Annotated in this window: 108 protein-coding genes, 1 rRNA gene and 1 other annotated feature (1 of these 110 running past the window's edge); of the genes, 11 read left to right on the forward strand and 98 right to left on the reverse strand. The window is 38.9% G+C overall.

The genetic code is table 11. The features are described 5' to 3' along the window. Positions 1–421 (reverse strand): 16S ribosomal RNA (locus tag D8Q48_RS06875); the annotation flags it as partial. A 636-nt stretch (positions 422–1,057) separates the two neighbouring features. Here D8Q48_RS06875 and D8Q48_RS06880 point away from each other — a divergent pair. Then, positions 1,058–1,840, forward strand: coding sequence for a 4Fe-4S dicluster domain-containing protein (locus tag D8Q48_RS06880; protein WP_121056031.1), 783 nt, complete (start codon positions 1,058–1,060; stop codon positions 1,838–1,840). 110 nt (positions 1,841–1,950) lie between these two features. Here the strand turns inward: D8Q48_RS06880 and asnB are convergent, their stop codons facing one another. From asnB to dapF, 6 genes are all read right to left on the reverse strand, one after another. After that, on the reverse strand, positions 1,951–3,489 hold the full coding sequence (gene asnB, locus D8Q48_RS06885; RefSeq protein ID WP_121056032.1) for an asparagine synthase (glutamine-hydrolyzing): 1,539 nt from the start codon (positions 3,487–3,489) through the stop codon (positions 1,951–1,953). An 86-nt stretch (positions 3,490–3,575) separates the two neighbouring features. Then, positions 3,576–4,937 (reverse strand): DNA repair protein RadA, encoded by a 1,362-nt coding sequence (gene radA / locus D8Q48_RS06890; RefSeq protein ID WP_117990357.1) that lies wholly within the window; start codon positions 4,935–4,937, stop codon positions 3,576–3,578. Between the two features lie 67 nt (positions 4,938–5,004). Then, positions 5,005–5,418: a hypothetical protein gene (locus D8Q48_RS06895; RefSeq protein ID WP_022075022.1), complete on the reverse strand. Its 414-nt coding sequence runs from the start codon at positions 5,416–5,418 to the stop codon at positions 5,005–5,007. Between the two features lie 78 nt (positions 5,419–5,496). Beyond that, positions 5,497–7,941 (reverse strand): ATP-dependent Clp protease ATP-binding subunit, encoded by a 2,445-nt coding sequence (locus D8Q48_RS06900; protein WP_121056034.1) that lies wholly within the window; start codon positions 7,939–7,941, stop codon positions 5,497–5,499. 70 nt (positions 7,942–8,011) lie between these two features. Continuing rightward, positions 8,012–8,383, reverse strand: a complete 372-nt coding sequence (locus D8Q48_RS06905; protein WP_022075024.1) for a GntR family transcriptional regulator — start codon at positions 8,381–8,383, stop codon at positions 8,012–8,014. Positions 8,384–8,586: 203 nt separating this feature from the next. After that, complete coding sequence (gene dapF, locus D8Q48_RS06910) at positions 8,587–9,438, reverse strand: diaminopimelate epimerase (protein WP_121056036.1); 852 nt, start codon at positions 9,436–9,438, stop codon at positions 8,587–8,589. A 157-nt stretch (positions 9,439–9,595) separates the two neighbouring features. On the opposite strand from dapF, the gene D8Q48_RS06915 reads away from it, so the two are divergent. Next, a complete protein-coding gene (locus tag D8Q48_RS06915; RefSeq protein ID WP_121056038.1) occupies positions 9,596–10,429 on the forward strand; it encodes an AraC family transcriptional regulator in 834 nt (277 codons plus the stop codon). Between the two features lie 40 nt (positions 10,430–10,469). On the opposite strand, the gene D8Q48_RS06920 is transcribed toward D8Q48_RS06915, so the two are convergent. Genes D8Q48_RS06920 through truA form a run of 4 tightly spaced genes read right to left on the reverse strand, consistent with a single transcriptional unit; the run spans position 10,470 to position 14,093 of the window. Beyond that, the gene (locus D8Q48_RS06920) at positions 10,470–11,414 is read right to left on the reverse strand and encodes a GTP-binding protein (RefSeq protein ID WP_207723260.1); all 945 of its coding nucleotides are present in this window, start codon (positions 11,412–11,414) and stop codon (positions 10,470–10,472) included. Positions 11,415–11,432: 18 nt separating this feature from the next. Continuing rightward, positions 11,433–12,578, reverse strand: a complete 1,146-nt coding sequence (locus tag D8Q48_RS06925) for a CobW family GTP-binding protein (RefSeq protein WP_121056040.1) — start codon at positions 12,576–12,578, stop codon at positions 11,433–11,435. A gap of 19 nt (positions 12,579–12,597) precedes the next feature. Then, a complete protein-coding gene (locus D8Q48_RS06930; protein WP_117990362.1) occupies positions 12,598–13,356 on the reverse strand; it encodes an exodeoxyribonuclease III in 759 nt (252 codons plus the stop codon). After that, on the reverse strand, positions 13,356–14,093 hold the full coding sequence (truA, locus tag D8Q48_RS06935) for a tRNA pseudouridine(38-40) synthase TruA (protein WP_121056042.1): 738 nt from the start codon (positions 14,091–14,093) through the stop codon (positions 13,356–13,358). Before truA ends, D8Q48_RS06930 begins: the two co-directional genes overlap by 1 nt. A gap of 265 nt (positions 14,094–14,358) precedes the next feature. Here truA and D8Q48_RS06940 point away from each other — a divergent pair, with 265 nt between their 5' ends. Then, positions 14,359–14,829, forward strand: coding sequence for a PTS glucose transporter subunit IIA (locus D8Q48_RS06940; RefSeq protein ID WP_117990364.1), 471 nt, complete (start codon positions 14,359–14,361; stop codon positions 14,827–14,829). A gap of 100 nt (positions 14,830–14,929) precedes the next feature. Here D8Q48_RS06940 and D8Q48_RS06945 read toward each other — a convergent pair whose 3' ends face one another. The 19 genes from D8Q48_RS06945 to D8Q48_RS07025 form a co-directional block, all read right to left on the reverse strand. Beyond that, entirely contained in the window at positions 14,930–15,805 is an 876-nt protein-coding gene (locus tag D8Q48_RS06945; protein WP_121056043.1) for an NAD(P)-dependent oxidoreductase, read from the reverse strand. A 70-nt stretch (positions 15,806–15,875) separates the two neighbouring features. After that, complete coding sequence (locus D8Q48_RS06950; protein ID WP_117990366.1) at positions 15,876–16,292, reverse strand: stage V sporulation protein AB; 417 nt, start codon at positions 16,290–16,292, stop codon at positions 15,876–15,878. Further along, entirely contained in the window at positions 16,252–16,917 is a 666-nt protein-coding gene (locus D8Q48_RS06955; protein WP_121056045.1) for a stage V sporulation protein AA, read from the reverse strand. The genes D8Q48_RS06950 and D8Q48_RS06955 overlap by 41 nt, the downstream gene beginning before the upstream one ends. Beyond that, positions 16,907–17,068 (reverse strand): hypothetical protein, encoded by a 162-nt coding sequence (locus D8Q48_RS17130; RefSeq protein ID WP_207667542.1) that lies wholly within the window; start codon positions 17,066–17,068, stop codon positions 16,907–16,909. Before D8Q48_RS17130 ends, D8Q48_RS06955 begins: the two co-directional genes overlap by 11 nt. A gap of 99 nt (positions 17,069–17,167) precedes the next feature. Further along, the gene (sigF, locus tag D8Q48_RS06960) at positions 17,168–17,884 is read right to left on the reverse strand and encodes an RNA polymerase sporulation sigma factor SigF (RefSeq protein WP_117990369.1); all 717 of its coding nucleotides are present in this window, start codon (positions 17,882–17,884) and stop codon (positions 17,168–17,170) included. Further along, positions 17,863–18,318, reverse strand: coding sequence for an anti-sigma F factor (spoIIAB, locus tag D8Q48_RS06965; RefSeq protein ID WP_117990370.1), 456 nt, complete (start codon positions 18,316–18,318; stop codon positions 17,863–17,865). The genes sigF and spoIIAB overlap by 22 nt, the downstream gene beginning before the upstream one ends. Beyond that, entirely contained in the window at positions 18,302–18,631 is a 330-nt protein-coding gene (locus D8Q48_RS06970; protein WP_022075038.1) for an anti-sigma factor antagonist, read from the reverse strand. The genes spoIIAB and D8Q48_RS06970 overlap by 17 nt, the downstream gene beginning before the upstream one ends. Positions 18,632–18,800: 169 nt before the next feature. Then, positions 18,801–20,159, reverse strand: coding sequence for a tetratricopeptide repeat protein (locus D8Q48_RS06975; RefSeq protein ID WP_117990371.1), 1,359 nt, complete (start codon positions 20,157–20,159; stop codon positions 18,801–18,803). Positions 20,160–20,179: 20 nt separating this feature from the next. Next, on the reverse strand, positions 20,180–20,317 hold the full coding sequence (locus D8Q48_RS17135; RefSeq protein WP_022075040.1) for a hypothetical protein: 138 nt from the start codon (positions 20,315–20,317) through the stop codon (positions 20,180–20,182). Beyond that, positions 20,304–21,599 (reverse strand): Mur ligase family protein, encoded by a 1,296-nt coding sequence (locus tag D8Q48_RS06980; protein ID WP_118724191.1) that lies wholly within the window; start codon positions 21,597–21,599, stop codon positions 20,304–20,306. The genes D8Q48_RS17135 and D8Q48_RS06980 overlap by 14 nt, the downstream gene beginning before the upstream one ends. After that, positions 21,599–23,815 carry an LTA synthase family protein gene (locus D8Q48_RS06985; protein WP_121056047.1) on the reverse strand — a complete coding sequence of 739 codons (2,217 nt, stop codon included), beginning with the start codon at positions 23,813–23,815 and terminating at the stop codon, positions 21,599–21,601. The genes D8Q48_RS06980 and D8Q48_RS06985 overlap by 1 nt, the downstream gene beginning before the upstream one ends. A gap of 159 nt (positions 23,816–23,974) precedes the next feature. Continuing rightward, entirely contained in the window at positions 23,975–26,632 is a 2,658-nt protein-coding gene (locus D8Q48_RS06990) for a valine--tRNA ligase (protein WP_330514497.1), read from the reverse strand. A 251-nt stretch (positions 26,633–26,883) separates the two neighbouring features. Next, positions 26,884–27,110 (reverse strand) — a binding site (T-box leader). 941 nt (positions 27,111–28,051) lie between these two features. Then, positions 28,052–29,572 (reverse strand): DUF4367 domain-containing protein, encoded by a 1,521-nt coding sequence (locus tag D8Q48_RS06995; protein WP_121056049.1) that lies wholly within the window; start codon positions 29,570–29,572, stop codon positions 28,052–28,054. Positions 29,573–29,576: 4 nt separating this feature from the next. Further along, complete coding sequence (locus D8Q48_RS07000; RefSeq protein ID WP_121056051.1) at positions 29,577–30,092, reverse strand: sigma-70 family RNA polymerase sigma factor; 516 nt, start codon at positions 30,090–30,092, stop codon at positions 29,577–29,579. A gap of 435 nt (positions 30,093–30,527) precedes the next feature. Then, positions 30,528–30,725 carry a hypothetical protein gene (locus D8Q48_RS07005; protein WP_130647821.1) on the reverse strand — a complete coding sequence of 66 codons (198 nt, stop codon included), beginning with the start codon at positions 30,723–30,725 and terminating at the stop codon, positions 30,528–30,530. Positions 30,726–30,885: 160 nt separating this feature from the next. Next, a complete protein-coding gene (locus D8Q48_RS07010) occupies positions 30,886–31,656 on the reverse strand; it encodes a glucosaminidase domain-containing protein (protein ID WP_191855116.1) in 771 nt (256 codons plus the stop codon). Positions 31,657–31,868: 212 nt separating this feature from the next. Then, positions 31,869–32,315 (reverse strand): RbsD/FucU domain-containing protein, encoded by a 447-nt coding sequence (locus D8Q48_RS07015; protein ID WP_117990377.1) that lies wholly within the window; start codon positions 32,313–32,315, stop codon positions 31,869–31,871. Between the two features lie 124 nt (positions 32,316–32,439). Next, a complete protein-coding gene (locus D8Q48_RS07020) occupies positions 32,440–34,236 on the reverse strand; it encodes an L-fucose isomerase (protein WP_117990378.1) in 1,797 nt (598 codons plus the stop codon). Between the two features lie 18 nt (positions 34,237–34,254). Then, on the reverse strand, positions 34,255–35,730 hold the full coding sequence (locus D8Q48_RS07025; RefSeq protein WP_117990379.1) for a rhamnulokinase family protein: 1,476 nt from the start codon (positions 35,728–35,730) through the stop codon (positions 34,255–34,257). A gap of 248 nt (positions 35,731–35,978) precedes the next feature. Between D8Q48_RS07025 and D8Q48_RS07030 the strand changes: the two genes are divergently transcribed. Further along, positions 35,979–36,824 carry an AraC family transcriptional regulator gene (locus D8Q48_RS07030; protein WP_117990380.1) on the forward strand — a complete coding sequence of 282 codons (846 nt, stop codon included), beginning with the start codon at positions 35,979–35,981 and terminating at the stop codon, positions 36,822–36,824. Between the two features lie 128 nt (positions 36,825–36,952). On the opposite strand, the gene D8Q48_RS07035 is transcribed toward D8Q48_RS07030, so the two are convergent. The 12 genes from D8Q48_RS07035 to D8Q48_RS07090 form a co-directional block, all read right to left on the reverse strand. Further along, positions 36,953–37,393 (reverse strand): hypothetical protein, encoded by a 441-nt coding sequence (locus D8Q48_RS07035; RefSeq protein ID WP_022075814.1) that lies wholly within the window; start codon positions 37,391–37,393, stop codon positions 36,953–36,955. A gap of 181 nt (positions 37,394–37,574) precedes the next feature. Further along, positions 37,575–38,702, reverse strand: a complete 1,128-nt coding sequence (locus D8Q48_RS07040; protein WP_118688748.1) for a substrate-binding domain-containing protein — start codon at positions 38,700–38,702, stop codon at positions 37,575–37,577. A gap of 151 nt (positions 38,703–38,853) precedes the next feature. After that, complete coding sequence (locus D8Q48_RS07045) at positions 38,854–39,858, reverse strand: ABC transporter permease (RefSeq protein WP_117990382.1); 1,005 nt, start codon at positions 39,856–39,858, stop codon at positions 38,854–38,856. Positions 39,859–39,871: 13 nt separating this feature from the next. After that, positions 39,872–41,368 carry a sugar ABC transporter ATP-binding protein gene (locus tag D8Q48_RS07050; protein WP_117990383.1) on the reverse strand — a complete coding sequence of 499 codons (1,497 nt, stop codon included), beginning with the start codon at positions 41,366–41,368 and terminating at the stop codon, positions 39,872–39,874. Between the two features lie 51 nt (positions 41,369–41,419). Then, positions 41,420–42,394, reverse strand: coding sequence for an ABC transporter permease (locus D8Q48_RS07055; RefSeq protein ID WP_121056057.1), 975 nt, complete (start codon positions 42,392–42,394; stop codon positions 41,420–41,422). 155 nt (positions 42,395–42,549) lie between these two features. Then, a complete protein-coding gene (locus tag D8Q48_RS07060) occupies positions 42,550–43,545 on the reverse strand; it encodes a substrate-binding domain-containing protein (RefSeq protein WP_117990385.1) in 996 nt (331 codons plus the stop codon). Next, complete coding sequence (locus D8Q48_RS07065; protein ID WP_118688749.1) at positions 43,538–45,349, reverse strand: sensor histidine kinase; 1,812 nt, start codon at positions 45,347–45,349, stop codon at positions 43,538–43,540. Before D8Q48_RS07065 ends, D8Q48_RS07060 begins: the two co-directional genes overlap by 8 nt. Next, positions 45,346–46,956 (reverse strand): response regulator, encoded by a 1,611-nt coding sequence (locus tag D8Q48_RS07070; protein WP_117990387.1) that lies wholly within the window; start codon positions 46,954–46,956, stop codon positions 45,346–45,348. Before D8Q48_RS07070 ends, D8Q48_RS07065 begins: the two co-directional genes overlap by 4 nt. Positions 46,957–47,336: 380 nt before the next feature. Further along, a complete protein-coding gene (locus D8Q48_RS07075) occupies positions 47,337–48,101 on the reverse strand; it encodes a Cof-type HAD-IIB family hydrolase (protein WP_172696968.1) in 765 nt (254 codons plus the stop codon). A gap of 92 nt (positions 48,102–48,193) precedes the next feature. After that, entirely contained in the window at positions 48,194–49,666 is a 1,473-nt protein-coding gene (nagE, locus tag D8Q48_RS07080) for an N-acetylglucosamine-specific PTS transporter subunit IIBC (protein ID WP_117990389.1), read from the reverse strand. A gap of 129 nt (positions 49,667–49,795) precedes the next feature. Beyond that, positions 49,796–50,284 (reverse strand): PTS glucose transporter subunit IIA, encoded by a 489-nt coding sequence (locus D8Q48_RS07085; protein WP_117990390.1) that lies wholly within the window; start codon positions 50,282–50,284, stop codon positions 49,796–49,798. A 13-nt stretch (positions 50,285–50,297) separates the two neighbouring features. Further along, positions 50,298–51,143: a PRD domain-containing protein gene (locus tag D8Q48_RS07090; RefSeq protein ID WP_330514502.1), complete on the reverse strand. Its 846-nt coding sequence runs from the start codon at positions 51,141–51,143 to the stop codon at positions 50,298–50,300. Between the two features lie 328 nt (positions 51,144–51,471). Between D8Q48_RS07090 and nagA the strand changes: the two genes are divergently transcribed. Further along, positions 51,472–52,611 (forward strand): N-acetylglucosamine-6-phosphate deacetylase, encoded by a 1,140-nt coding sequence (gene nagA, locus D8Q48_RS07095; protein ID WP_118688753.1) that lies wholly within the window; start codon positions 51,472–51,474, stop codon positions 52,609–52,611. Between the two features lie 89 nt (positions 52,612–52,700). Here nagA and D8Q48_RS07100 read toward each other — a convergent pair whose 3' ends face one another. The 16 genes from D8Q48_RS07100 to D8Q48_RS07175 form a co-directional block, all read right to left on the reverse strand. Next, positions 52,701–53,846 (reverse strand): 1-propanol dehydrogenase PduQ, encoded by a 1,146-nt coding sequence (locus tag D8Q48_RS07100; RefSeq protein ID WP_118688754.1) that lies wholly within the window; start codon positions 53,844–53,846, stop codon positions 52,701–52,703. Between the two features lie 12 nt (positions 53,847–53,858). Beyond that, positions 53,859–54,623 carry a DeoR/GlpR family DNA-binding transcription regulator gene (locus tag D8Q48_RS07105; protein WP_117990393.1) on the reverse strand — a complete coding sequence of 255 codons (765 nt, stop codon included), beginning with the start codon at positions 54,621–54,623 and terminating at the stop codon, positions 53,859–53,861. A 105-nt stretch (positions 54,624–54,728) separates the two neighbouring features. Continuing rightward, positions 54,729–55,277: a BMC domain-containing protein gene (locus D8Q48_RS07110; protein ID WP_117990394.1), complete on the reverse strand. Its 549-nt coding sequence runs from the start codon at positions 55,275–55,277 to the stop codon at positions 54,729–54,731. Beyond that, a complete protein-coding gene (locus D8Q48_RS07115; RefSeq protein WP_330514503.1) occupies positions 55,274–56,620 on the reverse strand; it encodes a 4Fe-4S dicluster domain-containing protein in 1,347 nt (448 codons plus the stop codon). The genes D8Q48_RS07110 and D8Q48_RS07115 overlap by 4 nt, the downstream gene beginning before the upstream one ends. A 5-nt stretch (positions 56,621–56,625) precedes the next feature. Then, positions 56,626–56,898: a EutN/CcmL family microcompartment protein gene (locus D8Q48_RS07120; protein ID WP_022075385.1), complete on the reverse strand. Its 273-nt coding sequence runs from the start codon at positions 56,896–56,898 to the stop codon at positions 56,626–56,628. Between the two features lie 30 nt (positions 56,899–56,928). Continuing rightward, positions 56,929–57,576, reverse strand: a complete 648-nt coding sequence (locus D8Q48_RS07125; RefSeq protein ID WP_117990395.1) for a phosphate propanoyltransferase — start codon at positions 57,574–57,576, stop codon at positions 56,929–56,931. A 116-nt stretch (positions 57,577–57,692) separates the two neighbouring features. Then, a complete protein-coding gene (locus tag D8Q48_RS07130; RefSeq protein WP_117990488.1) occupies positions 57,693–57,971 on the reverse strand; it encodes a BMC domain-containing protein in 279 nt (92 codons plus the stop codon). A gap of 230 nt (positions 57,972–58,201) precedes the next feature. Continuing rightward, positions 58,202–58,486 (reverse strand): BMC domain-containing protein, encoded by a 285-nt coding sequence (locus D8Q48_RS07135; RefSeq protein WP_117990396.1) that lies wholly within the window; start codon positions 58,484–58,486, stop codon positions 58,202–58,204. A 75-nt stretch (positions 58,487–58,561) separates the two neighbouring features. Beyond that, positions 58,562–58,837: a BMC domain-containing protein gene (locus D8Q48_RS07140; RefSeq protein ID WP_009003872.1), complete on the reverse strand. Its 276-nt coding sequence runs from the start codon at positions 58,835–58,837 to the stop codon at positions 58,562–58,564. A 44-nt stretch (positions 58,838–58,881) separates the two neighbouring features. After that, positions 58,882–59,193 carry a BMC domain-containing protein gene (locus tag D8Q48_RS07145; RefSeq protein ID WP_022075381.1) on the reverse strand — a complete coding sequence of 104 codons (312 nt, stop codon included), beginning with the start codon at positions 59,191–59,193 and terminating at the stop codon, positions 58,882–58,884. A 26-nt stretch (positions 59,194–59,219) separates the two neighbouring features. Further along, entirely contained in the window at positions 59,220–60,437 is a 1,218-nt protein-coding gene (locus D8Q48_RS07150; RefSeq protein ID WP_117990397.1) for a zinc-binding dehydrogenase, read from the reverse strand. Positions 60,438–60,456: 19 nt separating this feature from the next. Next, positions 60,457–61,845 carry an aldehyde dehydrogenase family protein gene (locus D8Q48_RS07155; protein ID WP_117990398.1) on the reverse strand — a complete coding sequence of 463 codons (1,389 nt, stop codon included), beginning with the start codon at positions 61,843–61,845 and terminating at the stop codon, positions 60,457–60,459. Then, on the reverse strand, positions 61,836–62,357 hold the full coding sequence (locus D8Q48_RS07160) for a heme-binding protein (protein ID WP_117990399.1): 522 nt from the start codon (positions 62,355–62,357) through the stop codon (positions 61,836–61,838). The genes D8Q48_RS07155 and D8Q48_RS07160 overlap by 10 nt, the downstream gene beginning before the upstream one ends. A gap of 26 nt (positions 62,358–62,383) precedes the next feature. Beyond that, positions 62,384–63,187 (reverse strand): class II aldolase/adducin family protein, encoded by an 804-nt coding sequence (locus D8Q48_RS07165; protein WP_117990400.1) that lies wholly within the window; start codon positions 63,185–63,187, stop codon positions 62,384–62,386. A gap of 292 nt (positions 63,188–63,479) precedes the next feature. Continuing rightward, complete coding sequence (locus tag D8Q48_RS07170; RefSeq protein WP_117990401.1) at positions 63,480–64,274, reverse strand: glycyl-radical enzyme activating protein; 795 nt, start codon at positions 64,272–64,274, stop codon at positions 63,480–63,482. Positions 64,275–64,323: 49 nt separating this feature from the next. Further along, positions 64,324–66,855, reverse strand: coding sequence for a glycyl radical protein (locus D8Q48_RS07175; protein ID WP_117990402.1), 2,532 nt, complete (start codon positions 66,853–66,855; stop codon positions 64,324–64,326). Positions 66,856–67,186: 331 nt separating this feature from the next. Here D8Q48_RS07175 and D8Q48_RS07180 point away from each other — a divergent pair, with 331 nt between their 5' ends. Then, positions 67,187–67,918 carry a phosphatase gene (locus D8Q48_RS07180; RefSeq protein ID WP_117990403.1) on the forward strand — a complete coding sequence of 244 codons (732 nt, stop codon included), beginning with the start codon at positions 67,187–67,189 and terminating at the stop codon, positions 67,916–67,918. 806 nt (positions 67,919–68,724) lie between these two features. On the opposite strand, the gene D8Q48_RS07190 is transcribed toward D8Q48_RS07180, so the two are convergent. From D8Q48_RS07190 to D8Q48_RS07210, 5 genes are all read right to left on the reverse strand, one after another. After that, positions 68,725–69,978 (reverse strand): L-rhamnose isomerase, encoded by a 1,254-nt coding sequence (locus tag D8Q48_RS07190; protein WP_117990404.1) that lies wholly within the window; start codon positions 69,976–69,978, stop codon positions 68,725–68,727. Between the two features lie 98 nt (positions 69,979–70,076). Next, positions 70,077–71,477 carry a rhamnulokinase gene (rhaB, locus tag D8Q48_RS07195; protein WP_117990405.1) on the reverse strand — a complete coding sequence of 467 codons (1,401 nt, stop codon included), beginning with the start codon at positions 71,475–71,477 and terminating at the stop codon, positions 70,077–70,079. 155 nt (positions 71,478–71,632) lie between these two features. Next, complete coding sequence (locus D8Q48_RS07200) at positions 71,633–72,592, reverse strand: AraC family transcriptional regulator (protein WP_117990406.1); 960 nt, start codon at positions 72,590–72,592, stop codon at positions 71,633–71,635. Continuing rightward, positions 72,577–73,368: an AAA family ATPase gene (locus tag D8Q48_RS07205; RefSeq protein WP_118688590.1), complete on the reverse strand. Its 792-nt coding sequence runs from the start codon at positions 73,366–73,368 to the stop codon at positions 72,577–72,579. Before D8Q48_RS07205 ends, D8Q48_RS07200 begins: the two co-directional genes overlap by 16 nt. A 16-nt stretch (positions 73,369–73,384) precedes the next feature. Next, positions 73,385–73,954, reverse strand: a complete 570-nt coding sequence (locus D8Q48_RS07210) for an HD domain-containing protein (protein WP_121056061.1) — start codon at positions 73,952–73,954, stop codon at positions 73,385–73,387. Positions 73,955–74,151: 197 nt separating this feature from the next. Here D8Q48_RS07210 and fabG point away from each other — a divergent pair, with 197 nt between their 5' ends. After that, positions 74,152–74,883 (forward strand): 3-oxoacyl-ACP reductase FabG, encoded by a 732-nt coding sequence (fabG, locus tag D8Q48_RS07215; RefSeq protein WP_121056063.1) that lies wholly within the window; start codon positions 74,152–74,154, stop codon positions 74,881–74,883. A 209-nt stretch (positions 74,884–75,092) separates the two neighbouring features. Next, entirely contained in the window at positions 75,093–75,821 is a 729-nt protein-coding gene (gene pduB / locus D8Q48_RS07220) for a microcompartment protein PduB (protein ID WP_022075410.1), read from the forward strand. Positions 75,822–75,971: 150 nt separating this feature from the next. Here the strand turns inward: pduB and hflX are convergent, their stop codons facing one another. From hflX to D8Q48_RS07245, 5 genes are all read right to left on the reverse strand, one after another. Then, positions 75,972–77,207 carry a GTPase HflX gene (hflX, locus tag D8Q48_RS07225; RefSeq protein WP_347562293.1) on the reverse strand — a complete coding sequence of 412 codons (1,236 nt, stop codon included), beginning with the start codon at positions 77,205–77,207 and terminating at the stop codon, positions 75,972–75,974. 9 nt (positions 77,208–77,216) lie between these two features. Further along, entirely contained in the window at positions 77,217–77,813 is a 597-nt protein-coding gene (locus tag D8Q48_RS07230) for a tetratricopeptide repeat protein (protein WP_172696969.1), read from the reverse strand. A 22-nt stretch (positions 77,814–77,835) separates the two neighbouring features. Beyond that, positions 77,836–79,695: a heavy metal translocating P-type ATPase gene (locus D8Q48_RS07235; protein WP_117990412.1), complete on the reverse strand. Its 1,860-nt coding sequence runs from the start codon at positions 79,693–79,695 to the stop codon at positions 77,836–77,838. Positions 79,696–79,760: 65 nt separating this feature from the next. Beyond that, positions 79,761–80,465, reverse strand: a complete 705-nt coding sequence (locus D8Q48_RS07240) for a GTP pyrophosphokinase family protein (RefSeq protein ID WP_117990413.1) — start codon at positions 80,463–80,465, stop codon at positions 79,761–79,763. Between the two features lie 100 nt (positions 80,466–80,565). Next, positions 80,566–81,621, reverse strand: coding sequence for a PTS sugar transporter subunit IIC (locus tag D8Q48_RS07245; protein ID WP_117990414.1), 1,056 nt, complete (start codon positions 81,619–81,621; stop codon positions 80,566–80,568). A gap of 177 nt (positions 81,622–81,798) precedes the next feature. Here D8Q48_RS07245 and D8Q48_RS07250 point away from each other — a divergent pair, with 177 nt between their 5' ends. Further along, complete coding sequence (locus D8Q48_RS07250) at positions 81,799–82,062, forward strand: hypothetical protein (RefSeq protein WP_022075404.1); 264 nt, start codon at positions 81,799–81,801, stop codon at positions 82,060–82,062. 851 nt (positions 82,063–82,913) lie between these two features. On the opposite strand, the gene D8Q48_RS07260 is transcribed toward D8Q48_RS07250, so the two are convergent. The 20 genes from D8Q48_RS07260 to pyrE form a co-directional block, all read right to left on the reverse strand. After that, on the reverse strand, positions 82,914–84,338 hold the full coding sequence (locus D8Q48_RS07260) for an FtsX-like permease family protein (protein ID WP_121056069.1): 1,425 nt from the start codon (positions 84,336–84,338) through the stop codon (positions 82,914–82,916). After that, complete coding sequence (locus D8Q48_RS07265; RefSeq protein WP_121056071.1) at positions 84,307–85,887, reverse strand: CARDB domain-containing protein; 1,581 nt, start codon at positions 85,885–85,887, stop codon at positions 84,307–84,309. The genes D8Q48_RS07260 and D8Q48_RS07265 overlap by 32 nt, the downstream gene beginning before the upstream one ends. Further along, a complete protein-coding gene (locus tag D8Q48_RS07270; RefSeq protein WP_347562292.1) occupies positions 85,887–86,690 on the reverse strand; it encodes an ABC transporter ATP-binding protein in 804 nt (267 codons plus the stop codon). Before D8Q48_RS07270 ends, D8Q48_RS07265 begins: the two co-directional genes overlap by 1 nt. 115 nt (positions 86,691–86,805) lie before the next feature. Then, a complete protein-coding gene (locus D8Q48_RS07275) occupies positions 86,806–87,474 on the reverse strand; it encodes a uracil-DNA glycosylase (protein WP_117990461.1) in 669 nt (222 codons plus the stop codon). A 15-nt stretch (positions 87,475–87,489) separates the two neighbouring features. After that, a complete protein-coding gene (gene hisF, locus D8Q48_RS07280) occupies positions 87,490–88,251 on the reverse strand; it encodes an imidazole glycerol phosphate synthase subunit HisF (protein ID WP_117990464.1) in 762 nt (253 codons plus the stop codon). Beyond that, positions 88,252–88,866 (reverse strand): imidazole glycerol phosphate synthase subunit HisH, encoded by a 615-nt coding sequence (gene hisH / locus D8Q48_RS07285; RefSeq protein ID WP_117990466.1) that lies wholly within the window; start codon positions 88,864–88,866, stop codon positions 88,252–88,254. Then, positions 88,863–90,365 (reverse strand): HAMP domain-containing sensor histidine kinase, encoded by a 1,503-nt coding sequence (locus D8Q48_RS07290; RefSeq protein ID WP_117990469.1) that lies wholly within the window; start codon positions 90,363–90,365, stop codon positions 88,863–88,865. Before D8Q48_RS07290 ends, hisH begins: the two co-directional genes overlap by 4 nt. Then, positions 90,362–91,042, reverse strand: coding sequence for a response regulator transcription factor (locus D8Q48_RS07295; protein WP_117990472.1), 681 nt, complete (start codon positions 91,040–91,042; stop codon positions 90,362–90,364). The genes D8Q48_RS07290 and D8Q48_RS07295 overlap by 4 nt, the downstream gene beginning before the upstream one ends. 20 nt (positions 91,043–91,062) lie before the next feature. Beyond that, positions 91,063–93,624 (reverse strand): ABC transporter permease, encoded by a 2,562-nt coding sequence (locus D8Q48_RS07300; protein WP_121056073.1) that lies wholly within the window; start codon positions 93,622–93,624, stop codon positions 91,063–91,065. 24 nt (positions 93,625–93,648) lie between these two features. After that, positions 93,649–94,353 carry an ABC transporter ATP-binding protein gene (locus D8Q48_RS07305; RefSeq protein WP_117990502.1) on the reverse strand — a complete coding sequence of 235 codons (705 nt, stop codon included), beginning with the start codon at positions 94,351–94,353 and terminating at the stop codon, positions 93,649–93,651. Between the two features lie 429 nt (positions 94,354–94,782). Then, positions 94,783–96,456, reverse strand: coding sequence for a carbon starvation protein A (locus D8Q48_RS07310; RefSeq protein ID WP_118688602.1), 1,674 nt, complete (start codon positions 96,454–96,456; stop codon positions 94,783–94,785). 567 nt (positions 96,457–97,023) lie between these two features. After that, positions 97,024–98,295, reverse strand: coding sequence for a phosphoribosylamine--glycine ligase (gene purD, locus D8Q48_RS07315; protein ID WP_022076259.1), 1,272 nt, complete (start codon positions 98,293–98,295; stop codon positions 97,024–97,026). A gap of 9 nt (positions 98,296–98,304) precedes the next feature. Beyond that, entirely contained in the window at positions 98,305–98,931 is a 627-nt protein-coding gene (gene purN / locus D8Q48_RS07320) for a phosphoribosylglycinamide formyltransferase (protein WP_121056075.1), read from the reverse strand. After that, entirely contained in the window at positions 98,925–99,950 is a 1,026-nt protein-coding gene (gene purM / locus D8Q48_RS07325; protein ID WP_117991829.1) for a phosphoribosylformylglycinamidine cyclo-ligase, read from the reverse strand. The genes purN and purM overlap by 7 nt, the downstream gene beginning before the upstream one ends. 14 nt (positions 99,951–99,964) lie before the next feature. Further along, complete coding sequence (gene purE, locus D8Q48_RS07330) at positions 99,965–100,465, reverse strand: 5-(carboxyamino)imidazole ribonucleotide mutase (protein ID WP_117991830.1); 501 nt, start codon at positions 100,463–100,465, stop codon at positions 99,965–99,967. Positions 100,466–100,545: 80 nt separating this feature from the next. After that, positions 100,546–102,630, reverse strand: a complete 2,085-nt coding sequence (locus D8Q48_RS07335; protein ID WP_121056077.1) for an aminopeptidase — start codon at positions 102,628–102,630, stop codon at positions 100,546–100,548. Further along, positions 102,631–102,993, reverse strand: coding sequence for a DUF6142 family protein (locus D8Q48_RS07340; RefSeq protein WP_117991832.1), 363 nt, complete (start codon positions 102,991–102,993; stop codon positions 102,631–102,633). Then, entirely contained in the window at positions 102,983–103,444 is a 462-nt protein-coding gene (locus tag D8Q48_RS07345) for a VanZ family protein (protein WP_207723265.1), read from the reverse strand. Before D8Q48_RS07345 ends, D8Q48_RS07340 begins: the two co-directional genes overlap by 11 nt. 85 nt (positions 103,445–103,529) lie before the next feature. Beyond that, positions 103,530–103,679, reverse strand: coding sequence for a hypothetical protein (locus tag D8Q48_RS17140; protein WP_022076266.1), 150 nt, complete (start codon positions 103,677–103,679; stop codon positions 103,530–103,532). 66 nt (positions 103,680–103,745) lie between these two features. Further along, on the reverse strand, positions 103,746–104,426 hold the full coding sequence (gene pyrE / locus D8Q48_RS07350) for an orotate phosphoribosyltransferase (RefSeq protein ID WP_121056079.1): 681 nt from the start codon (positions 104,424–104,426) through the stop codon (positions 103,746–103,748). A 348-nt stretch (positions 104,427–104,774) separates the two neighbouring features. Between pyrE and D8Q48_RS07355 the strand changes: the two genes are divergently transcribed. Then, on the forward strand, positions 104,775–105,941 hold the full coding sequence (locus D8Q48_RS07355) for an MBL fold metallo-hydrolase (protein WP_121056081.1): 1,167 nt from the start codon (positions 104,775–104,777) through the stop codon (positions 105,939–105,941). A gap of 54 nt (positions 105,942–105,995) precedes the next feature. On the opposite strand, the gene D8Q48_RS17145 is transcribed toward D8Q48_RS07355, so the two are convergent. The 9 genes from D8Q48_RS17145 to D8Q48_RS07395 all read right to left on the reverse strand — a co-directional run bounded on the left by D8Q48_RS17145 (position 105,996) and on the right by D8Q48_RS07395 (position 113,025). Further along, positions 105,996–106,160 carry a hypothetical protein gene (locus tag D8Q48_RS17145; RefSeq protein WP_172696970.1) on the reverse strand — a complete coding sequence of 55 codons (165 nt, stop codon included), beginning with the start codon at positions 106,158–106,160 and terminating at the stop codon, positions 105,996–105,998. 411 nt (positions 106,161–106,571) lie between these two features. Beyond that, positions 106,572–107,597, reverse strand: a complete 1,026-nt coding sequence (locus D8Q48_RS07360) for a M42 family metallopeptidase (RefSeq protein ID WP_117991837.1) — start codon at positions 107,595–107,597, stop codon at positions 106,572–106,574. Between the two features lie 235 nt (positions 107,598–107,832). Beyond that, positions 107,833–109,242 carry a subtype B tannase gene (locus tag D8Q48_RS07365; RefSeq protein ID WP_117991838.1) on the reverse strand — a complete coding sequence of 470 codons (1,410 nt, stop codon included), beginning with the start codon at positions 109,240–109,242 and terminating at the stop codon, positions 107,833–107,835. 25 nt (positions 109,243–109,267) lie between these two features. Next, positions 109,268–109,636: an MFS transporter gene (locus D8Q48_RS17525; RefSeq protein WP_243116250.1), complete on the reverse strand. Its 369-nt coding sequence runs from the start codon at positions 109,634–109,636 to the stop codon at positions 109,268–109,270. Continuing rightward, positions 109,522–109,782, reverse strand: a complete 261-nt coding sequence (locus D8Q48_RS07375; RefSeq protein WP_117991840.1) for an AraC family ligand binding domain-containing protein — start codon at positions 109,780–109,782, stop codon at positions 109,522–109,524. The genes D8Q48_RS17525 and D8Q48_RS07375 overlap by 115 nt, the downstream gene beginning before the upstream one ends. A gap of 19 nt (positions 109,783–109,801) precedes the next feature. Beyond that, positions 109,802–110,173, reverse strand: a complete 372-nt coding sequence (locus tag D8Q48_RS07380) for a hypothetical protein (protein ID WP_172696971.1) — start codon at positions 110,171–110,173, stop codon at positions 109,802–109,804. A 15-nt stretch (positions 110,174–110,188) separates the two neighbouring features. After that, entirely contained in the window at positions 110,189–110,761 is a 573-nt protein-coding gene (locus tag D8Q48_RS07385; RefSeq protein ID WP_121056083.1) for a UbiX family flavin prenyltransferase, read from the reverse strand. Beyond that, entirely contained in the window at positions 110,761–111,522 is a 762-nt protein-coding gene (locus D8Q48_RS07390; RefSeq protein WP_121056085.1) for a DUF554 domain-containing protein, read from the reverse strand. Before D8Q48_RS07390 ends, D8Q48_RS07385 begins: the two co-directional genes overlap by 1 nt. A gap of 24 nt (positions 111,523–111,546) precedes the next feature. Next, a complete protein-coding gene (locus D8Q48_RS07395; protein WP_117991843.1) occupies positions 111,547–113,025 on the reverse strand; it encodes a UbiD family decarboxylase in 1,479 nt (492 codons plus the stop codon). Between the two features lie 200 nt (positions 113,026–113,225). On the opposite strand from D8Q48_RS07395, the gene D8Q48_RS07400 reads away from it, so the two are divergent. Continuing rightward, positions 113,226–114,128, forward strand: a complete 903-nt coding sequence (locus D8Q48_RS07400; protein WP_172696972.1) for a LysR family transcriptional regulator — start codon at positions 113,226–113,228, stop codon at positions 114,126–114,128. A gap of 210 nt (positions 114,129–114,338) precedes the next feature. On the opposite strand, the gene D8Q48_RS07405 is transcribed toward D8Q48_RS07400, so the two are convergent. After that, positions 114,339–115,343, reverse strand: the 3' portion of a protein-coding gene (locus tag D8Q48_RS07405; protein ID WP_121056087.1) for an aminotransferase class I/II-fold pyridoxal phosphate-dependent enzyme. Its footprint extends 36 nt past the window's final position; the window shows 1,005 of its 1,041 coding nt (coding positions 37–1,041); its start codon lies off the right edge, out of view — the gene reads right to left on this strand; it ends in the stop codon at positions 114,339–114,341.

Here is a 115,343-nt window from a genome sequence, read left to right on the forward strand (position 1 = left end):
ACGCGGCGTCGCTGCATCAGGGTTTCCCCCATTGTGCAATATTCCCCACTGCTGCCTCCCGTAGGAGTTTGGGCCGTGTCTCAGTCCCAATGTGGCCGGTCGCCCTCTCAGGCCGGCTACTGATCGTCGCCTTGGTAGGCCGTTACCCCACCAACCAGCTAATCAGACGCGGGTCCATCTCATACCACCGGAGTTTTTACCCCTGCACCATGCGGTGCTGTGGTCTTATGCGGTATTAGCAGTCATTTCTAACTGTTATCCCCCTGTATGAGGCAGGTTACCCACGCGTTACTCACCCGTCCGCCGCTCAGTCACAAAACTCGTCATTCCGAAGAAATCCAAGCAAAGTGCTTCGCTCGACTTGCATGTGTTAAGCACGCCGCCAGCGTTCATCCTGAGCCAGGATCAAACTCTCGTTAAAAGTGTTTGTTCTAGTCAAGATTAACTCTAGCTAATCTATCCCTTTACTGTTGTTTGGTTTGTTATAAACCATTCTTAAAAATGTTTCTCTTAAAGAAATTTTCAAGGATCTGTTGTCTATTGTTTAGTTATCAATGTTCTTTGTTTTTGTTGTCGTCTCAAGCGACAGCTTTAATAGATTATCACATCTTTTGTCGTTTGTCAACAACTTTTTTATTTTTCTTTGTCGCTTCATTTCAGTGCCTCTCGGTCTGTCTCAGCGACGAAGACTATATTATCATTCCTATTTGTAATTGTCAACGTTTTTCTTGCTTTTTATTTATTTCGCACAATTCAGACAATTCACGCAATTCTGACTAAAAAAGTATTCTCTAGTTGCTGTTCACTCCCGTGTCAATCACTACGCTGATTGACACGAAGGATGCACGTTTTATCTTGAACGGCATCTTGACCATCGCCAAAGGCGATTTAAAATGGCGAGATGCGTTACTTGTCACAGGTACTGTGAACAGTAACCTTCTCTTAAATCTCATTTTTAATCATACGTTTATACAGTGCATTTTTCCTTTACTTATGATATAGTTATATCAGATGTGAGATGTCTGACCTTTATATTTTTAACAAAGGAGAATTCTTTATGAAAATGAATGAACTAGGTCTGGTCTACTTCAGCCCGACCGGAACAACAAGAAAAGTCATTATGGAGACTGCCAGAAACATCGATTTAAAATCGGTATCTTACGATCTCTCTATTCACAAAGAAAAGAAACCAAATCTGCATTTCAAAAGCAACGATTTTGTTCTTTTCGGAATTCCTGTTTATGGTGGCCGTGTTCCTGCCACATTTCTGGAATACTTTGAAACATTAAAGGGTGATAACACTCCTGCTGCACTGATTGCTACATACGGATGCCGCGAATACGAAGACGCGCTTTTGGAATTAAAAAACGAGGTTGAAAGTCGCGGATTCAAAGTAATCGGAGCCGGTGCCTTCCCTGTACAGCACTCCATCGTGCGCCAGATTGGAATGAGCCGACCGAACAAGGCAGACTTGAAAGTCATTGCGGATTTCGGAATCCAGTTAAACCGTAAACTTCGCAACGCTGTAGATTTTGATAATGTGGATATTCAGGTTCCAGGGAACAATCCTTATAAAAAATATGGAACAATTCCGCTCGTTCCAAAAACAGATGTGAATCTTTGTACCGAATGTAAGGCATGCGCTAAATCCTGTCCTGCCGGTGCTATTTCCATGGAAAATCCCAAAAAAACTGATAAGGGAAAATGTATTTCCTGTATAAAATGCGTCTACTCTTGTAAAAAGAAAGCCCGCTATGTCAGCAACATGAAACTGAATATGGCACAGAAGAAACTGACTAAAATCTGCAAAAGCGATAAACAGGCAGAGATTTTCATATAACATTAAGTTCCGAAAAAAGAGATTAATACCCTCTTTCTTCGGAACTCTTTTTATTTCAGCTCAAGATGATTTTACTTTAATTGCTTTTATTTTATAAAATTTTTTAGTAATTATCTTTTCACAAAGTATTCCTCATACCAAACAAGAAATGTATAGATTGTCCACACTTTTCTCCAGTTATCTGAATTTCCGCCAACATAATCATCAAAAATAGCCTGTATCTCTTCCATATTAAAGAATTTCTCAGCTATATCACTCTGGAATTTTTCACGCACATCTTTATTATATCTGTCATCCGCCATCCAAATACGAATAGGCACGATAAATCCTAATTTCTTACGGAAAGCGATTTCCTCGGGAAGAACTTTTGCTGCTGCTGTACGAAAAGCGACTTTATTCTGTTCTTCATTCACTTTATAACAGGATGGCATTCTGGATGCAATGTCAAAAATTCTTCTATCTGTCAATGGCATACGAACTTCCAGACCTGCAGCTGTACTCATCTTATCTACATTAAGATAAATATCTCCCTCTAACCAAATCTGAATATCAACATCTGACATTTTTGTAAGCGGATCTAGTCCTTCTGTTTCTTCATAAATACCTGCTGCCAGTTCGATTGGAAGTACATCTGGATCATATTTCTTCAGAATACGCTTTTTCTCATCCTCTTTCATAATGTTCGTATTTCCAACATAAAATGTTTTCAGATTGTCGCCATATCTTTCCGCATTACGATACATATTGTATCCGCCGAAAAATTCATCCGCTCCTTCTCCTGAATAACAAATATCTGTATGTTCTGCTGTTGCCCTGCATCCAAGTGCAAATGCAATTGCTGAAGCATCTCCAAGCGGCTGCTCCATATTATACATTACCCAAGGTACAATATCAAAATATGCCTCCGGTGTAATTCTGCAACGGCTGTTTTCTCTTCCTAAAATATCTGCTGTTTCTTTCGCTAATGGTGACTCATCAAAACGTGCTTCATCATATCCACAAGAATCCGACATTTTTACATCCGACATTGCAAGTACATAAGAAGAATCCACTCCGCCCGACAAAAATGACTCTGCTTTTTCATCTGCTGTTTTTACTTCCGGCATAATTTCTTTCAGCGTAGAATGAATCTCATCTGCCCAATCTTCCAATGATTTACTCTCATCCGGATGGAATTCTGGTTTCCAGTATCTCTCTATTTTCATTTTTCCGTTCTGCCAGATTAAATATCTTCCAGGCAACAATTTCTTAACACCTTTGAAAAATGTATTCTCTCCTGCAACATAAGTCAGAGATAAATACAATTGTAATATTTCTTCATTCAATTCTTTTACAAAACCAGGTTTCTCCATAATCTGACTGATCATTGTACCATACAGAAGTTGTCCGTCTGCTGTCTCATAATAGTAGAATGGTTTTGTTCCAAACTGATCACGAAGACAGAATAATTTTTTCTCTTCTTCATCCCACAATGCAAATGCGAACATTCCATGCATATGATCAGCCATCTCACATCCCCATGTCTGATATGCACGAATTAAAATTTCTTCCTCTCTTGCCTCTCTTTTTAATGAAGCATCGATATTCAGTTCTTTGCACAGAGCCTCCCAATTACGGATATGTCCTCTGTATTCTTTTACGATTATCATTTGTACCTCTCCTTTCAACATCTGATATCTTTTGATCTATATTCTAATGCGTTTCACTGACTCTTCACCCTTTATATACAATCAGCCTAGATCAGATTCATAGCATCATTGATTGTTTTCACTCCTATAATCTTGATTCCTTTTATTCCTTTCACCATATCTAATGATACTTCTGGAACAACACATGTTTCAAATCCTAATTTTTTTGCCTCTGCCACTCTTTGTTCCGGCATATTAACTGCACGTACTTCTCCGCTAAGTCCTACTTCTCCAAAAACAATCATCCGCTCATCTACCGGACGATTTTTATAGCTTGATACAATCGCCATCACAATACCAAGATCGATTGCAGGTTCATTCATCCTGATTCCACCTGCAATATTGACATATGCATCGCAATTAGCTAAGTGTAATCCTATTCTTTTTTCCAAAACAGCCATAAGCAAATTCACTCGGTTATAGTCTGTTCCTGTCGCAGTTCTTCTCGGCATTCCGAAATTGGTATCACAGACCAGTGCCTGAATCTCTATCAACAATGGACGAGTACCTTCTATTGAACATGCCACTACTGACCCTGATGCATTTTCCGGTTTCCCGCTCAACATATATTCCGATGGATTCTCTACTTCCACCAGACCATTCTGCCGCATCTCAAAAACTCCGATTTCGTTAGTCGAACCAAATCTATTCTTCACTCCTCGTAAGATACGATAGGATGCATGCCTGTCTCCTTCAAAATACAGTACGGTATCCACCATATGTTCCAACACTCTCGGTCCTGCCACCGTTCCTTCTTTTGTTACATGTCCTACAATAAATATTGTAATACCAAGACCTTTTGCCAACTGCATAAATACATTCGTAGATTCTCGTACCTGCGATACACTTCCCGGTGCCGATGCCACTTCTTCGCTATACATTGTCTGGATAGAATCAATCACTACAAATTCCGGTTGTTTTTTTTCGATGACATCTCTGATTGTTCCAAGATTCGTCTCGCAAAACAACTTCATATTATCCGAAAAATTTCCCATTCTATTTGCTCTAAGTTTTATCTGCGCCTGAGATTCCTCTCCTGAAATATAAAGTACCTGTCTCTCCTTAGCAAGCTTCTGACAAACCTGCAATAGCAATGTTGACTTTCCAATTCCCGGATCTCCACCGACCAGAACAAGTGAACCCGGTACAATACCGCCACCAAGCACCCTGTCAAGTTCTTTCATGCCGGTTTGAAAACGTTTCTGTTCATCTGTATTGACCTGAGACAAAGCTACTATTTTTTTCTCTATATCCCTATCTGTCTTTACACTTGCAGACACCGATGATGCGATTACCTTTTCTTCTACAAATGTGTTCCATTCTTTACACATCGGGCATTGTCCGAGCCACTTTGTCTCTTCATGTCCACAATTTTGACAGAAAAATACTGTCTTTTTTCCTTTTGCCACATTTAACCTCGCTTACCGAAAAAGACCGGCAAGTATTTTTCACCCGCCGGTCTCTCCTCCTTTTATGCTAGCGTTTTACAACTTTCACAGCTGCACTTTCATTCGCATTCAATTCAATACTCACACTAAGTTTACCACTTAAATTTGTTGTCATCTTACCTGCTGAAGCTTCATCAATAAATACTTCATACTCACTATCCGGCTCAAGCTCCAATGTAAACTGTACATCTTCCGGTGCTGAAACTTCAAATTCCACTTCACGATCTGTCTCTTTGAAATTCTCTACCGCACTTCCCGGAACTGATTCGTATACAAACATTCCATTCTTCTCAAGTTTTGTAATCTCTGCAAATGTTTTAACTTTATAAAGATCTCCTTCAAATTCAAAATTGTCTAACTTTGTCTTTGATGTAAGTGTATAATCTCCAAAACTTAATGTTCCGTCACTTTCTGCACGTAATAATTCTTTTACTGTTGCCATCGTTACTGTCCTCCTACGTATCTCAGATCTTCTCTGTAGTATTGCTATCTTTAGTATAATATAAGTGTCGTTTTTTTTCTACTTTTTTGTTTCTTTTCTCTCGACTTTTATGGAATTTTTAGAAACGCCTACTGCAACCATATCACCACTTTGAATATCTCCATTCAAAATTGCCTCTGCAAGCTTATCTTCTAATTCTGTCTGCATCGCACGTCTCAATGGTCTTGCCCCATACTTAGCATCCGTTCCTTTTTCAACAATTAAATCCTTTGCTGAATCACGTATTGTCAAACTAATATTCAACTGTCTTTTCACACGGGCAGTAAATTCTTTGCAAAGCAATGTCACAATCTGCTTCATGTCCTTCTTTTCCAATGCATGGAATACGATTACTTCATCAATTCGATTCAAAAATTCCGGACGGAAGATCATTTTCACTTCATCCATTACATTCTGTTTCATTTTCTTATAATCACTTTGCGGATCTTCTTTTGTAGCAAACCCCAGTTTCTTAGGATCAATAATAGATTTTGCCCCGGCATTAGATGTCATAATAATAACAGTGTTACTAAAATCAACCTTTCTTCCCTGCGAATCTGTAATATGTCCGTCATCCAACACTTGTAATAAAATGTTAAATACATCCGGATGTGCTTTTTCAATCTCATCAAAAAGAATTACTGAATACGGCTGTGTACGAACCTTGTCACTAAGCTGACCGCCTTCTTCATGTCCTACATATCCCGGAGGCGATCCAATCATCTTTGACACTGAATGCTTCTCCATATATTCCGACATATCTACACGAATCATTGCTTCTTCTTTCCCAAACAACGCTTCTGCCAATGCTTTGGATAACTCTGTTTTTCCTACCCCAGTTGGTCCTAAGAATAAAAACGAACCAATTGGTCGTTTTGGATCTTTCAATCCAACTCTTCCTCTTTTTACTGCACGAGCTACCGCATTGACCGCTTCATCCTGGCCGACTACTCTGTGATGCAGTTCTTTTTCAAGATTATTCAATCTCTGTGTATCGCTTTGCTGTAATTTCTGTACCGGAATCTTAGACCACGATGATACAATGGCAGCAATATCTTCCACCGAAACTTCCGGATTGCTTGATGCCATCTTTTTATCAAATCTTTTTCTTGTAGATTCAATCTTTTTCTCAAGTTCCTGCTGCTTTTTTTGAATCTTCGAAGCTTCTTCGAAGTCTCCTTCTTTAATTACCCTTTCTTTCTGAAGCCCCAATTGCTTCTTCTCATCTTCCATCTCTGTCAAATGTGCTGGAACCTTATAACCTGTCAGACTTACATGTGCACAAGCTTCGTCCAATACATCAATTGCCTTATCTGGAAGATTTCGATCTGTAATATAACGTTCCGAAAGTTCCACTGCCGCCTTCAACGCTTCTTCTGTAAGCTTCACTTTATGATGTGCTTCATACTTCGGTTGAATTCCCTTTAATATATCCAGGCACTGTTCCTTTGAAGGCTTCTCGACTGTAATCGGCTGAAATCTTCTTTCCAAAGCTGCATCTTTTTCAATGTACTTGCGATACTCTGCGATCGTAGTTGCTCCGATCAACTGCAGTTCCCCACGAGCCAGTGCCGGCTTTAATATACTAGATGCATCAATTGCACCTTCTGCTCCACCAGCTCCGATCATCGTATGTAATTCATCCAAAAACAAAATAATATCTCCGTCCGCTTCGACTTCAGATATAAGCCCCTTCATACGTTCCTCAAATTCGCCTCTGTATTTTGAGCCTGCAATCAGCCCTGGAAGATCCAATGTATAGATACGTTTCCTTTTCATCGTTTCCGGCACAATCCCTGAAGCGATCCGCTGTGCCAGTCCTTCCAGAATAGCTGTTTTACCAACTCCCGGTTCTCCAACCAGACATGGGTTATTCTTTGTTCTTCTACTCAGCACCTGCATAAGACGAAAAATTTCTTCTTCTCTTCCTATAATAGGATCTAATTTTCCTTCTTCTGCTTCCGCAGTCAAATCTTTACAAAACTGTTCCACTGCTCCGCCATTTCCACGAAGTCCATCCTGCAATTCGTCCTGATATGCTTTCGGATCAATCCCTGCCGCCACAAAAATGTCTTGCATCATCTTCTGCAAGCTTACATTCAATGTAATCAGCATCTTTGCTGCAACACAATCTAAGTCTCGTATGATCGCTACAAGAATATGTTCTGTCCCTACTATATCCATATGAAAATGTGCCGCTTCACGTGCACTGTCTTCCAATATATATTGAAATCTCGGGCTTTCTTTCGGCTTCTGTCTCTTTTCCGTCTTTTTATTTGGTGCTACGAGCTCATCCATTAACTTTAAAAGCTTCTCTTCATCTACTCCATGACCTGCCAGCACCTGCCCGGCTACACTTGCAAATTCCTGCCGCAATCCAAGAAGCAAATGTTCTGTTCCTACATAATGATGATTTAATTTCTTTGCTGCTTTTTCTGCATTACTAATTGCATGCTGTGCTTGTTGTGTAAATTTAATCTGCATATAACCTCCGTCTGCTTATCTATTTTCTGTCTGATTCCCAGTTATCAATGTTATCCGTTACTGTTAAATTCTACGACTCATATTCATCCAGAATCTCATCCACCAGTTCATGGATCTCTTCTCTCGAAATCGCACGACAGCATGCTTTTGCCAAAACAATCTGCAATTGCTGACGCATCTCTTCTACTGCACGGATTTTATTCTCATCCAGAGCAATAACTGCTCCACGTCTTTTATCCAATGTAATAAAGCCTTCCTGTTTCAAAACATTATATGCCTTATTCACCGTATGCATATTAACGCCAATCGTTTCTGCAAGCTGACGCACTGAAGGAAGTGAATCCCCCTCATGAATATTCGCAGTTGCAATTCCCAGTATAACCTGATTGCGAAGCTGAATATAAATCGCTTCTTCACTGTTAAAATCAATTTCTATCAGCATCTCTCTACCTCTTTTTCTTTCGTGACATTACTGCTTTCCATATACTACGCACAGTAACTGCACAATTCTGTTATAGAAATACTAGCACAAAGAGAGAATCTCTGCAAGCAATTATTCTCCTGCAGGACTCTCTCTTTATCCCCACTCACTATGTTAAATTAAACTTTTTTCACATAATTTCAGAATTATCCACAATATCTTTCTTACACTCTCAGCATTTCCGAAAATTCTGTACTCAGCTTAATCTCTGCAATATAGAAGACATCTCCTGTGATATACACATTCCAGTCATCTGTAATTTCAACCTGAAGATCACCACCTGGCATATGCACAAGCATCTTGTTTTCTGTCAATCCCAATTTATATGCCACTGCTGCTGCCGCACACGCACCTGTTCCAGTCGCCATTGTATAACCCGCACCACGCTCGTATGTTTCAATTGCGATGTTATTGCGATCTGTCACCTTCATAATCTCCGTATTCACTCGTTCTGGGAAATATCTTGCACTCTCAGAATGTACACCGATTTTACAAACCAGTTCTTTTGAAATTTCCTGCATTGGAATAACGCAATGCGGATTTCCTACTGACACGCATGTTGCCGGATACAGATTGTTGCCAAATACCATATCCTCATTGATAACCTCTCTTCTTTCTCCTATTACCGGGATTTCCTCACTCACAAAGGATAATTTTCCCATAGATATACGCAGTCTGCTTCCCTCTTCATTCAAATATGTAATCTCTACAATACCGCCATCTGTCATCAATTCATAATTCTTTTTCTGCACATATCCTGCGTCTTTTAAATATTTTGCAAAAATACGAACTCCGTTTCCACTCTTTTCTGCAACACTTCCATCCGGATTCCAGATTTTCACAGCCAGACGTTCTCCCAGCAAAGGGCCTTCCAAAATACCATCTGAGCCAAGCCCTACATTTCGATTACAAATCATCTTGACATTAGCTTCGTTTAATTCCAACTCATTTTTATTTGGATCAAATACAAGATAATCATTTCCCAGTCCATGATATTTTTCTAATAAAATCTGCATAATCTACTCCTCCCACATTAATATACTATTTTTCCCATGATATTTTTATTATACATAGCATTATATTTGAATAATACAAAATAACTGCTTTCTATATTGCAAATAATGCTGTTTTTGTTTAATATCATATTATCGGACCATATAAAGGAGGGATGTTATGGAAACATATCAGAAACGAGGATATTTAAACAGTGATTTTCGGATTTTTCATTTAAAAGATCAAGTGGATACCGAGTTTGATTATCATACGCACAATTTCCATAAAATCACTATTTTTATCAGTGGAAATGTACAATATTTTATTGAAGGAAAGACTTATACTCTAAACCCTTACGACATTGTCCTCGTCAATCGAAATGACATTCACCGTATCCAGGTAGACTCTTCCATTCCATATGAAAGAATCATCGTTTATATTTCCCCCGGATTTATGGAAGCTTACCGAACTACCGAATATAATCTCGCTTATTGCTTTGAACAGGCCCGCGAGAAGCAGTCATATGTTCTTCGAATCCCTTCCTTAGAAACCAGCTCACTATATAAGACTACCCAGCGCTTAGAACGCTCGTTCCACGATCATGAATATGCAGGAAGCTTATACCGCCAGATTTTATTCCTGGAATTTATGATTCAATTAAATCGTGCCACATTAAAAGAGGGCATCGAATACCTTGACACCAAGCTTTATAACAAAAAGGTTCTGGATATTATGAATTATATTCAAGATCATTTAACAGAGACAATAAGTATGGATTCCCTCGCATCTGTCTTTTATCTGAGTAAATATCATATGATGCGGTTGTTCAAAGCAGAAACCGGTGTTACTATCGGTCATTACATTACTTATCGCCGGCTGTTGCTCGCCAGACGTTATATTCACTCTGGCATGCCTATTACAGATGCATGTTTTGCCTGCGGTTTTCAAAGTTATTCCGCATTTTCCAGAGCATATAAGCAAGAATTCAAAGAACCACCAAGAAAATTAAAATAATCTTCCTGGTGGTTCTTCTCTTCCCTATCACATTTTCATATTAATTAAAATATACCATCTCTTCAATCGGTTCAGCCGGCTCAATATTTTCCGCTGTCAACACCGGACCAACTCCTCGATACATTGCCAGTTTCTCATACCCTACTTTTGCACGCACTTTTACCCACTGTCCTGCTTTTAATTTTGGTGCATAAGAACTTTTACAAATATATCCTAAAAATGTTGTATCATCTGCGCAGCAAGTCATTGCCATTCTTCCCGGGAAAAATAATTTACTTGGAAAACTTCTTGGCTTCATAACTCTGGCTGTATATTCTACAACCTTTCCATCGTAGCGTTCCTGATTTTCCATCATATCCACATACCAGATTCCATAATCTTCTGGAAGTATTTCAATAACATCCGCTTTCAAATCATATGGTACCTCATCTTCGAAAATATTTTCCACTTCGCCATTCTCATCCTCAAAAATAACTTCTGCCTGAGGACTTACAACTTTTACACTTCGACGATATCCTGCAAGTGGTTTAACGTCACTGCAACGATTAAATAATACCATCTCTGAATTGCGGACCATTTCCACAAACAATGGTTTCATATTTGCAAGATATATCTGAAATGTGCTCGCATCTACTGTTGTGATCTTTTGTTCGATTCCCCAGCCTTTTGGCAGTTTCAAACTTTCAAAATCACTGACCTTCCACATTCCATTGTACTCGATAACAACTCTTTCCGGATGATATTTTTCATCCAGTTTTTCAAGCCATTCCTCTGTCAAAGCTTCTGGATCGTCAATTGTTTCCATTACAATACGATGCTCTTTTAACATCTCCGGACTATATTCTTCCTCCCCTTCTTCACAAAGGATCAGAAGTGTTGTCCCATCAATCTGAAAATATTCCTGCTCTAATGTAAATTTCAAAAACTGTGTCTTTCCGCTATCAAGAAATCCAGTCATAAGATAGACCATAACATCTGGTTCCATAATATTTTCTCCTTTTAATTATTTTGCAATGCCAAATAACTCTTCCAGCTTATGCTCATCCAATTTTGAGCCAATCACACAGATTCTTCCTGTATACTCTGCTGCTCCCGTTCTGACTTCATGCTCTTCCGGTACCATATCGAAATAAATCCATTCTCCATCAGCTCCCGCAACCATACCTTTCGCACGAAGAATTGTACCATATGAAGAATCTGACTCTAACGTTTTCAAAATATTGCTGATTTCTTCTTTTGTATAAGTCTGGATTGTTTCTTTACCCCAACTTGTGAATACTTCGTCAGCATGGTGATGTCCATGATGGTCATGATGATGATCGTGTCCACATCCGCATCCACATTCTTCGCCATGATCATGGTCGTGATGATGGTGCTCATCATGGTCGTGGTGGTGGTGCTCATGCTCATCATGGTCGTGGTGGTGATGGTGCTCGTGCTCATCATGGTCGTGGTGATGGTGCTCATGTCCGCATCCGCACTCCTCATCGTGTTCATGATGTCCGCCGCATTCCGGGCAAGCAATCTCAGCCAGAAGTTCTTCTTCCAAAGACTTGCTTCCTTCCATTGTTTCAAGCAATTTCTCTCCTGAAAGCTGCTCGATTGGAGTTGTGATGATTGGTGCTTTCTCATTTAATCCACGTAAAATAGCAACGCTTTCTTCAACCTTCTCATGTTTTGCTTTGTCTGTTCTGCTTAAAATAATTGCTCCTGCATACTCAATCTGATTGCTGAAAAATTCTCCAAAGTTTTTACTGTAAATTCTACATTTAGTCACATCAACAACTGTTGTAAAGCTGTTCAACTGTGCATCAAGATTAACCTGCGCATCCTGTACTGCTTTGATAACATCCGAAAGCTTTCCAACTCCCGATGGCTCGATCAATATTCTATCCGGATGATATGTGTCGATTACTTCTTTTAAAGATTTCTCAAAATCACCTACCAGTGAACAGCAGATACAGCCTGAATTCATCTCTTTAATCTCAATTCCGGCTTCTTTTAAAAATCCACCATCAATACCAATTTCTCCAAATTCATTTTCAATCAGAACAACCTGTTCTCCTTTAAATGCTTCTTTTAAAAGCTTTTTAATAAATGTTGTCTTTCCAGCTCCTAAAAATCCAGAAATAATGTCAATTTTAGTCATGATGACCGCCTCCTATTATTTATTTGTCTTTTAATTCCAATACAATTGGACAATGGTCTGAACCCATTACATTTGTTAGAATCTGTGCATCCTGCAATCTGTCTTTCAGACATTCTGATACGCAAAAATAATCAATTCTCCATCCGGCATTCTTCTCTCTTGCCTTAAAGCGATAAGACCACCAGGAATAGATTCCTTCCTGCTCCGGATAAAAATATCGGAATGTATCGATAAATCCTGCATCTAAAAGCTCTGTAAACTTCTGTCTCTCCTCATCTGTAAATCCGGCATTCTTACGATTTGTTTTCGGATTTTTCAAATCAATTTCCTTATGAGCAACATTCATATCCCCAGTTACAATAACCGGTTTCTTCATTTCCAAAGATTTTAAATACGCACGAAAATCGTCTTCCCAACGCATACGATAATCCAGGCGTTTCAACTCATTTTGAGAATTTGGTGTGTACACTGTAACAAAATAAAAATCCTCAAATTCACATGTTATCACACGACCTTCCTGATCATGTTCTTCTATTCCGATTCCATAGCTTACTTGAATTGGTTCTTTCTTTGTAAACACTGCAGTTCCTGAATATCCTTTTTTCACTGCATAGTTCCAATATTGATTATACCCCTGCAAGTCAAGTTCTAACTGCCCGGACTGCATCTTTGATTCCTGAATACAAAAAATATCTGCATCAATCTCATTAAAAAAATCAAGAAATCCTTTTTGCACACATGCCCGGATTCCATTTACATTCCATGATACTAATTTCATTATTTATAAAACACCTCTTTCAAGCATAGTCCGCTTGCAGGTACTAAAAATCCCGCATCTGCACGTTGACCGGACTCAATTATCTCATTTATGCTTTCCGGACTTCTTCTCCCACTACCGATTTCCAGCAGTGTTCCTGTTAAAATTCTTACCATATGATACATAAATCCACTTCCGGTATACTCAATTCTAAGTCTATGTCCGTCTTGCCTAACTATTATATCATAAATTCTTCTTGTTGTGGACTTTTCATCCGGCCGATCTGTAAATCCTGCAAAATCATGGCTTCCACGCAAATATTCGATTGCCTTCTCCATCTTTTTCACATTAATCATTTCTGGATAATGAAATGAATATTTTCTCAGAAATACATCTGCTTTTTCTGCAGTATCAATCGTATATTCATATCTCTTACCTCTCGCACTGTGACGTGCATGAAACCCGTTCTTTGCAAGTTCCATATTCACAATACGGATGTCCTCCGGAATTTTCTCATTTATCTCTGTAAGAAATACTGGCTCATCCACCTTACCTGATAGAATAATACTGGCTGTCTGCCCAGACGCATGTACTCCGCCATCTGTACGCCCGGAGCCATTCACCTCTACTTTATATCCCACATACTCACTAATATCACGCTCCAAAATTCCTTGAATTGTCATATCTGTGTCCGGCTGTCGCTGCCATCCTCGAAATCTGGAGCCATCATATGCAATTGTTAATTTATATGTTCTCATAGCATCACTTTCCGTCTCTTCTGCTTTTTCTATACTTTATCACAGAGGACTGACGAATTGCAAGACGTTGTTCTATGAGTTCAATTTTGCTGATTCAGTTAAATTCTGAATAACAAATTTATGAAACTAATACCCCAAAATATGCAAAACATAGAATTCTGAAACAATTTTCAAAAGAGGATTGAAATTTATTAAAGCAGTGACTATAATTAAGAATTTGTAAAATGAGGAAAAGAACATATATTATCTAGCGGAGGATTTAGATATGAAGAATCAAGGAAAAACACAAGAAGTAATTTTAGCACCAATGACTGGTACAGCAGTTGCAATTACAGATGTACCAGATCCGATATTTACAGAAAAAATACTTGGAGACGGCATTGCAATCATCCCAACTGACGGAAAGATTGTAAGCCCAGTTGACGGAGTCGTATCCAAAGTGGTAGAAACAGGCCATATCTATGAAATAACTTCAGAAAGTGGAGTGATAATTTTAATACATATGGGGCTTGAGACAGTTGCATTGAATGGAAAATGTTTCCACATTTATGCAAAGATTGGAGATAAAGTAAAAGCCGGAGATTTGATTGCAGAAGCAGATTTGGAATTCATCCAAGAGACCGGACGCAACTCCATTACTCCTGTTCTGATTAGTTCAGATTTAGACGGAAAAGAGCTCGTATGTGAAAAAGGCGAGGTCCAGGCCGGAAAAAGTGTTATCATGACATTAAAGTAATTTTATAATGATAAATTTTTCGTAAGAAACGACTATGCCATCCTGCGGGAGCTTCGTCGGGCAAGCCCGACTCCAATTCGCTGGATGGCATAGTTATTTTTTACTCCTCCATTTCTTCTTCATAGTATTTAATAAGTGCCTGCGTTCCTAATTCTCCATAACCTTCCGCTTGCAATAATTCATAATTTGCAAGCACCTGACTTAAAACGTCTAAATTAATATTACTCATATTTGCTTCTGTAAGTGCCAATTTCATATCCTTAATAAAATGTTTCATAAAAAATCCCGGAGCATAATCACCCTCTAAAATCTTAGGTCCAAAAGTATCTAACTGCTTACTTCCAGCTGCCCCTGTCGACACGGAATCAAGCAATGTCTGAAGATCCAGCCCTTTTGCTTTTGCATAAGTAAATGCTTCGCATACTCCTGACAACGTTCCTGCTATCATAATCTGATTAGCAAGTTTTGCATGCTGTCCGCACCCGATACCACCTTGATAATTAATATTTGTCCCCATTGCCTTAAACAATGGCATGCAAGCCTCATAATCTGCTTTTTCACCACCTACAAGAATAGAAAGCGTTCCGTTTTTTGCTCCAATATCTCCACCTGTAACAGGTGCATCCAAAACATGAAGGCCTTTCTTTTTTCCCTCTTCTGCAATTTTCTGATCCAGCATCGGACTTGTAGTTGTCATATCAATCAAATATGTGCCTTGTTGTACACTATCTAAAATATTTCCTTTATCAAAATAAACTTCCTCAACATCGACAGGAAATCCTACTATTGTAATAACAGCCTCACATTCCTTGACGCAGTCTGCAATGCTATCATGAAAAATAGCCCCTTCGTTAATAACATCTTCTACTTTCGATTTTGTACGAGCATAAATGTGCAGCTCGAATCCTGCTTTTATAAGATTTCGCACCATGGATTTTCCCATGATTCCAACTCCGATAAATCCAATTTTTTTCATCTTTTGCCTCCTCAAATTATAACTACTGTAATTATAATTCTTTTTATAAAAATGTACCATATCAAAATTATCAATACATCAGGAAAAAATATATCACACCTCCGACTCCCCTTCCCAATGCCATTGCACATATCAAGCCAGCAATATATTTTGTTATTTTTAATCTGCGGATAAATATCGGAAAAACATTTAGAATTTCTGCCAGTGCCATCGCCCAACACCCGACAAAGATCCCGATTAATAATCCTATCGGAATAAGCAAAATTTTGCCATAAGGAATTGGTATCGAATATACAAAAATAACATTCCCTATAATTCCTCCTAAAGCTGCACAGTCTTCATACAAATGAATTTTATTTCCTGTATGTGTCCGATCTGCAAAATCAGCGATGACACCTAATTCAACAATAAATCCAAACAGCCCTCCCGCCACTAATATTCCTGCGCTAAGACCGATTACTGCCATTAGAATTTGACGTATCAGCATCCAGTTCTTTCCCCTTTCTTGAAGCATTTTCTACAAGGGTTGTCTGTATTTCATTTTCATAAGTTCGCATCTGTACCTCCAACGGTGTAGGGTCCACTGAAAACTTTTTCTTTCCAAAATGATTAAAAAACAATAGTATCCCTATCGTAAGTCCGATGGAATAACTTAGTTCTAAGATTGTAGAACCCTGTGGTTTTATTCCAGTCATCAATTGATAGATTTGAGAAAATAATTTTCTAACTGATACATCATTGTTAAATGTCATGATTGCAAATGCCGCACCTGTAAATGTCAATACTGCAGTAAATCCGATTTTGATCAAATGGCTTATCATCCCTGTTGGTTTTTGCTCTTCATAAGTTACGATAATATCTGTCTCGCCCAAATTTTGAACATCTATGTTCGGATATATTTCATGTATTAATTTTATAATTTTTAAAATAGATATGACTTTGCGCTGTCCCTCTTTCTCCTGCATTTTCATAACCTTAATCGTTTTAATCCTCGGAATTACATTTTGATTACTACATTCCATAGACAAAATATCCCCCAGCGTTACCTCTGGCTTTGTCACTTCTATATTTTTATCACCCTTTATATATAGTGTTTCCTGCTTAACAGCCATTGCATTTCTCCTCAGAATTTACTAACATCTCTTCTGATTCGTAACGCTCAGCCTTCCCGGCAGCACTATAGTAATAGCAAACACCAGATATCACCGCAGCTATCAACATAATTGTCAGGCATATTCTTATTTTTCTTCTTCCATCTTCCAAACTTTTCATCTCCATTTCATGTGCTTTTTTTGATATGCTCTTTAGTATTTTCTCTTCTCTTTAAAATATACATAACTTGATCAAATGGCTTCTCTGATTCTATGTTCCAATTTTCCTTAAATTTTCCATAATCTTCTTCTCCATTCTGGAAACCTGTACCTGCGATATTCCTAATTCTTTTCCCACTTGTGACTGTGTCTTATCTTGAAAATACCTCATATAGATCAATGTGCGTTCTTCTTTTTCCAATGTCCCAAGCAACTGCTGCAACAACATGTGATCCAGTATCTTTTCTTCTCTGTGTTCTTTTTCTTCCAGCTTATCCATCAGCCGGATCTCATTTCCCTCTTTTTGATGTATTGGTTTATAAATGGATTCTACTTCACTTCCGGCCTCCAGTGCTTCTACTATTTCTTCTTTGTCTATCTGCATTTTTTCTGCAAGCTCTTCAATGGTTGGTTCCCGTCCCAATAAATCCAGTAATTTTTCTCTGGTTTGAAATATTTTATAAGATAATTCTTTCAGTGTACGACTCACTTTTATCATCCCGTCATCTCGCAAAAATCTCTTAATCTCCCCTGAAATCATTGGAACTGCATAGGTTGAGAATTTCACATCATATGAAAGATCAAATTTATCAATAGCTTTAAGAAGTCCAATACTTCCTATCTGAAATAAATCTTCACTTTCAAGTCCTCGTCCATAAAAACGCTTTACCACACACCAGATCAGCCCTACATTTTCCTCTACCAATTGTTCTCTTGCCGCTTTATCTCCTTCGTGTGATTTTTGAATTAAAGCGATTGTGTGGTCCATGCATTTCTTCCTTTACCAATTGTTTTTTTCATTTTCACTTCGGTTCCTTCTCCCGGTATGGATTCCACTTCTACTTGATCCATAAATGCTTCCATAAATGAAAATCCCATACCAGACCGATCTGCTTCTGGTTTTGTGGTATACATAGGCAGCATCGCCTGCTTTACATCTTCAATCCCTTTCCCTTCATCTCTGACCGACACATAAAATGTATGCGCATTTATTTCACAGCGTATGTAAATCTTTTTTATTTCATTTTCATATCCATGTATAATACAATTCGTAACTGCTTCCGATATTGCTGTTTTTACATCTGACACTTCTTCCACAGTTGGATTTAACTGCGTTAAAAATGCCGCAACTGCGACTCGTGCAAAGCTTTCATTTGCAGAGCGGCTGTCAAAGATCACTTCCATTTCATTTGTGTTCCCCATTTTCCTGTTCCTCCTCATATATCTGCATTATTTTCGTCATTCCTGACAATGTTAATATTTTTTTAATTCTTGCATTTGTATGTACCGCCCACACTTCTCCATTTATAAGCTGTATCATGCGATATCGTCCCATTATTGCTCCGATTCCTGAGCTGTCCATAAACTCCGTATCTTTAAAATCAAAAATCACATATTTGATATGATTTTTTTCAATAACTGAATCTGCACTTTTCCGAATTTCTTCCGCATTATGATGATCTACTTCTTTTGGAAGAAATATTGTCAGACAATTTTCCTGCACTTGATAATCCATCTTGTTTTACCTCCTGTCATATTTTTTCGTATTACAATCTTTTATCTGCAGTATTTCATACCTTCTTTTATTCTTTGTAAAAGAAAAAAGAGGGAATTATGCATCTTCTACATAATTACCTCTTTTGTATATTTTGTTCTTCCGTATATTTCAAATATCCGAAAACTTATTATTCTGTTTTCTGTGTTTCTTCAGTATTCTGTGAAATCATATTCAGATTGTTTGTTGCTTCTTGTGCATAATCTGTATCTGGATATTCCTGAACTACAGCTTGGAAATTGGCAATTGCATTGTCATTATCTCCGCTTCTTAGATATGCAATACCTAAATTAAGTCTTGCGCCTCCGTCATCGTAATCAGCATTCATTCTTACAACTTTAGACAAGTTGTCTATCGCAGAGCTATAATTTGCAACATTCAGTGCCTCTATTCCGGCTTCGTATTTAATCTCACAGGCAGATGGATAAACCTCTCCTGTCATCTCATCATACATCTCCTGACCGGATGCTCCAAGCAGATCACGATTAACATTCAAAAGTGAATCTGCAATCACATCATAAGTATAGTTTCCTGAATTATATTGTGTTGATGCAGACATCAGATTCTCATAACTGTCTGAAGTACTTGCAGCATTCTGCGCTGCTGCCTCCGAATCACTACCTGCTGTACGATAATTGTCCAGCGTTCTTGTCATTGCACTGATTTGTGCCTTCATGGCATTAATCTGCTCACTGTATTCAATAATCTGCTTATTTGTCTTCTCTGATTTCGACTGATTAACAGACGGAACAATGAGATACCAGACAATCATCGCTCCGATCAATGCTCCAATTATAATATTCATAATTGTGAATTTTCCTGCAATCGTCTTTACTATATGATATGCCGGCTGAATAATTGTTTCATTGCCATCCTTATATTCCACAGAATTTTTCTTTTTTCTCTTTTCTTTTTTCTTCTCTGACCTTGCAGGCACCTTACTTCGATGCAGTTCGAGTTCATGCATATAACGCAACGTAGTTGCATTGGTTGTATCCAGTTTGGATGCAGTGCGAAGCAATGAATTTGCTTTCGGATATTGTCCATCCTGAATATAGATTAATGCCAGCAATTGATATGCTTTGACAAAGGTCGGATGACCTCCGATAACCTGTCTCAGTTTCAAAATTGCCATATCAATGCTTCCCTGTCTGCATAACTGCAGACATTGATTATACACCTGAATTGCATGATCCATAGCCTCCAGTCGTCTGGATGAATCCTGAACACGCTGTATATATTCATTTGCAATATTATCACGTGGTTTCAAATTCTTACTGATAATCCACTCTACCAGTGCCTCTGCTACTTCTCCCCTGCCATAATAAACTAATCCAAGTAGATTTCTGGCAGCAATATTCCCCTTATTATATTGTAAACTTTGTCGAAGTGAGAGAATCGCTCCCGATAAATCCCGAATCTGCGCTTTTCTCAGGCCATCATTGTACCAATAATTGGAACAATGCATGATTTTCTTCGTATAGTCCATCTATGCTCACCATAATCTTTCTAATTTTTCTGTTGATCCATTACCTTATTCAGGAGGTCCATCACATCTGTCATCTCTTCCTGATAAACGGCATCTTCAATATCTTCTACTTCCAGACTTGGTTTAAACTTCTTCAGTTCTTCTTCAAAATCTAGCATTTGACTCCTCCTCTATCAAAGCTTTGACCATCCCCACCAGATACAACGATCCCAGACAATAAATTGTCCTGTCTTTCTGATTGGATGTCACATAGTTCCATGCAGCCTTCAACGAATCCTGCACGATAACTGGTTTTTCTGTATATTGACGAAATATCTCTGCTAACTTTTCTGTATCTGCAGCACGCTTATCTGCTATATGTGTGATCACAAAAAAATCTGCATCCACATGCTGACAAAGACAAGCAATCATTTCCTCATAATCTTTATCTTCTACCACAGAAAATAAAATTCCAATTCCTGTAGTATCCTTTGGAACACTCTCAACAAATCTTTCGATTGCACTGATATTATGTGCCCCGTCAATGTAAATATGTGGGAGGACTTCTTCCATTCGCCCGCCTACTTTACATGCACTAAGTGTTTCCTGCCACTTTTGTAATTCTCCTTCAGTGCCAAACAGATAACGCATTACCTCCAACGCAAGCATTGCATTCTCTACCTGATATCGTCCAGTGTTGTTTAGTTTCCATGTAACATCTCCATAATACGCATTTGCACATGAAAATGCAATATATTTCTCATCAATTTCAAGAATTTCGAACGCATTTTTCGAGACTTTTTTACATGAAATTCCAAGTTCTTTTGCACGTTTTTCAATCACCTGATTGCTTTCTTTTTGCCCTTCAATGTAAAAAGCCGGCACAGCATTTTTTAAGATTCCAGCCTTTTCCGTGGCAATTTCTTCCAATGTATTGCCAAGATACTGCATATGATCCATTCCAATTGATGTGATTACTGAACAGATTGGATGTTCAACACAATTCGTCGCATCCAGTCTTCCTCCAAGACCCGTTTCAAGCACTGCATACTCCACCTTCGCTTGTGCAAATGCTATCAGTACCATGCCAAATAAAAACTCGAAAAAAGTAGGATGTGGAAGACCATCTTCCACCATCCCTTCTACTTTTTCTTTGACCTGTTCAAATACATTTAGAAATGTATCATCATCGACCATTTGATGATTGATTACAATTCTTTCATTCATTTTTACTAAATGAGGAGACAGTGCAAGACCAACTGTCTTCCCCTGGGCACGAAGCATTGCATCCAGATAGGAACTTGTGGAACCTTTTCCATTTGTTCCTGCAACATGGATCACTTTTAAGCTATCCTGTGGATTTCCAAGTCTCTTTAAAAACTCTTTCGTATGCTCCGGCGTATTTTTTTTTGTAAATTTTGGAATCTCATTAATGTATTCCACTGCCTTATCATAGGTCATTATTGTTCTCCTGCGTCTTTTCCTACAAATGCATTTCTTCCTGTTTCCGGGTCATTCGGATCTGTCGGAAGTTCTTTTAATGCTCCGTCTTTATACTCATATTTCTTAGAAGTCCTGAAAATCGTATTACTTGAACCAACCTGCGCCACATAAACTACATCACCATCTTGTAATTCTGCTTCCTTTAGGTCAATTCGTGTATTATTTAAAAATGAACTTGTCTGTTTTTCATCATTGATATAAATCTTACTATATTTTGTAAAATTCTCTCCATAAAGGCTATAAGTTCCATCCAACTGTTCTACAATATCCGAAATAGATGTGTCTTTCACACCCATGACCATATGACCTTCTGTGATCGGCTTGCCTGTATTTTCATATACATACTGATTTCCATATAAAACGTCATACTGGAGCAGTTCAAGATCTGCCAGATAATTCTTTGTATCTTTTCTCTGCTGATGGTAATTAAAAAATGTTCCTGTATGGATATCTAAACGATCAAACACTTCTGCCATAATCTGATATGCTGCATAGTTTCCGTCTTTCTTTTCCAATCCAATGTTATCCCAAATAACATAATTTGTATTATAAAGATATTTGCTCTTCATATCTTTTGCTTCAAGTCCCATTGTAGGAAGATGATCTCCATAAAATACAACTACTGTCGGTTCTCCGCGTTTTTCTAATGCTTCAATCAACTGACCTGCAAATTTGTCCATCTCATGAACTTCATTTACATAATATTCCCATGCATTTCGCTTTCCTTCGTCTTCCACACCACTGACAATAATTTCAGGATCATCCAAAACTTTTTCTGTCGGATAATCTCCATGTCCCTGCACACTGATTGTCATAACAAAATCCTGTTGCTTCGTTGTATCCATTGACTCTAAAATATGTGGAACAAGAATATCGTCTGTTGCCCATCCTTTCGGTGTTGTCTGAAGCACATTCATAAATTCCTTGCTTGTGTAATGGTCAAATCCCATATGATTATAAACTTGTGCACGACTATAGAAATTACCTGTATTATTATGAAGTGCCTCTGCACCATATCCCAATTTTTCCAGTGATGATGCCGCACTTTCAATTATTTTTGTCTTTGCATAAGTTTTATATGGATACTCTCCAGGTCCGAAGAAACGCATACTCATTCCTGTAAGCACTTCAAACTCTGTATTTGCAGTTCCTGCTCCTACAGACGGCACCTTAAAATAGCCTGATGAATATTCACTATATAATTTGCGCAAATTCGGAATTGGATCTTCTGAAAACTGCAGCCATTCTACTTCTGTCGGATCAAAATAAGACTCTAACTGCACAAATAGAATGTTCGGTTTGTTTTCATCTGACAGACTTGTCTCACTTACATTCAGCGCACCATCTTTATTGATAGCTTCCATCGTCTCTTTGCTGTAACCTGCCGGTTCGGATATTCCCGTATTAAATACACTCGCTGTAAAACAGTATGGGAATCCATAATCTTCATAAGCAAATGCAATATTTCCAAAATAATTTGAAATCACACGTTTATCAATTGCCACATCCGTAAGTACAACATATCCCAGTAAACTTACAATCAATCCACAAAGTGCAGCAACCCTATGCATCTTACCGGTATACTGTCCACCACGTCTCCACATTGAAATCACCCATATTACTACTGCAATGATTCCAATGATCAACATGATCAATTCCATTTTTCCAAAATAATTTCCTGTCAACGAAATGGCATCTGACAATACTTTTAAATCCTGTGCATTAAATGGTGTTACACGTTTCATTAACATATACCCATTTGTAATACCCAGTATCAGCCAGAATACACTAATCAGAATACGGGCAAATACCCGTCTCCTCACCAGATATACAATCATCAATGTTGCAAATATCAGATAAGCATTGAACAAAAATACCTTTGGCGTCTCTATCATATAGAGCCATGCCTGAATCAACGAATGTCTTGAAATCCCCTCTATAAAGAAATTCAAAATACATGCTAAAAGGAAATGAAATACCAGCGAAAATCGATTCATAAATCGGTACACCGGCTGCATCTTCTTTGCAAACCTGCTGTTTCTTCTTTCCTCAAGAATTCGTTGTCGTCGTGCCTTACTCTCTTTCCAATGTGCCTTGATATCTTCCTTTTTCAAATTTTTTATCTTATGAAATGTACCTTTGATATCCGGCTTTTTCATATGCACCTTCTTCATTGATATCCTCTCTGTTCTAATCTGTTACGTTATCTCTTACATGTTTTTTAGTCTATAAGACATTGTTCCAAAATGTCCAAAACGGGGATAATCAACATATGCTGTCAATCCATCCCCATCTCAGATATATCATTTACAGATATTTTAAATCTGTATATTCTATCGCTTTAATCCTTCCAGACGTTCCTGAACCTGTGCCAGCATCTGTGTATATTTTTCCAGTTTCTCTTTTTCTTCCTGTACTTTTGCTTCTGGTGCTTTGCTTACAAAACGTTCATTTGAAAGCATACCTTTCGCTCTTGCGATTTCTTTTGTGAGCTTCTCTTCTTCTTTTTTCAGACGCTCTAATTCCTGCTCAAAATCAACCAGCTCTTCCATTGGAAGATATACAGTTGCTCCCGGAACTACAATAGATACTGCATCATCTGCAACATCTTTCTTTTCGTAGTGAAGAATAATGTCACTTGCAAGCATCAGTGGTTTTACAGAATTTTTAAATACTTCCAAAGCTTCCATTAAGGATTTATTACTGCTAACAATATAAACTTTTGTACGTTTATTGTTTGGAACATTCATCTCTGCACGCATATTTCTGATTCCGCGTGTAATTGCTTTTACATGCTCCATTACCTCTGTTGCTCTTGGGAATTCCCATTCCGTTTTATACTCAGGCCATTTTGACATCATCAAAGATTCTTCTTCCGGTACAAGTGCGCCATAAATCTCTTCTGTGATAAATGGCATAAATGGATGAAGTAATTTCAATGCCTGTCCAAGAACTGTCTTAAGTACCCACAAAACGCACTGTGCTGACTGTGAATCCTCTTCTGCATGATAAATACGATATTTTGCAATCTCTACATACCAGTCACAGAACTCATCCCAGATGAAATCATGTACTTTCTGAACTGCGATTCCGAGTTCAAATTTGTCCATGTTCTCTGTCATTTCTTTTGTCAGACTGTTTACTTTTGAAAGAATCCATCTGTCTGCCGGTTTTAACAAGAAATCTTCTGGCTCTTCTACTACATTTTTCTCCATATTCATCATAATGAATCGAGATGCATTCCATACTTTATTTGCAAAATTACGGCTTGCCTCAACACGTTCATTATAGAAACGCATATCATTACCAGGTGCATTACCTGTAACCAGTGTCAGACGAAGTGCGTCTGCACCATACTGATCGATAATCTCCAGTGGATCGATACCATTTCCAAGAGATTTACTCATCTTACGTCCCTGTGAATCACGAACCAATCCATGGATCAATACTGTATTAAACGGACACTTGCCTGTATGCTCAATTCCTGAGAATACCATACGGATTACCCAGAAGAAAATGATGTCATATCCTGTTACAAGTACATCTGTTGGATAGAAGTAATCTAAATCTTCTGTTTTCTCCGGCCAGCCAAGTGTAGAAAATGGCCACAATGCTGAACTGAACCATGTATCCAGAGTATCTTCATCCTGTGTGAAATGTGTACATCCACAATGTGGGCATTTTTCCGGTGCTTCTTTTGCAACTACAAATTCACCGCATTCATCACAATAATATGCAGGGATTCTGTGTCCCCACCAAATCTGACGTGAAATACACCAGTCTTTGATATTCTCAAGCCAGTGCAGATAAATCTTATCAAAACGTTCCGGAACAAACTTTAATTCTCCGCTCTTCAAAGCTTCAATCGCTGGTTTTGCAAGTTCTTCCATCTTTACAAACCACTGCTGTTTGATCAATGGCTCTACTGTTGTTCCGCAACGGTCATGTGTTCCTACATTGTGAGAATGTGGAACTACTTTCACAAGATATCCCTGTTCTTCCAGATCAGCTACGATTGCTTTTCTTGCTTCATAGCGATCCATTCCTGCATATTTGCCACCTTTATCATTAATTGTAGCATCATCATTCATGATATTAATCTCTGGAAGATTATGACGTTTTCCAACTTCAAAGTCATTCGGGTCATGTGCAGGTGTGATCTTAACCGCACCAGTTCCAAACTCTTTATCTACATAATAATCTGCAACGATTGGAATTTCTTTGTTAACCAATGGAAGCAATACATTCTTACCAACGATATCTTTATATCTCTCGTCATCCGGATGTACGGCGATCGCACTATCTCCAAGCATTGTCTCTGGACGTGTTGTAGCAATCTCAAGGAATCTGTCTGTTCCTACGATTGGATACTTAATATGCCAGAAATTACCATTCTGCTCTTCATGTTCTACCTCTGCATCAGACAACGATGTCTTACACTTCGGACACCAGTTAATGATACGAGAACCTTTGTAAATATATCCTTTTTCATACAGATTAATAAACACTTCCTCTACAGCTTTAGAACATCCCTCGTCCATTGTAAAACGCTCTCTGTCCCAGTCGCAGGAAATCCCCAGTTTCTTTAACTGATTTTCGATTGTTCCTGCATACTCTTCTTTCCACTGCCATGTACGCTCCAAGAATCCTTCACGTCCAAGTTCTTTCTTATCAATTCCTTCTGCCTTTAACTGATTTGTTACTTTTACTTCTGTAGAAATGGCAGCATGGTCTGTTCCCGGGATCCATAATGCATTGTATCCCTGCATTCTCTTATAACGGATCAGAATATCCTGTAATGTATTGTCTAACGCATGTCCCATATGAAGCTTACCAGTAATATTCGGTGGTGGCATTACCGTTGTAAATGGTTTCTTACTGCGGTCTACTTCCGCATGAAAATATTTGTTCTCACACCATCTTTCATATGTCTTTTGCTCAATTGCTTTTGGATCATAAGTTTTTGCCAGTTCTTTACTCACAATTTTCATGATGTCCTCCTTTTGTTTTCATATTATTTTATTTTTTTTGATTTGTCACTATGAGTCACAATTTTTTCACATAAAGTGGAAATTGTCTATATATTCAAGTCGAACGTCCGTGAGACTTGACGCGTGATTCTGGTCAGCAAAGCTGACATATTCCTATCAGAATCACTGCGCATCCTAAGCGGAGCGTTTTTTATATATTAGGAAAGGACTTTCCTAATATATAAAAATACGCCCTTCATATACTTCCGTACATAAAGGGCGAATCATCGCGGTACCACCTTAAGTTCATATACAGACAACTCTTCTTCTGTATACCTCTTTGTTCTATAACGTAAACAACCACGAGATATCCTACTTAATTTCAAATATCCAATTCCAAAGCTACCTTCCACAACCCTTTTTCGAAATCATCTCACAGCCTTTGGATGATTCTCTCTGACGATAGTAATTGTGTACTCCTCTTTTTCATTATCTTTATATCTTATTCATATTGATTAGAATACTATCTTCTAACGCACATTATACTATAACTTTCAATGGAGGTTTTGTCAAGATATTAAAGTGTATTTGATTCATGAAATTGCTATTTAGTTCACGACAGCCCCAAGCAAGAAAAAGACTATGCACTCCTGCGGGAGCTTCGTCGGGCAAACCCGACTCCAATTCGCTGGATTGCATAGTCTTTTCTTGCTTTGTGGTGTATCGTGATTGAAATAGGTGGGGCGATGATGGATTTACTTTTCTGGTGCCTGATGTATCTATATCATGAGGTTATTTGCTTGTACAGATGTCTTTGTGGCAACTGATGTATCTGCACTAGCTTGATATTCGCTGTTGCAGATGCTCTATTGACAACTGATGTATCTGCACTGCCTAGATATTCACTGTTGCAGATGCTCTTTTTGGGCCCACCGTATCTGCAACTTGTTTTTCATTGAACTTGCAGATACTTTTCAGCCTGCCTGTCATGTACAATTGCATCTGCATCTTGCCTTTTCTGGGATTTGAGGATACTGCCTTCGCAAATTTTGCATCTACATCTCACATTTTCGATAACGTGCGGATGCTCCCCATCAAAATTTTGCATCTTCAATTTCCGAAAATCCACTATCGCAGATATCGTCGCTCGATATCCTTTGAGTTCTATTTACTTCACAACTTGAGCCAATACATTACTTACAAAAAAATTGATATAAGAAATTCGAGCGAATATGGAGTGAGCGTTGAAGACACTTAGAGCGTAAATTTTTGTGTTAATGAATTTGAACGAACGTGTTCGAAGCTGCATAGCAGCAAGTTTGAGTTCAAATTCATTTGCTTTTAGCAAAAATTTACGCTCTTATGTGTCTCCCGCTCATGGAATCTGAGCAAGAATTTTTATATCAATTTTTTGTAAGGAACGTATTGCCACCCAGTGAATTAAATAGCAAGCCTCACATATGGACTTACAATTGTATTCCCCTGCGAATCAACTCCTCCTGTCCCGCTAAAGAACCACAAGTACATCTGATCCACCTGATCTTCATCTATGACATAAATCAATGTATAATCCAGTTCTTCTCCTGCTGCAAGTGGGTGCCACAGAGCTTGTTTTAAACGCTGATTTCCATCTGTATAGCACATCTTATCAAAGTAAACTGGAAAACTGCTGCCATCTGATGACATCCATTGTAATGAATAATTCTCGTTCACTGATACATAAGAATCATCCGCTTTTACTATTGTGCCATCTTCCATAGAAGCTAATGTTGTCAAATCCGGTGCGATAGGTACTCCATCTTCTTTGTTCCATTCACTTTGTGTATCTCCGCAATTTTTTGCTGTCATGCGAACGATTACATACTTCGAATTTACTTTTTCTATTCCTTCAATTTCACCATTTTCATTCAAGACACCTCTGTCATGTGATTTTAATGTTCCATCTTCATTCATCCATGCTGCCATTTCATTTTCGTAGTCGATGAAATTTTCTTTTGGATATTCAGCTAATGAAATGCTATCTGCCACCTCTACCGAATTTACAACAAAGCGAATATCCTCTACCTCGTTTTTTAATGCTTCATCTTCTAGCATTGGATCTGTTATTTCATCACCAATCTCATAAATATCTTCCGCCGCAATTTTCTTTAGACCTACTTTTTCTTTTTCTAATTTTTTCTGCTCTGCCTTCGCTTCTTTGATTTCTTCCTCTGTTGCATATGGAACCACCTCGTCAAGCACTGTCACTTTTAAACCTTCGGCAACCTTCAATATCTCTTCATATGGCAAATCACTTCTGCTCCATATTTGGATCGCATACCCTTCATTTTCATCATACAGATAAATATTTTTAACTGTATCATCACTATCAATATAAAAATCTTCACTGACATATACATCGACCTGCTGTTCTCCAAGGTTCATAACCTTCTGCTGCTGGCTTCTTTTATAATTCATAAATTCTTCTGTCTGTCCCATTCGTTCGATATAATCCAGCTCTGATGCATTCATCGGAATAATACTAATTCCGCCACCTGTTTTATCATTATGCCATTTTCCATAATTCGCAGTATTTTCACCTCCACGTTCATACCCTTCCGGCATATATGTTGGCTCTACGGAAATTGCATGTGCTTCTTTTGTACGGTCTACCTGAAATGTATATTGAATGGAATCGCCTTTCTCTGATTTCAATACAGCCATGTACTTATTAGCTGCAAATCCAACAACACTAAGACCGGCGGTTACTGCAATCGCTGCCACTGCAATTTTCCAAGTATGGTATTTACTTGTGGATTTCTTATTATGATGAATTCCAAGACATTCATACGTATCCTTGATACGCTGATTTACGTATTCCGGAGTTTCTATATCTTCTGATAAAATCTTTTTAATTTCCTGATCTGAATATTCTCTTTTCACACTATTTTCGTTTTTATTATTCATAAAATCCTTAGACATACGCTCATCTCCTTCCTTGCGCCAGTTCCATTGTATACATTTTTTTCACTTCTTTTCTTCCTCTGGACAACCTTGTTTTTACTGTATTTTCTTCCATCTCAAGTAGTTGTGCAATTTCCCTGACCTTAAATCCTTCGGCGTAATACAGAATTAAAACTGTCCGGTATTTTTCATCCAATTGATTCATCAATTCTTCGAATTCATATCTTGCTGTACTCATTCCTGCGTCTCCCTGCTCTGAAATCACATCATATGAACATTCTCGTTTTTCTTTTCGTAAAATATCATTACACTTATTTATCAAAATCCGTATCAGCCAGGTTTTAAAATATTTTCTTTCTTTTAAACTATCTATTTTTTCGTAGCATACAATAATGGTATCCTGGATCGCATCCGCAATATCTGCTTCGGAATCAAGATAACTTCTTGCTACTTTATATAAATCTCCCTTTACCATTTCAATCAATTGCACAAATGCCTGGTCATCTTTCTTTTGTGCTCGTTTCACAAGATATTCCACACTGCTCCCTCCTTTCAATTATTTGTAAATTGAAAATCGATTTTCCTTTTTTCACTTATTAGACGTTTCAGCATCTTATTTCGTTTCATTATTTCTGCGGAATTTCTATTTAGTTCACTAAGTTGGATAAGCATCCCTTAGAAAAATATTTGATATGAATTTCTGTTCAGACTCCGTCAGCGGGAAATACATAAAGGTCAGAATTATTACTAAAAACAGAGCTTAGAAACCAGCAACTCGGGCTATGCCCTCAAACAGCAAGTTTCTAAGCTCTAACGTAAAATTCTGGCCTTTTACTATTTCCAATCGCTTCCTTTGTATTCGCAGAAATTCATATCAAATATTTTTTCTCAGTACGTTATCGCAAATCTAATGAATTAAAAAGCAGAGCTTTACTGAACAGGCGCTGGTATCTCATGTATCTACACATCTCGCTTATTCAATGTTATAGATATCTTTGTGGTAATCGTTGTATCTGCAAGGCTTGATATTCGCTGTTACAGATGTTCTTTTCTTGACCAATGTATCTGCAACTTGATTTTCTTTGAGCTTGCAGATACTTTTAAGCCTGCCTGTCATGTACAATTGCATCTGCATCTTGTCTTTTCTGGTATTTGAGGATACTTTCTTCACAAATTTTGCATCTTCAATCCCCAAAAATTCACTATCGCAGATATCGTCACTCAATATCCTTTAAGTTCACTCACTTCACGAACTGAGCCAATACATTACTTACCCAAGAATTCTTATATCAATTTTTTGTAAGAAACGTATTGCCATTTAATGAACTAAATTACATCTTCCCAATCATACTCACAATCGAATCCCCATACTTCTCCGCAGTTGCCCATCCGGTTCCTGCAGGGTTTTCTTTTTGTCCCAGCCATTCTACATACGGAGCACATCCCTTTAAGACATACTCATATCTCTCATCTACACATGCTTGATTTAAAGGCTCTGTTGAGGCATATGCTTTTAAATGTTGTATCTGGGCACGGATTCCTGTCCGCACATCGGGATAGGAATTTCCTGGAACGCCGCCCCCGGTTGTTCCAAGACCTGCGAAATTAAATTGTTCTACGGATACATCTCCGCCAAACTGAAGCCATCCTGTTTCTTTCATTGTCTGCACAAATGCAACCTCCGGGCGAACCCCTTCTGCTGCCGCTTCTTCACAATACATTGTTACAAATGTCTCGATAGAATCCGCACCGCCTTCACCTAATTCTTCTGACGGATAGGATACACCTGCTGATTTAAAGTAGGAAACTAACTGTTCTGCCGTTACAGGACTTGTTCCCATAATCGGATATTGCCCTTCTGCTATTGTTTCCTGAACATCATTTTCAGACACACTTTCTGTTTTATTATTTGCATTTTGCTGTTTATCTTTTTCCTTTTTGTTTTCCTCTTCTGCCTGCCGAATGATCTCTTTTTCTTTTTCAAGAACTTTATTCTGATGTTGTTTCCAACCTCCGATTCCTGCCATTGTGATAATCAATATGACTGCAAGTCCGATTTCCAGATATCCGGGTGTCTTTAATTTATTCCACTCTAAATGCATATCCAACCTCATCTCAATTCTTTAGAACTTACTTTTCTATTTCACACTATGATAGTTTACCATAAGTTATTACTTTTTGACAGACAAGGCAACCGCAAAAAAGGCAGAGCCAAAGTATTTTCTACTCTGACTCTGCCTTTCGAATCTTTTTTGGATTCTATATTTTTAGGAGAAAAATTTTATTAATTACTTGTTCAACAACTCGTAACTGTTTAGTCAGTTACAACACCTTTCTGAAGCATAACATTTGCATAAACAGCTGACTCACCTGTTGCAATGATTGCATAAGCTGTTTTTGCTTCGTCATAGAATGCAAATCTCTCGATATTGCCAACTGCTGCTTCGCCTCTTTCATCGTGTTTCTTCACGATTGCTTTGTACTCGTCCCAGATCGGTGTGTCGATTTTGCCGATATCACATGGCATAAGTTCCATCAAATTAACTGGTTTCTCTACATATGCATCCAATGGCATAACTGTAAGAATTGCATCCAAAATTTCTGGTACGCCATGTCCGTCACAACGGATTACGATAGCATCTTTTCCCATTGATTCACATGGAAAGTTTCCGTCTGCAATAACAATACGATCACTATGTCCCATCTCGCATAATACTTTTAATAATTCTGGTGATAAAATTTTAGGAATTCCTTTTAACATCTTCTCATCCTCCATGAAACTTTTTTATTTTTCTAAAAAGGACGCATACCATTTCGGCATGCGCCCTATATTTTATAAGGGATTAATTATTTTTCGATTGCATGCAATCAGTGTTATTTGTTAATTATTTTTTGAACTGTGGTCCAAAGTTAGCACATGCTCTGTAGTCTGCACCTTCTTTATCCATTCCAAATGCATTCCAAGCTGCTGGTCTGAAGATCTTCTCTTCTGGTACGTTGTGCATGCAAACTGGAATTCTCAGCATAGAAGCCATTGTAATCAAATCTGCTCCGATATGTCCGTAGCTGATTGCACCGTGGTTAGCTCCCCAGTTGTTCATTACATCGTAAGCTGTCTTGAATGCACCTTCTCCAGTTGTTCTTGGAGCGAACCATGTACATGGCCATGTGTAGTCTGTTCTCTTCCAAAGCTTATCAGAAACTTCTGCTGGAAGTCCTACTGTCCATCCTTCTGCGATCTGAAGAACTGGTCCAAGTCCTTTTACAATGTTCAGACGGATCATTGTTGCAGGCATCTCTACTTTTGTTTCAAATCTTGAAGAGAATCCACCTCCACGGAAGTATCCAAGGTCTGCATAGTTCCATGTAGTAGCTTTCATGATTGCATCCTGATCTTCTTCTGTTACTTCATACCAAGGTTTCATAACTCCGTTGCCGTTCTCATCTTTTGCTTCACCACAAGCATCCAGACAAGCTGCTCCAGAGTTGATCAAGTGGATAAATCCGCCTGCTTCTTTAGCAACACCTTCCAAATCATATCCTGTAGCTTTCTTAACAGCCTCTGGGCTCCAGTATGTACGAACATCAGCGAAGATCTGTGCACGGTTTGTTAACAGTTTCATGAACAGCATACTTGTTGCGTTCAATGTATCATTCTCTGTTCCGAGAACGTATGGCTCTCTTGCTCCATTCCAGTCAAATGATGTATTCAAGAGTGCTTCTGGATAGTCACAGTTTGGATAGAAGTCTGTCCACTGTCTCTGTCCCTGGAATCCTGCAACGATTGCATTGTGTCCAACCATCTCTTCTTCACATCCTGCTGGAAGTTTATCGTTACCATTCATTAAGTCTTTGATGATACACATCATCTTAACTACGAACTCCCACTCAGAATCTTTCTGATCACGTGTTTTCTGAAGTTCTTCTGGGTTCTTATCGAATCCTTCGATACATTTTTCTTTTGTCCATGCAAGTGCTTTCTGGTATTCTTCTTCATCATAGATGCCTTCTGTCATACGACGGATGATTTCTACTTCGTCTACAGATTCTACACGCATTCCAAGATAATCTTCAAAGAAGTCTGTGTTGATGATAGAACCACCAATACCCATTGTTACAGAACCGATCTGTAAGTAAGATTTTCCTCTCATTGTTGCACAAGCAACTGCAGCACGTCCGAATCTTAACAGCTTCTCTTCTACGTCAGCTGGGATAGATGTGTCATCTGCTTCCTGAACATCATGTCCATAAATACCAAATGCTGGAAGTCCTTTCTGTGCATGTGTAGCAAGTACTGATGCAAGATATACAGCTCCTGGTCTTTCTGTTCCGTTGAATCCCCAAACAGCTTTGATTGTGTTAGGATCCATGTCCATTGTCTCAGCTCCGTAGCACCAGCAAGGTGTAACTGTAAGAGTAATATCTACACCTTCTTTTCTAAATTTGTCTGCGCAAGCTGCTGACTCTGCAACACGTCCGATTGTTGTATCAGCGATAACAACTTTAACTGGCTCTCCGTTTGAATATCTGATGTTCTCCTCAAATAATTTTGCAGCGGATTTTGCCATGTTCATTGTCTGGTCTTCCAATGACTCACGAACTTTAAGAACTCCTCTTCTTCCGTCGATTGTAGGTCTGATTCCAATTACAGGATAGTCCCCAATAAGTCTTGATTTTGCCATGATACATTTCCTCCTTGATTAATGAATAAATGTTTTAAATTTCTCATATGCAGCATCCCACTTCTCTGTATCCTGTGGAAGATACTCATATGTAGTTTCTGAATCTGCGATGATCTGTCTTGCTTCTTTTACATCTTTGATTTCTCCAAGAGCCATCAACTGTACAGCAATATTTCCAAGTGCTGTTGCTTCGACAGGTCCTGCGATAACTTTACGACCGTTTGCTCCTGCTGTCATCTGACAAAGAAGTTTACTCTGGATTCCTCCACCGATCATATTGATTACAGGATAATGTTTACCTGTACATGCTTCAATCTGTTCCAGTGCATAACGATATTTTAATGCTAAGCTCTGGTTGATACAGCACATAATCTCTCCGATTGTCTCCGGCACTTTCTGTCCTGTTTTACGGCAGAATTCACGGATACGCTCCGGAATATTACCTGCAGCAACGAATTCTGGTGAATCCGGATCGATAAAGCTCTGGAATGGCTCTGCTTTTACTGCCATCTGCTCCAACTCGCCGAACGAATATTCCTGACCTTCACGAATCCATTGTCTACGGCTTTCCTGTGCAAGCCAAAGTCCAATAATATTTTTCAATAATGTTGTTGTATTACCATAACCACCTTCATTACTTACATTACACTCCAGTGATTTTTCTCCAATAACCGGTCCCGGTAACTCAGTTCCGAATAAGCTCCATGTTCCACAACTAATGAAAATAAAATCATCATTCTGTGTTGGTACGGATACCACTGCACTCTGTGTGTCATGTCCTGTGATTGCAATTACTTTTGCCGGGTCTACGCCAAGCTCTTCACAAATTGCAGGCTGCAATGTACCGATTACAGTTCCACTTGGAACGATCTCTGGTAAAATATGCTTCGGAATCTGAAGTGCCTCCAGAATCTCTTCTGACCATTCTTTCTTCTTTGCATCCAAAAGCTGTGTTGTAGCAGCCATTGTATACTCTGCTTTCTTCTCTCCTGTAAGGAAATAGTTGAACAAATCAGGAGTTAATAACATCTTGTCTGCTTTTTCCAATAACCATGGTCTTTTCTTAACCAATGAATATAATTGGAAAATTGTGTTGAAATTTTCAAACTGTAATCCAGTTAACTCGTACACTCTTTCTTTTGGAATTGCTTTGAACACTTCTTCTTGCATGCCGAGTGTACGATCATCTCTGTAGTGAACCGCACTTTCTAACAATGCTCCATGTTCATCCAAAAGTCCGAAGTCAACTCCCCATGTATCAATTCCGATACTTTCGAAGCCACCCTCCTGTTTTGCTTTTACAATTCCCTGTTTAATTTCAAAAAAATGTCTCAGTGTGTCCCAATACATTGTTCCGTTGATTATAACCGGATCATTTGAAAAGCGATATACTTCTTTCATCTGAATCTTTCCATCTTCCAGACTTCCGAGAATTGCTCTTCCGCTTCCGCCACCAAAATCAAATGCCAGAACTTGTTTTTTGTTATTGCTCACTGATGAACCTCCTTTCTCACTTCCATCCCATCATATACTGACAGTTATGAAGCAGTTCATAATGGAGTAAATACGCACTTCTCTTCACTCCCTTGATCTCATGTAATCATTTTACCATTGTTTTTTACAATTTACTTGTGTTATACTGGTAAAAAATATAACAATATTCACATTTATTAATTTGTTTTGAAAATCAATCAATCTTATTTATAATAATCTATACAAATAAAAAGGAGCAAAAAAATACTATGCAATATATAAACTATCGTGAAAGCAGACAACGAGGAACTGCAGATTTTCCATTGGAATACCATCATGTTTCTCCCTCTCATCCTCAATATGAGATGGCCCTGCACTGGCATGTAGAATTTGAATTAATCCGTGTTTTAAAAGGTGTTTTACAGATAACAATTGATGAACGGACTTTCCGTGTCTCAGCCGGTTCATTTATATTTATCCCGGCCGGTTCTCTTCATTCCGGCACCCCGCTTGGCTGTGAATATGATTGTCTGGTATTTGATATGAATGTCTTAATGAATAAAAATGATGACTGTTGTAAATTCGTGCGTAAAATTACCGACCGGGAAGTCTCTTTTAATTATGTTTACACCGGAACTTACAATGATATCCACCAGATCGTATGGCATATGTTTGATTCAATTTCCTCTAAAAAACCTGGTTATCAGCTCATTGTACTTGGTTCCTTATACCAACTGATCGGAACTATTTTTTCTGAAAATTATTATAATCCAACTCCTGACAAACCGCCTCGTGATCATCGAAGAATTGTTCAGCTTAAACAGGCTTTGGAATTTATCGAATCTTCCTATAACAAGCCGATCAGTTTACAGGAAATGGCAGATTCTGTGCAGATGTCTCCGAAATATTTTTGCCGTTTTTTTCAGGAGATGACACATCGTTCACCTGTCGATTATTTGAACTATTACCGTATTGAGCGTGCCTGCTATCAGCTGCTTACGACAAATGATACGATTACAGAAGTGGCTTATAATGCCGGTTTTAATGATTTGAGTTATTTTATAAAAACATTCAAGAAATATAAGGGAACAACTCCAAAACAATATTTAAAATAATGTTTTTTCTTCTATTTTTAATATTACCGCTCCCCTTTAAGGAGAAGAAAAAAGAGATGCTTATGAAACAAAATTCACATGCATCTCTTTTTATTTCCATTCATCATATCTTTTTAAATGTTTTAATATTAAAAAATACCAAATATTTTTTCGCGGAATGAATCATATAATGAATCATAGTCTGTATAACCGATATCACTATTAGCAAAACTGCTTTTCCATACCTCACATACACCATCCGCAATTGTCTTAGCATATTCGCTTCCACTGCTAAGAATTGTTGGAAAGACATAGTATATCATAAAGAAATTGAGATCAGACTGGGTACGCGCTCCGATCTTCCCCTTCTTATTTACAAATGTCTTCTTTACTGCTGATGCAAGACATTCTCCGATTTCTTTTGCCGCTGCTTCTTTGTCTTTAGCACCTTCTACATATGTTGTCATCTCTTCAAAATAATGGCCATGGTTTTGAATAAAGTTTTCTGTATATTCCTTATAAGTTTTCTTTTTCAAATGAGCCATCATTTTATCTCTGTCTTCGAAAATTATTTCTATCCCTTGAAGCATCTAATCATCCTCCTATGTCTTTCATGTTCTTCCGACTTAGATCTTTTCCTGCCAAAATCTACTATTATTATACCGAGATGATATCTTTATAGCAAGGAAAAGATATTTCCATTAAATAGAAAAACCGAGGTTTTATCCCCGGTTTTCCTTATTTTATGCTTTTCAGATTGTTATTCTGAAATTAGTCATACAAGTTTGGAGAGATGTCAGCATCATCCATGTTTGTTGAATCATACCAGTAACCATCTGTCTGAACGTCTTTAACTTCTTTTCCTTCGCAGATGTCATACAGTGTTTCGATAGAAATTTTACCCTGCATTAATGGAGACTGTGTAACAGCACCGATGAGTGTTCCGTCTTTAACAGCTGCTTTGATTGTAGATCCAGCGTCGAATCCAGCTGCAACGATGTTTTTCTCAACATCTGATCCTAATACATTCAGGTTCTGGTTAGCTGTAAGAAGACCTTCAGCTGAAACCTGGTTAGAACCGAACATAGCGATTGTATCATTTTTGTTCATGATGTTAGATGCCTCTGTAGCACACAGCTCAACTGTTGTCTGTGCAGGTACAGCTACTTCGATGATGATATCAGCTTTTTTAGCATCTCCGTTATCTTTTACAAGGTTAACATAGTAGTCATTTCCAACTACTGCACATGTTTTTCCATCTTCTTTAGCAAGCTCGATGAATCTGTTTACGAATCCCATTCCACGCTCTGTGATGTTAGCAGATGTAGCATCCTGGTTAACTTCACCTACACGAACCTGTCCGTCAGCTTTTGCGATTTTGTCTTTAACTGCTTCGTAAATTTTGTCTGCTGCGATAGCACCAGCACCACCATTGTCTGTAACTACTGTAGCGTATACAGATCCTTCTGGAGCATCAGGTACACCTGAGTCGAAACATACTACTGGGATACCTTTGTCTTTTGCTGACTGAAGTGCTTCAATAACTGAGTTCTGGTCACAAGCAGCAAGTGCGATTCCGTCTGGGTTCTGGTTGATTGCGTTGTTCAGCATGTTTACCTGGTCAGCGATATCAGACTCTGCGTTAGGACCTGTTGTGTTTGTTGTTACACCCAGTTCTTCCTGTGCCTGCTCGATTCCCTGTACAGCTGCCTGCCAGTATGAAGACTGGAAGCTCTTTACAACTACTTCGAAGTGATATCCTTTTCCTGAATCTCCGTCAGCTTTTTTAGTGTCTGCTGAAGAATCGCTTGAGCTTGAAGATGAGCTTCCGCCACATCCAGCAAGAAGTCCTGCTACCATACATCCACCAAGTAATACTGCTAAAACTCTCTTTTTCATAATTTTTGTCCTCCTTGACATGAAAATGTTTTTTCTTTTTCTATAGTAACAATCAGTCATTTCCCTCGTCTCTGATTGCTATCTATCTTTTTTAGGGGTGGCGGATTTTTTCCGCCACGATTGAATATTAATTATTTTTTCTTATGTGAAATTATTTGTTTTCACCTTTTCTCTTCATGATATCAACCAATACAGCTGCGATTAATACAAATCCTGTAATGATCTGCTGCCAGTTAGCTGTCAATCCGATGAATGGAAGTCCTGTCTTTAACAGACAGATTACGAATACACCTGCAAGTGTTCCTGTGATACTTCCTGCACCACCTGACATTGATACGCCACCGATGATAGCTCCACCGATCGCTTCAAGCTCAAATCCGGCACCACTACCTGGCTGAACTGTTGCGAAGATAGCTGAGTAAGAAATTGAAGCTAATCCTGCGAAGAATCCGCAAATCACATAAGCCATAATGTGGTAGAATGTTACGTTTACACCAGATAATTTTGTTGCTTCTTTGTTACTTCCGATTGCAAGTGTATAACGTCCAATTTTTGTATGATTCAATACAAATGACATTACTACTACTAACAAGATAATCCATATGAATCCGATTGGAATATTTGTTCCACCAACCTGAATCTTAAAGATTTTTCTGAACCATCCGCCTGCTGCTCCAGCTGCCGGCCATGAAATTCCAAATCCACCTGAAATGATAGATCCAAGTCCTCGAGTAATCATACATGTACAAAGTGTAGCTAAGAATGCAGGTAATTCCATGATTGCAACTAAGAATCCGTTTACAACACCTACTGCCATACCCATTAAGATACTAATCAGAATACCAACTCCTGTAGGAAGTCCCTGATGCACGATCAAATATCCACCTACAAGTGAGTAACAAATAAGTCCTGTACCAATGGAAAGGTCTACACCGCCTGTCATCAATGTAAATGCAACTCCAATTGCCATCAATGAAATATAATATGAGAAATCAAGGATGTTAACAATTGTTGTATATTTTCTAAAGTTCGGGCTCATTATGCAGAAGAAGATAAACAATGCAATTACTACGAGAAGAACGATTACTTTCTGTCCTCCAAGTCTATCGATTGTCGACTTCTTCGTACCAGCCGTTTTCGTCGTTGTTTTTGCCATTACTTTTTCCTCCCTAATCAATCTCTCGTGTAGCCATGTTCATGATATTTTCCTGTGTAGCCTCGGAAATATCCAGCTCACCAGTTTTCTTTCCTTCACACATTACGACGATTCTATCACTCATACGTAATATTTCTGTCATCTCTGAGGAAATCATAATAATGGCTTTTCCTTCTGCTGCCAACTGATTCATCAGTTTGTAAATCTCATTTTTAGCTCCAACGTCGATACCTCTTGTAGGCTCATCGAAAATCAGAATCTCTGAATCTCTTGTCAGCCATTTAGCGATAACAACTTTCTGCTGGTTACCACCTGACAGGTTTACTACCAGCTGATCTACTGTTGGTGTTTTTGTTGCAAGAGATTCTACATATTTCTTAGCAACTTCTTTCTCTTTCTTCTTATCGATAAAGATACCCTTCATGAACTGTTCCATTGTTGCCATTGTTGTATTCTCAGCAACTGATTTCTGAACAACAATTCCGTATCTCTTTCTATCTTCTGAAAGATATCCGATACCACATCTAACAGCATCTTCCGGACTCTTGATTGTAACTTTTTTACCATTAATGTAAATGTCACCACTGTCGATCGGGTCAGCTCCAAATAAAGCTCTTGCTGTCTCTGTACGTCCAGCACCCATAAGTCCTGAGAATCCAAGGATTTCGCCTTTTCGTAATTCAAAGCTTACATCCTGAACCATCTTACCTGCATTGAGGTGTTCTACCTTCAGAACAACCGGTGCATCTTTTGGTACTGTACTTTCAGTCTTAGGATCTTCATAGATAACACGACCAACCATCATGTTGATGATATCGTCTTTTGTACTATCTTTTGTGATCAATGTTCCAACATACTGACCATCTCGCATAACTGTAACACGATCTGTAATGACTTTAATCTCATCCATACGATGTGAGATATAAACAATACCAAGCTGTTTTTCTCTCAAATCACGAATGATTTTAAAGAGTTCCTGAATCTCTGTCTCTGTTAATGCAGCAGATGGTTCGTCAAAGACGATTACTTTTGCATCATGAGAGATTGCTTTTGCGATCTCACACATCTGCTGTTTTCCGACTGTCAGGTTCGCCATTTTTTCTTTTGGATCAATATCGATGTTCATTCTGTCGAACAGCTTCTTAGCTTCTTCATTCATCTTCTTATCATCAATGCTAAGTCCTTTTTTGAACTCACGTCCGATAAAAATGTTCTGTGCAACAGTCAGATCACCTAACATGTTCAACTCCTGATGTACGATGATAACACCTGCATCCTGAGCTTCTCTTGCGTTTGTAAATTCTACTTCTTTTCCTTCATATGTAATTGTACCGGAATCTTTTTTGTAAATACCTGTCAACACTTTCATCAATGTTGATTTACCGGCACCGTTCTCTCCCATAAGTGCAAGGACTTCACCTTTTCTCACTTCCAGGTTTACATGATCCAAAGCATGTACACCAGGGAAAGACTTGTCAATATCTTTCATCGTTAAAATAACTTCGCCCATTCTATTACCCTTGCCTTTCTGTTCTCAATTTCAATTTCCCATGTATCATTATTAGTTCTTTCTACGTCTTGCAACAACATCACTGAATACTGCAACGATAACAATAATACCTGTAATAATAAGCTGATAATCTTTTCTTAAGCCAAGAGCCAGAATTCCTTCCTGAAGTAAAGCGATGATAAACACACCGATTACAGTACCGCTGATAGAAGCAAGACCTCCTGCCATGGAAGTTCCTCCCATTACACAACCAGCAATTGCTTCGTTGTTGTACTGATCACCATATCCAGGCTGAACTGTTGTATAAGCAGCTACATAGAAGAGTGCGCTGATTCCTACAAGGAGTCCACAGATAACGTATGCTGCCATCTCCCATTTTTTAACATTTACACCTGAAAGTCGAACAGCTTCTTTGTTGCTTCCAAGTGAAAGAATGTAACGTCCGATTCTTGTCTTGTTCAAAATCACTGCACAAATAACTGCAACAGCCAAGAAAACAATCAAACCTACCGGAATATCCCCAACTTTGATAAGGTTTCTGTACCATCCACCTTCCTGTGATGCCTGTGGCCAGCTGACTGACTGTGTCTTTGTGTATACAGATGCAATACCTTTTGCAATGTTCATACTTGCCATTGAAGTGATGAATGAAGGTACTGACCAATATGCTACAAGATATCCGTTAAAGACACCAAACACAAGTCCTACAAGTAAGCTGATTATCATTGCTGCTGCCATAGGTACACCATGTGCTGTCAGGCTGTAACCTGCAACCAATGCACAACAGAACATAACTGGTCCGATAGAGAAGTCGATTCCGCCTGTTGCGATTACGAATGTAACTCCCAATGATAAGAACCCTAAAAAGTATGCATAGTTGAGAGCGCTCAGAATACGAGTTGTTCCAGCGAATCTGCCCTGTGTCATTGCACAGAAAAATCCGTACAAGAGAAGCAAAACACCGCATAACACGATTCTGTTAAACCCTACCTTTTGTACAAAAGGATTTTGTTTAATTTTTCCCACGTTTCTTCCTCCTAGTTCTTTAATCTTATCTTTTCCCTTAAGACTTGTACTAAGTATAAACTTTATTAAATAATTATGAAATTGAATATCTTACTAAAAAAGGTTAAAAATTTCCTATTTGGAAATTTTTAACCTTTTTTTGAATACAATTTACCTTATTGTCCCGAGAACGGATAAAGCAATCTTTGATTTTCTTCTTCATACATATTGTCTCTGGTAATAAGTTTACAGCCGGAATCAAGTGTTTTTTCTACTGTTTTCCCTTCTAACAGGGCAATTGCCTGTTCCACCCCCATATACCCCATATTAAATGGTTTCTGAATGATGATTCCATCAAAAACCCCTTCTTCCAAAAGTTGAATTTCTTCTACCGAATTATCAAAGCCAACCATTTTAATCTTTTTTTCCATCCCCATATCCTTTATTGCTCTTGCAGTTCCCACTGTTGCATATTCATTTGTTCCAATAAGCAACCGAATATCCGGATTTTTCATCAACATTGTTTTGGTCTGACTGTATGCTTTTTCATATGAAGAATCGCAATACAAAATATCTATAATATTCGCTTTGTAATTTTCAAGACCGTCTCTTATTCCATTTTCACGCTCTATCTCTGTAGATGTTCCTTTTACATGCCCCATGATGCCAATTTTTATGTCCTCATCAATCAACGTCTTTGCATATTTCCCTAATTCTTTACCAGCTTTATAATTATCTGTAGAGACTTCGCAGTCAGCAATATCATTTTCTGTAGTAGAATCAATATAGATCAAGGTAATTCCAGCATCCTTCACTTTCTGAAGCACATCATGCAATAATGAATAATCCGCCGGTGCAACCAGAATTGCATCCGGATTTTTCTGAATACTTTCTTCAATTGTTTTTATCTGTGTCTCGACATCATCTTCTGAACGGCCACCCACAACTTCAATCTCTGCTCCAAACTCTTCTGCTCCCAGTTCTGCACCTTTTATAAGTGCCGTCCAGAAATCATTTGCAGAATCTATCGTCTTAGGGACAAAAATCAAATGATATGTCTTTTCCTTTTCCTGCTCTTCCTGCACCTGGATTCCGAAAGTTACCAGAATAGTCGCAAGAAGTATAAACAACACTATCCTGGTTCCTACTTTTCTACTCATCTGTCTACTCATGGTTTTCTCCTCCGTCTAACGGAATTGTAACTGTCGCCACTGTTCCTTCCCCTTGTCTGCTGATATATGAAATCCCATATTCCGGTCCATAATATAATTGCAGTCTTTTTTGTACATTTGGCACACCTACACCATTTGATTTTGGCTTTTTCTCTTTTTTCTGTTTTTCATCAAAAATATATTTCAAAGTTTCTTCGTCCATGCCTACGCCATCATCTGTAATTGTAATATATCCTTTTTTGCCCCTTACATATCCGTGTATGCTGATTTTTCCTTTTGTATCTTTATATTTTAATCCATGGTAAATCGCATTTTCTACCAATGGCTGAATTGCAAATTTTATAATGGACACACCACATATTTCAGGATCCACATCAATTGTATATTCCAGTTTATCTTTGTAGCGCATTTTCTGAATGGTCAGATAACTTTGCACATAATTTATTTCCTCTTCTACTCTTACTTGTTCTTTGTCATTACTGATACTTTGTCGTAATAATTTAGCCAGAGCTGAAGTCATCAGTACTACATCATCATTTTGTCCGGCTTCCGCCATCCATATGATTGAATCTAACGTATTATATAAGAAATGAGGATTGATCTGTGCCTGCAAAGCTTTCATTTCACTTTTTCGTTTTTCTTTCTGTGCGGCAACATTTTGCTCCATCAACTCCTGAATTCGTTTTGTCATCACATTAAATGATTTCGTCAAGCTTCCAATTTCATTCATTGTTGTCACTTCTACATTTGCCTGTTGAAATTTTCCTTCTTCGACTTTGCTCATTGAATCACGTAAAAGTAAAATTGGTCGTGTGATTTCTTTTGACAACAAACTTGAAATCACAATAACTGCCAACAATAGTATTGCAGCGACCATAATGTAATTCAACTGTGTCTGTTTGCTGTTTTTCAACAATTCCTTTGTATCCATTGCCCCAACAACCGTCCAACCGGTTTTTGTTGATTTGGACATTGTATACAGTTTATTTTCTCCATCACGCTTTATTTCCAGATAATCTGCTTTACAATCCATGATTTCCCGGATGTTCTCTACCATCAATCCGCCATACATCAACTGCTGCTTTGGATGATATATTATATTTCCGTCTTCATCTAAAATAAAAATATAACCTTTTTCTCCAATATTATTTTTATTACATAGATCACTAATTGCACTATAGTTCAAATCCATGAAGAAAACGCCTTCTCGCTTTCCTGATTGATTATTCACTAATGCACGGCTTAGCGTGATAACCCATTTATAACTTGTAGGAATTGCATTCTGCACATGTGAAGATGACACAGCAATTCCACTTTTAGATTGCATTGCCTCCTGATACCAATCCAATGACTGTACATCTATATAGTCTGTCAGACTTCCGTCTTCATCATTTACAAGATATTTTCCATTTTCTGCCACTGCTGCAACATTCGAAATATCATTTCTACTTTCCTTGATTGTTGCAAACTGTGTTAAGATACGTTTTTTCTCTTCCTCAAACTCTTCTTCTGTTTGATGTTCATCAAAGAAATATTTTGCTACGTCTGTACTTTTTGCCATCAATGAAGACGTATTCTCCATGTAGTCGATATAATTGTCTATATCTGAGTTTACCTGTTTGATGATCTGTGTAGAATAATCAATCGAATTTTCATAAATTGTTTTCTTTGTAGAATTCATAGCAATCACCAAAAAGATAACTACCGCGATTACCATTAACACAGAAAATGAAACCAGCATCGTATTCTGAATACTTTTGAATCTTCCGAAAAATGTTCTGGAATGTTCTTTTTGCTTTCTCATGATTTTCTTCCTTTAGCATATTCTTTTGGTGACATTCCTGTTGCCTTCTTGAAGGCAATACCAAAATAGTGTGGATCACTAAAACCAACTTTTTCTGCAATTTCGTAATTTTTCATCGTTGTCTTTTGTAGCATTTGTTTTGCTTTTTCCATTCGGACACTTGTCAATACTTCCAGAAATGTTTTTCCAGTCTCTTCTTTAAAGATTGTACTGAATCTGCTTGTACTAATATTTAAATATTCGCATACACTGTTCAAACTCAAATCGGGATTTCCGTAATTATCTTTTATATACTCCATTGCCTGTGCTGCTTGTCTTTCTCCGCTGGTCTGGCATGCTTCCTGTACTGCTTTTAATCCGGATACTGCATACTCTTTTGTAATCTCCATTGCCTGATCCAGATTTCTTGCCTCTGTAATACTCGTGAGAACAGAATCCGGTAACACAAATGATTCCTGTGTTTCATGCCCTACCTCATATACAATCTGCAAAACCTGTTGAAGATATGCAATTGACTTTCTTCTATTAATATAGCCCGTTTTCAGCCAAGTTCTCATATGTTCCATAGCATCATCCAAGACTTCTCTATCTCCCCCTCTGATAGCTATTGCAATATCACGATAATCCGGTTCTAATTCCATGGAATTTTCTTTTTGTTTTTCTTCTTCACAATCAAACATAATTCCAGAACCTTTGGTATATCGATATTGAAGTACTTCACTTGCACTTTCATACGATTTCGACAGCTCCTCAAGTGAATTCACATAACATCCCAATCCCATAGAAATGCTCAGTTTCATAGCTGAATATACATTTTTCTGAATATCCTTACAGATTTCAACAATTTCTTTTCTAAATTCTTTTGGGCGGTTCGTCCAAAGCAAAAGACACACTCTATTATCTGCATCACGAAATGCGATTCCGGCATTATACTCTGAAATAATCTCGCTGCTTATATTTTCTACAACAAATGCCATCAATGCACTTTCTTTTTTCTGCTCTGGATTTATCTCATATAATCCTGAATAAACATCGATATCTATCACAACTGTTCTGTATGAACTTCCACTGATTTCAATATCAAATTCTTTCAATTCATCCAGACTTTTCTTGACTTCCTGCGTCCCTTTTACAAGACGAGACAATATTCTGGAAATAATCACCGCTTCATTTTTTGTATAACTATGATACACTTTCGTCAACTGATCGATTTTTTTCTCTTCTTTTCTTTTAGAATCCAGTTTTTCACGAATCCGAATCAAAACCTCTGACAATTCTCTCGCTGTTACCGGCTTTAATATATACTCCGACACTTTATATTGTATTGCCTGTTTTGCATATTCAAAATCGCTATAACCACTGAAAATAATAATTGCCGTCTGAGGACAATTTTCGCTTAAATATTTGCTCAGTCCCATTCCATCTATGTACGGCATACAAATATCTGTCAGCACAACATCAACCGGTTGATCTTTTACAAATTCAATGGCATCTTTTCCATTTTCACAGTCTCCGACCAGCTCATACCCCAATTCATTCCATTCTATTTTTTTGCTGATTGCTTCTCTGACAAGTATCTCATCATCTACCAGTAATACTTTATACACATTTTTCTCCTCCGTGTAATTTGGTCTTTACAAGATTAATATTCTCTCAAAAATCTGTTATTAGTATACCTCAATTTACAATAAAAAACCACAACCAGATACTAAGCAATTGTGCTTTTTTTAATATAAAAAAGCATACAGTAAATCGCTACACACTCTCATCATTCCTTTTTGTATTTGTTTTGCCTTTTGCTTTTTGTAATAGTACCCCCTTGTTAGATAATGAGGGCTTTGAACGGCTCGCAAGCTCGCCAAACCGCCGACGTGAACCACCCGCTTGCCAGCAAACTGACGTGGCGATATGTCTCACGACCGCCACCGCTGGCGGATCACGTCGGCAGTTTTGTAACTTTTAGAGTTCTTCTGTATAAGCCAAGAACCTAGAATAATCCTAACTTATTTAATCCCTTTTCTACTCCATCATTGTCAATATCAGATGTAACATAATCTGCAACACTCTTTACAAAATCAGAAGCATTTCCCATAGCGATACCTTTTCCAACATATTTCAACATTTCCATATCATTTTCTCCATCACCAAACGCCGCACTTTCTTCCTTAGTATATCCTTTAATATACAAATATTTTTCAATACCTGTTACTTTGCTTCCACCTTTTGCAACAATATCAATAGCACTATCATTCCATCTTGTGATTTCTACATTTTTTAAATGTTCAGTTATTTTAGATTGTTCCGCTTGTTTAACATAGAAAATCGCTTGATATATAGTATTACCAGTATATTCCATGACAACTGGCAGTGGTGTGGAAATTGCCTTATGCGCTTGCACAACATCGTCATTGATAAAGTTGATATACATTCTTTTTTTCTCTACAAGCATTATTGGTACAATATTACTATGAAAAAGTTTTAAAATTTCTTTAGTTTCCTGTAATGGATTTTCATAAAATACATCGCCTTTCGCATCATAGCAAAGTTGACCATTCAAAGTAATATAGGCATCAAACGCTATGTTACTAACAGGTAATATATCTATTTCAGTTGAATGACGTCCTGTTGCAATCACTCTATCTATATGAATTTCTGATAATCGAGACAATGCTCGTCTTGTACTCATAGGAACTTCTTTTATACGATGAGATAGAATTGTTCCGTCAATATCAAAAAAGATTGCTTTAATCATAATATACCTCCATAAATAAAATATCATCTGTTTTTATTATCAAAAAAGACCGCATAAGCGGTCTTTTCGAAAAGGGATTCTTTATATTTTAACTATTTACACAGTTTTTTGAATTCGTCTGCTACAAACTGAACCTTTGTACCAACTACAACCTGTACAGCATTCTTTCCAGGTCTGATTACTCCTGCAACACCTGCAGATTTAATCTTTTTCTCATCAACTGCTGTATAATCTTTAATTTCCAGACGAAGTCTTGTAATACAGTTATCAATAGATGTAACGTTTTCTTTTCCGCCAACACCTTCTAAGATAACTTTAGCAACTTCTGTATAATCATTGTTTGCCAGAGTTACTTTTGTTTCATCTGTATCATCATCATCGTCTTCTCTACCTGGTGTTTTCAGATCGAATTTTGTAATTGCAAATCTAAATACAACGTAGAATACGATAAATGCTGCGATTCCAAGAGGAATGATCAACCATGTTTTCTGTGCTGCAGGAAGTGATGCTGAGAACAGAAGGTCTGTTGCTCCAGCTGAGAATGAGAATCCTGCACGGAATCCAAGTAATGTAGTAATAACTGTAAAGATACCATATAACAATGCATATACTACATAAAGTCCAGGAGCGAGGAACATAAATCCAAACTCGAATGGCTCTGTAACACCACAAACAAATGCACAAAGTGCTGCTGATGCTACAAGACCGATTGCAACTTTTTTCTTGTTATCTTTAGCACACTGGATCATTGCTAATGCTGCTCCAGGGATACCAAACATCATACATGGGAAGAATCCTGACATGTACATTCCAAGGCTCCAGTTAACATCTGCTGATGTTTCTCCAGCCCAGAAGTGTGTCAAATCTCCAAGTCCGATTGTATCGAACCAGAATACGTTGTTCAATGCATGGTGCAATCCTGTTGGGATTAATAATCTGTTCAAGAATGCATAGATACCAGCTCCGATAGCTCCCATACCTGCAATTCCTTTACCAACTGAAATCAACAGTCCAAAGAGAATTGGCCATACGAACAATAATACTACTGATACAACAATTGAAACCACACCAGCTACGATTGCAACGCAACGTTTTCCACTGAAGAATGAAAGCCAATCTGGTAATTTTGTGTTTTTAAATTTGTTGTAACATGTAGATCCGATAACACCGGCAAGGATACCGATAAATGGGTTTGCGATTTTATCGAATGCTAATGTTTTGTCTACATTATCTGCAATTGCAGGGAACAGAGTTGTTACAAAACCTGTACTTAATAATGTTGTGATCATTAACCATGATGCAAGTGCTGCAAGACCACCTGTACCATCATTATCCTCTGACATACCAACACCAACACCAATTACAAATAACAATGCCATGTTATCAATTAATGCTCCACCTGCTTTTACTAAAAAGATACCTACCAATGGTCCAAAACCAGTGATATCTCCACCCTGCATACTAGCTGGACATAAGAGATATCCGATACCCATCAGGATACCACAAATTGGAAGACACGCTACAGGCAGCATTAAAGCTTTTCCTAATTTCTGTAAATACTTCATACCTTTACCTCCTCTAAATCACTCTCGTCTGTAAATCCCTTTATTTATTTTAACCTGGACATTACCAGGCAAAATACATTGATTAAGTTGTTCTTTCTGATATTCTGTGCTTCCTTTGAATATCATTTACTATTTTTCAGTAATAATGATTACATCGTCTCCAGCCTGTACATCTTTTCCGTCCAGACCATTTACCGCAGCATAATCATCTGTATTGCAAATCAGCATTGGTGTGATTGTATCATAACCGGCTGCTTTTACCTTATCTAAATCGACTTCTAAAAGTAAATCACCTTTTTTTACAGTATCGCCTGCTTTAACATAACCTTTAAAACCTTCTCCATTCATCTTTACTGTATCAAGTCCGATGTGGATAAGTATTTCAACACCTTCTTTTGTAGTCAAACTAACTGCATGGAGCGTATTAAACACCATTCCGATCGTTCCGTCTGCCGGAGCGTATATCTTACTGTCTTCAGGGCAAATTGCTATTCCCTGTCCAAGCATTCCTTCACTAAATGTTGGATCGTTCACACTTGAAAGCGGTACTGCTTTTCCTTTTACTGGTGAACCGATAATCAATTCCAACTGCTTTTTCTTTTTTAAAAAATCGAACATGTTCTTAGCCTCCTTATTTTTCCACCGCAGTAACTCTGCGAATATGAACTGATAAATACATAACTTCCTCGTCTGAAAGCGTACATCCTGTTGCTTCTTTTATATATGCTGCAACTTTCTCGCTGCAGTTATATTCTTTGGGATACTTTCGCTGCATCATCTGTGCTAATTCTTTATCTTCACTAGAAAGTAATTCCTTACGATAAATTCTCTGAAGTAAAAACTTCACATGTGTAACAAATCGTTCGTAATGCAATGATCCTTCATCTAATTCCAGCCCCAGCTCTTGTTCCACGATCCTCACAATATCATTCATCTGATTAGGAAATTTTAATGCATCATGAATATCGGTTCCATACTCAGCATTTACAAAATGCAGTGCTATAAAGCCTGCTTCATCCTCTGGTAATTTAATCCCCAGTCTTTCATGTATCAGCTGTAATGCATATGTTCCAAGTTGAAACTCATGTGAATAAAATCGTTTAATCTCCCACAATAACGCATTCTCCGGTTCGATTCCCTGGCTTACTCTCTCAATTGCAAAATTAATGTGATCAGTTAAAGTCACATATATACTCTGATTTAATTTTAACTTCAATTGATCTTTTGCATAAGCAATAATCTCTGCTGAAATCTCCACACGCTCTAACGGCATATCGGCGAGCAATTCTTTTAATTGTTCAGCAAGTGTTTTGCTTTTCATTCTGAATATCTTTTCCACTTGCTCACCCGGTACAATCTGTCCTGGTCTCTTCTTGAAACCAATCCCTCTGCCCATCACAACAACTTCTGTCCCCGACTCCTCAAACGCAGAAATTATATTATTATTGATTACTTTATCAATTATAATTTCTCCCATATTATTCCTTCTCTGTATAATAGAAAAAACCAGAACTATAGACTGAGACTTTCAGCCATATATTCTGGTTTTGCCTGCCTTACAGTAACAATCCTCACAACTTCAATTGATATTGTTATTAAAACAAATTCTCTTTTTATCGTCAAGCGTTCGTTTATTTTTTGTTAATAATGTTTATATTTCTTTTAGTTTATTGGTGATTCTGCTGATTAATTATTTTTTGTTTCAAAATGTTTTTCATGCAATATTAACATTTTAATGTACTTTGACATATCTCACCAAAAAAGGTATACTTTTTATAAAAATAAATGTAGGGAGGTATTTTTTTATGCTGATTCAAAGTAAAAAAGTTTGGATTGCGGATCAGTTTGTACCAGCAGTGATTGAAATCCATGACGGTAAAATCACCGATGTTCTTCCATATGAAAGCAGAACACCTGATGTTGACTACGGGGACAAGCGCATTGTACCGGGTTTCCTGGATATTCATTGTCATGGTGCTTTCAAATTTGACACCAATGATGCAAACGAAGAAGGTCTTCGTAACTGGAGCAAACATATTGTTTCTGAAGGAGTAACTGCATTTCTTGCTACAACGATTACTCAAAGTGAAGAGGTCTTAACTAACGCAGTTGCTAATGTAGCTAAAGTTATGGAGGAAGGATATGAGGGTGCTGAAATCCTTGGCATTCACTTCGAGGGACCTTATCTTGATATGAAATATAAAGGAGCACAGCCGGAGCAATTTATCGCAAAACCAACAATTGAACAGTTTGAAAGATATCAGGCTGCCGCCAAAGGACACATCAAATATGTTACTATGGCTACTGAAACCGATGAAGATTTTGCATTGACACACTATCTGGCTTCAGCAGGCGTAGTTGTCAGCATCGGACATTCTGCTGCAACTTACGAACAGGCAGTCATGGCATACGCACATGGTGCACGTTCTATGACACATGTATATAATGGCATGAGTCCGTTCACTCATCGTGCCAATGGTCTTGTAGGTGCAGCTTATCGTCTTCGTACTATGTATGGTGAGATTATCTGTGATGGCAATCACTCTACTCCTGCCGCCTTAAATAATTACTTTATGTCTAAGGGGCCTGATTATGCGATCATGATATCTGACGCATTAATGGCGAAAGGAACACCTGTAGGAAGTAAATTTATTTTCGGTGGAAATGAAATTGAGATTTATCCTGATGGAAGTGCACATCTGACCGAAAGTGGTACACTTGCCGGTTCTACGCTGAGATTAAACGAGGGACTTCGCATACTTGTTGAAGAGGCCCTTGTTCCATTTAACTATGCGATCAACTCTTGTACTATCAATCCTGCTCGTTGCCTCGGCGTTGATGATCGAAAAGGTGCTATCGGAGTCGGAAAAGACGCTGATCTGGTTGTGTTGGATTCAGAGTATAGTGTTTTACAAACCTATTGCATGGGAAATGCCAAACTTTAACCAGTTAGAAACGTGTGCCGCAAGGCGCACCACAAAAAATGAGGTGAAACCCAAGTAAGTTTCACCTCATTTTTATTGGAATATATTTCTTACCACAATTTCTGATACATTTTCACAACATCTTCCTTAGTCGGAACACGTGGATTTGTAGCTGTACATGCATCTGCAAGAGCTGCATCTGCCATACGATCAATTGCGTTAAAATACTCTTCTTTTGAAATTGTTCCCATCTGTGAAATTGACAGCGGAATATCCATTTCTTTCAACATAAACTGTACCCAGTTTACAAGTGAACGAACAGTCATAATTTTGTTATAACTGCTAAGTCCTAAAATCTGAGCAACAGTAGCATAACGTTTTACAGCCGGCAGATATTCTTTCTGGCTCTTGCTGTGTTTGTTAATATCACTGTTAAATTCAATAATATGTGGAAGCAGCATTGCATTCGCACGTCCATGTGGAATATGGAATGTTGCTCCTAACTGATGTGCCATACCATGATTTAATCCAAGCGAAGCTGTATTAAACGCAAGTCCTGCCAAACAAGATGCAGAATGCATCTTCTGACGTGCATGTGTATCATTTCCATCAAGATACGCTCTCAATAAAAATACTCCACAAATTTCAATTGCCTTCTCAGCCAAAGCGTTCGTAAAATCACTTCTATTTGTACTTACGCATGCCTCTAATGCATGTGTAAATACATCCATACCTGTATCTGCTGTAATTGCCGGTGGCACACTCTTTACTAATTCTGCATCCAGAATTGCTTCATCCGGTGTTAAGTGTTCAGATACAAGAGGATATTTCATTTTTTCTTTTGGATCAGAAACCACTGCAAAAGATGTAACCTCAGAACCTGTTCCGCTTGTTGTTGGTATTGCAATCAATCCAACTTCAGCATACGGCTCTACTCGTAATGCAAACTCACGGATAGATTTTGATGAGTCAATTGCTGAACCTCCGCCGACTGCAACAAGTACATCCGGTTTGTATTCCAGCATCTTTTTAACACCTTCTGAAATCTTCTCAATCGGAGGATCCGGAACAACATCTTTAAAAATCTCAAATTCTTTATTTGCACGTTTAAGCGGATCTGTTACCAAATTAAACATACTGCTCTGTGCCATAAATGGATCTGTGATAATCAATACTTTGTTGTATGGGATCTCTGCCAATCTATCTAAAGCCTGATCTCCAAAAAATATTTTTGTCTTTATTTCAAAGCTTCTCATACTATTCTTCCTCTATTCGGGATAAATACATTCAATTCCATACTCTTTAAATGCCTGAAGCCAAACTTCGTCTGGTTTCGCATCTGTAACTACCATACTAATATCTTCTAGTGTACCAATCTCTGTAAATGCTGTCTTTCCAAACTTTGAACTATCTACAGCAAGAACTTTTTCTCTTCCTGCGTGTAGCATCGTTTTCTTATTGTTTGCATGAAGTTCCTCTGTATCTGTCAGCCCTGTCTCGAGATCAAATCCTTTTGCTGAAACAATTGCCATATCCACATGATAAGAATTTAACATCTTATCAGTCTGCGGACCTACCAGTGCAAATGATCCTTCTCTCATTGCTCCACCTGTTGACAATACATTAACATTAGGTGTATCAAACATTTCTATCAAAATCTCGATTGAATTTGTTATCAATGTCAGATTCTTTCTCTCTTTCAATGCTTTTGCAATATATACAGCTGTTGAACTCGCATCAAGCATAATACTGGTGCCATCTTTAATTCTGGAACTGATTACTTCCGCAATTTTCTGTTTGCTGATCACATTCCTCTTTTTACGGATATTAAATGGTAAATCTACATTTGCATTTTCATTAATTACTGCTCCGCCATAACTTTTTATCGCGAATCCATCGTTCTCAAGCTTTTCCAGATCTCTTCGGATCGTTTCCTCCGATACCTTATAAATCTGACTCAACTCACTTACGACTACCCGACGTTCAGCCTGCAGTTTTTCTAAAATAGCATTTCTTCTCTCTATTGCAAGCATCCCTTTGCCTCCCAGTCATTTTTTCGAGTTATGTAACTGTTTGGCACTTACGCAACAAATTGTGTCTCGCAGTACCAAACAGCCACTGGATCTCTATTTATTCAACTACAGAATCGCATTGCGAATCTGTGCATCTGGATGTGCAATAACAGAAGAATCAAGGAACATTCCATCCTCTGCTACTACGCTTTTAGCACGTTCGATCGCTGCTTCTACAGCTGCCACCTCGCCTGTGAGCATCATGTATGACTTACCACACATACCTCTTGCGATTCTAAGCTCAACCAAATCAACAATTGCTGTTTTTGCAGCTTCATCTGCTGCTACAATAATAGATGTAGCATCATATGTCTCTACAATACCAAGTGCGGATACATCCTCAATTGCTGTGGCACCATAGATTGCCGGAAAAATGGATTCGTGTGGGTTACCGAGCACAAAACTGTTGATCAAGTATCTTCCGTGCAGATTCTTTGCATTATCAACTGCTGCACGAACAGCACTCAAATCTCCTGAAATGATTACGATATATTTTCCCGGACATACGGTCTGTGCTTCAATGATATCGACTTCTGAGGTCTTTACCATAGCATCTGCTGCCACAACACCTGAAGCAACAGTCTTATATTCTACCATTCCAATTGCCTTACTCATTTACCTGCACGTCCTTCCTGAGTTTCTATAATTACATACTTGTCAGTAACTTCACTGACAACTCCATCTATAGATGCGTGGATTCCAACGCTCAATCCCTTAGCTGGTTCTGCAATCATCTGTCCTTTTGTTACTTTGTCGCCCTGTTTTACAATTGCTGCTGCCGGAGCACCAATATGCTGGCTCAGCATAATTTTAACTTTTGAAACAGGCACTACAGACTCATCAAGCGGAGCCTCTTTATTGTATTTTGTCAGATCCAGTCTCGCCATCAGACGTTCCATAGGAACTTTACGATATTCACGTTCCGGTCCAACCGGTTTTGCTTCTACCTGTGGCGGTCTGAGTCCATTTGCTCTTAAGCCAGCCTTATATTCTGCCATTAATGTTCTTGGTGATAATCCCTGCATGCAAGAATACATCTCGCAAAGACCACAAGAAGAACAGAACATTGTATTTACAAAAATATTCGGTTCCTGAACATCTTTACATGTAGCAGCACGCATAAATAAATGTGGCTGAATTGGATGTCCCAGTCTGTTTCTTGGACAAAGATCTGTACACATTGAACACTGACAGCAACAAGCTGCTGCGCGTTTCAGATCGATACTCGTTTTCTTTCTCTTTTTCTGAATGATCAAATGCTCTTCTGGAAGAACCAGTACTGCATTTGTTGTTTTTGTTACAGGAAGTGAACCACTTCCAATGAATCCCATCATTGGTCCTCCAATAAAGTATACTGGATTCTTTGTTGTAATTCCCCCTGCAAGTTTTACTGTATCTTCGATTGTAGTTCCAATCGGAACTCTGACTGTTACCGGGTGATCTACCTCAGCAACAACAGATACCAGTTTATCTACAACCGGAGTACTTTGATTAATTGCTCTATATGCATTGTATACGGTCTCTACATTAAATACGGCAACTCCCTGTTCAATTGGAAGTCCTCCCGGACGTACCACTTTCTTTGTAACTTCATAGATCAAAACAACTTCATCACCGGCTGGATACACTTCATCCAACAGTCCCAGTCTTACTTCCGGGTACGCTCCGATTACACCATTCAGTGCATCGATAGTCTTTGTATAAGCTTTTTTGATACCAATTACGAGTTCTTTTGCACCAACTGCCTGACCAATCAAATGAAATGTCTCAACAATCTCCTGTGCATATTTTTCCAGTAATTGTCTATGTAATCTCAGTAGTGGTTCACACTCTGCACAGTTAAGAATCAATGTCTCAGCATTTTCATTTAACTTTGCGTATGTAGGGAATCCGGCACCACCTGCACCAACAATACCATTTTGTTGCAATATGTTGCTTAATTCTTTCATATCCATCATTTTCACTACTCCAGTCCTGTTCCGTCATCAATAATTCCAACGATTGCAGCATCGATAGGTGCGTCCTCCATATCAGTTCCTACTCTGGCTGCACTTCCCTGTGCCACCAATACATAGTCTCCAATTCCGGCACCAATCTTGTCGATCGCAATGATCTGATCAGCTCCTCCGGTCTGTACATGCTGTTTCAACACTTCTACAATCATAAATTTATTTCCAACTAATCTTTCGCATTTCCGTGTTGATACAACACTGCCTTTCACTTTTCCTATCAGCATAATCTTCTCCTCTTGCAACCTGTAAGAAATCTATTTAATAATTCTTACTGTATCTCCTGTCGCAATCTTCGCTGCATTCGCTTCATCTGTATCGATATGCATCTCAAGTGTAAAGCTGTCATCTACACGAATCTGTACATTGTTAAATGTTGTTCCGCGTTCATTGTCTGCTTTAACTGAAACGATATCTCCATCATGTACACCTGCTGCCATTGCATCCTGTGGTGCCATGTGAATATGTCTTTTGGCTACAATACATCCTTCATTCAGGTAAATCGCACCTTTTGGTCCAACTACCGCAATTGCAGCGGATCCTGCAATATTACCGGACTCTCTGATTGGAGCTTTTACTCCAAGACGAAGTGCATCTGTAGCAGAAATCTCTACCTGTGATTTACTTCTGACCGGTCCCAGGATTCTAACATTTTCGATTGCTCTAAGCTTCAGACCAACAATTGTGACTGTCTCATTTGATGCAAATTGTCCGCCCATAAGCCCTTTTTTCTTTGTAAGCTGGTATCCTTCTCCAAATAAAGCTTCCACATGCTCCTGTGTCAGATGGATATGTCTTGCAGACACACCAACCGGAACCACATAACCATTCTCAGAAGAAGCTTCCTGTTTTTGAACTGTCTCCAGCACCATTCTTGTGATTAATTCTATACTTTGATTATCCATAATACGTCTCCTTGTATTATGCGGATTCTCCATAGACGGAGAATCATATCATTTTATGACATGACAGCCTTACAGTTTTTATCCTGTAAGGCTACCTGTCATCCTGATCGCATTTATTAGTCGATATGTGGAAGAATTTTTTCTACATCGTTGTGTGGTCTTGGGATTACGTGTGTTGCTACTAATTCTCCAAGTCTTCCAGCTGCGTCTGCACCTGTCTCAACTGCTGATTTAACAGCTCCTACGTCTCCACGTACCATTACTGTTACAAGACCAGATCCGATTTTCTCTGTTCCTACTAATACTACATTAGCAGCTTTTAACATTGCATCTGCTGCTTCTACTGATGCTACAAGACCTCTTGTTTCAACCATTCCTAATGCTTCCTGTGCCATTCTTTTTTCCTCCTTATGAATTGTTTCTGTTATCTGCTCTGCTTTTTGTGTTGTTTTTCTTACACGTTGCACTGTCTTAGCCGGTGCTTTTGCAGTTGCCGTTTTTGTTGCTTTCTTTGTGGATGCAGCTTTTGTTGTACTCTTTTTAGCCGTACCAGCTGCTTTAGAAGACTCTTCTTTCTTCTCTTGACCTGTCGGCTTCTTCTCTTCTGCCATCGTAACTGCCCTCCTTAACAAACTCGATTCGCACTGTTTTCAACCAGTTTCAGAATCTCTTCATGGGGACTTGGGATTACAACATGAGCAACCGGGTCTTTGATTCCATTGGCCGTAGCTGCTTCAATGGCCTGTGTTACCGATGATACATCTCCACGGATGATAACCGTTACAAGTCTTCCACCTAACTTCTTTTCCCATGTAACCAGCTCTACCTCAGCTGTTTTGCACATAATATCAATTGCTACTACTGCTGCTGTTACACTTGGGATTTCAAAAAATCCATATGCCTGTCCCATGAGACTGCTCCTTTACTTCTCTACATCCGCAGTCTGTTCTAACCCAAACTGCGGATATTTATCATTATTAGTTAATTATACTGTAGGAAGGATTTTCTCAACGTCGTTGTGTGGTCTTGGGATTACGTGTGTTGCTACTAATTCTCCAAGTCTTCCAGCTGCGTCTGCACCTGTTTCAACTGCTGCTTTAACTGCTCCAACGTCTCCACGTACCATTACTGTTACAAGACCAGATCCGATTTTCTCTGTTCCTACTAATGTTACCTCTGCTGCTTTAGTCATTGCATCTGCTGCTTCGATTGCTGCTGTAAGTCCTCTTGTTTCTACCATTCCTAATGCTAACTGTGCCATTATTGTTTCCTCCTAAAATCTTATATAAATACTATGTTTGATGTTTATTTATCTAAACCGCTAATTTTCAGCATCTTCTCTGTATCTTCTGTAGGTCTTGCGATTTCATATTCAGCAACAATTCCTGCAAGTTCATTTGCTCTTTTTGTTGCTGCCTCCAGCGCTGCCTTTACATCTGATACACTTCCACGAAACTTAACCATTACAATCAATGGTACCGGTAATTCGTCTGCATTTGCCGGTTTATTCTTATCAAAAGTCTCCAGTCTTACATTACCTGCTTTACATCCCGCATCTGCTGCTGCAAATGCAGTTGCCAGCCCGAAGACCTCCAACATGCCTACTGCTTCTCCCATATCATTTCTCCTTCAAGGGGCAGTTATTATTTATTCACAATCGCAATCTTAAGACCCTTCTGCTCTAAGTTTGTAATATGAGCTTCGTTGATCTCTTCCAATGGGAATTTGTGTGTGATAAGTTTTTCCATTGGAAGTCCGATTCCTTTTGCTCTCTTCAAGAAATCAAATGTTGTTGCATAATCTCTCAGTGTATATACCCAAGATCCTACCAATGTGATCTCTTTTGAACAAAGATCAAAGTGTGGATTAATTGTTGCATCTCCGCCATTGATGAAGAATCCAAGTTCACAAAGTCCTCCACCATTGCGGATGAATTTGTAAATGTTAGCATGAGCTACAGGAGATCCTGTACACTGGAATGCAAAGTCTGCTGCATGTCCGCCAAATGCTTCTTTTACAGCGTCTGCAAGTGCATCAATACCTTTATGATTCATGAAGTTAACTGACTTTTCTGCTCCCATTTCTTTTGCGAATGCAAGTCTCTGTTCGTTACCGTCAACTGCCACAATATTCTCAATACCCATTGTACGCAAAACAGCGATACAAATCAAGCCGATTGGTCCACATCCCTGAACAACAACACGACTATTGAATCTTAAGATTCCAGTTGTTTTAGCTCTTTCTACTGCATGAACCAATACTGCACATGGCTCGATAAGAATTCGAGAATCCAGATCAAGATCACTTACATTAAAGATTGAAGATCCTTCTCTAACTACGATGTAATCTGAGAACCATCCATTCAAATGGATATCATCGTCTGGAAGTAATCCATATACATCAGCTCCACCGATATTCTTCTTGTTCAAATCGAACATCTCAATATCCGGATCATCTTTAAAAATCATACATGTTACAACTTTGTCTCCGACTTTCAGTGGTTTTCCTGCACTGTCAACCTTGACATTTTTACCCATTTTTACGATTTCTCCTGTACCCTCATGTCCAAGAGCAACTGGGATCAATCCAAATGGATCTCTCTTGAATTCGTGTGCGTCTGTTCCGCAGACTCCACAACCTTCTACTTTAACAAGAATATCTCCGTCACCAAGTTCTGGGATTGGGAATTCTTTAATATCAAAATGTTCCAGAGATGTCAGCATAGCTACGTGTGCTGTCTTTGGAATTGCCTGGCTTGCTGGTGCCGGCGCACTTGCTGCAGGTGCTGCAACAGGTGATTTTAACATATTTTCAAGTACCTGTTTTACAACTTCTTCTACGTTTGCAGAATTCATTTCCATTGTGTTACCCTCCATATTATTATCTGATACACAAGCTGTCTGTCATAACACATCTTCTTCTCTTAGTAAATGTGCTTGCGCTTGTCAGTCCTTCTCCTGTACGGCTTGCGATTGTGAAAGTACAGAATCCTTCACCGCCAAAGCCAAGTGCTGAATACGAAGGTCCATTCTTTACAAGAATGGCTGTATCAATTGCTTTTGCATATTTTGTAATGTTATCCACATTCTTTGAATGGATATGTGCAGAATGTCTGTTGCCATGCTCCAGCCATACTGCCTGCTCTACTGCATCATCAAAATCTTTCGCTCTGACAACACCGAGAATTGGCATCATCAATTCTTCTGCGATCAATGGATGCTCCTTTGGTCCTTCAAATGTGATACATCTGATATTGTCCGGAACCTGAACTCCGATCATACCAAGTAATGTTTTAGCATCTCTACCTACACATTTACGATTTAATTTTCCACCTTTAAGAACTACTTCTGTCAGTGCATCCTGCTCTTCTTTTGATGCAAGATAGCATCCTTGTTCACTTACCATGTAGTGCATCAATTCATCTGCAATAGAATCTACTGCAACGATTTCTTTTTCTGCGATACATGGAAGATTGTTATCAAATGTACATCCGTTAACAATATCTTCTGCTGCTTTACGGATGTCTGCTGTCTCATCTACCAGTGCCGGTGGGTTACCTGCTCCGGCTCCGATTCCTCTCTTACCAGAAGAAAGCACTGCTGTTACTACACCAGGACCTCCTGTAGCTGCAATCAAAGGAATATCTTTATGTTTCATCATGACAGCACTTGTTTCCATCGTAGGTTTTTCAACAGTAACTGCGATATTATCTGGACCACCTGCTTCGATGGATGCTTCATTTAACATATTTACTGCATAAATAGAAGTCTTAATTGCCGCTGGATGTGGGTTGAATACAACTGTATTACCGCCTGCCAGCATTCCGATTGTATTACACAGAACTGTTTCACTTGGGTTTGTACAAGGAGTAATTGCTCCAATAACTCCAAATGGTCCCATCTCGATCAATGTAAGTCCTCTATCACCTGACCATGCAGTTGTTGTAATATCTTCTGTTCCAGGTGTTTTTTCAGCAACGAGCTGATGTTTTAAAATTTTATGTCCAACATTTCCCATGCCTGTTTCCTGCACACCCATATGTGCAAAAGTTTCAGCATTTTCTTTAATTTTTGTTCTAATGTTAGAAATGATCTTTTCTCTCTGATCCATAGACATCTTAGCAACGATTTTCTGTGATTTCTTCGCAGCTTCAATTGCTTCGTTCATGTCTTTGAATACTCCATGATTACCAGTCACATCGGCAGAAATCTGCATCTTTGCAACAACTTCTTTAACGATGTCCTGAATCATCTGTTCATTTACAGACACGCTAATACCTCCTTAAAAGCTTCTTTTCCATAAGCAGCAAGCTCTGTGTCTTCTTTGGCACTGCCACCGCTTACACCTAAAGCTCCGATTATTTTGCCATCTGCTTCCAGCACCTCTCCACCGCCGAAGATTACGATCTTACCTTCATTAGTGAACTGAATACCATATAACTCTTTACCCGGCTGGCTTAGTTCAGCCAGCTTTGCGGTAGACATTTTTAAGCTTGCCGAAGTAAATGATTTGTTCAACGCAATGTCGAAACTTGCTATATAAGCACCATCCATGCTCTGGACTGCCACCGGTCTCCCAGCGACATCCGCAACCGCAATTACTACATTCAATCCCATTGTCTCTGCCTTTGCCTTCACTTTATCGATCAGACTATTAGCTTTATCCAATGTCATCTTGTTCTTTTTACATTTACAGACATGTCCTTGTGCATGGTGAGAACCGTTCGCATTCATCCCTTCCAGCACAGCCTTCACTGCATTGGAAATATCCTGTTCGTTCATACCAGTCCTCATTTCTTATATATAAATTATTTTCCTAACTGATCCATAACTTTCTTTGTGATAGAAGCAATCAGGTCTGCATCTACTGTTGCTGCTTCATGTGATCCACAGTTTCCTCCACATGAGTGGCAGTTTGGTTTACCAGCTTTTGCATTTGGGCAAAGGTTTGCAGGATGTTTTCCTGGAAGTCCCATCTGTCTTCTGATTTCATAAAGTTTTTCAACCTGCTCTTTGTTCAGTTCCTGTGGTCCACCGATCTGCATTGTCTGCCATAACAGACGAGCGTAGAACTCTACTGACTCCATCTTGTGGTATGCATTTAATAAAGAATCAGAATATGTTAATGCTCCGTGGTTCTCAAGAAGAACTGCATCAAAATACTGAAGATATTCAGAAACTGCATCTGGAATCTCCATTGTAGAAGGTGTACCATATTTAGCAACCGGAACACATCCAAGAGCGATAACTGCCTCTGGCATGATTGGCTGTGTCAAAGGAATACCTGCAATTGCAAATGTTGTTGCATAAAGTGGATGAGCATGTACTACAGAATTAACATCTGGTCTCTCTTTGTAAACACGCATATGCATTTTGATCTCTGATGATGGTTTGAATCCTGGGTTAGCCTGGATTACATTACCATTAGCATCTACTTTACAGATATACTCTGGTGTCATAAATCCTTTACTTACTCCTGTTGGTGTGCAAAGGAATTCGTTGTCGTTCAATTTTACTGAAAAGTTACCATCATTTGCTGCAACCATTCCACGATTATAAACGCGTCTACCGATCTCACACATTTCTTTTTTGATTTCATACTCGTTAACCATTCTTGTTTCCTCCTTGGATTTTACAAAAAATTTGTTTTTTGTTATTTCTAACTTAATTCTACCACACAACCCCACAACAGTCAACTAGATCTTGTGTTGTTTTTGTTGGTTTTCACCCTTTGTTTTTACTGTTTTTCAGTTTACTCTTATCTGTTCCTGTTGTATCGGAAATGTTTTTCAAGTTATTCACATATTGTTTTATTTTTTGATATTTTTTGTGATGTTTCAGGATATGCTCCCGTCTTCTTATACAACATATATCGTCACTATTCACACTTCGTGTGACCAGCTATCATCCGCCGATCTGACACTCGATTCCCGATGTCACCTCAGCTACTTTCAATAGCTTTTCCATATGTTCATTTGTCGGAGGTTTTACATCCCCCATCAAATACTCTCGATTCAATCCGGTGTATTTATCCTGTCCTAATCTATGATATGGCAACAAATGCATACGTTTCACATTAGGAAGTGTCGCTGTATAAGCTGCAATCTGACGGATCTCCTCTTCTGTATCATTGAACCCCGGTATAACCGGAACTCTTATGCTAAGTTCTGTCATGCCAGACTTTGCAATCTTCATCGCATTTTCTATCATCAGTTCATTGGAACGTCCAGTAAACTCTTTATGCTTTCTTGGATTCATATGTTTAATATCAAGCAGATACTGATCTAAATATGGAAGCAGTTTTTCAATTGTCTCCCATTTTGCACATCCCATACTCTCCATTGCTGTACTAATTCCGCTTTCTTGTGCAGCCTGAAGCAACGCTGTTGCAAATTCCGGCTGGCAAAGGCTTTCTCCTCCTGACAGAGTCAAACCTCCACCCGTTCTCCAGTAATACTGACGATCTTTCTCCACCGTCTTCATCACTTCTGCAACAGTCACATCACGCCCGATTACTTTCGGTTTTCCCTGCACCATCATCGTCTGGATATCATATTCCTGAGATTCCGGATTACAGCACCATCGGCAACGAAGTACACAGCCTTTCAAAAACACAATTGTTCTAATTCCATTTCCATCATGAATAGAGTATCGCTGAATATCGAAAATACGACCTTTCGTATTCCAGTATGCTTCCATGTTGTCTGTTCCTTTCTTGTATCACTGTTCAAATGCGAACTGTAATATTTTAAAATCCCTGCTCTGTTCTACGAATGATATCATCCTGCAAAGATTTTGATAACGTTGTGAACAATGCACTATAACCTGCAACACGAACAACTAAATGTTTATACTGTTCCGGATGTTTCTGTGCATCCAACAATGTTTCTCTGCTGACTACGTTAAACTGCATATGACTTCCTTTTTGATCAAAGTAAGAGCGAATCAATCCCACAAAATTCTCAAGTCCTCTTCTTCCGCTTAATGCAGATGGGTGGAACTTCTGATTAAATAATGTTCCGTTTGATGCAATTCCATGATCCAGTCTTGAAACCGAATTAGCTGCTGCTGTTGGTCCATTCACATCTTTACCTGCTGATGGAGAAACGCCATCTGCTACAGGCTGATATGCAAATCTTCCATCCGGTGTTGCTCCAGTCTGTGCTCCCAGAGGAACATTTGCAGATACTGGATAAAGACCTGCCTGGAACTGTCCACCTCTTGGATTGTAATATTTCAACATTGGCTTTGTATATGTATAAGCAACATCTCTTGCAAATGCATCTACTTCCGGATCGTCGTTACCAAATTTTGGAACCTCTTCGATCATCTTAAGGATGCGTTCTCCATTTGCCTTTGCTTCCGGAGATTCAACCGCTGCCACTACACTCTGCAAAATTGCTGCAATCTCTGTCGGTCCTACCTGCTGTCCAGCTGCTGCCATATCCTGTGCAACCTCTGATGTCATCGCTGCAATGTCTTCCTGATTCAAACCATGACCATAGTTTGTTGTCAAAGCTTCTTTCAGTTCTTTCATTGACAATTTTTTCTCGTCATATACAAGTGTTTTCACTACATATAATGAATCTGCCATATTTGCAATTCCAAATCCCTGTGGTCCTGTGAAATTGTAAACAGCTCCACCTTCCTGCACCGATTTACCACTCTTCATACAATCATCGATCATAGATGATAGGAATGGTAACGGACATCTCTCAGCATGTGCCATATCTATGGCATTATCAGCGTTAACCAACAATTTGATCATGTATTCCATCTGAACTTTATAAGCATGGTAGAACTTCTCAAATGTATCCATATCTTCCACATTACCTGTCTGTGGTCCAACCTGAACACCTTTGTCCTTACCATTGTGGAACACCAATTCCAATGGACGACACATATTAAAGAATGCTGCATCATGCCATCCGTCTGTCTTACCGGCTTTCTGTGGTTCTACACAGCCGATAATGTTATAGTCTCTTGCATCTTCCAGTGTTACACCTCTGCTCATCAATGAAGGAATGATCACTTCATCATTATAATAGGCCGGAAGTCCAATACCTGTTCTTGTCAGCTCTGCTGCTTTGATCATCAGATCATGAGGTGTTCCATTCCATACACGGATAGAAAGTGATGGTGCCGGAAGAAATACATGATGCGAAGCATCAATACACATAAATGACAAATCATTTGTCACATCGATTCCTTCTGAATTCTGTCCACCAACAATCATATTCTGGAACAAGCTATATCCTGCAAACCCCTCTGCTGAAGCACCGTCACGACATTTATTCAAGTCATTTAACTTAACAAAAATACAATCGATCAGTTCCTGTGCAAACTCTCTTGTAAGTTTGCCGCTATCGAGATCCTTCTTATAATAAGGATACATGTACTGATCAAATCGTCCCGGTGAAATAGAATGTCCACTCGATTCAATCTGAAGCAACTGCTGTACAAACCAAAATGACTGACATGCTTCATAAAAGCTTGTTGCACCTTTTTCTGGTACATTCACACAGTTCTGAGCAATCTGAAGTAATTCCAGTTTTCGTTTTTCATCTGTGCATTTCTGCGCCTCATCCAGTGCAAGTTGTGCATATCTTCTTGCGTAATTGATTGCTGCATTACAACTAATAATCATTGCCTGCAGAAGTCTTGACTTCTTCTGGTAATTACCATCTGCATAGCTGATTGATGCAAGTTCAGCTTCTGCCTTTTCTCTGATCCCTGCAAATCCAATATCTAACACTTCCCAGTATTTTACTGTAACGTGTCCTACACCATTATAGAAATAGTTTCCCGGTGTGAACATATTATGTTCCATTGCAGTCAATGTCTCAGGTTCCATATAAGCAGTTGCCAGTTCACTGGTTGTTTTTCCTTTCCAATAGGCATCTGCTTCTTTAATCTCCTGCTTTGTCTGCTCTGAAATGTAAAATGGATCTGCTGATCTGGTCTCTACTGTATCAAACTCTGCTTCCAGCCACTCGTATGAGAATTCTGGATATGTCTGACATCCTCTTGGTGCAAGTGTTGTGCTACCAACAATCAACTCAAGATCACGAATCACAATTGGAATATTTTCCAATATATGTTCAAATGCTTTCGCACGACGTATGATGATTGGTTCATTCTCTGTCTGCTTGTAAGATTCTGTAATCAACCTTGCTCTGGCTGACTCAATCTCCGGCATCTTCGCATAAAGATTCTCGACCAGTTTAGGAATTCTATCCGATTTCGGAATAGCCGTATTATCATAGGTATATAGTCCCATTTTTCGTTCTTCTCCTTTCCTCTGCTCAGTTATTGTTATTATACTTCACGAACGCCATTAAGTCAACGGAATCACAACAAATCCCAACACTTTTATTCGCATAAACAATTCTGAAAACAACACAATCTCACATTTTTATATTGGTTTTCGTTCTAAACGTCTCTTTTTTTCGCATTTTTATATTGACATCCGTCACAAAACAATCCATACTGGGTTTAAAGTATTTAATATAATTCTATTCTAATATATTTTTTAATAAATTGCATCTAATTTTTACTCAATAGCGAACTTATTTATACATTTTAAACAAAAGGAAAGTGAGGGATTTGTTGTGTTTTCTATTGAACTAGACATTCATACTCATACGATTGCCAGTGGTCACGCATCCACCGCAACTATTACTGATATGGTAAAGGCTGCTTCGGCTGCTCACTTAAAATTACTCGGAATATCAGACCATGGCCCGGCGACATTAGGAGGCGGAAAACCTTCTTATTTCCGTAGTCTCCCTATGGCAGCCCGTAAACGGCTTGGGATAAATATGCTTTATGGTATCGAGGCTAATATTACAGATTACAATGGAACTTTAGATTTGGAAGATTCTTTACTTGCAGGACTTGATTATGTCATTGCCAGTATTCATAAACCTGTCCTCAAACCTGGTACAGAGGCTGAAAATACAAAGGCTTATCTTCGTGCTATGGAGAATCCTTTTGTATCTATTCTCGGACACTGTGATGATGTCAAATATCCTGTTGATTATTTGGCAATTATAAAATCTGCAATGGAACATCAAGTCATATTAGAAATTAACAATAGTTCACTTAGCCCGGATGGGTATCGCGGAGATACAAAATTTAACGATTTGATGATTTTGAATTTGTGCAAACATTTTCATTATCCGGTGTTGTTGTCGAGTGACAGCCACGGTCCGGAACATCTGGGAGATTTTCGATATGCGTTAGAATTGGTGGAACAGGCGGAATTTCCGAAAGAGTTGGTATTGAATTATTCAACTAATGAATTGATGAGCTGGCTGGAGAAGAGGAAAGTTGCTATTTAGTTCATCAAGTTGGATAAGCGTCCCTGAGAGAAAATATTGGATATGAATTTCTGTTCAGACTCCGTCAGCGGAAAATACATAAAGGTCAGAATTATTACTAAAAACAGAGCTTAGAAACCAGCAACTCGGGCTATGCCCTCAAACAGCAAGTTTCTAAGCTCTAACGTAAAATTCTGGCCTTTTAGTATTTCCAATCGCTTCCTTTGTATTCGCAGAAATTCATATCCAATATTTTTTCTCAGTACGTTATCGCAAATCTGATGAATTAAAAAGCAGAGAGCTTTACTGGACAGTCTACATTGCATCTGCATCTTGCTTTTTCTAAAACTTGAGGATGCTTCCTTTGCAAATTTTGCATCTACATCACACGTTTTCGATAACGTGAGGATGTTCCTCATTGAAATTCTGCATCCTCAACTTGCCCTTTCTATAACTTGCGGATACTCCCCACCGAAATTTTGCATCTTCAATTCCCCCATATCCGTTATCTCAGATATCTCCCCCCATATCCTTTGAGTTCTATTTACTTCACAACTTGAGCCGATACATTACTTACAAAAAAATTGATATAAGAAATTCGAGCGAATATGGAGTGAGCGTTGGAGACACTTAGAGCGTAAATTTTTGTGTTAATGAATTTGAACGAACATGTTTGAAGCTGCGTAACAGCAAGTTTGAGTTCAAATTCATTTGCTTTTAGCAAAAATTTACGCTCTTATGTGTCTCCCGCTCATGGAATCTGAGCAAGAATTCTTATATCAATTTTTTGTAAGGAACGTATTGCCACCTAATGAACTAAATATCAACTACGCTCTCTTAGACAGAACCTCTTCTTCGTATTTAGCAACATCGTCAAACCATCCTTCTGCTGCCACACCGCATCTGCTGCAGTATTCTTCCCAAACATCTCCGATTGGAAGTGTCTTGCACTCTTCCATCATCACCATTTTCTTAGACATCTGATTTGTATCCTGAAGTTCTTTGAGCATTGCACTTGGTGTACACAGAGCATTCAATAACGCTTTCTGGAAACTTCTAAATCCTGTTACCCATGCAGAAATACGATTGATCGATGCATCAAAGTAATCCAATGCAATATATGTACGCTCAATTCCACCTTCGCAGCGAACGATTTCCTGTGCAATTTCTTTTGTTTCATCATCAAACAATACTACATGGTCTGAATCCCAACGAATCGGACGTGTTACATGCAGAGCGATTTCAGGGAAGAATGTTAAAAGTGCAGGAATCTTATCAGAAACAACCTCTGTTGGATGATAATGTCCATTATCCATAAGTGGCAGGCATTTATCTTTGTTCATTGCCGCATAGCTTAAAGAGAATTCTGCTGAACCTACTGTATATGCTTCCACACCAATTCCGAATACTTTTGACTCAACACATGGTTTTACAAGATTTGTGTCAAATGGCTCTGCGAGGATTGCATCGATAGATTCTTTATAACGTACACGTGGTCCCATACGGTCAGCTGGTACATCCTTAAATCCATCTCCTGTCCAGATATTCATAACACAAGGAATTCCTGTCTGCTCTGCAAAATACTGTGAAATACGGATGCAGGCTTTTCCATGTTCAATCCAGAATTTTCTTACTTCTTCGTCCGGGCTCGACAATGTCAATCCGTCTTTTACCATTGGATGTGAGAAAAATGTTGGATTAAAATCAAGTCCCATTCCTCTTTCTTTTGCAAAATCAACCCATTTCTGGAAATGTTTTGGCTCCAATTTGTCACGGTCTACAAACTCGCCATCTTCAAAAATTGCATAGCAGGCATGTACATTGATTTTTTTCTTTCCTGGCATTAAGCTCATTGCCTTATCCATATCTGCTAATAATTCTTCCGGAGTTCTTGCTTTTCCCGGATAATTTCCTGTTGTCTGAATTCCACCTGTCAGAGGGCCATCATGATCAAATCCTGTTACGTCGTCTCCCTGCCAGCAGTGAAGCGAAACAGGAATCTGCATACATTTTTCGATTGCTGCGTCTGTGTCTACACCTAATTTTGCATAAATTTCTTTTGCTGATTCATATCTTGTCATTTTTTTATCCTCCATTTTACTTTTATAATTTTGTTTTCGTAAATGTCTACATCTTTATTTTTATTATTTAGTTTCGTATATTTTTATGTCTGTATTATTTAGTTCTCGTAGATTTTTACATCAAATGACTCACCGATACATGTTCTTGCTTCCGGAAGACTCTTAAATGTTTTGTCATGAAGCATCTGAACAATAATATTTCCGATTGCTGTGGCTTCGGATGGTCCTGCTGAAACTTTTCTTCCTGTATATTTTGCTGTCAATTCATTTAAATATCCTGCATTTGCACCGCCACCGACAACATAGATTGTTGAGTAATGCTCGCCTGTCAACGCTTCGATTTCCTCAATTGTATCGCCATAACATTTTGCAAGACTGTTGTAAATAACAGCTGCGATTTCTCCTACTGTTTCAGGAACCTGCTGTTCTGTATCCTGACAGTATTTTTTCACCGCCTCGATCATGCTCTTTGGAGCAAGGAAACAATCGTCGTTACAATCTACAATAGATGAAATTGTTTCTTTTGAAGCTCTTTCGCAAATTTCTGCAAAGGAAAGGTCTTCTGTAAATTCTTTCTTTACAGACTGAATCATCCAAAGTCCCATGATATTTTTCAAGAAACGGAAACGATGATCATATCCACCTTCATTTGTAAAGTTTGATTGCATACTCTTCATAGAACAGTCTGCTTCTTTTCTTTCAATTCCCATCAGTGACCATGTTCCGGAGCTGATGTAAATTGCATTGTCATCGTTTGTCGGAACTGCAAGTACTGCAGAACCTGTATCATGCGTTGCAGGAAGGACAACGGTACAGTTAAAGCCAACCTCTTCCTGAATTGCTTCTGTAAATTCACCAACAACTGTTCCCGGCATCGATACTGGCTGGAACATTTCTTTGTTGTATCCAAGCATATCGATCAGCTCATAGTCCCACTCATTTGTCTTTGCATTCACAAGCTGTCCTGTTGTTGCGTTGGTATACTCGTTTTTCTTCTCTCCTGTAAGAAGGAAATGGAAATAATCCGGAATCATAAGGATTGATTTTGCCTGCTCCAGATATTCTGGGTGTGACTCTTTCACCGCCATCAACTGATATATTGTATTGAAAATCTGTTTCTGGATTCCTGTTCTCTCGTATAATGCTGAAAGTGAAATTGTCTCATACACTTTTGCATCCATTCCATTTGTTCGGTTATCGCGATATCCAACTGTCTCGCCAAGGATTTTATCATCCTTATCCAATAAAACGTAATCAACACCCCATGTGTCAATTCCCATATAAGATGGAATTTTGCCGATTTCTTTACATTTTTTCAATCCATTTTTTATCTCTGTAAACAGTCTCTCTACATCCCAACACAGTGTACCATTCTTGTTATCCATTCCGTTCGGGAAACGATACACTTCTTCCAGCTGTATTTTTCCATTGACCATGGATGCAAGCATGTGACGTCCGCTTGATGCCCCAATATCAATTGCTAAATAATACTTGCTCATTGTGTGCCTCCTTCTTGTATTTCCACTAATTTTCTTGTATGAGTACATTATAAATTGCAAAAAAGTACAAAAAAAGGTCTCCATTTGAAAACAAATGAGACCTTATTTGCACCACAAGTTCGAGCTGCATGGCTGAACGATAGCTGAACTTACCATCATTTCCCCGCCCGATACTCCTTTGGGCCCATACCATACCATTCTTTAAACTTTCTATAAAAATAACTTGTATTATCATATCCTACTGATTCAATAATATCTGCAACCGGCAATGTACTATTCGTAAGTAAATACGCCGCCTGACTCATACGTTTTGACTGCAGTAATTCTTTATAAGTCTTACCGGTCTGCTTTTTAATCGCCTTGCTCAGCCAATATACATCATAATTCATGATTTGGGCAAGTTCTGACAAGCTTCCGTTTTTGTAATGTTCCTCTATATAATTTAGAACTGTTCCGGTCAATTCATTATCAAATCCGGCATTTCCTGTTTCCATTTTGTCCATATGATTTAATAACTGAAGCAACATAAGTCCCATTGTAATCTGATTACAGCTTCGTTTGTTTCCTATATCATAAAAAATGGTCCAAACCATATTTTCCATCAGATTCTGAATCGGTAAAATATCTGCAACATGGAAATATAAATAAGATGTCTTCCCATCTTTTCCGCAGAGTGTTCCTACAAGAAATTCTTTAAGAATATTATCTTCTGCCCCCATCATAGAAAATGCCATGTTGAAAAATTCCGGCAAAATGATAAAATTCACGGCAATATCTTCTTTCCCTGCCGGCAGTATTTCCTGCTGGGCGTGTTGATTTAAAAACAGCAGATCTCCCTGCTCCAGCACAACTTTATTTCCATCAATATAATGTGTTGTACTGCCCTGACACATGTAAATCAATTCCACATAATTATGCCGATGCTTTGGAAAATTCACGAATCTTGTATGCGGCCTAACCTGGATCAGCTTTCCTTTTTGTAAAAGCTTCTCACTATCAATAACCAGCTCCTTTTTTCCTGTATAGAGCCCTCGATCTATTCCCTTCTGTTCATTCAAAATGCGCTGTTCTTCTTCTGTAATGACAGAAAGCGCATCGATCAGTTCTTTGTGCATCCTGCAATTTCCTCCGTCAGTGCCATATACTCTTTTGCACTGCGACTGCTTTTTTTGTAAGCCATGATTGGTCTATGATCATCCTGAGACCATTCTACAGTACTGTCTACTCGAATATATGTATCAAACACTCTGACATTTTCCAAATCCTGCAACACTTCTAACGTCTGTTTAAAATAGCTCTTTCTTGTATCTACTTTTGTGATCAGCACACCTCCGATTTGTAAATCCGGTGCAATTTGTTTGACCTCCTCTAAAAATTCGAACATATTACCTAATCCGAATAATCCCCAAGGTGTAGATTCTACCGGAATTATCACTTCGTCCGATGCACATAAAATATTCATCACCCAGCCGCCAAGTGTCGGTGGTGCATCAATTAAAATGTAGTCATATAATTCTTTCTCTACAATTTTAGAAATGCCTTTCTTTAAAATGTATTCTCTCTGCCATTTTGTAAAAAGTTCATACTCTATCGAACTCATCAGTGTTGAAGACGGGATTAAGTCCAGATTTTCAAAGTCCGACTTCACGATATAATCTGTCAAATCAGCTTGTTTTCGAATACCTTCATATAAGTTCTTATCACTCTGAGCAAATGCAAGTACTTTATCCTCGTCAAATAATGACAGCGAAAGATTCAACTGCATATCTCCATCAATCAGAAGGACTTTTTTCCCAAGCTGTGTCAGACCATATCCTACATTGGCACAAGTTGTTGACTTTCCGCTTCCCCCTTTATTATTTGCAAAACAGATTACTTTTGTTTTTCCCATAATCAAATCCTTCCTTCTATTGCTCTCTCCACGATTCATCAGCAGGTTCTTTCCCAAAAATCTTGTCAACCAACTGAGAATACTCCGCATACGTCTCCTGCCCTTCAAAACCTGGTCTTAAAACGTCTCGGATATTTTTATAATACCATCCCATAGCATTCTTATTTTTCATACGAAACCGCAGCCACAATTCTTCTCCGAATATCGGATAATCTCTGTCAATGTCCCTCAGATTAGATAATTTATCTGCCAGAGCAATCATCTGCAATTCTTCAGATGTATCTCTTAAATGTTTGATCGTAGCTGACTTTCTCTCTTCCCATGTTCTTGTCTTATCTTCGCTCTCGCCCGCTACCATCTTTGCAACTCTTTCACCAAATTGTATCCGAATTGTCTCTTCTGATACACCTTTACAATCTTCAATTGTATCGTGTAAGACAGCCGCACAGATTATTTCTTCATCTTCTGTCATCGTCATCACAATATCTTTCACTTCTAACGGGTGCACGATATAAGGTTTCTTTGTTCCTTTTCGAAATTGTCCTTCATGTGCTTTCGTTGCAAACAGAATCGCTTCATCCAGCATCTTTTTTCCTCCTCGAATATAGAACCGTTACTTTTCTTTGACTTCTATAGAAAATGATATCATAATTAATTTTGATACTCAACGAAAAAAGCAAATGATGTTTGCTTTTCTATATACAAATCCGTTATAATAAAGACAATATTCAAGTCGAACGTTGTTGTTTGTAGAATACAATAAACAATAGTGAGGTAAGCTTTATGCACAAAAAACATGTTTTGATAACCGGTGCATCCCGCGGAATTGGTGCTGCCTGCGCTTTCACTTTCGCAGCACATGGTTATCATGTATTTTTAAATTGCAATAAATCAATCGATGCACTTCAAAAGGTTGCTGATTCTATTACTCAGCAAGGTGGAATTTGCACCTTAGTTCCCGGTGATGTCGGCAATCCTGATACTGTACGAGCGATTTTTGAAAAGATTTCCACCATTGCTCCCGGATTGGATGTACTTATCAACAATGCCGGTATTTCTTATGTGGGATTGTTAACAGATATGAGCAACGATGAATGGACGCGTATTTTAAATACAAATCTTTCTTCTTCTTTTTATTGTTCCCGTGCTGCAATTCCTTACATGGTCCGGCAAAAAAGCGGAAAGATCATCAACATTTCCTCTATGTGGGGAAGAGTCGGTGCTTCCTGCGAAGCTGCCTATTCTGCCACAAAGGCTGGGATGAATGGGCTTACAATGGCCCTTGCAAAAGAACTGGCCCCAAGTAATATCCAGGTCAATGCTATCGCATGCGGAGTGATCGATACGGAAATGAATGCTGTATTTTCAGATGAAGAGCGTCAGGAGCTCGCCGAAGAGATTCCTGCCGGACGATTCGGAACCGCAGCTGAAGTCGGTCAGCTTGCATTTGCCCTTTCCGAAAACCATAGTTATTTAACCGGACAGATTATCGGACTGGACGGCGGATTTATTTAACAAGATTCAAGTCGAGCAGCCGCGAGACTTGGCGCGTGATTCTGGTCAGCGTAAGCTGACACATTCTTTACAGAATCACTGCGCATCCTCGCACAGCGTTTATCTCAGTCGGAGATTAGACTCCCATTGAGACAAATTTGCTGTTACTCAGCACCTGAAAGAGGTGGGAGTCTTCTCGACTGAGATAAATTTATGATTGGAGATACATTATGATTAACGTACATGAAATAGAAAAAATATCTATGAACTGTTCTATGACAGAATTTGTCGGAACAACTGTATTAGATACAATTGGATTGGTCATTCCCGGAGTTGATCCGATGCTTTTGAAACAAATGAATTTAAAAAAGCCATACCGAAGCTTAGGTCTTCTCAGCTCTCGTACCGGTGCTGCCGGACAGATTAACGCTGTCGACGAAGCAGTTAAATCTACAAATACTGAAATCGTATCCATTGAACTGCCACGCGACACAAAAGGCTGGGGCGGACATGGCAACTATATTATCATCGGTGGAGACAACGTTTCAGATGTCCGTCGTGCTGTAGAAATCGCACTCGAATACACTGAAAAATATGCCGGAGAACTTTATATCAGCGATGCCGGACATTTAGAATTTACCTTCTCTGCAAATGCAGACCAGGCTCTGAATCTTGCTTTTGATGCACCAATCGGAAAACCTTTTGGCTTTTTCTGCGGTTCTCCTGCTGCAATTGGAATGGTAATGGCTGATTTAGCTGTCAAATCTGCTTCTGTAGAGATTGTAAAATATATGACTCCAGATCGTGGAACCAGTCATTCCAATGAAGTGATTGTTGCTGTGACCGGTGATGCCAGTGCTGTAAAAAATGCAGTACTGACAGCCCGTGATATTGGTTTACAGCTTCTCGTCTCTATGGGCAGCTATCCAAAGAGTCCCGGAAAACCTTTCTTAGAATAGCCCATGCTTTTGTTACTCTGAATTAACTTTGCTATTACTCACCACCTGAAGAGGTGGGAGTCTTCTCGACTGAAATAAAACAAAAAGGATGACAATCTCCACTTTTTTGTAGTGTATATCGTCATCCTTTTTTAGTATTTTAACATCTGCTTATATTCTTCCATAAATCGACTTCGGTACATATGCCTTTACTGCAATTCCTTCCGCAACATATTCCTCTTCTAAAAGCTGCCCATGTTTTCGAATCAATTGGATTTTACCGGCTTCTGAAAAATCATACAATCGTTCCACATAAATCTGATCCTGCCGGATGATATCAAGCAATGCACCTTTCAGTTCATCCAGTCCCTGTCCAGTCTTTGCTGACACTGCAAATGTATAGTCTGCATGCAGATCGCGAAACATTTGTGGTGATTCCAATTTATCCTGCTTATTAAACAGTGTAATAACAGGCTTTCCTTCTACGCCTAACTGACGCAATGTATCATATACTACATACATCTGTGTATCCATCTGAGGGTTTGAAGCATCTACAACATGAATTATAATATCTGCATATTTTGCTTCTTCCAAAGTACTTTTAAATGCCTCTATCAAATGATGTGGCAGCTTTCGGATAAATCCAACCGTATCTGTCAGAAGTACTTGTTGTTTTCCTTCTAATTCCAATGCACGGGTTGTTGTGTCCAATGTCGAAAATAACATCGCATCCTCAAGAATACCAGCACCTGTCAGAGCATTTTCCAGGCTGCTTTTTCCTGCCGAAGTATATCCCACCAGAGCAGCCACCTTAAGGTTCGAGTCCTTACGCTGTGTCCGGATCAATTCACGGTGCTGTTCCACCTCACGCAGTTCTTTTTTTAATCTGCTGATTCTTTCACGAATCAGACGCCTGTCCATCTCCAGTTTTTTCTCCCCGGGACCTCTTGTACCGATTCCGCCTCCAAGTCTGGATAGTGAATTTCCAAGTCCGATCAGACGGGATGCTCTGTATTTTAACTGTGCAAGTTCTACCTGTATCTTACCTTCACTTGATACTGCTCTTGCCGCAAAAATGTCCAGGATCAATAGCGTACGATCAATTATTTTGCACCCCAACTCCTGTTCTAGATTTTTTAACTGCACAGATGTCAGTTCATCATCACAAACAATTCCTGTGGCGTCTGTTTCCCACAACAGTTCTTTGAGTTCTGTTATTTTTCCTTTTCCTATATAAGTTGCCGGATGAATATACTCCCTGCTTTGTATCATTCTTCCCACAACCTCAGCTCCTGCTGTTTTTGCCAGTTCTCCCAGCTCATCTAATGACTCTTCTGCCGGTTCGTTTTCATTTAACTGAACTCCGACCAAAATCACTTTTTCTTCGGCTTCTTTCAACTCATACATCGTCATAAACTATCTTGTCTCCAAAAATTCTACTTCTTTTTCTATATTCTCGTCATTCGGGTAGTCCGCAATATACTCATTTGCCGCATTCTTAGCCTCTTCCCAGTTTTCCTGTTTTTCATAACACACAATCTGATTATATCTCATCTCCTGTATCAGTTCTGAATAATCCACTTCTTTTTTTGATTTTGATGCATTTACCGCATCCTTTGACTGTGCATATGAAATTCCTTCATCAAAATATTTTAATGCAGATTCATAATCCTCCTGCTTCATTGCAGATACTCCCATAATATTGTAAAGCTCGGCAGTTCTCTGAACTCCGTCATCTAACGCTTTCTGCATACTTTCCAGAACTTTATCATATTCTTTTAATTCATAGTATGCCATTCCCAGTCCGCGATAAGTTTCCGCAGCATCCTCTTTCTTTCCTTTCGCCTCTGCTGTACTTGCAGCTTGTGTAAACTGAGTAACCGCTTCTTTATAATCTTCCTCTTCCATTGCTTTTATTCCTGCTTTTCCTGCATTTGAACACCCTGTAAGTAAACAAGACATTGTCAAAATCACCAATCCACAGTTTCGAATAAATTGCATTTGATTCTTCATTTTCATTCTCCATTTTTCATCTTTATTCCGGATATTTCAATATCCAAAATGAATTTAAAATATTTAATAACATTACACCGACATCTGCAATGATGGCATTCTCCATAGATACATAACCAAATAGTGCCAGCACCAGCAAATATACTTTCATGCCGATTGCAAAAATCATATTCTGCTTCACTGCCCGAATTGTTCCTTTGGAAATTCGAATAGCATTTACAATTTTAATCGGCTCATCTTCCATCAAAATAATATCTGCAGCTTCAAGGGCTGCATCTGCTCCTAGTCCTCCCATGGCAATTCCAATATCAGCACGCGCAAGAACCGGCGCATCATTGATTCCATCCCCGACAAACGCAAGTTTTTCCTCTTCAATCCGGCTTTCCATAAAATCTTCTAACTGTTCTACTTTATCCTCCGGCATTAAATTTGCAAAAACAGAGTGGATTCCTACTTTTTTGGCGACATCTTCTGCCACTCTGTCATTGTCACCTGTCAGCATAACGGACTCTATCTGATGTCTGTCAAGCCATCGTATCATCTTTTTCACACCTGGTCGAATAATGTCCGAGATTAAAATATATCCGGCATATTCTCCATCTACCGCTATATGAACCGCTGTTCCGATATCTGATACCGGCTGATAATAAAATCCTTGTTTGTTCATATATTTTGCATTTCCGGCAAAGATAACTTGTCCGTCTACAATTGATTCCACTCCAAAGCCAGAGTATTCCCTCGTATGTGAAACTCTTGCTGTATCAATTGTTTTTCCATAGGCCTCTCTTAATGACTGTGCAATTGGATGATTTGAATGAACCTCCCCATATGCGGCAAGCTCCAGTAACTTCTGTTCAGACATTCCTCGCGGACAAATCTCTTTAACAGTAAATACACCCTCCGTCAAAGTTCCTGTCTTATCAAACACAAATGTTTCTGTCTGCGATAAGGCTTCCAGATAATTACTTCCTTTGATCAATACACCTTGTCTGGATGCTGCTCCGATTCCACCTAAAAATGCAAGTGGAACCGATACTAACAGACCACATGGACATGCAGCTACCAGAAAAATCAATCCTCGATAAATCCAAACATGTCCATCCTGCCCTGCAAACATCATTGGCGGAAGTATCATGACTAAAATTCCCATCAGTATTACGATTGGTGTATAGTATCTCGTAAATCGATCGGCAAGCTTTTCTGTTTCTGCTTTTTTATTATTTGCCGCATCAACCAAAGTCATAATCTTCGCTGCCGTGGATTCCTCATAAACTTTCGAAACTCTTGCCTCGATCATTCCGCTTAGATTGATGCTTCCGCTAAAAAGTTTGCTTCCTATCTTCACTTCTCTTGGTTCTGCCTCGCCAGTCAACGCTTTTGTATCTATCATACTTGCGCCCTGTGTAACTGTTGCATCCACCGGAATCCTCTCTCCTGGTTTAACCACGATTACATTCCCCGGTATCAATTCGACAGGCGATACCGTTCTTGTTCCACCTGCAATCTTTAAGTTTGCATGCGACGGCCGGATATCCATAAATTTGGCAATTGATTTTTTCGTTCTTTGCAAAGAAATAGCCTCTACCAGATTTCCCACCTGATAAAATAGTACGGCCGCAACAGCCTCACGATATCGCCCAACAAACATTGCTCCTATTGTTGCAACCAGCATCAACAGATTTTCATCAAAAAGCTTCTTATGTTTTATATTATAAAAGGTCTGCCACAATATCTTTACTGAAAGTACAATATATGCAAAAATATACAACAACAATTCCACTTTGCTACTTGCATTCCATTGCTTTACCGCAAAAAGTGCATTCAAGTAAAGAACCAGGCCTGCTCCTATTTCAATCAGCTTACTTTTTACTTCTTTTGTCATTCTTATCCCTCTGCTTTTCAATCGCCTACGTTACTTCTCTCCACTTTCAAGTCGAATGTACCTGACTACATTTCTCTCTTTCCTAATAAATGTTCCGCCACACTGGCAACACTCTCTGTCTTTTGTACTTCTTCCTGCTGCTCCAGACACGCTTGAATTGCTTCATTGAGCGATAACATCTTATCGTCCAGCTCTGATACCATCTGTGCACATTCTCTTAAATCCCTGCTTATATATTCCGGTGCCATTCCTTCAAATTTGTAGTAAATCTTATGTTCCAGACTAGCCCAAAAGTCCATTGCAATCGTTCGAATCTGAATTTCTACTTTCGTATCAACCACACTATCTGATAAAAAGATTGGAACAGATACCAGCATATGATAACTTTTATATCCGCTTTCCTTCGGTTTTTTAATATAATCCTTGATTGTCAGCACTTTCAGGTCGCTTTGATTACCTATCATCTCTGCCAATCTGTAAATATCAGATGTAAACGAACAGATCAGTCTTACTCCCGCAATATCATTGATATACTTTACCATATTCTCAATCGATGTTTCATAGCCATATCGTTTCAACTTCTTTACGATACTTTCCGGAGTTTTCACCCTTGTCTTGATATGTTCAATCGGATTATATTTATGCACATGCTGGAACTCATCATTGAGAATCTCTAACTTTGTCCCCACTTCTTTTAATGCTGCATTGTAAAGAAAGATAACAGTTTTCCAACTATCCACATCCTCATAATTTTTAATTGCATCCTGCATTCGACATCGTTCTCCTTCATAAATATATTTCTTTCCCCATTTGCTATTTCTGTCCATTTTCAAGAAACAGCATATATACTTTAGTATAGCACAGTCCAGCCTACAAATCCAGTTTCATGTCTCCATAACGAATCCACTTTTTCTTTCGCATATACTCAGAAAAAAGTAATGTCAAAAGTGCCGGCAAAACAATCTGGATCATCACCATTTTAATCATGACTACCATCGCATCTTCTGTCTGCGTCATAACCTGCCAGGTCATAATCTGCCCCACCAGTCCGGCTGTTCCCATTCCAGACCCGGTTGCATTATTTGTCATATGCAAAAACAGGGTTCCGACCGGTCCTAAAATTGCACTGGATAATATTGCCGGAAGCCAAATCACCGGTCGTTTCACAATATTCGGAACCTGTAGCATTGATGTTCCGATTCCCTGTGCAAATAAACCTCCAAACCCATTTTCACGAAAACTTGCAACTGCAAAACCAACCATATTACAGCAGCATCCTATCGTTGCCGCACCAGCTGCCAGACCTGATAAATTCAATACAATTCCGATTGCAGCCGAACTGATCGGAAGTGTCAAAATCATTCCCATCAATACAGAAACCACAATTCCCATGATTAATGGCTGCTGTTCTGTCCCCCAATTGATCAGAGAACCTATCCATGCCATGAATTTTGAGATCGGAGGTCCCACAAAAATTCCTACCGCCGAACCGACACCGATGGTAACAAGCGGTGTGATCAATATATCAAGCTTTGTCTTTCCCGCAATTAAAATTCCTACTTCAACAGCTAGATAAGCAGCAACAAATGCTCCCAGAGGTTCACCCGGTCCCGCTAACACGATTGCCCCATTCTGCAAAATCTCTCCCGATAAAATCTTACCGGCAAATGCACCTACCATACCTGCTGTCGCTGCTGACACTACAACCAGCTGACTTGCTTCAAATTTTCTTGCGACGCCAACACCGATTCCTGCGCCTGTCATCGATGCTGCGACCTTTCCTATCAGAACGATCCACGCCCCCGTATTACCAGTCACCATGGCTCCGATCTGTTGTATGATCGTCCCAATGATCAACGTTGCAAACAGTCCCTGTGCCATGCCACTTAATCCATCAATAAAAATACGATCCAATGTTTTTTTCATCTTCGAATTCCCTTCAACTCATTTCATACAAATTCTTATGAATTTTATTTACGTTATCATCATATTCTATCATCGACATTTTGCTTTTTCAATGCTATACTTGAACTACTTTTGAAATTCTGTAACACAAATTTTTCCAGAAAATATTCACATATTAATTAACAGGAGGAAATCATTATGTTCCGTTTATGGGGAAAAGAATTTAAAGACAACCGTCTGCTTCGCGATACTGTTATTTGCGATGACACAGATGATACACGAACACATAAAATTTTTCATGCACTCGACGAGATCTGTTATGAATTCGATCTAAGCAAACCAATCTGGCTCGACTCCACGATCGCTGATTTTAAAAGACATGATAAAGCTCGATTTTATCAAGATAATTTTGTAGATTCGATTGATTTTGATTATCTTGAAATACAGATTATTGAGGAGTAGGTTGCTATTTAGTTCACGACAGCCCCAAGCAAGAAAAAGACCATGCACTCCTGCTCAGCTTCGTCGGGCAAGCCCGACTCCAATTCGCTGGATTGCATGGTCTTTTTCTTGCTTTGTGGTGTACTGTGATCGAAATAGGTGGAGCGATGATGGATTTACTTTTCTGGGATCTGATGCATCTACATCCTGGGTTTATTTGCTGTCGCAGATGCTTTTTTGACAACTGATGTATCTGCGCTAGCTTGATATTCGCTGTTGCAGATGCTCTTTTTGTAATTGTTGTATCTGCACTGCCTTGATATTCATTGTTGCAGATACTTTTCATCCTACCCATCATGTGCAATTGCATCTGCATCTTGCTTTTTCTAAAACTTGAGGATGCTTCCTTTGTAAATTTTGCATCTACATCACCCATTTTCTTATGACATGCAGATACTCTCCAGTAAAAATGTGCATCCTCAACCTGCCCTTTCTATAACTTGCGGATGCACCTCATCAAAATTTTGCATCTTCAATTCCCCCAAATCCATCATCTCAGATATCTCCCCATATCCTTTGCGTTCTATTTACTTCATAAAATGAGCCAATACATTACTTACAAAAAAATTGATATAAGAAATTCGAGCGAATATGAAATGGGCGCTGGTGACACTTAGAGCGTAAACTTTTGCGTTAATGGATTTGAACGAACGTGTTTGAAGCTGCGTAGCAGCAAGTTTGAGTTCAAATTCATTTGCTTTTAGCAAAAATTTACGCTCTTATGTGTTACCCGCTCATGGAATCTGAGCAAGAATTCTTATATCAATTTTTTGTAAGGAACGTATTGCCACTTAATGAATTAAATCGCAATCCTATTCATTTCTAATCGCCGCCAGCGGACTTAATTTCATCGCCCTAAGTGCCGGAAAATATCCCGCCACCATTCCTATCAACACCGCAAATGCCATGGAAGCAATAACCAGCCAGGGCGGTATATAGGAAATATTTCCATCTAATCCCATTGCACTTCCGTTTCCGGTAAGTATATTGATAATAAATGACATCAAAAAACTCAACAGATTTCCTACCACGCCTCCGATAAAACCAATAAATGCTGCCTCAAGTAAAAACATTTGCTTTATATTCTTCAAGCTGCATCCGAGTACTTTTATTACTCCGATCTCTTTTGTTCGCTCATAAATTGACATCATCATTGTATTCATAATTCCAATTGCTGCCACAAATAAGGATACCGCTCCGATGCCTCCCAGCACAGCCTGAATCATTGCAAACTGTTTTTGCATGCTTTTTACATATTCTGCGTTTGTTGTTACTTTATAGCCCAGATTCTGGATTTCAGATGCTACAACATCTACATTATCAATGTCATCTATCTGAACCATTGCATTTGTGTACGCAAAGAATTTGTATGGTTTTCCGCTTTTTGTAGTAGGCTGTCCCGGTATTGCACGACCTGCATATTCTTTTTTCAACATATTTTTTAAGGTTGTAATATCACAATATACATTGTAAGAATGTGCATTATATGTATTTTCATCGCCTGTAACACGACCACTTGCGTGTACTACATATTTTTTAGGAGCCTTTGTAGGAGTTGTTCCTCCTGTACTTGCAGAAGAAGAATTCTCCGTTGATATTGCTGCGCCTCCTGTATTATTCAGTGAATTATAATACGCATCAGAATCTAATACAAGAAACATCTGCGCTTTCATGACATCGACATCAGGCCTCACTCCTGTTTCCCAATATCCTTTGTCAGTTCCCTTTTCCATTAGATTTTCTGTTGCAAGGTTTCCGAATACCAGCTCTAATTCCGAACTGTCTGCTTTTGGTAATGTACCTCCTTCTACAAGGCTTATATTTTGCTCTTTTAATGCTTCCGGAGTCATCCCTGTCAACTGAATGTTACCGTAATATTTTCCTGTCATTATAATTAAGTTCATTAATAAAACCGGCGATGCACTCTTTACGTGCTCTAATTTTGACAGCTTTTCTATTGTTTCATCTGTCACATATTTTGATGCTTCCTGATCTGATCCACTGTCGGAATAATAATACATCTGACTGCCCACATCTTTTCCTGTCACAGTCACTGCAGTCATACCGCCAGACTGCTCAATCTCACGATACAAGGATTGCTGCATCCCAAGACCAAGAGAAATCATTACAACAATTGAAGCGGTTCCGATCACTACACCAAGAATCGTAAGAATGCTTCGCAGTTTTCTTCGTCGGAGATTACTGCTACTCATCCTCAGTAAATCGATCCACCTCATCTGCTAAATCCTCCTCTTCCAAAGCCAATTGTTTTTTCTTCTTTTTACGAACAACAAGCACTGCTGTCACTACTGCTGCCACGATTACCACAACTACGATTGGGATGATCGGCGTGCTTTTTTCTTCTTCCTCCACTGCTCCTACCATCGTTGTATCATCGTCATCCATCACAGGAGTAACTTCCATTTCAAATTCTTTTTCTGCAGTAAATGATTTTCCTGATTCATCTTCATATGTCATTGTCATTTTACACTTGCTTCCCGCCGGCACTTCTGATTCTCCCATTAACATACCGTCGATTGTTCCTGTTGCACCAGAATCAACATTTCCTACAAATACATCTTTCCCGCTGATTCCGTCTCCTGAAAATTTGATTTTAACATTATAAAGCTTGATTCGTCCTGTATTATAAATATTGCATGTTAAATTTGCTTCTTCTCCTACCTGAATGCTGTCCGGTGACAATTCAATATCACTGAATTCAAATCTTGCAGCCTGTTTGACCGGAATTGCAAGACTTGAAGAAGCTTCGTACTGTACTGCATTGCCATCCTCGTATTTCATGGACATTGCAATACTGTATGGCTTTTGCACCAAATCTGCTCTTGCATTCAAATCAATTGAAATATCTCTTGTTTCTCCCGCCGGAATAGATTCCAGATAAATCGTGCTGGAACCAGATGACGGAAGAAATGCAGGTGCTTCTGCGGCTGCGTCCGTTCCGGCCGATGGAGCCTGCATATCAAACAATAAATTGGAAACTGCTGTTGTCTTTGATGTGTTCTTTACATGTACTGTCAATTTAAAATCACTTCCGGCATTCACATTTTCCGGATTCGTTGAAAATCCAGTCACGATCACACGTGGCACACTCTGGCTTTTATCTGAACCTCCTGTTGCAATCGGGTCACTGTTTGAGATTCCACCTGCATCATAAATTGCCTGACCTGCATCGCCGGATACGTTCTGCGTTGTATCCGGAGTCGGTGTCGGATCAGCTTTTGGTGCATCAGCAGTTTTCTTTGCCGTTGTATTCACATAAATGTATTTATTTGTTTCGTAAATATTTGTCCCATCATCGTATGTAATCTGAAATGGTGTTTTATAAGATTTTGTCTCTACATCAGCTCTGACTGAAAAACTCCATGTTGCTTCCGCAGACTCTCCCGCCTTAATCTGTTCAATTGTCTTTTCCTCATTCATATTTTCAATTTTGAAAGGGAAATCAGACGCATTATCGATTACCGGAGAAATTTTTACATTATTTGCATCACAGCTTCCTTCATTTACTATTTTTACTGTTAATTCTACCTTTTGCTCTGCATTATAATTTGGTGTAGACTGTCCTTTGCCTACCGACAGACGAATTTTGGGAATCGGTGTCTCACTTGAGCTTCTGGATATGGCTGACGTATTCTCGTTTCCACTTTCTCCTGCCACATTTACATTTGAAGCTGCTTTGTTATCCTGTGCGAAGCTTATTGGTGCCATTGCTGTCAGCATTGCCAGACTCAATATCACCCCTGTTGCTTTTTTCCAATGTCTCATTATCTGTTATCCTCCCCTGATTGTTTTCCTGCTATCTCTGCTTTTATTTTTTCACTTTCTTTTTCATCCTGGCTTAAGTTATTCACATTTTTGTTTCGATTATCTTCTATTTTCACAATTTTTCCATCTATAATATGAAATACTCGGTCAGCATATGTCGCAAGATGATTGTCATGCGTTACCATAACCAGTGTTTTCTTCTGTTTACGGACTACATTCTGCATCAATGCCATAACTTCTTCTGAAGTATGTGAATCCAGGTTTCCTGTCGGCTCATCCGCAAAAATAATTTCCGGGTCTACGACCAACGCTCTTGCAACACCAACTCTCTGCTGCTGTCCTCCAGACATTTGATTCGGCATATGTTTCTTTTGTTTTTTCAAATTAACCAAATCCAACATCTTATCTGCCTTTTTTAATCTTTCTTTTTTAGGAACGCCCCTGAAGCTGAGTGGTAAAGCTACATTTTCCACTGCATTCATTGTACTGATAAGATGAAAGGACTGAAAAATAAATCCGACATGATCACGTCTGAAACTGACCAGACCATCTTCGTTTAATTTTTCTATATGCTGTCCGGCAATAATCACTTCACCTTTTGTCGGCTTCTCTAATCCAGCCAGCATATTTAATAATGTTGATTTACCTGAGCCGGATGTTCCGACGATTGCACAAAATTCACCTTCGTAAATATCAAAATCCACACCATTTAATGCTCGGACTATCGAATCACCGACCCGGTACAATTTATATAAATTTTTTACTTCTATAACCTTTTTCACCAAATGCCCTCCCTTCTGCATACGTATTATTATACTATATCTGTTCTCTTTTTTTGTTTATTTTTTCTTTAATTTTTTCTTAAAAAAAGAGACTATACCAACTCACAGCATAGTCTCTTTCTTCTTATTGTATTTTCTAATCAATCTGCCAGTCAATCGGTTCAATCCCATGTGCTTTCAAAAATTCATTTGTCTGACTAAATGGTCTGCTTCCGAAAAATCCTCTATATGCAGCTAATGGGCTTGGATGTGGTGCTTTCAGAATCAAATGCTGCGGATTTGTCAACATCTTCTCCTTTCTCTGTGCCGGCGCACCCCAAAGAATAAACACAATTGGTCTGTCCTGGTTATTTAATGCCATAATTGCCGCATCCGTAAATTCCTCCCAGCCAATTCCACGATGTGAATTAGCCTGATGTGCACGAACCGTCAACACTGTATTCAACATCAATACACCTTGTTTTGCCCATTTTTCCAGACACCCATGATTTGGAATTGTGCATCCAAGATCGTCATGTAATTCTTTATAAATATTTACCAGTGAAGGTGGAATATCTACCCCTTTCTGCACAGAAAAACTCAGCCCATGTGCCTGTCCATCATTATGATATGGGTCTTGTCCCAAAATTACCACCTTTACATCTTTTAATGGTGTCAGGTGAAATGCATTGAAAATATCCTGTGCAGGTGGAAATATTTTTCTTGTGTGATATTCTGCATTTACTGTATCAAATAATTTTTTGTAATAAGGTTTTTTGAACTCTTCTTTAAGAGCCTCATACCAGTCTCCATTAATTCCCGACATGTACTTTCCTCTTTCCTATAATCGAACCGATACACCTTCATGCTGTAAATAGTTCTTTACTTCTTTTATTTCTAATTCTTTATAATGGAACAGTGATGCTGCCAATGCTGCATCAGCCCCGCCTTCTGTCAAAGCTTCTTTAAAATGCTCCAGCGTTCCCGCTCCTCCGGATGCAATGACCGGAATGGAAACACTGTCTGCAATTGCTCTCGTCAGTTCCAGATCGTACCCAGCTTTTGTTCCGTCACAATCCATACTGGTCAAAAGAATTTCTCCTGCTCCAAGCTCTTCCACTTTCTTTGCCCACTCTATAGCATCGATTCCAACATCGACTCTTCCGCCATTCTTATAAATATTCCATCCACTTCCGTCTGCTCTTTTCTTTGCATCGATAGCCACAACAACACACTGACTTCCAAACTTCTCGGCTGCATCTGCAATCAGCTGTGGGTTGTTGATTGCAGATGAGTTGATAGAAATCTTATCTGCACCTTCGCGAAGCAATACTTTGAAGTCCTCTACTGTGCGGATGCCTCCGCCAACTGTAAATGGGATAAATACACACTCTGCAACTTTACGCACCATGTCAACGACCGTATTTCTTCCGTCAGAAGATGCTGTAATATCCAAAAACACAAGTTCATCTGCACCTGCCTGATCGTAGGCTTTTGCAATTTCTACCGGGTCTCCGGCATCTTTTAAATCTACAAAATTAACACCTTTTACAACTCGGCCTGCATGTACATCCAAACATGGAATAATTCTTTTTGTAAACATCTATCTTTCCTCCAATTCCACGAAATTCTTCAGTATCTGTAATCCAACCTCACTGCTCTTTTCCGGATGGAACTGGCATGCAAAAATATTTCCTTTTTCTACAGAAGCATGGATGTGTACACCATATTCTGTTGATGCCTTAACAATATTCTCATCTTTCGCTTTCAGATAGTAGGAATGAACGAAATAAACATAGGCCTGTTCATCAACATTTTTAAATAAACGACCATTATGTTCAAGATGTAGCGAATTCCATCCCATATGTGGAATCTTTAAACCTTCACAAGCCGGGATTCTACAAATCTCTCCTTCTAAAATCCCAAGTCCTTCCACGCCCTTGGCTTCATCGCTTCGTTCAAACAAAAGCTGGAGTCCAAGACAAATGCCTAAAAACGGAGTCCCTTTTTCTGTGACTTTACGAATTACATCATCCAAATGTCGTTCTTTCAACTTCTCCATTGCATCTCCAAATGCACCGACTCCCGGAAGTATCACTTTATCTGCGCTTAAAATTTCAGATGGAGCACTTGTGATCTTCACTTCCTGTCCCAGATACAATAATGCCTTCTCTACGCTTTTGATATTACCTGCATCATAATCAATAATCGCTATCATGTCTCTTCTCCCTGTACCTTACTATCACATTTTGATGTTTTCGAATCAAGCTCAAACCAGAATTCAACTCCGTTATCATAGTTCTTCACACCATATTGCTGGTGGAATGACTCCATAATTGCTTTCACAATCGACAAGCCGATTCCATTTCCACCATATTCTCTTGTATGCGCCTTGTCTACTTTATAGAATTTATCCCATAATTTTGCAATATCTTCCTCCGGTATCGGCTTTCCACTATTAAATACGGTAACTTTTACTGTATCTCCCTGCGGTATGATACGAATCTCGATTCTCTTCTCATTGTCTACGTGATGAATAGCATTTGTCAAGTAATTTCTAAATACCTGCTCTGTTTTGAACTCATCTGCCCAAACATAAACTTCCTCTTCCGTCACGCAATCGACTTCTGCTTCTGCCTGTTGAAGCAAAATCTCACAGCTTGCCAGAACACCGCGAATCAACCCTACAAGATTAAATCGTGTGATTTCCAAATCTTCATCACCAAATTCCAATTGATTTAAAGTTAACAGATTTTTTACCATCTGATTCATCTTGTTAGCCTCGTCTATAATAACATCGCAATAGAATTCCATACTTTCAGGCTCTTCTGTAATTCCATCCCGCAATCCTTCCGCATAACCTTGAATCAATGCAATCGGAGTTTTTAATTCATGAGAAACATTTCCAAGAAATTCATTTCTCATATCTTCAATCTTTTCTTTTTGTTCAATATCTTTTTGTAATTGATTATTTGCCCGCTTCAATTCTGTGATCGTTTCTTCCAGACGTTTTGACATCAGGTTAAAGTTTCCACCCAGAATTCCGATTTCATTTTCACCGCCACTCGTATACTTTGCATCAAAATCCAGATTTGCCATGCGCTGTGACAGTTCAGCAAGCTCCATGATTGGCTTTGTGATCTTTTGTGAGAAGAACCATACAAAGAGTAGCCCGCATAATACTGTAACACCACCACCACAGATTAGAAACTTATTCGTCGAGTTTACGGTATCGTAAATACTTCCATAAGGACTTCGGATAATAAAAATAGATTCGTCAGCCAACTGTCCGACCATATCCATATATTCTTCTCCTCGTTCCTGATCCTGGACCTTGTATATTTTGTAGGAATCCCTTTCTTCCAGAACTTGTCCGATATCTTTCCCTACGATATATCCGATCAAACGCGTAAACAGACGCCCCTTCCTTTCCTGTTCTGTGTTAAATGTAATATCTGAACCTGAATTGATCACAAGTACTGCACAATTTTTTCTCTCACACTGCCTCTGAAGTTCTTCCTGTATCTCAACCGAACCTATATCTCCTTTTTTTGCTGTTTTATCTAGGGTTTCGTAAAGCTCAACCATCTCGATTTTTTTATTTTGTATAAAAAACCTCTCCATGAAACTGGAATTGATGATAAACATCATCACAATAACAAGGGCTACTGCTCCTGTGAACAATGCCAACATCTGACGTTTAATTGAGTATTTCATTCTTCTACCTCGAATTTATATCCCATTCCCCAGATTGTCTTAATATACTCTCCCTTATCACCCAGCTTACTTCTCAGTTTCTTAACATGTGTATCAATCGTACGTGCATCCCCAAAATAATCATAATTCCAAACATTATTTAATATTTTTTCTCTCGAAAGTGCAATCCCCTGATTTTCCACAAAATAAGTTAGAAGCTCAAATTCCTTATAACTTAAATCTATCGGTTTATCATCGATCATAACACTGTGTGCTGCCTTGTCGATTTTAATTCCGCCTGCGTCAAGAATGTCTGACATGTCTGTACCATTTGTTCTTCTCAAGATTGCTCCGACTCTCGCTACCAGGATTTTCGGACTAAATGGCTTTGAAATGTATTCATCTACTCCCAGTTCAAATCCTTGAAGCTCGTCTCGCTCTTCCGACCGGGCTGTCAACATAATAATCGGAACTTTTGAATGCTCGCGGACTTCCCTACATACCTGCCATCCGTCCATCTTTGGCATCATAACATCCAGAATGATCAGGGCAATATCTTTATCCTCGTAAAATAAATCCATTGCTTCCATACCATCTCCCGCTTCTAATACTTGATAACCTGCTCTTGTCAGGAAATCTTTTACAAGCTTTCTCATTCTGCTTTCATCATCTACTACAAGAATCTTCATTTTTTCCATTATCGCTATCTCCTTTGAATTTACTCAACACTCTTGAGTGATTCTACCATATCTATCTTTTTCAACTTAAAATACATTACACCATTTACAAACATTGAAAAACCAATTGTGATCAAAAATCCGAATATATAACTGCTCAGATCAATATTTCTTCCAAACATTGCTGAATCCACCTCCACTGTTTCAATGATAAAACGATGCAGTATTTTCCCAAGTCCACACCCGACAACAGAACCAAGTATTGTCAACAGTATATTCTCACGATAAACGTATTCTGCAACTTCTTTTGGATAAAATCCCAGCACTTTCAAAGTTGCAAGTTCTCGCTTACGTTCTGTAATGTTGATATTATTCAGATTATACAATACAACAAATGCCAATAATCCCGCTGAAATCACAAGAACTACAATAACCATATTCAGACTTCCCAGCATATCCTCTATCTGCGCTTCAAAATCCTTTGTATAGCTGACACTTAATGCACCATCTTTTTTCAGTGCTTCCTCACCGATTTCTTCTGCTACTTCTATCTGTCCGTTATTGACTGTATAGAAAATGGAATTATAACTTACAGCTTTACCATACAGCTGTTCATAAAGCCCTGACGTCATATACATATAATGCCGCATATAATTCTCACATATTGCTGATACCGTCACTGTCACATCTTCTTCGCCTGACTTTTCAATTGTAAATGAATCACCTGGTTTTACTCCCAGCTTATCTGCGATTTTTTCTGTCAGGATCACACCATCATCTGTTAATTTATATTGCTCTTTTGTCACACGATTCTGATAGACAAACAGCGAATCATTCTCTTCTCCCGGCTCAAACACTGTAAGATATACTTCCTTTTCTGTATCATCCTTCTTAATTGTTACTTGTTGCTGCAAAGCCTGTGTAATATGTTTGATCCGGTCATCACTTTTCAGACTGTCTGTAATCTCTTGCTTTGCGGTATCTGTCGCTTCTTCATTTAAAATCAGATCGGCATCAAACAGTTGCAGATCCTCGTACTGCAATATTCCGATATTTACAATCGAATCATGCAGACCAAATCCAAACAATAGAAGTGCCATACAGCCTCCGATTCCAAACAATGTCATAAAGAATCTCTTCTTATAACGAACCAGATTCCGGACCGTTGATTTCCATGTAAAGCTTAAATGCTTCCATATAAACGGGATTCTTTCTAACAGAACCCTCTTTCCCTGTTTTGGAGCCGGCGGACGCATCAATTGTGCTGCCTGTTCTCGCAGCTCTTTATAACAGGATATAACTGTTGCAAAAAGTACACAAAATACAGCTGCGGCGGATGCAACTCCGGCATAATATAAATTGTACGGAACTTCAATATTCGGAACATGCGCATATATAATTCCATACGCTTTGATAATAATATACGGAAATACTTTTTCTCCAAACAATGCCCCTAAAACACATCCAAGGATTGTTGCAAGCGATGCATATCCAATATATTTTCCCGCTATGGAAGCTTTTGAATAGCCCAGTGCTTTCATCGTTCCGATTAACGTCCGCTGTTCTTCTACCATACGTGTCATCGTTGTCAGACTGATTAGTGCTGCCATCAAAAAGAACAGTACCGGAAATACCTTTCCAATAGCCCGCATGCGGTCTGCATTTTCTCCATAACCACTGTATTCTACCAGATGCTCTCTGTCATAAATATACCATTTAGCCTTCGGAATCTGACTCATCTCATCGTCCAGACTTTTCAATCCATCCTGACCATTCATAAATACCTGATACGTCTGTGCCATCATCAGCTGCATTCTTGTTTCTGCCTCATCTAACACTTCTTCATATCTTGCATCTTCTCTTTCTGTTTTAATCTTCTCAATTCGCTTCTCAACTTCATCTACACGATTATCATATTCTTTTGTAAATGCTGTTAACTTCTTGGCGCCCTTTACAGTTGCATAAATTTCTGAATATGCATCCATCGTAAAGCTGTCTTCCAATACACAGGCAAATCCATTGATTGTTCCTGTTCCAATTGTCGTATTTCCACGACCAAAAGACACATATGTCGGACTGCTTACTGTTCCAACAATTTTATATTTGTCACATTTTAATGAATCGGTAATCGCATCTTTTGTCCCTGAAGAAAATGTAATCTCATCCCCGATTTTGTATCCATTTGCTTCATAATAATCAATATCCAGAACACATTCGTTTGTATCCTTTGGCAATCTGCCTTCCTCAACAGTAACCTGATTCATTGTTGGAAGCAGTGACATGATATGCACAACCTTCTGGCTGTCTCCTGACTTGCAAAGTACATCCACTGAATATCCAGCTTCTACATCTTTTATGCCCTTCACCTGGCGGATGGCATTCACATCATCCTGGGTAAGTCCCAGTGTACTGATTATTTGCAGATCCATAAGATTTTTCTCATCAAAATATGCATCTCCTGACAATCGCATATCCGGCTCCGAAGATCGGATTCCTGAGAAAAATGCAACTCCGATTGCGACGATAAAGAAAATCGACAGAAATCGTCCCATACTTTTTCGGATTTCCATATAAAAATCTTTTCTAAGTGCTTTTTTACTCATCCTTGTTCTCCATCTTCTATTGTTTTACCATTCGATTTCATCAATTGAAACTGGATTCTCATTCGTTATCATAGAAGAGACTTTTCCATTTTTAATTTTAATCAGACGATCTGCCATCGGCGCCAGTGCAGAGTTATGTGTAATAACGATCACTGTCATCCCTTTCTCTCTGCACATATCCTGCAGTAATTTTAAAATTGCCTTACCTGTATTATAATCCAAAGCTCCCGTCGGCTCGTCGCATAATAATAATTTCGGATTCTTCGCCAGTGCTCTTGCAATGGATACCCTCTGCTGTTCTCCGCCGGAAAGCTGAGCCGGAAAATTATCCAGTCTGTCTCCCAGACCGACTTCGCATAATACCTTCTTTGCATCCAGGGGATCCTTACAGATCTGAAGTGCAAGCTCTACATTCTCCTTTGCAGTCAGATTCGGAACCAGATTATAAAACTGAAATACAAATCCAATATCATCTCTTCGATATGAAGTGAGCTGACGCTCATTATACCCTGTAATATTCGCTCCATCTACCAAAATCCGTCCACTAGATGCCGTATCCATTCCCCCAAGAATATTCAATACGGTTGTCTTACCGGCTCCACTTGGTCCCACGATTACTACAAATTCTCCCTTTTCAATTTCAAATGAGATACCATCCACTGCACGTATCTCCACTTCGCCCATCTTATATACTTTTGTAATGTCTTTTAACTGCACAAAACCTGCCATGCGATTATTTCCTTTCTGTGTATTATCATTCAAAAATATTACAATACGAACATATTTATATATCATTATTGTATCATATTTTTGTTGAGCAAAGCATATGTTCACAATTTTTTTATACTTCCGATACGTTTTTATATATTAGGAAAGCACTTTCCTATTTCAAGTCGAGCAGCCACGAGACTTGGCGCGTGATTCTGGTCAGCGTAAGCTGACACATTCTTTACAGAATCACTGCGCATCCTCGCACAGCGTTTATCTCAGTCGAGAAGACTCCCACCTCTTTCAGATGGTGAGTCTTCTCGACTGAGATAAAAAAATAGATAATCGAACTTCTTAATCATATAAGTTAAATTAAGGAGTCAATTACCTATTTCTCTAGAACGATTCTATAAATCGATATTTTATTTTTCTAGCATTTTAAATCCAAATTTATTTCTCTGTCAATTTCTTAATACCCTGGATTGCTACAATCACACCAAGCAATAAGAGCAATACTGCGAAGATTAACTGCAATGTGTTTCCAAGACTAAGTCCTGTTGCAACAAACTGTCCGCTTAATTTGTAGATTGTCATTCCAAGTGCTGTAAATGTTACTGCCATCATAAATACCATCGGAATCCAAAGCATAGCACCCTGACGTTTTGTCTTTTTCAAAAATACGGCACAAGCTATTAACGCAAGTACTGATAACAACTGGTTTGCTGAACCAAACAATGGCCAAATCTCTGCATAACCAACTTTTGCAAGCAAATATGCAAGTATCAGTGTAATAATTGTTGAGAAGTATTTGTTTGTTACCACTTTCATAAATGGTGAAAGATTCTTCATATCTGTATCTTCATCGATGAAGAACTCCTGGAACGAAAGTCTTCCAATACGTGCAACTGAATCAAGAGATGTCAGTGCAAAAGCTGATACAGAAAGGTTAATCAATGTAAATACCAGACTATGTGGTAATCCAATCACATCAAGGAAGTTTGCAATCGCACCTGCAAAAATCTGTGGCTGCGTTGTAAGTCCCTGTGCTGCTGCCTCTCCATCTGCGAAAGATGCAACTGCAATCAATGCGATTACGGCCAGCATACTTTCCATCAACATAGCACCATAAGATACAGGAAGCATATTTCTCTCATTCTTAATCTGTTTTGAAGCAGTTCCTGAAGATACCAGTGAATGGAATCCAGATACAGCTCCACATGCAATTGTTACAAATAAAATTGGGAACATATAGCTTCCATCTACATTGAAGCTTGTGAAAGCTTTCAGGTTACATGATGGATTTGCTACAAATACACCTACAATTGCTGCCAGAATCATGAAGATCAACAAATAACTATTCAAGTAATCACGTGGCTGAAGTAACATTGTTACAGGGGCAACGCTGGCAATCAAAATGTAAATAAAAATCAAAATATGCCAAGTCTCTCTTGTCAGATACATTGGGAAATTCAGTCCAAGAGCAACTGCTGCGACAAGCATAATAATTGCTATTGCTGTATTAATCCATTTGTTCAATTTACCATATTTCAAAATAAATCCAAGAGCAACTGCTTCTAAAATAAAAAGCATGGATGTTGTTGCTACTGCACCATTTGCTGCAATTTTAGTTACAGTACCTGCTTCGTCTGCTACAAATCCGTTAAATGTTCCTGCAACTACATCCGCAAAAGCTGCAACTACGAGGATACAGAATAACCAACAGAATAATAAGAACAGTTTCTTTCCTGTTTTACCAATATATTCTTCAATAATAAAACCAATTGTACGTCCTTTATTCTTTACAGATGCATACATTGATGCAAAATCCTGTACTGCACCAAAAAATACACCACCAATCAGTACCCATAAAAGTACTGGAAGCCATCCAAACATTGCTGCCTGAATTGGTCCGTTAATCGGACCTGCACCTGCAATTGAAGCGAATTGATGACCAAACACAATATTTGTATCCGCCGGCACATAATCTACTCCATCTTCCATCTCATACGCAGGAGTTTTCGCATTCGGGTCAATTCCCCATTTTTTCTCGAGGTACTTTCCATAGAAAAGATACCCTCCGCCTAATACAACAATGGCGATAACCATCATTATAATTCCATTCATAATCTCTCCTTCTTCCTATCTAGATTCTATTTTTAATAGTGTTTATTTTATCGATTTACCTTGGTAAAGTCAAGAAGCGTTTTATATAAAATTTATAAAGTTTATACTTTTGAAATAATCATATTGCACAATTGCTATTTAGTTCACGACAGCCCCAAGCAAGAAAAAGACTATGCACTCCTGCTCAGCTTCGTCGGGCAAGCCCGACTCCAATTCGCTGGATTGCATAGTCTTTTTCTTGCTTTGTGGTGTATCGTGGTTGAAATAGGTGGAATGATGAAGGATTTACTTCACAACTTGAGTCAATACATTACTTACAAAAAATTGATATAAGAAATTCGAGCGAATATGGAGTGAGCATTGGAGACACTTAGAGCGTAAATTTTTGTGTTAATGAATTTGAACGAACATGTTCGAAGCTGCGTAGCAGCAAGTTTGAGTTCAAATTCATTTACTTTTAGCAAAAATTTACGCTCTTATGTGTCTCTCGCTCATGGAATCTGAGCAAGAATTTTTATATCAATTTTTTGTAAGGAACGTATTGCCACCTAATGAACTAAACAGCAATCACGCCTCATCAATTGCCTTTCCAATATCATGCCGCATATACTTATTCTTAAACTGCACCCACTCTGTTGCAGCATAAGCATTTGCTCTTGCCTCTTTGAGATCTTTTCCTTTTGCTGTCACACCAAGGACACGCCCTCCATTTGTGACAATATGATCCCCATCAAATTTTGTTCCGGCATGGAAGCAATAATAACCTTCATGTTTGTTGAATTCATCCAGACCACTGATTGGGAATCCTTTTTCATATGAAACAGGGTAACCTTCTGATGCAAGCACTACACAGACAGCAGCATTATCTTCAAACTGCAGATCTACCTGATCTAAAGTTCCATCAATACAAGCTTCTGCCACTTCAATCAAATCATTTTTCATTCTTGGCAGTACAACCTGTGCTTCCGGGTCTCCAAAACGTGCATTGTATTCCAGCACCTTTGGACCGTCCTCTGTCAACATCAATCCAAAGAAAATAATCCCTTTAAATTCTCTTCCTTCTGCTGCCATCGCGTCTACTGTCTTCTGATAAATATATTTATTACAGAATTCTTCTACCTCTTTTGTATAGAACGGACTTGGCGAGAATGTTCCCATTCCACCTGTATTTAATCCTGTATCTCCGTCTCCGGCACGTTTGTGATCTTGTGCTGAAGTCATTGTCTTAATTGTTTTACCATCGACAAATGAAAGTACAGATACTTCACGACCTGTCATAAATTCCTCGATAACCATCTCATTTCCCGCTGTACCAAATTTTTTGTCCAGCATAATGGTCTTCACGCCTTCTTTTGCCTCTTCAAGATTCTGACAGATCAAAACACCTTTACCTAGTGCAAGCCCATCTGCTTTCAATACGATTGGAAATTTTGCTGTTTCCAGATAAGCAATTGCAGCTTCTGGATCTGTAAAATTTTCATATCCTGCTGTAGGGATATCATATTTCTTCATAAGATCTTTTGAAAATGCTTTTGATCCTTCCAAAATTGCTGCATTCTTACGAGGTCCGAATGTACGAATTCCAGCTGCTTCTAACTCGTCTACAAGACCTCCAACCAATGGATCATCCATTCCGACGATTACCAGATCGATTTCTTTTTCTTTTGCAAATGCAACTAATTTATCAAACTCCATCGCACCGATTGCAACGCACTCTGCATATTCTGCAATACCTGCATTTCCCGGTGCACAATACATTTTATCTACTTTTGAGCTCTTTGCAGCGCTCATAGCAATTGCATGTTCTCTTCCGCCGCTTCCTACTATTAATACTTTCATTGTTTCCTCCTAATCACAAATCACAGTTCTTCCATCTTCTACTGTGACTTTTCCATTTGCAATAAGGTCAATTGCCTCTGGCATAATCTTCCATTCCGCCTGTTCCATCACTCGCTTCTGCAATATCTCCGGAGTATCGCCGTTTTGCACTTCAACCGCTTTCTGTAAAATAATCGGGCCTGTATCTGTTCCCTCATCTACAAAATGAACTGTCGCACCAACAACCTTCACTCCTCGTTTCAATGCAGCCTCATGTACTTTCAATCCATAATATCCAGTTCCGCAAAATGCCGGAATCAAAGATGGATGAATATTGATCATACGATTGCGGTATTCTGCGATCATCTCTGGTGGGATTACCACAAGAAAACCTGCAAGCACGATCAAATCCGGTTTATATGCATTTACACGCTCCAAAAATTGTTTATTAAATATATCTCTGCTTTCATAATCTTTCGGCGAAATACATTCTGCCGAAATTCCATGCTTTTTAGCACGTTCAAGTGCAAATGCATTTTTATTATTGCTGATTACCCCCACGATTTCTGTATTTGTAATTGCTCCTGCTTCTACTTTGTCTATAATTGCCTGCAGATTTGTGCCGCCACCGGAAACACATACTAATACTCTTAGCATAATGTTACTCCTTTTTCTCCTGCTTCAATATGACCAACTACATATGGCTGATCTCCTGCAGCTTTGATTGCTTCCATTGTCTTATCAACATCAGCCGGATCTACAGCTACGATCATTCCAAGTCCCATATTAAATGTGTTATACATCATCTGCTCATCAATTTCTCCCTCTTTTGCCATCAAACCAAAGATCGGAGGTACTGGATAACTATTTTTCTCAACTACTGCATGAACTCCATCGATCAGCATACGAGGAATGTTTTCATAGAAACCGCCTCCTGTGATGTGGCTGCATGCTTTTACTGTTACACCTGCTTTTTTAATGCTCTTTAATGCCTGTACATAAATTCTTGTTGGAGCAAGAAGTGCCTCTCCAAGAGTTTTTCCAAGCTCATCATAATATGTATCAAGTGATTCTTTTGTCATATCAAATACTTTACGAACAAGTGAAAATCCATTGCTATGTACACCAGATGAAGCCATACCGATCAGGACATCTCCGTCTTTCAGATTTTCTCCTGTAATCATATCCTTACGGTCACAGACACCTACAGAAAATCCTGCAAGATCATACTCATCTTCCGGCATAAGTCCTGGATGTTCCGCTGTCTCTCCTCCGATCAATGCTGCATCTGACTGTACACATCCTTCTGCAACACCGCTTACGATTGCTGCAATCTTTTCCGGATAGTTTTTTCCACATGCAATGTAATCCAGGAAGAATAATGGTTCTCCTCCTGCACACGCAATATCATTAACACACATAGCAACTGCATCAATTCCGATTGTATCATGCTTATCCATGATCATGGCAAGTTTTACTTTTGTTCCACATCCGTCAGTTCCTGACAATAAGACAGGATCTTCCATTTCTTTAATCTTTTTCAATGAAAATGCTCCTGAAAAACCGCCGAGTCCACCGAGAACCTCTTCTCTCATTGTTCTCTTTACATGCTCTTTCATCAACTCTACTGATTTATAACCTGCTTCGATATCTACGCCTGCCTTCTTATAATCCATAACCATTCTCCTTTTTAATATGCTTCGTATCCAACTTCATCCAGTCTTGCTGCTTTTGCCTGTACTGCTTCTTTCATCTCTACTGTATATGCTTTTAATTTTTCAAGTAATTTTGCATCTGAAACCGCCAGAATCTTTGCTGCCATGATCGCAGCATTCATTCCACCATCAATTGCAACCGTCGCAACCGGTACTCCCGGTGGCATCTGCATAATAGAAAACACAGCATCCATTCCGTCAAGCTTGCTGCCTGAGAGAGGTACTCCGACAACCGGCATCGGGAATAATGCTGCGCACATTCCTGGTAGATGTGCTGCCATGCCTGCTCCTGCAATGATTACTTTCACGCCCCTGTCTTCTGCGCCTTTTGCCCACTCGAAAAATACATCTGGCTCTCTGTGTGCAGAGATGATCGTCATCTCATAATCAATTCCAAATTTCTCTAATGTTTTTGCAGCTTTGCTCATCACTTTAAGATCCGAGTCACTACCCATTACGATTCCTACTTTTGGCATGTTACATCCACCTTCCTTATTTAAAGTATTGTATCCATTTTGTACAATTTTTTGGTTTTCTTGGACAACTTCACTTGTTTTTATTGTCCGTTATACTCGTCCAAAGGTTTATTAAGCACTTCCGTTCCCGGTAATACAAACCTTCCGTCCTTCAATAGTATAATATTTTTCCCATCTTTTGTTAATACACTAATTTCTTCTAACTCTTCATAAGGTATGGTTATATCTGTATGACATTGATAATATGCTTTCTCTATATCTTCCTTTCTTAATATGGATACGGAATTGTCTCTCGCAACAATTTCTTTTCCATTTGGATTATATACTTTAATATCTTCACTCCAACTATAGCAGGTATCTCCCACTGCGAAATGAGGTCCTGTTTTCTCTGCAATCAAAATTGGCATCTTGTCCTCGATGTTATATTTTTTACCGGCTACATACGCTGTCGTATTCGTTCCGATTGCAAATTCACCGATTGGCAGTGTTGGATGATTGTGTAAAATATTATCGTAAATATATTTTTTATTCTCTTCTTCGTCTTCAAAATTACTGCAAGTATAAGATTCAATCATTCCATCTCTAAACTGTATCTCTAGATTACAGTACTGAAGACCTTCTAAAAATACTCTGCTTACATGCAAAGTTCCGTTTGTTCCTTCCAAAACCGGCGAAGTAAACACTTCTCCTACCGGAATGTTGACATCTGCAACACAATTTTCAAAAATAGTTTCTTTCTCAGAATCGTTTAATTTGTACAATTGTACTGTCAGGTCTGTCTTGTTCTCACCTTTTCCAAGAATACGCACAGCTTCTCCCTGATCCAGTGCATCGATCATTGTCTGCTGTACTTTCTCGTATAAGTTTGCATCCAATGTATTGATCTTGATCACTTCATCAAAAATTTCCTTGTACTGTTCTCCAATCTCAGGAATTGGATATGCAACAATTGTAAAGCTTCTTTCTTCGCCCTTAATATACTGATTTGTCAACTGACCCGACTTACTTGTATATAATAAAGTAAGCTCTCTTTGTGCCTCATCATATGTCAGGTTTTCCTGTTTACTATCCGGTGAAAATGGTTTTTCTCCAAATATCTCCATCACAGCCGGGCCACCCATCAAAGCTGCCTGATCCTTATTTTTCTCATAAGTGTTTTTCAATATATCAAGTTTTCTTTCAACATAACGCTTATCCATAAACAAAGCCTGATCTGAACGATGGTCATAATCATACTGTGGGTTTGCAATTGCGCCATAGTATCCAATCTTAAATTGCTCTTTTCTCGTGATAACACTAGAAGCTGCACGATATATTGCCGGCTCTAATCCCATTTTTCTAAAATTCTCTATTGCAATTTTAACTACACGTTCAAAACCAAGACAATAGCGAAGATCTACCACTGCCTTCTTAGATAAATCTTTTCCAGTATTTATAAAACCGATGCGATATCCTTCTGTGTAAACATCTGCCATCTTTTGAAGAACTTCATCTGAAAGAGTCGCCAAGTGTCTTGCTGTCCCAATCTCATTTTCCGTAATATATTCTCCAAAACGATAGAGATATCTCTCGTCATCAAGGTCTGCTTCCATAATCCATTCTGTTGCAATAGAAAGTTCCGGAATAAGCTGTTCCTCAATACGGTCAGCAAGAAATACATCACAATAATCACTTGCATACCAGTATATTATTTCTTTTACTGTTTTAAACTCCGGCACTTCCTCTTCAAAGCAAGTATATACTTCTATCAGAAGTTCGTTCAGTATTGTAAGATAATCTTTTCTGTTTTCAAATGCATATGCAATTCCACTTCTAAGCTCTGCATATAACATACTAAGCAACTGTCCGAATGTCTCTCCTAACTCCTGTACTGCAAAGGCCGGATTTGCATAACTTTTCTCATATTTTACAGGCAATACGTCCGAATACAAAAGTGTATTCAGTTCCTTCATCTCCTGCAATTCCAGATTATCCCATGAACCATCCGCAATCTTTATCCTCACTGCTTCTAATTCTAAAAGAAATGCTGCCATCTCCTGAAAATATGCCACATATGGCTTGGTAATGCCTTCTTCTATCATTATCTGATTTAAACGTTCTACAGAAAGTTCATGGCGTTCTGCACACATCTCATTTCTTTCTGTCTGCCACATCATCTCTGCCATCTATCGTATTCCTCCTACAAATATCACAATTAAAAAAATTAAGATTAAAATATTACATGCAATTCCAACTCTGCACGTAATATACTTACGATCTCTTTCTTTAAGCCCTTTCGAACCTGCCTGTATTCCAAAAATAGATAATCCGACTGCCAGAATTCCTATTCCGCCTACATAGCCTGCTGACTCACCATGCTTTAAATAAGCAAGTAGAATTGCTATGAAAATTACAATTACCGCCCCCAGTGCATATGCACAGGACCAAATCCCCATATGGGAATGTTTAATCTGCATTTGTCCATATTTTCCATAATTTTTCAATTCTTTTTCCATCTTACGTTTTTGTTGTTTTTTATTACTGCCCATCGTGCTTTCTCCTAATTCCATTACATATCACAAACAAAATATATCCCACCGCACATCCTACAGTATTCAAAAACAGATCATCCACATCGAAGCTGCCGACTTTTGTGAAAAGCTGGAATACTTCAACGCCCAGACTCAGCAGACATCCTGAACAAACTGTCTTAAAAAAGCCTCGAAATCTGCTTGCCACTGCAATAAAAAAACCATATGGAACAAATATCAACACATTTCCACATAAATTAGTAAATACTGCAAAAAAGCCTAATTCTTTTCGATACTCCCAAAATCGTTTTATCTCTTTAAATAATTGAAAATTATACTGGTATTCCTCTGCGATACCAGTCCTTCCATACCAATCTGAGAAAAGCAAAAAATATATCAGAAATAAAACATACAATATAAATAAAACTTTTCCTAAAGCACGGATTCTTGTTGCCTTTCTTTTTTTCAAAATACTGCACCCTTACTTTATTATTTTTCGGAAAAAAGCGGATTATACAATCCGCTTCTCTCCACTCACCCATATAAAATCTTACTTAGAATATAATTCGTTTTCTATCTTTGAGCAATCTTGCTCCATTCACGATTGCCACAACTCCTGTTGCAATCCCTGTTACCAATACAACAATACCAAGAGCAACACTTCCTGCTCCTGTTGTTGTCATAGTCTTATATATTCTTTCCATGAAATCCTCCAAAAAAGTTATCCACATATATCCTTGAATATCAGAAATATATCAACAAAACATTGATTATTTTACACCATATTGTTCATAATATGCGTCAATCGCTGCTTTTATTGTATCATCAATCACAACTCTTCCATTTACTTCTTTATTGTATAAGCACTCGACAACTTCAGCCATATCTACAATTGCTGCTGTCTCAAATCCGTATAAGTCTTTAATTTCATCTAATGCACATTTTTCTCCACCTTTTCCAACTTCCATACGGTTCAAAGACACGATCAGTCCAACGATTGTAACATCAGCTGCACCTTTTACCTTTGGTACAGTCTCTTCCATAGACTTACCTGATGTTGTAACATCTTCGATCATAATAACACGGTCTCCGTCTTTTAGCTTGCTTCCCAGAAAGCTTCCCTTATCTGCACCGTGATCCTTTTCCTCTTTACGGTCAGAACAATAACGAACTTCTTTTCCGTATAATTCACTGTAAGCGATTGCTGTTACTACTCCAAGCGGAATTCCTTTATAAGCTGGTCCGAATAATACGTCAAAATCATCTCCATATTTGTCATGGATTGCTTTTGCATAATACTCTCCAAGTCTCTTTAACTGTGAACCTGTCACATATGCTCCTGCATTCATGAAAAATGGTGATTTTCTTCCGCTTTTTAATGTGAAATCGCCAAATTTTAATACATCACTTTCTACCATAAAATCAATAAATTCGCTCTTATATGCTTCCATTTTTATTTTCCTCCTCGTTTTATACATACGTTATTATATTTTTTATTTCTATCAGAATCACTACGCATCCTCGCGGAGCGTTTATCTCAGTCGGAGATTGGACTCCCACTGAGACAAATTTACTATTACTCGCCACTTTAAAAGGTGGGAGTCTTCTCGACTAAGATAAAATTCTCTTCGATTTTATCATATTTTCAGGTCATTTTCAATCGTGAACGACTTGATTTTTCGAATCTGCATATGAAGCTAGACTCTCATTCTTACAATTCTTACTTATGGTTTACCCTTGCTACCTAATATGTTATACTGATGTAGTATTTAAGAATTCATTTTAGGAGGAAATCAATCATGAGTAATGTTACAATTTCAGATTCTATTAAATATATCGGAGTAGATGATACAACTCTTGACTTATTTGAAAGTCAGTACATCATCCCAAATGGCGTTTCTTATAATTCTTATATCATCCTTGATGATAAAATTGCAGTTATGGATACTGTCGATGCAAGAAAAACAACAGAATGGTTTGAAAATCTCGATAGAGAGCTTGCTGGACGCACACCTGATTATCTTGTAGTTTCTCATCTGGAGCCTGACCACTCTTCTAATATTCAGTTGTTTGCCGAAAAATATCCAGCAACTAAACTGGTTCTCAGTGCCAAAGCTAAAGCTATGCTTCCTCAGTTCTTTGACATTGCAGAGCTGGACAATCGCTGTGTTGTTGTAAAAGAAGGTGAGACATTAGAACTAGGTGCTCACAAATTACAGTTCTTTATGGCACCAATGGTTCACTGGCCTGAAGTTATGGTAGGATATGAAGCTACTGAGAAAGTTCTCTTCTCTGCTGATGCATTTGGTAAATTTGGTGCTCTTTCAGCTGATGAAGACTGGACATGTGAGGCAAGAAGATATTACTTTAATATCGTTGGAAAATACGGAGCACCTGTTCAGACTTTACTTAAAAAAGCTGCAACACTTGATATCGAGACAATCTGTCCATTGCATGGACCAATTCTTAAAGAAGATCTCGGTTACTATCTGGATAAATATAATACATGGAGCAGTTACAAAGCTGAAGATGACGGAGTACTTGTAGCATGTGCTTCTATCCATGGCAATACAAAAAAAGCTGCTGAAAAGATGATTGAGATTTTAAAAGCAAAGGGTGCTAAAAAAGTTGCTTTTACTGATTTAACAAGAGATGATATGTCTGAAGCAATTGAAGATGCATTCCGTTATGACAAGCTGATTCTTGCTGCTTCATCTTATGATGCAGGTGTTTTTCCTCCTATGGAAGACTTCTTAAATCGCCTGTCACACAAAACATATCAGAACCGTAAGGTCGGAATCATTGAGAATGGTTCTTGGGCTCCATCTGCTGCCAAAACAATGAAAGGTATTGTTGAGACATTTAAAAATGTAGCTATCTGCGAGCAGACTGTTACAATTAAATCTACTATGAAAGATGCTGATGTTGAAGCTATTGAGAAACTGGCCGAGGAAATTCTTGGTTAAGTTGCTATTTAGTTCACGACAGCCCCAAGCAAGAAAAAGACTATGCATTCCTGCTCAGCTTCGTCGGGCAAGCCCGACTCCAATTCGCTGGATTGCATAGTCTTTTTCTTGCTTTGTGGTGTATCGTGGTTTAAATAGATTGAGCGATGATGGATTTACTTTTCTGGGTTTCGATGCATCTACATCCCACATTTTTGATAACGTGAGGATGCTTCTCATTGAAATTCTGCATCCTCAACTTGCCCTTTCTATAACTTGCGGATGCACCTCATCAAAATTTTGCATCTTCAATTCCCCAAAATCCATTACCTCAGATATCTCCCCCATATCCTTTGAGTTCTATTTACTTCAAACTTGAGCCAATATATTACTTACAAAAATTTGATATAAGAAATTCGAGCGAATATGGAGTGAGCGTTGGAGACACATAAGAGCGTAAATTTTTGCGTTAATGAATTTAAACGAACGTGTTTGAAGCTGCGTAGCAGCAAGTTTGAGTTCAAATTCATTTGCTTTTAGCAAAAATTTACGCTCTTATGTGTCTCCCGCTCATAGAATCTGAGCAAGAATTCTTATATCAATTTTTTATAAGGAACGTATTGCCATTTAATGAACTAAATAGCACCCTCTTTATCTCGTCAAATATTTTTCAAGCAACTTATAGGAATTCATAACTCCATCCATATGAGAGCGCTCATAATTATGCGAAGCATATACCCCCGGTCCGATAAGACCATGACGGATATCATATCCTCCTGCTAGAGCAGCCTCTACATCAGAACCATAATGTGGATAGACATCGATTGCATAATCCAGACCTTCTTCTTTTGCAATTTCTGACAAAGTAGTAACCAGATCATAGTTATAGGGACCACGCGAATCTTTTGCACAGATTGATACCATACGCTCTGTACATTCAAGGTCTGCACCAACACATCCCATATCTACAGAAATCATCTCTTCTGTGTCAGCCGGAATAAAGCTTCCGCCATGTCCTACTTCTTCATATACTGTAAAAAGCAATGAAACCTTGCGGTTTAATTTCCACCCCTCTTCTTTTATTGCACGTGCAATTCCAAGAAGTATTGCTACGGAAAGCTTATCATCCAGGAAACGGCTTTTAATATAACCACTTTCTGTAATAACTGTACGTGGATCCATTGCAATAATATCCCCAACCTGGATTCCAAGAGCTTTCACCCCTGCTTTATCATTTACATTTTCATCCAGAAGAATTTCCATGTTTTCTTCTTTTCTTTCGATATTTTCATCTGCAACATGTGCTGATGGTTCTGTATTTAAAACAACACCTGTGTACATTTTTCCATCACGTGTAAATACCATACAGTTTTCACCGTCTGCTGTATTCCACTGATGACCTCCGAGTGTAGTTGGACGGAGACGACCGTTCTCCTTGATTGAACGAACCATTGCTCCAAGTGTATCTAAGTGTGCTGTCAAAACCAGAGGACTTCCTTCGCCTCCAAGTACTACATTTATATTTCCTTTATTAGAAAGTTCCGGCTCATACCCCATCTTCTGAAACTGTTCGTAAAGATACTCTGTTGCTTTTTTTGTAAATCCAGTCGGACTGGCAATTGCCGTAAGTGATTTTAGCTGCTCCCCAATATATGCTAAATTTTTCTCTAATGACATAATCTTTTCTCCATTTCTTAATTAGTAAAAGATGCTGGGGACATCCCCAAACCATAATTTCTTTAAAAAGTATAACACACAATTTCCCGAATGATAATCGCTTTCTAAAATAATCCCTAAATTTTCATAGCAGTTCAGCTTTTCTCTCGAACTACTACAAATTTTTAAAAAATAAACCTGAATTATTCGTGGTTATACCGTGAATAATTCAGGCTTATTTTTGTGTTCTTCTTCGCTATTCACAGATCTTATCAATCCATGCAAATAACTCTTCTAAATCATAATCTCCGGCATGTGGCATTCCCCACGGATAGTCCAGTTCTACATCTACTCCATGATTCTCAAGACTGGCTGTCAGCATTGCTGAGATTGAGAGTGACGTATCTCTGTCGACAGCTCCATGACGGATGCGGAAATGTTCCGCTTTTACCGCCTTATCATCCCCAATGTAATTCATCGGATTCATCATCTTAATCTGTAATTCATCTGCCAATTCCCCGTTAACTGTACTGTGTTTTTTACTGAAATCTGTGAAATGACGGTATTTCATATCTGATGTTCCGAACAATTCATTTTCCGGTGTCCCCATAGATACATTATCAAATGCTGGGGTCGCTTTCATACGTGTACGGAATCTGATATATTTATCGAAATCTACATCTGTCACCACATCATTCTCGATTGTCATCCAGTCCAGTTCTGAAAGATCTGTTCCTTTATCATACTCTTTCTGCACACATTTCTTCACATATGAAAGCACATATTCTTTAAAACTTCCATTTCCATTTCCATCCAATTCAAGTGCTTTCCCATCCGTATCTTTTAACCCCAGTCCATTTACATAAGCAGAAAACATCTTCTTTAACGCTTCTGCCATCTTCTGCTGTTCCTCTGTCATTGTTCCTTCATCTACAATAAATGTCGGATTGCTTTCACCTTCCTGTGGCGGAATCTCGATTTTCTTTGAGAACTCATTCAATCCACAGAATTCCCACTCATATGCCATATCTGCGTGATCCAGATTGGTAATCGGACAATAGCAGGATGCTGCGAAGATTGCATCACTTTCTTTTGCCGCCCCAAGCTTTTCCAGATAAGATTCATAGTCTGGATGATTTCCCGTACTTCCAAGAAGAGAAGACATTGCCCCTCCTGCACTGGTTCCATTGGAAATAATCTTGTCTACATCTCCCGGAATATTTTCTGCATTGTGGCGCAGGAAACGAATAGCAGCTTTCAGATCACATAGTGCTGCCGGTGCACATCCCAGATATTTTCCAGCTTCATCTTTCATCTCTCTTCCACGTGCCCCAGCAGAAACTACAACATATCCGTGAAGCAATGCAAAAAATGTAGCATTGACTTTTCCGTGTATATTTTTTCCGGGACGTTCCTGTGGTCCCGGCATATAACCGCCAATAGTATTCGGCAAAAAAATTGGCGCATTGCCGAGATTATATCCGCCGACTTCTTTTCCTTCATAAAATACTTCCGGCACGAAAATACTGAGTCTTTCCATCTTCTCGTCAACAGGATTTGACACGTAGGGAATATTCTCGTATGCCCGGTAAACAAGTGTCTGCCCTTCCATTGTAACTGTCTCAACTGTATATTTTTCTTTGTCGAACACTAATTCTTTACACATTATTCTTCTCTCCTACTTACTTAATTTACGCTTTATGTCTTTGTTCCAACTCTTTTTTAATCTGTCCTTCGTATTTATCAATATTTAAAAGAATACTGACTACTAGAAGTAATGCTGCAAGGATTACGCCAAACCATACATATGCAAATATAATTGCTGAATTTGCCGATGCTGTCTGTACCTTTGCAGTTTCTACATATCCGCCGGCTGCGATTATCCAGCTTGCGATAGCTGCTCCGAGTCCTAATCCAACTTTCTGTCCGAAACTTACGCAGCTGTTTACAAGACCTTCGGAACGTACGTTAAAATACTTTCTGAATTGGTGATAAATAATTTTCCCGGTGCTGCCCGATGAATTTTTCCATCGATGTAATGTAATGCATGTCCTTCGAATGTATACACGATTTCTATCTCCTGATGCCAATGCTCCAGAACATCTTTGATATCGCCTCTGTCATCCTGTATGGTCCACCCTGTGAAGTTCCGAATCTGGAACGGAAGGCTGTGTGTGTATTCTACAATTTCATAATTGTTAAACATACTACTCCTTTAGACAACATTACTTTCCCACGATTTCCACTGCAATTATCCGCATAGTTTCCACAATTTCCGCAATCTGTTCTTTCGTGATTTCGTCCATGTGAATGCCTCCGGTACACACCACGACAGCATTCTTTCCTGCAGATACTTTCTCCGCAAGATAACGGCATACTTCCTCGTCCTTATGTCCCGTCACATTCAGTACCGATGCCGTACTGCTCATTTTGCCACTTCTGTCAAGAGACTGTCTTGGAACTGCAAGGACTGTACAGCCTATATGCGGACGCTCCCCACCACTTAACAAAATGTGATAATCTTCACCAAGTCTGCTGATTTCTGCATAGATATTGGTAAATGTAAGTTCTTTTTTTATTTTCCAGGAATTATCCATGCTACGACACTCCTTTTATTTTTCTACACACCCATTCCATCTCCTAAAATCTTTTCCTTCTATTCCAAACCTGTCCAGAATTTTTCCAACAATATGTCGAGTACAGTCCTCAAGGCTCTGTGGATGGTTATAATAAGTCAACATCGGAGGCAGAATCTCTACTCCCATCTGGCTGAGTTCATACATGTTTCTGAGATGAATGGTATTCAATGGGCACTCTCTTGCAACCAGCACTAATTTTCTCCGCTCCTTCAGTGTGACATCTGCAGCGCGTAAAAGCAGATTATCCGTATAGCCAGAACAGATTCCTGCTACGGTCTTCATACTGCATGGAACCACTACCATCCCCTCTGTATGAAATGTGCCACTGGCAATACTTGCTCCAATATCTTTATTATCATGTATCACATCTGCAAGACCACAGATTTCCTCCAAAGACATTTCTGACTCCTGCGCCGCAGTAATTTCTCCGCCTCTGGTGCATACCAGATGTGTTTCTATATCTTCTACGCAGCGAAGCTGACGAAGCAGCTCCACTGCCAGAGGAATCCCGCTTCCTCCACTGATTCCTACAACAAGTCTTCTCATCAGTGCACCAGTCCTGCAAGCGCATTTACCGCCGGTGTTACATAATCATTCCAGAAAACAGCAATCGGGAAGATCAGAACCATGGCCGGAATCATATCCGCTACCGGAAACATCTTGATCTTACACATACGGAATCCGGTTGCCAACATGATGAATCCACCACAAGCTTTAAAATCGTTGATGATATAGCTATTTGTTCCCAGCTCCAATCCGTTATAAATCGGAGCTCCCAGCAAAAACAGAATCAAAAAAATAATAAACTGTGGAACCGCTACTGCCGCCGTCACCATACTCAGGGTGCACGCGAACACTACAGCGGTGAAAAGATCCAGGATTGCTTTTGCCATCAGTACACTATGATCACCGGACATTCCTGCAATAATGGATCCATAGATACCAGTTCCGCTGGCACAAAACAGAGTAATACATGTTACTAACGTCGCTTCAAATTCCTTCTGTGGCACATCCGAAGAAGTTTTTACACATTTGCTCATAACCTTCTGCATAGCCAGACCACCTTTGTTAATCAGCTGCCCAAAATGAACTGCCAGACCAAGTCCGGTTCCCAGAATGATGGCAAACACCACTGCTGGCATATGTTCCATCAAAATGATCGTGCTGACTCCCATACACATGGAACAGCAACCCAGAATCAAATTCATATTATCTACAAAATCTTTTTTTAGTGCCTTACCCACAACAGCACCTACAATACCACCGATAATCACGGCAACAGCATCAATAATCACACCTACCGGCATTTCTCTCTTCCTCCTCTTTCGTCATTAAAAATCAAGTTCCTTTGCCCATTTTTCTTTATCAATCTCAAGGAACTGACTTCTGACAAAATTTTCTTTCTGATCAAATGGAACAGTACAATCAAAGATTGCTTTGCAGGCAATTCCATGAACCCTGATAGACGGATCCAGCGCATTATCATTGGACGGATCCAGCACATGACAATGGCAGCCTGGAATCGGGATCATATCTACGTCTGCCTGGAATCTTGTAGTCATCGCCCACATCACATCGCTCATATCAAAGATATCCACATCTTCATCCACCAGAAATACATGCTTTAACTCTGAAAATGCAGAGAATGCCAACATGGCAGCATTTCTTTGACGTCCCTCATCATTTTTTGAACTTTTCTTAAACTGAAGAATTGCCACAAATTTCCCACCACCACATGGTGCAGCATGTACATTCAGCAGTCGTCCCGGCATAGCACGCTCTACCATCGATATAATGGAAGCTTCTGTAGGAATTCCGGCCATGGATACATGTTCATGGGACGGTCCGATACAAGACTGCATGATTGGATTCTTTCTATGTGTCACTGCAGTGATCTTGATGACCGGAAGTGATGGTTTTGCCTCCCCTGTGTATCCTGGAAATTCCGGCATTGCCTTCCCTGTATTAGAATTAATATCTTCACGAATTGTCTTATCATGGCAGAGATATCCTTCCAGGACATATTCTGCATTTGCAATACATTTTTCCGGAATGGTTACACAATTAGCCAGTTCTACCGGTTCTCCACGCAATGCACCCGCAATCTGCAGTTCATTATATCCCAGCGGAGTAGTTGGTGCCTCAAATCCGGCACACATATATACAGCAGGATCCAGACCGATAGAGATAGAAATCGGCATATCTTTTTCTAAGGCACAGTATTTTTCAAAAAATGCACCCAGATGCCGAGAACCCGGAGTAATCCACATACCCAGTTCATCTTTTGATTCGATACACAACCGATGAATAGTTACGTCACTTGTTCCATTTTCCGGATCGGTTCCCATACACAGCCCCATTGTAATATATGGACCGGCATCTTCCGGTGTATTAGTCGGTGCCGGAACGAGGGTACGAAGATCAAAGTCCGGATCTGTTGCATAATGAATCACTTCCTGACAGTCAATATGCTTTCCCTCCGGAATCATTATCGGCGGGATTGTTTCTTTCAGTTTTTCACCCATATATTTCCCTAGAAACTCTTGATCTGTATCAAGCAATAATCCCACTCTTTTTCGGCTGGAGAGCATACCGATGGATACTCTCGCATCTGGAAATCCTTTTACCTTATTAAATAACATAGCCGGTCCTTCCTTTGTTGGACGTGCAACAGTTCCACCGGCTCCTATGTGCCTGTATACTCCAGAAACCTCCGCATTTGGATCAACTTCTGTATCTGATGTCAGCATCTGTCCCGGAATTGTTTCCAGAAATTCAATTGCTGAACGAAGATCATGTACTTTTGTCATTTTTCCTTTACTCCTTCCTTATTCCTATAAAAATTTTATTTTCTGTATTTGTTTTTCTCAGTAACACGTTGTTCTATCGAATATTCCCAAGAATCCTGTGCTCTCAGCAGATTACAGTTTATCATCTGCTTCTCTTGACAGACAATTCGATTTTTACTAGAATTAAGTCGATTTTGGAATTAATGAAAGGAATCCTCAGCATGGATATTACGAATTTAAAAGAATTTCTGACGTTGGCAGAAACACAGAACTTCTGGGAAGCTTCCGAGCTTTTGTTTATGAACGAGTCTACCCTCAGCAAACATATAAGAAAACTGGAATCAGAACTAGGTGTCTCCCTCTTTCATCGAAGCACCAGAAAAGTTTCTCTGACACCATATGGAGAGTGTCTGCTCCCATATGCCCGTACAATTCTGAAAAATGAGCAGCTTTTTCAGGAAGAACTGGATAAGAAAATCCAGACTGAGTCACAGACACTTCTTCTTGGCGTGATTCCTTCCATGGTACAGTACCGTATCACCGATATGCTTGTAGATTTTCGAAAAAAACATCCACAGAAAATCATTCAGATTCTAGAAGGTGATACAAACGACCTGTCTGAAGCATTACTCCATCAGAAGTGTTCCCTTGCTTTCCTTCGAGACAGCTCCTTTCATCCGATTGATCCAGAACTTTTTGAAAAAATCCCCTATACCAGAGATCAGCTCTGTATCCTGCTGCCATCCGGTCATCCAAAGGCTTCTCAAAAAAGTATCCGCCTGGAAGAACTAGCCTCTGATGATTTTGTTGTGTTAAATCATGGCACTTTACTGCACCAGCTGTTCACATCTCTTTGTCACGCTTCTGGCTTTGAGCCACGCATCGCAATCGAGTGTAAACGTCTGGATTCCATCTTTGACCTTGTAGCACAGAATATGGGCGTTTCCTTGCTGACAGACCGACATTTTTATACATCATTTTCCTCAGATTTGCAAAGCGGTCTCACCTTAGTACCACTCTCCCCGGAAATATATAGCCGTACCTATCTTTGCTATCTGAAACATGCACAGCTGAATCCTACTGCCCTGGAAATGATCAAGTATTTTCAGGAGATTATTTCCTGAATTGTTAATTGTATTGCCTAGAACAAAATATATGCCCCGGCACATTCTGACGCCTGCGACATCTTCATTGTACGTCGTAGTGTGCATCCTGCCGGCGACTTTTTATTACATAGGAAATGCAATTTCCTATGTAATAAAAAAATCGGGAAATACTCCCGATTTTCAAAGATTTTTTGCGTGCTTTTACAAATATTTAATTTTTATGCATTGCTAACATGCAATTGTTTTAATAGCCTCTACCAGCGTTTTTACATCATTTTCTGTCGTACTCCAGCTTGTGCAGAAACGCACACACACATGATTTTCATCTACATCATGACTGAACTCAAACACAAATTTTTCAGCCAGCTTCTCAGCCTGTTCTTTTGTTAATATCACAAACTGCTGATTTGTACCACTCTCAATATAAAAAGACATTCCAGCCTTTTCAAAAGCCGCTTTCATCATCATTGCAAATTCATTTGCCTTCTTTGTAATTTCAAAATATAAACCATCTTTAAACAATTCATAAAACTGAAGACCTAAAAGCCAGCCTTTTGCTAAAACTCCACCGCTTTGCTTCATATATGTCTTAAAGTGATCTCTTAACTTAGGATTTATAATTACAAGTGCCTCTCCTAGCAAAGCACCACATTTTGTTCCTCCTATGTAAAACAAATCTGCCACCTCTGCCAGATTGGCAAGTGTCACATCACATTCATCAGAAGTAAGCCAATATCCCATTCTTGCTCCGTCAACATACATATACATTCCATATTTATCGCATACTTTACGAATTTCCATCAATTCTTCTTTCTTATATGTAGTTCCAAACTCTGACGGGGATGAAAGAAATACCATCTTCGGCTGAGTCAAATATTCAGCCTCCCCATGCTCATAGTATTTTGCCGCTTCATCTGCGATTGATTTTGCTGTTAATTTTCCATTTTCAGCCGGAACAATAAGCACTTTGTGTCCTGTATGCTCAATCGAACCTGCCTCATGGTTATTTATATGTCCGCAATCCGCACTGATCACACTCTGATACGGACGAAGTGCTGCTGTAATAACAGTATAATTCACCTGTGTTCCACCAATCATGAAGTAAATTTCATTGTCTGCTTCTCCAAGATATTTACGGATTTCTTTTCTTGCCGCTTCACACCATTCATCCTCACCATAACCGGCATAGGAAGTCTCATTCGTCTGCTGAAGTGCTGATAAAATTGCTGGATG

The organism is Ruminococcus sp. B05, from assembly GCF_003628495.1.
Taxonomy (GTDB): Bacteria; Bacillota; Clostridia; order Lachnospirales; family Lachnospiraceae; genus Schaedlerella; species Schaedlerella hominis.

Excerpts from the sequence above, each read along its gene's own strand:
- D8Q48_RS06880 (WP_121056031.1), top strand. The coding sequence starts at position 1,058 with ATGAAAATGAATGAACTAGGTCTGGTCTACTTCAGCCCGACCGGAACA.
- asnB (WP_121056032.1), bottom strand. The coding sequence starts at position 3,489 with ATGATAATCGTAAAAGAATACAGAGGACATATCCGTAATTGGGAGGCT.
- D8Q48_RS06895 (WP_022075022.1), bottom strand. The coding sequence starts at position 5,418 with ATGGCAACAGTAAAAGAATTATTACGTGCAGAAAGTGACGGAACATTA.
- D8Q48_RS06900 (WP_121056034.1), bottom strand. The coding sequence starts at position 7,941 with ATGCAGATTAAATTTACACAACAAGCACAGCATGCAATTAGTAATGCA.
- D8Q48_RS06905 (WP_022075024.1), bottom strand. The coding sequence starts at position 8,383 with ATGCTGATAGAAATTGATTTTAACAGTGAAGAAGCGATTTATATTCAG.
- dapF (WP_121056036.1), bottom strand. The coding sequence starts at position 9,438 with ATGCAGATTTTATTAGAAAAATATCATGGACTGGGAAATGATTATCTT.
- D8Q48_RS06915 (WP_121056038.1), top strand. The coding sequence starts at position 9,596 with ATGGAAACATATCAGAAACGAGGATATTTAAACAGTGATTTTCGGATT.
- D8Q48_RS06920 (WP_207723260.1), bottom strand. The coding sequence starts at position 11,414 with ATGGAACCAGATGTTATGGTCTATCTTATGACTGGATTTCTTGATAGC.
- D8Q48_RS06925 (WP_121056040.1), bottom strand. The coding sequence starts at position 12,578 with ATGACTAAAATTGACATTATTTCTGGATTTTTAGGAGCTGGAAAGACA.
- D8Q48_RS06930 (WP_117990362.1), bottom strand. The coding sequence starts at position 13,356 with ATGAAATTAGTATCATGGAATGTAAATGGAATCCGGGCATGTGTGCAA.
- truA (WP_121056042.1), bottom strand. The coding sequence starts at position 14,093 with ATGAGAACATATAAATTAACAATTGCATATGATGGCTCCAGATTTCGA.
- D8Q48_RS06940 (WP_117990364.1), top strand. The coding sequence starts at position 14,359 with ATGAAGAATCAAGGAAAAACACAAGAAGTAATTTTAGCACCAATGACT.
- D8Q48_RS06945 (WP_121056043.1), bottom strand. The coding sequence starts at position 15,805 with ATGAAAAAAATTGGATTTATCGGAGTTGGAATCATGGGAAAATCCATG.
- D8Q48_RS06950 (WP_117990366.1), bottom strand. The coding sequence starts at position 16,292 with ATGCTGATACGTCAAATTCTAATGGCAGTAATCGGTCTTAGCGCAGGA.
- D8Q48_RS06955 (WP_121056045.1), bottom strand. The coding sequence starts at position 16,917 with ATGGCTGTTAAGCAGGAAACACTATATATAAAGGGTGATAAAAATATA.
- sigF (WP_117990369.1), bottom strand. The coding sequence starts at position 17,884 with ATGGACCACACAATCGCTTTAATTCAAAAATCACACGAAGGAGATAAA.
- spoIIAB (WP_117990370.1), bottom strand. The coding sequence starts at position 18,318 with ATGGGGAACACAAATGAAATGGAAGTGATCTTTGACAGCCGCTCTGCA.
- D8Q48_RS06970 (WP_022075038.1), bottom strand. The coding sequence starts at position 18,631 with ATGGATTATCAAGTGCAGGAAAATTGTCTGACAATATTTCTTCCAAAA.
- D8Q48_RS06975 (WP_117990371.1), bottom strand. The coding sequence starts at position 20,159 with ATGGACTATACGAAGAAAATCATGCATTGTTCCAATTATTGGTACAAT.
- D8Q48_RS17135 (WP_022075040.1), bottom strand. The coding sequence starts at position 20,317 with ATGCTAGATTTTGAAGAAGAACTGAAGAAGTTTAAACCAAGTCTGGAA.
- D8Q48_RS06980 (WP_118724191.1), bottom strand. The coding sequence starts at position 21,599 with ATGACCTATGATAAGGCAGTGGAATACATTAATGAGATTCCAAAATTT.
- D8Q48_RS06985 (WP_121056047.1), bottom strand. The coding sequence starts at position 23,815 with ATGAAGAAGGTGCATATGAAAAAGCCGGATATCAAAGGTACATTTCAT.
- D8Q48_RS06990 (WP_330514497.1), bottom strand. The coding sequence starts at position 26,632 with ATGAAAATTGTGAGTAAAGAACTGGCAAAAACTTATGATCCAAAAGCA.
- D8Q48_RS06995 (WP_121056049.1), bottom strand. The coding sequence starts at position 29,572 with ATGTCTAAGGATTTTATGAATAATAAAAACGAAAATAGTGTGAAAAGA.
- D8Q48_RS07010 (WP_191855116.1), bottom strand. The coding sequence starts at position 31,656 with ATGCATTTAGAGTGGAATAAATTAAAGACACCCGGATATCTGGAAATC.
- D8Q48_RS07015 (WP_117990377.1), bottom strand. The coding sequence starts at position 32,315 with ATGTTAAAAGGAATTCCTAAAATTTTATCACCAGAATTATTAAAAGTA.
- D8Q48_RS07020 (WP_117990378.1), bottom strand. The coding sequence starts at position 34,236 with ATGGCAAAATCAAGACTTATTGGGGACTATCCTGTAATTGGAATCAGA.
- D8Q48_RS07030 (WP_117990380.1), top strand. The coding sequence starts at position 35,979 with ATGCAATATATAAACTATCGTGAAAGCAGACAACGAGGAACTGCAGAT.
- D8Q48_RS07035 (WP_022075814.1), bottom strand. The coding sequence starts at position 37,393 with ATGCTTCAAGGGATAGAAATAATTTTCGAAGACAGAGATAAAATGATG.
- D8Q48_RS07040 (WP_118688748.1), bottom strand. The coding sequence starts at position 38,702 with ATGAAAAAGAGAGTTTTAGCAGTATTACTTGGTGGATGTATGGTAGCA.
- D8Q48_RS07045 (WP_117990382.1), bottom strand. The coding sequence starts at position 39,858 with ATGGCAAAAACAACGACGAAAACGGCTGGTACGAAGAAGTCGACAATC.
- D8Q48_RS07050 (WP_117990383.1), bottom strand. The coding sequence starts at position 41,368 with ATGGGCGAAGTTATTTTAACGATGAAAGATATTGACAAGTCTTTCCCT.
- D8Q48_RS07060 (WP_117990385.1), bottom strand. The coding sequence starts at position 43,545 with ATGAGTAGACAGATGAGTAGAAAAGTAGGAACCAGGATAGTGTTGTTT.
- D8Q48_RS07065 (WP_118688749.1), bottom strand. The coding sequence starts at position 45,349 with ATGAGAAAGCAAAAAGAACATTCCAGAACATTTTTCGGAAGATTCAAA.
- D8Q48_RS07075 (WP_172696968.1), bottom strand. The coding sequence starts at position 48,101 with ATGATTAAAGCAATCTTTTTTGATATTGACGGAACAATTCTATCTCAT.
- nagE (WP_117990389.1), bottom strand. The coding sequence starts at position 49,666 with ATGAAGTATTTACAGAAATTAGGAAAAGCTTTAATGCTGCCTGTAGCG.
- D8Q48_RS07085 (WP_117990390.1), bottom strand. The coding sequence starts at position 50,284 with ATGTTCGATTTTTTAAAAAAGAAAAAGCAGTTGGAATTGATTATCGGT.
- D8Q48_RS07090 (WP_330514502.1), bottom strand. The coding sequence starts at position 51,143 with ATGGGAGAAATTATAATTGATAAAGTAATCAATAATAATATAATTTCT.
- nagA (WP_118688753.1), top strand. The coding sequence starts at position 51,472 with ATGCTGATTCAAAGTAAAAAAGTTTGGATTGCGGATCAGTTTGTACCA.
- D8Q48_RS07100 (WP_118688754.1), bottom strand. The coding sequence starts at position 53,846 with ATGAGAAGCTTTGAAATAAAGACAAAAATATTTTTTGGAGATCAGGCT.
- D8Q48_RS07105 (WP_117990393.1), bottom strand. The coding sequence starts at position 54,623 with ATGCTTGCAATAGAGAGAAGAAATGCTATTTTAGAAAAACTGCAGGCT.
- D8Q48_RS07110 (WP_117990394.1), bottom strand. The coding sequence starts at position 55,277 with ATGAGTAAGGCAATTGGAATGGTAGAATATAAGACTGTTGCTTCAGGT.
- D8Q48_RS07115 (WP_330514503.1), bottom strand. The coding sequence starts at position 56,620 with ATGATGGATATGAAAGAATTAAGCAACATATTGCAACAAAATGGTATT.
- D8Q48_RS07120 (WP_022075385.1), bottom strand. The coding sequence starts at position 56,898 with ATGCTGATAGGAAAAGTGAAAGGCAGTGTTGTATCAACACGGAAATGC.
- D8Q48_RS07125 (WP_117990395.1), bottom strand. The coding sequence starts at position 57,576 with ATGGATAATCAAAGTATAGAATTAATCACAAGAATGGTGCTGGAGACA.
- D8Q48_RS07130 (WP_117990488.1), bottom strand. The coding sequence starts at position 57,971 with ATGGCACAGGAAGCATTAGGAATGGTTGAAACAAGAGGTCTTGTAGCA.
- D8Q48_RS07135 (WP_117990396.1), bottom strand. The coding sequence starts at position 58,486 with ATGGGACAGGCATATGGATTTTTTGAAATCCCAAGTGTAACAGCAGCA.
- D8Q48_RS07140 (WP_009003872.1), bottom strand. The coding sequence starts at position 58,837 with ATGGCACAGTTAGCATTAGGAATGGTAGAAACAAGAGGACTTACAGCA.
- D8Q48_RS07145 (WP_022075381.1), bottom strand. The coding sequence starts at position 59,193 with ATGGGAGAAGCAGTAGGCATGTTGGAGGTCTTCGGGCTGGCAACTGCA.
- D8Q48_RS07150 (WP_117990397.1), bottom strand. The coding sequence starts at position 60,437 with ATGGAAATGAATTCTGCAAACGTAGAAGAAGTTGTAAAACAGGTACTT.
- D8Q48_RS07160 (WP_117990399.1), bottom strand. The coding sequence starts at position 62,357 with ATGAACGAACAGGATATTTCCAATGCAGTGAAGGCTGTGCTGGAAGGG.
- D8Q48_RS07165 (WP_117990400.1), bottom strand. The coding sequence starts at position 63,187 with ATGGTTAACGAGTATGAAATCAAAAAAGAAATGTGTGAGATCGGTAGA.
- D8Q48_RS07170 (WP_117990401.1), bottom strand. The coding sequence starts at position 64,274 with ATGGAAGCATACTGGAATACGAAAGGTCGTATTTTCGATATTCAGCGA.
- D8Q48_RS07175 (WP_117990402.1), bottom strand. The coding sequence starts at position 66,855 with ATGGGACTATATACCTATGATAATACGGCTATTCCGAAATCGGATAGA.
- D8Q48_RS07190 (WP_117990404.1), bottom strand. The coding sequence starts at position 69,978 with ATGACAAGATATGAATCAGCAAAAGAAATTTATGCAAAATTAGGTGTA.
- rhaB (WP_117990405.1), bottom strand. The coding sequence starts at position 71,477 with ATGAGCAAGTATTATTTAGCAATTGATATTGGGGCATCAAGCGGACGT.
- D8Q48_RS07200 (WP_117990406.1), bottom strand. The coding sequence starts at position 72,592 with ATGCACAAAGAACTGATCGATGCGCTTTCTGTCATTACAGAAGAAGAA.
- D8Q48_RS07205 (WP_118688590.1), bottom strand. The coding sequence starts at position 73,368 with ATGGGAAAAACAAAAGTAATCTGTTTTGCAAATAATAAAGGGGGAAGC.
- D8Q48_RS07210 (WP_121056061.1), bottom strand. The coding sequence starts at position 73,954 with ATGCTGGATGAAGCGATTCTGTTTGCAACGAAAGCACATGAAGGACAA.
- fabG (WP_121056063.1), top strand. The coding sequence starts at position 74,152 with ATGCACAAAAAACATGTTTTGATAACCGGTGCATCCCGCGGAATTGGT.
- pduB (WP_022075410.1), top strand. The coding sequence starts at position 75,093 with ATGATTAACGTACATGAAATAGAAAAAATATCTATGAACTGTTCTATG.
- hflX (WP_347562293.1), bottom strand. The coding sequence starts at position 77,207 with ATGTATGAGTTGAAAGAAGCCGAAGAAAAAGTGATTTTGGTCGGAGTT.
- D8Q48_RS07230 (WP_172696969.1), bottom strand. The coding sequence starts at position 77,813 with ATGAAGAATCAAATGCAATTTATTCGAAACTGTGGATTGGTGATTTTG.
- D8Q48_RS07235 (WP_117990412.1), bottom strand. The coding sequence starts at position 79,695 with ATGACAAAAGAAGTAAAAAGTAAGCTGATTGAAATAGGAGCAGGCCTG.
- D8Q48_RS07240 (WP_117990413.1), bottom strand. The coding sequence starts at position 80,465 with ATGCAGGATGCAATTAAAAATTATGAGGATGTGGATAGTTGGAAAACT.
- D8Q48_RS07245 (WP_117990414.1), bottom strand. The coding sequence starts at position 81,621 with ATGAAAAAAACATTGGATCGTATTTTTATTGATGGATTAAGTGGCATG.
- D8Q48_RS07250 (WP_022075404.1), top strand. The coding sequence starts at position 81,799 with ATGTTCCGTTTATGGGGAAAAGAATTTAAAGACAACCGTCTGCTTCGC.
- D8Q48_RS07260 (WP_121056069.1), bottom strand. The coding sequence starts at position 84,338 with ATGAGGTGGATCGATTTACTGAGGATGAGTAGCAGTAATCTCCGACGA.
- D8Q48_RS07265 (WP_121056071.1), bottom strand. The coding sequence starts at position 85,887 with ATGAGACATTGGAAAAAAGCAACAGGGGTGATATTGAGTCTGGCAATG.
- D8Q48_RS07270 (WP_347562292.1), bottom strand. The coding sequence starts at position 86,690 with ATGCAGAAGGGAGGGCATTTGGTGAAAAAGGTTATAGAAGTAAAAAAT.
- D8Q48_RS07275 (WP_117990461.1), bottom strand. The coding sequence starts at position 87,474 with ATGTCGGGAATTAATGGAGACTGGTATGAGGCTCTTAAAGAAGAGTTC.
- hisF (WP_117990464.1), bottom strand. The coding sequence starts at position 88,251 with ATGTTTACAAAAAGAATTATTCCATGTTTGGATGTACATGCAGGCCGA.
- hisH (WP_117990466.1), bottom strand. The coding sequence starts at position 88,866 with ATGATAGCGATTATTGATTATGATGCAGGTAATATCAAAAGCGTAGAG.
- D8Q48_RS07290 (WP_117990469.1), bottom strand. The coding sequence starts at position 90,365 with ATGAAATACTCAATTAAACGTCAGATGTTGGCATTGTTCACAGGAGCA.
- D8Q48_RS07295 (WP_117990472.1), bottom strand. The coding sequence starts at position 91,042 with ATGGAAAAAATGAAGATTCTTGTAGTAGATGATGAAAGCAGAATGAGA.
- D8Q48_RS07300 (WP_121056073.1), bottom strand. The coding sequence starts at position 93,624 with ATGAGTAAAAAAGCACTTAGAAAAGATTTTTATATGGAAATCCGAAAA.
- D8Q48_RS07305 (WP_117990502.1), bottom strand. The coding sequence starts at position 94,353 with ATGGCAGGTTTTGTGCAGTTAAAAGACATTACAAAAGTATATAAGATG.
- D8Q48_RS07310 (WP_118688602.1), bottom strand. The coding sequence starts at position 96,456 with ATGAATGGAATTATAATGATGGTTATCGCCATTGTTGTATTAGGCGGA.
- purD (WP_022076259.1), bottom strand. The coding sequence starts at position 98,295 with ATGAAAGTATTAATAGTAGGAAGCGGCGGAAGAGAACATGCAATTGCT.
- purN (WP_121056075.1), bottom strand. The coding sequence starts at position 98,931 with ATGCTAAGAGTATTAGTATGTGTTTCCGGTGGCGGCACAAATCTGCAG.
- purM (WP_117991829.1), bottom strand. The coding sequence starts at position 99,950 with ATGGATTATAAGAAGGCAGGCGTAGATATCGAAGCAGGTTATAAATCA.
- purE (WP_117991830.1), bottom strand. The coding sequence starts at position 100,465 with ATGCCAAAAGTAGGAATCGTAATGGGTAGTGACTCGGATCTTAAAGTG.
- D8Q48_RS07335 (WP_121056077.1), bottom strand. The coding sequence starts at position 102,630 with ATGGCAGAGATGATGTGGCAGACAGAAAGAAATGAGATGTGTGCAGAA.
- D8Q48_RS07340 (WP_117991832.1), bottom strand. The coding sequence starts at position 102,993 with ATGGGCAGTAATAAAAAACAACAAAAACGTAAGATGGAAAAAGAATTG.
- D8Q48_RS17140 (WP_022076266.1), bottom strand. The coding sequence starts at position 103,679 with ATGGAAAGAATATATAAGACTATGACAACAACAGGAGCAGGAAGTGTT.
- pyrE (WP_121056079.1), bottom strand. The coding sequence starts at position 104,426 with ATGGAAGCATATAAGAGCGAATTTATTGATTTTATGGTAGAAAGTGAT.
- D8Q48_RS07355 (WP_121056081.1), top strand. The coding sequence starts at position 104,775 with ATGAGTAATGTTACAATTTCAGATTCTATTAAATATATCGGAGTAGAT.
- D8Q48_RS17145 (WP_172696970.1), bottom strand. The coding sequence starts at position 106,160 with ATGAGAAGCATCCTCACGTTATCAAAAATGTGGGATGTAGATGCATCG.
- D8Q48_RS07360 (WP_117991837.1), bottom strand. The coding sequence starts at position 107,597 with ATGTCATTAGAGAAAAATTTAGCATATATTGGGGAGCAGCTAAAATCA.
- D8Q48_RS07365 (WP_117991838.1), bottom strand. The coding sequence starts at position 109,242 with ATGTGTAAAGAATTAGTGTTCGACAAAGAAAAATATACAGTTGAGACA.
- D8Q48_RS07375 (WP_117991840.1), bottom strand. The coding sequence starts at position 109,782 with ATGTTTAACAATTATGAAATTGTAGAATACACACACAGCCTTCCGTTC.
- D8Q48_RS07380 (WP_172696971.1), bottom strand. The coding sequence starts at position 110,173 with ATGGATAATTCCTGGAAAATAAAAAAAGAACTTACATTTACCAATATC.
- D8Q48_RS07385 (WP_121056083.1), bottom strand. The coding sequence starts at position 110,761 with ATGAGAAGACTTGTTGTAGGAATCAGTGGAGGAAGCGGGATTCCTCTG.
- D8Q48_RS07390 (WP_121056085.1), bottom strand. The coding sequence starts at position 111,522 with ATGCCGGTAGGTGTGATTATTGATGCTGTTGCCGTGATTATCGGTGGT.
- D8Q48_RS07395 (WP_117991843.1), bottom strand. The coding sequence starts at position 113,025 with ATGACAAAAGTACATGATCTTCGTTCAGCAATTGAATTTCTGGAAACA.
- D8Q48_RS07400 (WP_172696972.1), top strand. The coding sequence starts at position 113,226 with ATGGATATTACGAATTTAAAAGAATTTCTGACGTTGGCAGAAACACAG.